Genomic DNA, 113,037 nt, shown 5'->3' with positions numbered 1-113,037 from the left:
CAGGATGGCCTCGGTGTCGGCGCCCAGGGCGCGGGCGGAGGAGGTGAAGTCGCGGGCGAGGGTGGCGAGTTGGACGGCGTACGGGCGGGTCGGGCCGGTGGGGGGCGCCGCCACCCGGGTGCCCGCGCCCCGGCGGGTGCGGATCAGTTCACCGGCTTCCAGTTCGCGGTAGGCGCGGGCGACGGTGCCCGGTGCCAGCCCGAGGTCCGTGGCCAGCTGGCGCACGGTCGGCAGCCGGTCGCCCTCGGCCAGCCGTCCGGTGACGATCAGCGCGGCGAGTTGCGCGCGGATCTGCTCGTACGGCGGTACCTGGCTGGTGGTGTCGACGCGGACGGCGGCCTCACTCATCGTCGGACGACCCCGCTGCCTCGTCGGCGACGGCGCGGGGGGCCACCACGGTGACCAGGGACCAGACGGCGGTGAACAGGTTCAGCAGGGCCAGCGGGTAGAACACCCAGAAGGTGAGCACGCCGAGCGCACCGGCGCAGCCCGTCTCCGTCAGAGCGAGGGAGACCATCAGCACGGCGTACAGCTGCTGGCTCGACACCAGCAGGCCCCAGGCCCCGGTGACCGCCCACGCGCGGTCGCGGCGCTGCTGCTCCTCGCCCGGACCGTGGGCGATGCGGCGCAGGGCCCAGACGCAGGTGGGGGTGGCTATGGCGAGCGCGCCGAACATCGGGAGGGTGTAGTACAGGCCGGGCCAGGGGCCGGTGGTCGCGCGCATCCCGTTGCAGGTGAGGGTGAGGGCCTTCCCCGTACTGAAGATGCGGTCGGGGTCGACGGAGGCTGTGGCGGCCGTGATCACCAGCAGGACTGCGAGGGAGAGCCCCTGGAGGGCGATCAGGGGGCCCATGTGCGGTGGCACATGGTCTCTGACCAGGCGCGGGGCGAGACTTGCGGTGCGGACGGCCTCCTGGGGGCGCAGGGTCAGGGCATCGGCGAGCAGGACGCCGGCCACCGCGCACAGGCCGAAGGCCGTGATGCAGAAGACCACGCGCTGCTCGAACTCGACGTCCCCCAGCGTGGACAGTGCCTGTGCGACCACGAGCCCTATGGCCAGCCCGGACCAGCGGGCGTAGTGGTCGGCGTGGTCGAGGAACCGGTGTTGGAGCGGGGCGGTGTCGAGCATGCGGAGATCCCCCCGGATCATCTTGTATCAAGCAGTAGATACAAGATGCCCCGGCAGGGATCTTGTGTCAAACGCTCGATACAAGGTGATGACGCACGGGGAGACGGCTTCCGGGGCGAGGGGGTTCCCGTGGTGCGACGAAGGAACGGAACGGTCAGTCGACGGTGATCGAGTCCAGTTGCGCCCGCAGGTACACGTGCGAGTCCACCGGTGGGTGCGCCACCCGCCCGACCGGCGCCGGCACGGACTCGACGACCGTGCCCGGGGTGCACTCGCCGAAGTAGACCAGCGACATCAGCTCCTCGGCGGGTTCGTCGGCCGGGGGCGGCAGGACGCGGTGGCGTCCGGAACGCCAGCGGTCGCCGGTCCAACGGGCCATCAGGTCACCGATGTTGATGGTGAAGGCGGCGGGGTCGTACGGGGCGTCCTCCCAGCCGCCCTCGTCCGTGAACACCTGGAGTCCGCCCTTGCCCGCCTGCCGGTCCAGGATCGTGACCGTGCCGAAGTCGGTGTGCGGGCCGATCCGGAACTGGCCCGGCACCGGGTCGCCGATGACCTCCGTGCCCGGATACCAGTTGATGTTGAAACCGTAGGTGGGATGGCTCATGTGCCGGGAGAAGAAGTCCGGTTCCAGACCGAGGGCCTCGCCGAGGAGGGAGAGCAGCAGGTTCTCCAGCTCGCCCATCCGCGCCAGGTACTCCTCGCAGAGCGCCCGCAGCTCCGGCACCTCCGCCGGCCACACGTTCGGCGCGTACCACTCCGCGTTCACGACCGGGTCGTCGAACGGTTCGTGCGTCGCGAACGTCAGCGACTCCTTGAGGTCCGGCGGGGTCTCCGTCCCCTCCGCGTACCCGTTCGCCTCGGCCCCCGGCCCGAGCCAGCCGCGCCCGCCGACCTTCACCTCGTACGCCTGCTTGGCCTCGACGGGCAGTACGAAGAAGGCCCGAGCGGCCTTGCGGATACGCGTCCGGAGGGTCGGATCGACCCCATGGCCGGTGACCAGAAGGAATCCGGCGCTCTGGAGCGCCTCGTCGACGGTACGGGCGATGCCGGCGCGGGCCTCGGGGCCGCCGTCGCGCCAGGGGCGCAGATCGATGGTGGGGATGCGGGGCCTACTCACCGATGTCACCGATGTCCTCGTTCCAGAGAGCCGGGTTGTGCTTGATGAAGTCGCGCATCAGCGACACGCACTCCGGGTCGTCCAGCACCACGATCTCCACGCCGTGTTCGGCGAGCCAGTCGTGCCCGCCGTGGAAGGTGGACGCCTCCCCGATCACGACCCGGGAGATCCCGAACTGCCGTACCAGGCCGGAGCAGTACCAGCACGGCGACAGCGTCGTCACCATCGTCGTACCGCGATACGTCCGCTGCCGCCCCGCCGCGCGGAACGCGGCCGTCTCGGCGTGTGTGGAGGGATCGCCGTCCTGGACGCGGCGGTTGTGGCCGCGCCCCAGGAGGGTGCCGTCCGGGCCGTAGAGGGCGGCGCCGATCGGGATTCCGCCCTCGGCGAGGCCGGCGCGGGCCTCCTCGACGGCGATGGCCAGCCAGGCGCGGGACTGGGCGCCGGTCTGGGGCGGTGACTTCGACTCGTGCATGGGCTCACTCTGCCCCCGAATCGGCGGGCCTACTGACGATGGCCCGAGCGATGGCCCGAGCGATGGCCCGAGTGGTGGCCCGGGCCGGGCCGGTCTGGGACACTCCGGCGCAGAGCCGGGCCAGGGGCGGCAGCCGGCCGGAGGGGCCGTTCGCTCTCGTTCGACCATGGGTCGAACCACGCCTGCGGCCAGGGTGTTCCGCCGACGTATCACCAGGGGTGTGGCTGTGGTCGAGAACCGGGTGGAGCGAGCGCTCCGGACCCAGGCGTCGGCGCTGTTCGCGCCGCGCCCGTGGAACAAAGGGGTTCGCCGGGTCTTCCCGCAGGTGGCGGACACCGTCTACGCGGGGGTGCCGGTCTGGATCTCCAGCACCATGCTGCGCAACTGGCCCGACCCGTACGGCTACTGGCGGCCCGTCGACGCATGGGCCGATGCCCTGATCGCCCTGGTCTACCTCCGGACACCGCAAGCCCGGAAACCGACCATCACACGATCGAGGTAATTCGACCTCGTACGCACTCCTTGGCAAGCAGCTAGCCTCGCCGTTTCGGTTGGGCTGATGAGACGTCGTTGATTGTCAACTGTCAGGTGGGCGAGGCGTTTTCGCTGCTTTGGCATGGTGGAGTCCCGGCGCGGTGGTCGGGTTCTCCAAGGTCTTTCGGGTTGTGGGCGGTCAGGGGTTGCCGGTCAGCCGGCGGGCCGGGGCAGTGCGGCGAGGCGGTGGAAGGCTGTGGCGAGTTCGTTTCTCCAGGGCCAGGTCGCTGATATCCGTAGTCGTGCCCCGGCATGACCGACCACCCCCGAACCATCGGCACTGACATGGATCTTGGGACGTAACCCGATACCCTGCACGTAGAAAGTGCCCTCCGCCTGGACCGACAGAACCCCTCAGCAAGGTTCATCGTCCCAGTTCAGGAAGGCACTTTCGCGTTTCCGCCGCAACAGCCGACGTACCCAAGCGAAACGGCGAGGCTAGCAGCCGCCGCAGTTGTGGAAGGTGACGTCCCAGTGGTTGCTCTCGCGGGCGTAGATGTTGCCGGATCCGGCCTTGTACTGCGCGGCGCCGTCGCCGCGGTCGGCTATCCGGGTGAAGTTGCGGGTGATGTAGTTGGAGACACAGCTTGTCGGGCTGAAGTCCAGCTTGTAGCCGTTCCAGTGACTCTTGGTGCCGCCGGCGGTGCCGCCGGCGTGTCCGATCTCCGTGCCGCCGGTGATGGTCAGCGCGCAGTCGGTGGCGTTCTTCAGTGTGACGGCGCCGAGGGCGCTGTCACGGTTGAGCTGCTCGAATGACGTGCAGTTGGACTGGTTGCGGTTGGAGCAGTTGCCGCTGGACACCCAAGTGATCCCGGCATCGCGGAATCGGGTCGTTGCTTGGGAGTGGCTGATCTTGGTGACTGCGGCGGCGGATACCTGCTGGGTGCCGGTCTCCTGCGCGGTGGCGGTCGCGGGGGTCGTGAGGAGCCCGGCGGCCAGCAGGGCGGTGGTGCCCAGGGCGGCGTAGATCTTACGCTTCATGGCTTTCCTATTCTGTCCGGGGTACGTCGTCAGCAGCTGGGCGATGTCATGATCCGAATCTTGTCCACGGTCCCGATGCTCGCGAGGTTCTCGTTGAGGACGCCCGGGCGGATGCACCGCGTTTGCCCATTGGTGAAGTGCAGCAGCGCGCCGTCGTCGTGGCGGGTGTTCCACACCTTGGTGGCACCCTTGCTGACGCCGAGGGTCTGCCAGGTCGAGGTGAAGTCCTTGTAGGTCCCGGTCGGGAGGAGTCCGTTCTTGAAAAAGCAGACAGCTCGATCGTCGCACTGGTATGCGTCAGCCTGTGCCGCGGGTGCGGAGATCACGGACAACCCGGCGGCCAGCAGTGCGCCGGTGCTGAGCAGGACGGAGATCTTGCGGTTCATGGCATGCCTTTCAGTAAGGGTAATTTCGGGTTTCGCGTGGCGCGGATTCGATTCGATCCCTAACCACTCATCGGGCAACGTCAGCTGTACGAGCACTGGGACGAGTCATGCCGACCCGGTCGATAAGCAAACTTTGCGATCCGGGAAAAGTTCAGAGGCAGTAGCCGACACCGCCGCTGGTCACCCTGATGTATGCACTGCTGACGAAGCCGGTCACGCCGGTCGCTCTGTTTTTGAGGTAATACCACTTCTGCCCGCTGTCGCCGTAGTTGACGTAGTAGTAGCACGTGATGTCGACGCCTTGGCCGCTCTGCCCCTGACCCAAGGAGGTGTATCCGGCGCCGGGGCCGGAGCGGATATTGACACCGTTTCCGGTGAAGTGGCCCAACGCATTCGCGCTGGCCGCCGCTACTGCGGCACTCTTTGCGACGTTGGGCGCGGCCGCTTGGCTCACCGCCGGTGCAGCAATGGTGCAGGCAGCCGCAACGACGGCTATGACTGTGAAACGCCTGATGTTCATCTGACCTGCTTTCGCCCGGGACCGGGCATCGGGGCCTGCCTGAGCCTCTCTGAGAGTTTCTGAGCGAGGCTTGGCTATTCGGGTCATTCATTTCGTCACAGCGAGATCGAAAGCCGAGGTTCTGCCGCGATTCCTGTGCGAACCGGGGTAACTCCTGCGGTACGTGCCGCTGTTCGCCGTGCGGCTGGACGCGTGCCGAGCCGGGCCTCGCAGTTGTGTGTCGCGCCTCGTGAGCCCGTCAGGAGTTGACGTTCCAGTTGAGGGTGCCGCTCCAGTTGACCTTCGTCTCGCTGAGGTCCGCGGCAGCCGCCAGGCAGAAGACCGTGCCGGACCTGAAGTTGGAGCCGATCAGGTGCCGCCGTCCGTCGCCTACCTCCACGTCCGAGCCGTGCACGGAGCGGTTGTCGCACTTGTACCACTTGACCTTCATGGCCACGCCGGGCGTGTTGGTGACCTGGAGGTAGACGTTCGAACCGTTGGCCGTGATCGTCCGCCCGGTCCCGTAGTAGGTGTAGCTCCCGCCGACCTGGCCGGAGACGTTGGTGGAGGAGGCGTAGGCCGGCCCGGCGGCGAGGGCGAGCGCACCGGCCAGGGCGGCTCCGGTGACGAGGACCTTCCGCTTGGTGCCGTGGAGCTTCAGCATGGTCGCGAGACTTCCTGTGGAGGTGGAGTTGGGTCGGCAGACATACGGGTACGAAGCAGCCGGCTGAGAAGGAGCCTGTGGCGGAAGCAGGCGCCATCGGCCCGGCGAGGACCGAGAGGCCCCCGCCGGTACAGGCGGGGTTGGCCGTAAGAGTCCGGCGGCGAGCGGGGCGCCGCTGCCGAGGGTGACCGCGAGGTGGCGTCGGCAGCTGATCAGTAGCCGCCCGTGCACTCAGTGCTGCTTCCCCAGTGAGCGCACGCCTCGGCCGTCACGTCCTTGTCGTTGATCATCACGCTGAAGAAAGTGCCGCCGCCCGAGGGTTCGTTGGTATGTACTTCTTGCCTTCGGGTTGATGTCCGCCTTGAAGCCCTGGTAGTGGCTGTAGTCGCCGTCAGGGTTGGAGTGGCCGACCTTGGTGCCGCCGGTGACGTTGATCGCGCAGCCGCCGGCGCTCTTGAGGGTCTTCAGTCGAGGACGACTGCGGCGGCGATGGACCCGGCGCCGAGGGTGGCGCGGCGCATGTTGATACGCATGATGGTCTCCTTGTCGAGATGAAGCGGGCGGGTGTGGGCCCGCGGGTGTCCACCACGGGGTTGATGACTGGCCGTAGATGAATTTGCGCCAGCTCCGGGAGGCCGATTCGGCCTGCTGCTCCGCCGTTGGTACAGCGGGCTGTCCGGGTTCTGACACCGCGAGGCGGTGCGCTGTCGTGCGTTCACGATTCGGCCTCCTCCCCGTGAGGACGGTGCGGGTGGACCGCGCCGTCTGGTTGCACCACAGAGACTGCTGGTCAGTCCGGATCCGGGCCAGCGAGACCGGCCCCGTTGGGACACCGTGGGACGTCTCACGCGTTGACCTGCTGGGATGTCCGGAGTGATGCGGCATCGCTGGGACGCCAGTCCCTCGCGGGGCCATGGCTGAGGACATCGGTGTGGAGCGTCGGCCTGGCCCTGGAGCCCGCGCGAGGTGTACTAACAGGGCAGGGGGCGGGAGCCCTGGGGGGTCTGATGCGTATTGGGGTGGGGCGTGTCGCGTTGGAAGGAACTGCCGGATTCTCTGGACCAGAGAGTCCGGCAACTCGTGGTGCAGTTGCGGAGATTGAAGGACCGCAGCGGGTTGAGCCTGGACGTGCTCGCGGGCAAGACCGGATACAGCCGCTCGTCGTGGGATCGCTACCTCAACGGGAAGGCGCTGCCGCCGCGGCACGCGGTGGAGGAGCTGGCGCGGGTCGCGGGGGCGGACCCGGTCCGGCTGCTGGTGCTGCATGAGGTGGCCGAGGAAGCGTGGCCGCAGCGGATCGCGTCGTCCTCGTCGGCCGGTGCGGAAGGCGACGGCGGCGAGCAGGGGGCACGGAGCGAGGCGGCTGCCGAGCCTTCCGGTGCGACCGCAGGTTCTACGGCATCGGCGGAGGGGCCCGGCGCCTCGGATGAGGGGCCCGCGGTGTTGGGGGCCGGGCAGCCGCCGGGGGTGCGCCGGCCCGTCGCCCTCGCTGCCGTGGTGGCCGCCGCACTCGTGGGGATGTGCGCCGGAATGCTGATCGCCGCGCCCTGGGGCGATGACGACGGCGGGGGCGACAAGGCGCAGACGGCGCTGGACGGCCCACAGCCGAGCAGCAGTAACACCACCAGTACCGATGCCAATGCCGGTACCAACAGCAACAACACCTCTACCGAGGGGCTGGGCTGGTACGTCTTCAAGCCGGACAAGTCGTACTCCTGCAAGGTCCGCCGGACCGGCGCGGCAGGCGGGAGGCTGGTCGCCGGATACAGCGCCACGCGTACCGCCGTCCTTGCCGGACCGGGCTGGGACGTGGTGGAGGCCCAGTGCCTGCTGGGCTATCGCCAGTTGGAGCCGGGCGTCGTCGACGGGGTCTACGGGCAGCAGACCATCGCGGCCGTGATGCGTCTGCAGAAGAAGGCCGGGCTGCCGGCGGACGGCGTCGTGGGCCCGCACACCTGGCAGGCGCTGCGCGGATGACCGGTTCCGCACCGGAGTGCGTGGCACTGGCCGAGGGGCTCCGCGAAACGAGGGCGCTGACGGGCCTGAGCCTGGCGGCGCTGGCCGAGCGCACGGCGTACAGCAAGTCGTCCTGGGAGCGATATCTCAACGGGAAGAAGCCAGTACCCCGGCAGGCCGTCGAGGCGCTGTGCGCGATGGCGGGGGAGCCCGCCGGGCGGCTGCTCGCGCTGTGGGAACTGGCGGACACCGAGTGGAGCGGGCGTGCCCGGCACACCCGCCCCTCTGCCGAGCCCCCGCCCACGTCCGCGCCTACATCCTTGCCCATGTCCGCCCTGGTGCCCGCAGCTGCTGTGGGCGCGCCGGGCGTCCACCGGAGGGTTCGGCGCCAGGGGCTGTTCATCGCCGGTGTGGGTGTGGTCGCAGTGGCGATGTTGGCGGCGCAGTCTCTGCGGAGCCACAGCGCCGCCGGAAGCCCGGCGTCCCCCGCGCTGGATCCCATCCCCGGATGCCAGGGGAAGGCGTGTGACGGGAAGGATCCCAGCCCGATGGCCTGCGGACTGCCCGGCAGGGTGGACTCGCTCGGTCCGCCGCACCCCACCAGCACCGATGCGAGGGTGGAGATCCGGTACAGCCAGGTGTGCGCTGCCGCGTGGGGCCGGATCTGGCATTCGAAGGTCGGGGACGCGATCGAGGTCTCGGCCCCCGGCGCCCGGTCGCATCGAGTCGTCGTCAGAAACGCCGCGGATACGGGCGTCTACCGTTTCACGCCGATGATCGGCGGCCCGAACCGGACCGACCTACGGCTGTGCTTCATTCCAGCGGGCGGCACGGACCGGGAGTGCTTCGACTCCTGACGGGGTGTTTCTCCCGGCCGAGTGCTGCCCGTGCCGAGCACCGCACCTCCGGCGGCCGACCCCTGCTGATCCCCGCGCAGCCACACCAACTCCGTCGGCCCGTACCCCCGCCTCACCCCGAGGCGGCGGTCCGGGCCGCGGCCGTACTCGCGCTCATCCCGCCCAGACGACCGCCTGCACCTCCCCGTACGCATGCAGCGCGTACGACCCCACATCGCGCCCCACCCCGCTCCGCTTGAACCCCCCCCGAACGGCGCTTCCATATTCCGTCCGACGGTGTTCACGCCCACCCCGCCCGCCCGTAGCCGCCGGGCGACCCGGAACGCGCGGGCCACATCGCCGGACCAGACGTAGTCGATGAGCCCGTACTCGCTGTCGTTGGCCAGCGCGACGCCCTCCTCCTCGTCGTCGAAGGGATGACGGTCACCACCGGACCGAAGATCTCCTCCCGGGCCACCCGCATGTCGTTCGTGCAGTCGGCCAGCAGGGTCGGGGCGACATAGAACCCCCGGTCGTACGGCGGCCGTTCGCCGCCCGCGACGACCACCGCGCCTTCCTTCCGCCCGAGTTCGACGTATCACATCCAAGATCCCTCCAGACAACGCATCGGGCACCGTCTCCCGCAGACCGTCCAACACCGTCACAGGCCATCCCGACGCCCTGGCCGCCGCCGCGACCCGCCCGGCAATCACCGTCTTCCCCGTGCCGGCTCCCCCGCTGATCAGACTCATCGCGCGGTCTGTCCAACCTGGAGATCGCCGACCGGCTCTACATCAGTGAGGCGACCGTGAAGACGCACCTCAACCGCACCATGACCAAGCTGGCGCTGGGCAGCAGGGCGCAGGCGGTCGTGGTCGCGTACGAGACGGGGCTGGTGAAGCCCGGTGGCTGAGGCCGTCCGCGCGGATCAGGGCGGGAGAAGGGTGCCCAGAGGGCCGAGGTCGAGGTTGAGGTCTTCGAGGGTGAGGCCGTAGCGGTCGCAGAGTTCGGTCATGCGGTCGTGGAGGACCATCAGGGTCATGCCGAGGCGTTCTTCCTGGTCCTCGGTGAGGCCGCCCTGGTCGACGCGGTGGAGGGCCTGGCGTTCCATCAGCTGGCGGAGCAGTTCGACGATGGTGAGGACGAGACGGACGAGGTCGCGTTCCACCGTGTCGGGGTCGGTGCGCAGTCGGCGGGCCACGGCTCCGCCCCGACCGGGAGGTGGCGGGGCGACCTCTTCCGGCCGGGCGGGCAGCAGGGAGAACGCGCGGGTCGCGGCTTCGGTGACCTCGCGGAGGCGGTCGGTGTGGGGGCCGCCGTCATACAGGGGGGTCGTCATGGGCGCCGCCTCCTTCCAAGGGCGTCCGCTCGGGTTCCGGGGCCGTGCGCTCCGGCAGGGACAGCGCCCACTGCTCGTCCATCTGTTCGCGGACGGCGACGATCACCGCGCGCAGCGAGACCCGCACCAGGTCGATGTCCGCGACGCTCAGGACGAGGTCCCCGGTGAGGACGACACCGCCGCTCAGCAGTCGGTCGAGCAGGTCGATCAGCGCCACCTGCCGCCCGCTGATCGGGCGGTCGTAGCCGTCGTAGCCGTCGTAGGAGTAGGCGGCGTCGTGGTCGCCGTACGTGCTCATCCTCGGCGAAGCCCTCCTCAGCCCCGGTTCTCGTCAGCCCCGGTTCTCGTCGTCCTCGTCGTTCACCGCCGGTGCCTTGCGCCGCTTGCGCCGCGGTTCCTCCGTACGGCGTTCCTCGCGTGGTGCCGTCTCGCGTGGTGCCGTCTCGCGGGGCCTGCGCTCGGCGGCGCGGGGGCGGTGGCGCTCCGGCGTGTCGGTCGCGGCCGGGGGCAGCTCCGGGGCGGACTCCTCGACGCGTTCGCGCAGCTCCCTCACCTCGGCGCGGAGTCGCTCGTTCTCGTCGGCCAGGGAGCGCCGGCCGTCGTGGCGGGACGCGCGGGAGGAGAGGGCGGGGTCGTGCTCCCACCAGTCGATGCCGATCTCCTTGGCCTTGTCGACCGAGGCCACCAGGAGGCGCAGTTTGATGGTGAGCAGCTCGATGTCGAGCAGGTTGATCTTGATGTCGCCGACGATGACGATGCCCTTGTCGAGGACCCGTTCAAGGATGTCGGCGAGGTTCGCGCTGGAGCCCTGACCGCCGCCGCCGTAGGGGTAGGGGTTGCGCGACGGGGAGGGAACGGGGGAGTCGGACTGGGTCACGGCTCGCTCGACCTCCTCGACCTCGTGCCGGCCCGCTGCCCGTCGTCCTCCAACTCATCCTCATCGCTCTCGGGTTCTTCCTCGTCGTCCTCGTACTCGTCCGCTGCCTCGTCCGCTGCCTCGTCGTCCTCCTCCGGCTCGCCTTCCTCTTCCTCTTCCTCGGGGGCGTAGCCGTCGTCGTCCTCGGCCCGGGGTTCTTCGTCCTCGTCGTACCGGTCCTCCTCGTCGTACCTGTTCTCTTCGTCGTCGTCCGCTTCCTTGCCGACCCGCCCCTCTTCCTCGTCCTCCGCCTCCGGCTCCGGCTCCTGGACCTCTCCGTCGCGGATCTCGCCGCGCCAGCCGCCGGTGGCCTCGCCGCGCATCATGACGAACGTGCGGTAGAGCTTGAGGTCGAGGCGGGCGCGGCGGCCCTGGGCCCGGAACAGGCCGCCCACCTTCTCGAAGAGTCCCTTGGGGAAGTACTCAAGGACGAGCAGCACCTTGGTGAGGTTGTCCCCGAGCGGGTGGAAGGTGACGACGCCCCTGGTGGTGGCCTTGTCGCCCTCGGAGGTCCAGGCGATGCGCTCGTCGGGCACCTGTTCGGTGATGTTGCCGCGCCAGTGACGGTTCGACTTGGCGACCTTGACGTGCCACTGGGTCGTGACCTCGTCCTTCTGATCGACGCCCACCACACCCTTGGCGAACCTTTCGAACTCCTCGAACTGCGTCCACTGGTCGTACGCCTCGCGCACCGGGACACCCACGTCGATGTCCTCGATGATGGTGTGTCCCTTGCCGCTGCCGCCCGAGGGGTCCTTGCCGCCCTTCTTGCCGACGGCGTCCTTCGCCTTCTCGGTGACGTCCTTCGCCTTGCCGGTGACGTCCTTGGCCTTGCCGGTGACGTCCTTGGCCTTGCCGGTCACGTCCTTCGCCCTGTCGGCCAGCGCGTCCTTCGCGTGGGACGCGGTAGCCGTCAGGGTCTCCGCGCTCATGTCGCTCAGCTTGCGCGCCCCCGTGCCCAGCCCGTGGCCCACGTCCTGGAGCATCACCGAGAGGCGGGCCTCGATGTAGTCCTCCAGTTCCTCCTTCAGCCGGCTCGTGCCCGCGTGCCCGTTCCCAGCGGCGTCCGCGTCCGTCCTGCTGAGGGTGCCGGTACCGGCCGAGCCGCCTTTCGCCGTTCTGCCCTCAGCCATCGTCCTGCCTCCTCGACCGTGAGCCACTGCCGCTCTTGGTGCGGCTCGCGGCGGCGCTCTTCTTCGCCGGGCGCGGTGCGCTCTTCCCGGCCGTCGACCTGCCGGGCTGCGTCGACGAGCGTCCGCCGCCGCTCCGGCGCGCCGAGGTTCCCGCCCCGGTCTTCTTGGCCGGCCTCTTCCGGCCCGTCGCGGCCTTCGCGTCCTCGTCGGCGCCTTCTTCCTCGTCTTCCCCGCCCGTCTCCTCGTCCTCCCCGTCCTTCTCCTCGTCTTCTTCGGCCTGGTCGTTCTCCTGGTCCTGGTCCTGGTCCTCGGCATCGGCATCGTCCGGCTCGCCGTTCCCCTCGGCCCGCTCGCGCAGTTCCGCGGTGCGTTCGTGCAGGGTTCCGGCCAGGCTGTCGGCCTTCGATGTCAGTACGGAGGTCGCCGCGGCCTTGCTCGCGTCCGTCAACTCGGTGCGCACCCGCTTGGTGAGGTCGCCGAGGAACGGGGCGTCGAGTGCCTTGCCCAGCTGCCCGGGCCTGACCCGGGATCCGGCCAGGAGGGCGCCGAGGCCAAGGGCGAGCTTGGCCTTCTTCGTCCGCCCCAGCAGATAACCGCCGAGGACGGCCGCGCCGATCGTGGCGTTGTTCATGGCTGTGTCTCCCTCTGCTGGAGCCGGTAGGCGCTGATCTCCTCCAGCCGGTGCAGCAACTCCGCCTCGCGCCGCTCGAACTCCTCCTCGTCGATGTGCCCCTCGCCCCGCGCCTGCTCCAGCTTCACCAGCTCCTCCTGGACGGGACCCGGGTCGTAGTACTCGTCCTCGGCGACCTGCCGCACCTGGTCGATCACCCACCCGACACCCCGCACGGGAGCGAACGGCAAGGTCAGAATGGTCCCCACCAGTCCCACCACGACGCCTCCTCAGGCCGAATCAAGTCGAATCAAGTCGAAGGGAAGGTCCGTACGAACCCGTAGGGCGAACCCGTAGGACGAACCCCGTAGGCGTGGTCACACGAAGCTGTACGGCGGCAGCGGCCCGCGCAGCCGCAGCTCCACCCCCTCCCCCAGGGCCTCGGCCAGCTCCCCGCCGGCCTCGGCGAACTCGTCCGACTTCTCGTCGGCCACCAGGAAGGAGGCGTTCACGAAGTACTGCTGTGATGGGGGAGAGATCTGCTCGGCCAGGGCGTACGGCCGTAGCGCGGCGAGGGCCTCCTCGCCCAGCGCCCCCTGCCTGCCCTGCACCTCCTGGGCCACGAGTTCGCCGAGGGCCAGGCGGTCGTCGTACGTACCGCCGCCGTCGCGGATCGCCTCGTTCAGCTCACGGGCCTGCGGGGATTCCGTCAGGATGGCGCGCAGGAGGGTGTCCTCGTCCGCCACGCCCTTGACGTTGAACTCCGCGCGCCCGGTGAGTTCGTCGAGGCGCCGGGAGAACGCCTCGGCCCGCTCCTGGAGCAGCGCTTCCACGGCGGCCTCGTCCTGGGCGACGAACCCGAAGCTCAACGGCAGAATGGCGCCGTCGGCCCACAGCTGTTCCTGGACCTCATGGTGCGCCTCCACATCCCGGCGGCTGACCGAGAGGTCCTCGGGGGATTCGCTGACGACGGCGCTCAGCTCGCCGCTGCTGACGGCACGCAGTTCGGCGGGGCCCTCACCGACGCCCTTGACGTCGTCCAGGCCCAGCGGATGCTCCGCCTTGGTGATCGCGTAGACGTACACGGACATCGGCTCGCTCACTCCTCACGGTCCCTGGACGAACGGCGGCTCGCGCCCCGTTCGGAACGCACGCGCTGCCTCTCGCGGCCGGACTCACGCTCGTCGTCCCCGCCGCGCCCCTTGAGCGACTCGGAAACGGCCTCGACCGCGCCCGTGAGCGCACCCTTGCTCTTGCCCCGGGCGCCCGACTCGGTGGTGTCCCCGACGATGTCCGTCAGCTGGGAGGGGGCCTTGCGCCCCGATTCCAGGTCCAGCCGGTTGCACGCCTCCGCGAAGCGCAGATACGTGTCTACGCTGGCCACCACGACCCGGGCGTCGATCTTCAGGATCTCGATGCCCACCAGGGAGACCCGTACGAACGCGTCGATGACGAGACCCCGGTCGAGAACCAGCTCCAGCACGTCGTAGAGGTTCCCCGAACCACCCCCACGGGCGGCACCGGCGCCGCCCTCGCTCTGCGGCACCACAGTCACGATCTCTTCCCTTTCATACGGGAAGCCGTAGGTGAGAGGGCTCAGAGCCGTGGTTCCGGCGACCGGCCGCCAGGTTTCTCCGCATTCACTGGCGGCTGCGGCTCGGCGGCTCAGCGGCCCCGGTCGACCTGTGCGCGCGTGTACCGGCGTCCGCGCTCGTACGCCAGCAGCTTGCCCGCGGGATCCAGAGCGACCCGGTAGGCGGCCATCACACTGGTCGTCTGCGGGACGCGCTCCAGCTCCAGGACCTCGACCTGGGCCTCCCAGCCCTCGTCGGTCGGCTTCAGCGCGGAAACGGACTCGGGAGCGCGGCCCAGCAGCTGGGTGAGCTGCTCGATCGCGCTCCGCATGGCCTCGGGCGCGGAAACCCGTTCCTCGGCGGCGTCGTCCCGCCGCGGCGAGGAACGGCGCTTCTCCGACTCGCGGCCGTTCGTCATCATCACCTTCTCGCTCTCATCCCCTTTATCCGTCCATGTCCATCATTGACCCTTTGTGTGGCATGTGCGAATTGCTGCTCAGCAGGGGGTGCGCGACCGTATGCCCGCGTCGGCGCTCGGAACGGGTTGAGCGGGCGGCGTCAGATAGGTGTGCAGGTGGCCCGCCCCCTCCAGCATCGCCGCCGTGCGCGTGGTCAGGGTGGTGTGGCGGGTCGTGACCGCGGTGCGGAGGGCATCGGTGCCGCCTTCGTGGCGGAGGTCGTCGAGGACGGGGCGGATGTGGTCGAGGAGGTAGTGGTTGCGGCGGAGGGCGAGGATGAAGCGGGCGTCGCGTACCTCGTCGGGTGTGTAGTGGCGGTAGCCGGTGGCGCGTTCGCGGCGGGGGGAGAGGAGGCCGGCGGCCTCCCAGACGCGGAGCGTCGACGTGCGTACGCCGAGCAGCGCGGCGACCTCGCCGATCAGCAGGTCGGCGCCGGGCACGTCGTCCTCGGGGGGCTCCCCCGCCAGCGTCCGAAGCGCCTCGCTCGTCACCCGCAACGACACCCGCTCCGTGTGCAGCGCCGCGTGTGCCGCGTCCACCAGCGCCAGCGCCGCCGGCACGTCTCCCTCGTGCACGGTCCGCATGATCCGCGTCGCCGCCACCGCCCCGTACCCCTTCGACAGCGCCCGGTATGTCAGCAGCGCCCGCCGGTGCGCGTCCCCGAAGACCCGGTACCCCGAGTCCGTGCGCGGCACGGGCGGCAGCACCCCGGCCTCCTCGTAGTTGCGGATCTGCTGCGTGGAGACGCCGGAGAGGCGGGCGAGGTCGACGGGGCGCAGGCGGGCGGAGGCTCGTTCAGGCGGGGGCATCGGGTCGAAGGGTAGGGCGGTCCGCTGTGTGGGGGGAGGGAGTTCTCGGTCGAGGGAGGGGCGGTCGGCTGAGGGCGGAGGCCGGCAGGCTCGTCACCGGCGGTGGTGCGGCGGCCCCTGTGCCTCTATGCGTCCTCCTCGCCCCCCACTCGCAGCAACAGCTTCCCCACGCTCTTGCGGGTGCCCATCAGCCGGTGGGCCTCCGCCGCCTCCGCCAGGCCGAACTCCACGGTCACCGGCAGGGACACCGCCCCGTCGACGACCGTGGCGAAGGCCCGCTCGGCGAGGGTGCGCAGCTCGGCGGGGGCGGACTTGGCGAGGGCGAGGACGGAGAACCCGGAGACGGTCAGGCCGAGGGCGTACAGCTCGGGCTGGCCCACGGCCCACGGCGGCTCCCCGCTCGCGTTGCCGAAGGAGACGAGGCGGCCGAACGGGGCGAGGGAGGCGAGCCCGGCGCGGAGCGTGTCGCCGCCGACGGGGTCGAGCACCAGGTCGACGCCACGGCCTCCGGTCGCGGCCCGCACCTCATCCGTGAAGAACCCGGTGCCGGTGCCGGCGAAGACCTCGTCGTAGCCGTGGTCCAGCGCGTGCTTCGCCTTGGCCGCGTCCGACACGACCCCGTACACCGCCCCCGCGCCCGCCGCCTTGGCCAACTGCCCCGCCACGGTGCCGATCCCGCCCGCCGCGCCCTGCACGAGGACGGTCTCACCGGCCCGCAGCCGCCCCACCGCGTGCACCAGCGCGTACGCCGTCGGCAGCACGGTGGGGAGCGTGGCGCCCGTACGGAGGCCGACGCTCTCGGGCAGCGGGAACACGGTCTGCGCGTCGGCCACCGCCACCTCCGCGTACGCGCCCGTGTCCGTCAGCGCGGTCACCCGCTGCCCGACGCTCAGCCCCGTGACGCCCGCACCGAGCGCACGCACCCGTCCGGAGACCTCCAGGCCGGGGTGGTAGGGAAGCGCCGGGACCCGGTAGCCCTCGGCTCGCGCCTTCAGGTCGGCGAAGTTCACCCCCGCGTACGCCACGTCGACGCTCACCTGGCCGGGCCCCGGTTCGGGGGCCTCCGCCTCCACCACCTTCAGGACCTCGGGGTCGCCGTACTCCTGGAACTCGATCGCGCGCATGCCGGACTCCCGCTCGACTGTTCAATGAAAAGCGAACACTCGCGAGTGTATGGTTCTCGTCGAACACTCTGCAAGAAGCGAACGCTCCGCCAGGAGCGCGAGGGAGGGGCGGACATGGTGGAACGTGCCGGTCACCGGGCGGCCCCCGAGCACACCCACCCCGACGGCGTCCCGGTCCTGACCGCCCTCGCAGCCCTCGCCGATCCCGTACGCGTCGCGCTCGTACGGGAGTTGGCGGGCTCCCCGGTCTGGACGCGCAGCTGCGGCAGTTTCGACGTGCCGGTCGGCAAGGCCGCCCTCAGTCACCACTTCTCGGTGCTCCGCGGCGCCGGACTCGTCGAACAGCGCGACGAGGGCGCCAGGCGCGTCAACCGCCTGCGCCGCGAGGAGTTCGACGCCCGCTTCCCGGGACTGCTCACCCTCGTCCTGCGCGGGGACTGAGACAGCGGCGCGAGGACTGCCACTCCTCGCCGCCTGTTACGCCGTCGCCGCGCCCTTTACTCCGTCCGCTACTCCTCGCCGTCCTTCTTGTCCCGCTTCTCGCCCTTCTTCTCCTCCTCCTGCCGCTTCAGTTCCTCCTCGCGGCGGCGGAGGTCGGCCTCCCAGCTCTTGAGGAGGGACTCGTCCTTCTTGTTGTCCTCGGCGAGGGACTTCAGGAACTCGGGGTTGTCGTCGGGGGCGACGTACTCCGTGCGGTGGTCGCGGTGCCACTCGGAGGGCGTGCGTCCGCCCTCGGGGGCGTTGCGCAGCTTGCCGGCGGCGAGCCAGGCGATGGGGCCGACGATCCAGAAGAGCAGGATGATGAAGACCCAGGCGATCTTCGGCAGGTGCTTCGCCTCGTCCTCGGGGGTGTTGAGGCAGTCGATGAACGCGTAGATCGTCAGCGCCAACGGCACGAGATACAGCAACACCCTGAGCATGGAAGAGCCCCCTGAAAGCGGTGGCGGGCCGGACGACCGGCCGCCGGGAACGACGGCGGAGCCGCGCGCGGGGCCCCGTGACGGGGTCAGGGTAGCCCCTCGGGGATACTTGGCCCCATGGCTTACGACGATCTTCGCTCCCTGCTCCGCGCACTGGAGCGCGAGGGCGATCTCAAGCGCATCAAGGCCGAAGTCGACCCCTACCTGGAGGTGGGGGAGATCGTCGACCGGGTCAACAAGACCGGCGGCCCCGCCCTGCTCTTCGAGAACGTGAAGGGCTCCTCGATGCCCCTCGCGATGAACGTCTTCGGCACGGACCGCCGCCTGCTGAAGGCCCTCGGCCTCAAGTCGTACGGCGAGATCAGCGAGAAGATCGGCGGCCTGCTCAAGCCCGAGCTGCCCCACGGCTTCGTGGGCGTGCGCGAGGCGTTCGGGAAGCTCGGCGCGATGGCGCACGTCCCGCCGAAGAAGGTGAAGGCGGACAGTGCCCCCGTCCAGGAGGTGGTCCTCAGGGGTGACGAGGTGGATCTGGAGCAGCTGCCGGCGCTGTTCACCTGGCCGAAGGACGGCGGCTCCTTCTTCAACCTCGGCCTCACCCACACCAAGCACCCCGAGACCGGCATCCGCAATCTCGGCCTCTACCGGCTCCAGCGCCACGACAAGCGCACCATCGGTATGCACTGGCAGATCCACAAGGACAGCCGCAACCACTACCAGGTGGCCGCCAAGCGCGGCGAGCGCCTGCCGGTCGCCATCGCCTTCGGCTGCCCGCCCGCCGTGACGTACGCCTCCACGGCCCCGCTGCCCGGTGACATCGACGAGTACCTGTTCGCCGGGTTCGTCTCGGGGAAGCGGATCGAGATGGTCGACTGCAAGACGGTGCCGCTGCAGGTGCCGGCGCAGGCGGAGGTCGTGATCGAGGGCTGGCTGGAGCCCGGCGAGATGCTGCCCGAGGGCCCGTTCGGCGACCACACCGGCTTCTACACCCCGCAGGAACCGTTCCCCGCCCTGACGATCGACTGCGTGACGATGCGGAAGCGGCCGTTGCTCCAGTCGATCGTCGTCGGCCGCCCGCCGACGGAGGACGGGCCCCTGGGCCGCGCGACGGAACGCTTCTTCCTGCCACTGCTGAAGATCATCGTCCCGGACATCGTGGACTACCACCTCCCCGAGGCCGGCGGCTTCCACAACTGCGCGATCATCTCGATCGACAAGAAGTACCCCAAGCACGCGCAGAAGGTCATGCACGCGATCTGGGGCGCCCACATGATGTCCCTGACCAAGCTGATCGTGGTGGTCGACTCCGACTGCGACGTCCACGACCTCCACGAGGTCGCCTGGCGCGCCCTCGGCAACACGGACTACGCCCGCGACCTCTCGGTGGTCGAGGGCCCGGTGGACCACCTGGACCATGCCTCCTACCAGCAGTTCTGGGGCGGCAAGGCGGGCATCGACGCCACGAAGAAGTGGACCGAGGAGGGCTACACCCGGGACGGGGGCTGGCCCGACATGGTCGAGTCGGACCCGGCCACGGCGGCCCTGGTCGACCGCCGCTGGAAGGAGTACGGCCTGTGAGCAGCGCCTCCGCCGCGATCCCGCAGCCGGGCCGGACGAAGGCCTTCCTGCGGCTGGTGATGATCGAGCACTCGGTCTTCGCGCTCCCCTTCGCGTACATCGCCGCGCTCACCGCCATGTTCCGGCTGGACGGCAACATCCACTGGGCCCGGCTGCTCCTCGTCACCATCTGCATGGTGGGCCTGCGGACGTTCGCGATGGCCGTGAACAGGATCATCGACCGCGAGATCGATGCCCGTAACCCGCGTACGGCCCACCGTGAGCTGGTGACGGGCGCGATGTCGGTGCGCCACGCCTGGGCGGGCGCGCTGATCGCGGTCGTCGTCTTCCTCGGCTCGGCGGCGCTGCTGAACCCGCTCTGCCTGGCGCTCGCCCCCGTCGCCGTGATCCCGATGGTCGTCTACCCCTACGGCAAACGCTTCACGAACTACCCCCAGGCCATCCTGGGCCTCGCGCAGGCCATGGGGCCGGTGGGCGGGTGGCTCGCGATCACGGGTACCTGGTCCTGGGACGCGGTCGTCCTCGGTCTGGCCGTCGGCATCTGGATCGGTGGCTTCGACCTCATCTACGCCTGCCAGGACGTCGACTCCGACCGCGAGTCCGGCGTCCTGTCGGTCCCGGCCCGCTTCGGCATCCCGGCGGCGGTGTGGGCGGCGCGCGTCTGCCACGCCCTGACTACAGCGCTGTTCGTCTGGTACGCCGTCCTCACCGACGCGGGTGCCTTCCTCTGGCTGGGCCTGGCGATCGTCGCGGGCGCGTTCGTGTACGAGCACACGATCGTGCGGCCGCACGACCTGTCCCGCCTGAACCGGGCGTTCTTCAGCGTCAACGGGTTCATCGGCATTGCCCTGTTCGTGTGTGCGCTGCTGGATCTTCTGGTTCGCGGTCTGACCCTCTGATTACCGTCGGCCTACCATCGAGAGCAGGACCCCAGGGAGGCCAGCGTGACCGTCTCGGGCATTGACCGCCTGCACTCGCAGCTCAGCCGGTTCGAGGACATGTTCCCCGGCCATCTGACGGAGATTGTCGAGGGCAGCATCATGATGAGTCCGGTCAAGCCGCACCACGCGGAGACCATCCGACTGGTGTGGAACACCCTGCGGGAGCAGGTGGCCGAGGAATGGGGCTTCACCAGCGATGTCGCCTTCCCCTTCGACGAGGAGAACGAGTTCTGCCCCGACTTGGCGATCATTCCCACGGTGGAGGTGGCGAAGAACGACGGCGCGTACTCACCCGACCTCATCGAGCTTGTCGTCGAGGTCGTGTCCCAGGGCAGCATCCGCCGTGACTATGAACTCAAGCCCCGCTGGTACGCCTCTCGCGGTATCGCCAACTATCTGGTTTTCGACCCGCTCAAAGGCCACTGCGTCACGATGTGGAACCCCGGCCCCGACGGCTACCGGGGCCGCGACACCATCCCTTACGGCATCGACCTCACCGTCGACTCCCCGTTGGGCAAGCTGACGTTCGCCACCGCCCGCCTCCCCGTGGACCCCAAGGCGCGCCCTACGCGCTGAGCGCCCCGCGGGGCTCGCGGCGCCGGAACAGGAACGCCGCCACCACCCCCGTCACCAGCCCGATCAGATGGCCCTGCCAACTGATGCCGGTCTCCGTGGGGGCGATGCCGCCGAGGATCGCGCCGCCCCAGACCGCGGCCACCAGCACCCCCACCGCGACCCCCAGCAGCCGCCGCTCGACGAAGCCGGTGACGACGAGGAAGCCGAAGAGGCCGAAGACGACGCCGGACGCCCCCGCCGTGTTCGTGTTGTCCGGGGACATCAGCCAGACACCCATCCCGTCGGCGACGATGATCAGCGCACAGACGGCGACGAACCGGCGCAGCCCGCCCAGCGCCGCGAGAAACCCCAGCACCAGCAGCGGCACGCTGTTCGCCGCGACATGGCCGAAGCCGAAGTGGATGAACGAGGCCGGCACGACATCGACCAGCTCCGGCACCGAACGCGGCACGATCCCGAACTCGTCCAGCGAGTGCCCCGTCGCCACATCGATCACTTCGAGCAGCCACAGCAACGCCACCCAGCCCACCATGAGCTTGGCAGCGGCCTTCGCGCGGTCCCCGCGCGACCACTTCCGTTCCGGGCTCAGCGCCCCACGTACTCCACCAGCCATGTCGAACCCCCGAGTCAACTCGTCCCTCCGGGAAACGGCCGTGCCCCCTTGACCGGTTCCCGTTCCGCGGCGCCGGATAGGCTCGGTGTCGTGAACCCAGTCAAGCCAGGAGAGACGCCGCGTACGCCTTGGATCGTAGGGGTGTCCGGCGCATCCGGCACCCCATACGCCGCGGCGGTGCTGCGCGCGCTCCTCGCCGCAGGCGAGAGCGTCGACCTCGTGGTGTCCCGGGCCTCGCGGCTGACCCTGCTGGACGAGACGGGAATCTCCTTCCGCGATGCCCACTGGCGCGACGACCTGCGGGAATGGCTGTCCCACGGTGCCGACGGCAAACCCGGCACGTTCACCGTGGACCTCGACGGCGACCGCGTCCGGCACTGGAGCGCCGGCGACCTGGCCGCCGGACCGTCCTCGGGTTCGTACCCCGTCAAGGGGATGCTGATCGTCCCCGCGTCGACGGCGTGCGTCGCGGGCGTGGCCCTGGGGCTCTCCAAGGACCTGCTGCAGCGGGCGGCGAGCGTGACCCTCAAGGAGGGCCGGCGCCTCGTGGTCGCCGTACGCGAGACCCCGCTGAACGGACAGACCCTGCGACATCTGGTGACCCTGGACGAGGCGGGCGCGACCGTACTGCCCGCGTCACCGGCCTTCTACGCGGGAGCCACACACATCCAGGACCTGGTGGACTTCGTCGCCGGACGGGCGCTGGACGCGGCGGGCGTCCCGCACACCCTGTACCGGCGCTGGGAGGGCGACGTGGGCGGGGCGCGCGCTTCCCACACCCCCACCTGAGCGCCGTACACGCTCACCTCTCGCCCCGTACCACTCTCACGCGGCACCCACGACACCACTCTCACGCAGCACCCACAACGCAACTCTTCAGCGGAAGGCAACCGATCGCATGGACGCGGTGGACAGGCAGCTCATCCAGGCCCTGAGGGAGAACGGCCGGGCCTCCTACGCGGAGCTGGGACGCCTCGTCGGTCTGTCGGGACCCAGTGTCACCGACCGCATCAACCGGCTGGAGGCGGCCGGTGTCATCACCGGTTATCGCGCCACCGTCGACGCGGCCTCCCTCGGCCTCGGCGTGACCGCGCTCATCGGCATCTCCCTCTCCGACGCCGCCGACCACGAGGACGTGGCGCACCGGCTGCGGGACCTGGCCGAGATCGAGGACTGCTGGTTCATCGCGGGCGACGACTCGTTCATGCTCAAGGTGCGCGCCCCCGACGTCGACGGCCTGGAGAAGACCATCCGCCGGCTCTCCGGCACGAAGGGTGTCTCCCGGACCCGTACGACGATCGTGCTCTCCACGAAGTGGGAGAACCGGGTGGGTGAGCTGCCCGAGGAGGAGTAGGGGAGTAGACGTAGGGTTGACGAGGTCTTCGAGGTACGCAGGGTACGCAGGCAGGTCGGTCGGTGAAAGGTGTGGGCATGGACGTCGGGCTCAAGCGCGAGCTGGAGGAGAAGGTCCGTTCCGGTGAGCGGCTGACCCGCGAGGACGGCATCGCGCTGTACGAGTCGGACGACCTGGCCTGGCTGGGCGGGCTGGCGCACGAGGTGCGGACGCGGAAGAACGGCGACGTCGTCCACTTCAACGTCAACCGCCACCTCAACATGACCAACGTGTGCACGGCGTCGTGCGCGTACTGCTCCTTCCAGCGCAAGCCGGGGGAGAAGGACGCGTACACGATGCGCATCGAGGAGGCGGTGAAGCTCGCCAAGGCGATGGAGGGCGAGAGCCTCACCGAGCTGCACATCGTCAACGGCCTGCACCCGAACCTCCCGTGGCGCTACTACCCGCGCTCGCTGAAGGAGCTGAAGGCCGCCCTCCCGAACGTGTCGATGAAGGCCTTCACGGCCACGGAGATCCACCACTTCGAGACGATCAGCGGCCTGTCGGCGTCGGAGATCCTGGACGAGCTGATCGACGCCGGTCTCGAATCCCTCACCGGCGGCGGCGCGGAGATCTTCGACTGGGAGGTCCGGCAGCACATCGTCGACCACCGCACCCACTGGGAGGACTGGTCGCGGATCCACCGCCTCGCGCACGAGAAGGGTCTCAAGACCCCCTGCACGATGCTCTACGGCCACATCGAGGAGCCGCGCCACCGGGTGGACCACGTCCTGCGCCTGCGTGAGCTGCAGGACGAGACCGGCGGCTTCCAGGTCTTCATCCCCCTGCGCTACCAGCACGACTTCGTGGACATGCAGGACGGCAAGGTACGCAACCGCCTCCAGGCCCGCACCCAGATGGCCACGGGCGCGGAGGCGCTGAAGACCTTCGCGGTCTCCCGCCTCCTCTTCGACAACGTCCCCCACGTCAAGGTCTTCTGGGTCATGCACGGCGTCCAGACGGCCCAGCTGGCGCTGCAGCACGGCGCCGACGACATGGACGGCTCGGTCGTCGAGTACAAGATCACCCACGACGCGGACAACTACGGCACGCCGAACAAGCTGACCCGCGAGGACCTGTTGGACCTCATCCGCGACGCGGGCTTCCGCCCGGTGGAACGCAACACGAGGTACGAGATCATCCGCGAGTACGACGGCCCGGACCCGGCGCGGAGGGAATCCCCCCAGCCGATGCGGGTCTGATCCGGCCGGTTCTTCGACTGCGGGTGAGTGGGGGCTGGTCGCGCAGTTCCCCGCGCCCCCAAGGGCCTACGGCCCTTTCGGCCCGAAAAAGCACGGGGCGCAGCCCCTGGAGGAAGGGACGGGTAGGGGCGGCGGGGGCGAATCCCTCTTGAGGCGACCCGCACGTAATGGCTACGGTCACTCCATGCCCCTTACGTTCCACCTGGACCCACCCCTCACCCCCACCCTCCACGAAGGCATCCTCACCCTCTGGACAGCCGTCTCCAACGCCGGCGGAGCCGTGGGCTTCGTCCCCCCGGTCACTCCGGAGGTCATACGCCCGGAACTCCTCAAGCACCTGATCGCCATGGCAGAAGGCAGACACCGCCTCCTCCTCGGCCTCGACGACCACGGCACCCCCACCGCCACCGCCTTCTTCAGCTTCAACACCCACCGCCTGATGACCCACTGGGTCTGGCTGTACACGGTGATGGTCCACCCCGCCCACCAGGGCAGGGGCTACGGCCGCGACCTCATGAGGGCGGCCGAATCCGCGGCCCGCGGCTTCGACGGCATAGACGCCATCCGCCTCGGCTGCCGAGGCGGCCTCGGCCTGGAACACTTCTACGCCTCCTGCGGCTACAAGGAGGTCGGCCGCGTCCCCGACGCCATCCGCGTGGCCCCCGACGACCACCGCGACGACATCACGATGCTCCTGCCGCTGACCTGAGGCCGGCCCGGCGGGGCGCCCGCACCCCCCTGCAAGATCGCATGCCGACCGTGCTTCACTGGACGATGCCCTTCGGCAACGTTCGGAACGGAAACGGAAGAGTGGATTGAGATGCTCCGCTACACACTGATGCGCCTCGGTATCTTCGTGGGCTGCTTCGTGGTCGTCTGGGCCCTCGTCTACTCCGGCATCGCCCCGCGCGGCCTCGGCGCCTCCAACGGCATGTGGATCGTCGTCCTCTCCCTCCTGGTCTCCGCGCCGATCAGCTTCGTGGCGCTCCGCAAGGAGCGCGACAGGGCCTCCGCCCGGATCGCCCCCCGCCTCGACCGCTCCATCGACCGCGTCAAGTCCAACCTCGCGGCCAACCGCAGCCAGGAGGACGAGGTCGACGACGAGGCGAGGACGCAGAGCCCGGAGACGGCCGAGACCGCCGGGAACGGCGAGAGCGGCGAGGCCGCCGAGAGTGCCGAGCCGGCCAAGGCCGCCCAGCCGGCATCCGGCAAGGCTTCGTAGCACCGCACGCAGCACCGCACGCAGACCCCGCCCGACGCGTGGGTCCGTCCCCGCCGTCCGAACCGTACGCTTGCCCGTATGGGTGCTGTGAAGAGCAAACGGATGCCCCGCGCGGTGCGGGAACAACAGATGCTGGACGCGGCGGTGCGGACGTTCGGGCAGCGCGGTTACCGGGCCGCGTCGATGGACGAGATCGCCGAACTGGCGGGTGTGTCCAAGCCGTTGGTGTACCTGTACCTGAACTCCAAGGAAGACCTCTTCACGGCCTGCATCCGCCGCGAGACCAAGGCGCTGACCACCGCCGTACGCGCCGGCGTGAACCCCGAACTGCCCGCCGACCGCCAACTCTGGGAAGGGCTGCGGGCGTTCTTCACACACACCGGGCGCAACCCGGACGCCTGGGCCGTGCTGCACCTCCAGGCCCGTACGCACGGCGAGCCGTTCGCCGCCGAAGTGGCGGCGATGCGTGAGGAGATGGTCGCGTTCGTGACCGGGCTGATCCTGGCCGGCGCCCGGGAGGCCCGCCGCGACCCGTCGCTGCCCGAGCGCGAGGTCGCCGGTCTCGCCGAGGGCCTCGTCGGCGCCGCCGAGGCCCTCGCCGCCTGGGCCAACGCCACCCCCGGCATCACCGCCCGCCAGGCCGCCGCGACCCTGATGAACTTCGCGTGGGCGGGGCTGGGAGACCTGATGGAGGGGCGCCCCTGGACACCGCCGCCGCCCGTTGAAGAGCCCGGGGAGTGACGGCTGTGGGGCGGGTGCGGGTGGTGTGTTACGCCGCCCCCCACTTCCGCAACGTGGGCGCCACCCGCTGCCGCCCCACCCGGTACAGCGACTTCGCCCCGCTACGGGCCACACGGCGGACCACGGCCTTGACACGGCCCGCGTCACCCGTGGTGAGCGGTGCAGAGAGGGGCCGGCCCTTCTCGTCGAGGCCGTGGCGCTGGAGGAGGTCACCGAGGTAGAGGCTCGCGCGCTGGGGCGTGTAGTAGGGGCGGAGCGGCGGCAGGGGCCCGGCGACACGGAGCGCGGCGACGCGGGCGCGGGCGGCGGCGTACGGGTCGGACTTGCCGATGCCCTGGGCCGCCGACCAGACCGGGTCGGGCTGCGGCAGCGCCCCCGCGTCGATGTCGTCCCAGGAGGCGAGGCAGCCGGAGTGGAGGAAATAGTGGTTGCCATGGGCCTCGCGGACACCGAAGTCGGTGAGGATCGCGGTGGGGATGCCCCGGTGCATCGACTCCAGCGCGGCCGTGGAGCTGACCGTCACCAGCAGGTCGGTACGGTCGAGAACCTCGCCCATGTTGCCGTAGACGAGCCGGAGGTTGGCCGGCGCGGTCTCGGCCAGCTGCTCGACGAGGAGCTGGTACGGGTCTGCCTCGACGTGGGTGGTCGCCTCGCCGGGCAGGCTGCGCAGCTTGACCAGCACCTCACGGTCGGGGTGCCGGCGGGCGTGTGCGGCGGCCCGTTCGAGCAGCGCCAGCCGGGACGCCTTCCCCTTCGGCACGGAGGGCTGCACGGCGAACGTCAGTGTGAACGGCCGCTCCCCGGAGGCCGACGGCAGATACGGGTCACCCCCGAGGAACGGCAGCGCGCACTCCACGACCGTGTCCGGGTCGACGCCCACGCTCGTGAACGCCTTCCGGAAGCGGCCCGCGTCGTACGCCGAGTTGGCGAGGACGACGTCACTGCCGGCACGGGTCATCAGCCCGTCGACCATCTTCTCGTAGACGACACCGACGTACCCGGTGACGGTGATGGGCCGCCGCTCCCGCCCGTCCCACGCCAGCCCCAGGCTGTGCGTGAGCGTGAGGACCGTACCGCCCAGCAGCGCCATCACCACGATGTCGGCGGCGGCCAGCTCCTGGTCGTCGACCAGCTCTGCGGCGGACACCTCGCGCCGGGTGTCGGGGACGATCCCGATCTCGGCGAGCTGCCGCTCGGTCGGGGTCGACCGACCGCTCAGGAAGTACGCGTCGAGCGCGTGCCCGGGTGCGAGCTGCTGAGCCACGGCCGCGCCCCATTTCCAGCGGGTGTCCGAGTCGGCGAGTACGGCGATGCGTCTGGGAGGCATGGCTCAGGGCCCTTCCTGGCGTGAAGCGTCCGGCGCGCGACCCGGTTCGGCATGTTCGCGCGGTGCGGAGAGATTAAGAAGAATTCCTGAGTGTCGGATGGGCGTTTTGTCGCGAAGTCCGGGCGGAGTCTGTCCGTCCGCTGCGTCGCACGTCTCAACTACCTTGATTTGCAAGCGACTTGACCGAAAGACCCGGTGATCTCCGCCGTCTGCGCGTCGAGAAGAGTTCGAATGATGTTCACGTGTGCTCAGGCAACGAGCGGGTACACGTGGCCCTTCACATGGACCCTCGGGCGGACCCGTTCCCCGCCCGGTCCGGGGGCGTCGCCGCTCCGCAGTTCGAAGCCGCCCCACGCCTCGCCGTCCGCCGCGTACGTCACCGCGCCCGGCAGCGGTACCGGGGCCCGGAACTCCGCGCGGACGAGGGTCGCCGGGGGCGTGCCGTGCTCGGCGAGACAGCGGGCCACGGTCCACATGCCGTGCGCGATCGCCCGGGGGAAACCGAACAGGCGGGCGCCGAACGGATGCAGATGGATCGGATTGCGGTCCCCGGACACCGCCCCGTACCGCCGCCCCACATCCCCGGCCAAGCGCCACTCGGCGACGGCGGGCAACGGCTTCCGCTCCTCCCGCGTCCGCTCACTCCCATCGGCGCGAGGATCCTCACTCCCGCCGGCGCGCGCATCCTCACTCCTGCCGGGGTGCGGGTCCTCACCCCCGCCGGGGTGCGCATCCTCGCCACGCCGTGCGCGAGAGTCCTCGCTCCGCCGGTGCCGGGCGAGATACGTGCTCCGTGACTCCCAGGCGACCCCGCCCGCGTCCTCGGCCCCGTCCCGTACCTCGGTCACCACCGTCGCCTCGGTGCCCCGCCGATGGGGCGCCAGTTGGTCGACGTACACGGTGATCTCGTACTCCCCGGTGGCGGGCAGTCGGCGTCGCCGGGTGATCTCGATCGACGTGTGCACGAGCCCGAGGAGGGGCAGCGGGAAGTCCCGGCCGGCCATGATCCGCATGGCGAGCGGAAAGCCGAGGACGTGCGGGTAGGTCAGCGGAACGGCGTCCTCCCCGGTGGGGAACCCGCAGACGCGCTCGTACGCGGCGAGCCGGGCGAGGTCGATCCGGACGCCGGGGAGGACGAGCCGGGCGAACCGGCCGGGGGACGTGGACCGGGAGGCCGCGCCGGAGTCACGGCCGGTGTCGGCGTCGGCGGCGTACCGGGCGGCCACGCGCGGGAGCTTGAGGCTCTTGCACGGCGAGAGGAGGGCGCCCCGGGCGAGAAGGGGACTGAGGGCGGGCCGGTCGGTGAGGGTGAGGGTGTGCATCGGGCGCATCGGACGGTCTTCCCTTCCTCGCGCCGGGCTCCGCTCCCCGCGCCGGATCCGCATTCTTGGTCAAAAGTCAGGTTACCCAGGGTAAGGGCCGGGCAGTCCTTTCATGAGCCCCAGGAAACGAGCGACCCTCAGGTAACTTGGTAGGCCCTTGACCTGCGCGTGAGCCGTACACGGGCGGTCAGCGACACTGCACAGCCCCGGCCCGGTTCCGTCTCCGGACCATCGCCACACTCACACGTACCTCACACACCAATCCCGTACGATCCGGGCACACCGAACGCCCAGGAGCCGCCCGTGTCCAGCCTCGAACACACCGAACCCGTGCTGGTGGACCCCGAGTTGAAGCGGCTGGACGGCACCGTGCGAGAGGCGTACGTCCCCGCGCTCGCCCCACCCGTGACCTACGGCTCGCTCGCGGACATCCCCTTCGACAACGCGATCCACGCACCCGACTCGGTCGTCCTCAGCCGCAAGCACAGGGGTACGCCCACGGCTGCGGAGAAGAACGCGGGCGACGACGCGCACAGGGACGCGGACAAGGGCGAGGGTGAAGGCGGGTGGCGGGACGTGACCACCACCGAGTTCGCCGCCGAGGTGCTCGCGCTGGCGAAGGGCCTGATCGCCGAGGGCCTGATGCCGGGCGACCGTATCGCGATCATGGCGCGGACGACGTACGAGTGGACGCTCCTGGACTTCGCGGCCTGGGCGGCGGGCCTGGTGACGGTCCCCGTCTACCCGACCTCCTCCGTCTTCCAGACCCGCTGGATCCTCCAGGACTCGGGCGCGGTGGCGCTGGCCGTGGAGACGGCGGGCCAGGCCGCCGCCCTCGGCCCCGAGCTCGACCGCATCCCCGACCTGCGTCACATGTGGGTCTTCGAGAAGGGCCACCTGGACCGGCTGGCTGAGCTGGGCCGGGACGTGTCGGACCAGGAAGTGGCCGTACGGCGTGGGGTGCTCGGCCCCGACACCCTGGCGACCCTCATCTACACCTCGGGCACGACCGGCCGCCCCAAGGGCTGCGCCCTCACCCACGGCAACTTCTGCGCCGAGGTCGACAACGCCATCGACCTCCTCTACCCCATCTTCCGCGCGCAGACGGACGAGGAGGCCTCCACCCTCCTCTTCCTGCCCCTCGCCCATGTGTTCGGCCGCATGGTGGCGATCGGATGTATGCGGGCGAGGGTCCGCCTGGGCCACTCGCCGAGCTTCCGCACGGAGGACCTCCTCGCCGACCTCAAGTCCTTCCGCCCGACGTTCCTCCTGGTCATCCCCTACGTCATGGAGAAGGTCTTCAACACGGCCCGCGCCTCCGCCGAACGCATGGGCCGCGCGTCCTCGTACGACCGAGCCTCCGCCGTGGCCCGCCGCTACGGCGAGGCCCTGGAAGCCGAGCAGCACGGCGCCGGCCCCGGCCCCTCCGCCCTGCTCAAGGCGGCCCGCACGTTCTACGACCCCCTGGTCTACCGCCGCATCCGCAAGGCGCTGGGCGGCCGGGTCCGTTACGTCATCTGCGGCGGCAGTCCCCTCGGCCGCCGCCTGGCCGCCTTCTACGCGGGCGCGGGCATCGACGTCTTCGAGGGCTACGGCATGACGGAGACGACGGCGGCCGTGACCGTCACCCCGCCCAACCGCCCCCGCCTGGGCACCGTCGGCCGGCCCCTGCCCGGCACGCGGGTCCGCATAGCCGCCGACGGCGAGATCCTCCTCCACGGCGGCCAGATCTTCCGCGGCTACTGGGACCCCCAGGCCGGCGGAGTCGTCCCGGCGGGCCCCGACGGCTGGTTCGCCACCGGTGACATCGGACAGCTCGACGACGAGGGCTACCTCACGATCACCGGCCGCAAGAAGGAGATCCTGGTCACGGACAGCGGCAAGAACGTGGCCCCGGCCCCGTTGGAGAACTGGCTCCGCTCCCACCCCCTGATCGCCCACGCCATGGTCATAGGCGATCGCCGCCCCTACGTCACCGCCCTGCTGACCCTGGACCCCGAGGGCATCACCCACTGGGCCCTGATGAACGCCAAGCAGAACACCCCCCTCGAACACCTCGCCACGGACCCGGACCTGCGATCCGTCCTGCAGCGCGCGGTGGACGAGGCCAACCGCCTCGTCTCCCGCCCCGAGTCCATCCGCCGGTTCACGATCGTCCCCGGCGGCTTCACGGAGGAGCAGGGCCACCTCACCCCGTCGATGAAGCTGCGGCGGGAGGTCGTGGAGCGGTCCTTCGCGACGGAGATCGAGGGGCTGTACGAGAAGTAACCCGCGGGGTGGTGAACCGCGGGGTGGTGACGCGGAAGTGGACTACTGCCCGGCGGCCGGATCACCGTCCCCCAGCGCGACCCACCAGAACCCGTCGTCCTTGACCAGCAGCAACTCCTGCCGCTGGTCGGTCCTGTCGTAGGTGAGCCGGACGGGATTGAAGTAGTCCACGACCCCCTCCAGCACGGTGACGTCGACATGCCCGCGGGCGCCCTCGCCGAACTCCCGCACCTGCTCGTAGGCCGCGCCCCGGGTCCCGTCGTACGCCGGCCCCGCCAGCTCCATGAGCCCCTCCACGTCACCTGCCTTGAGCCGCTGCACATACGCCCGCACGACGGTGTCGACGTCCTCGGCGGTCTCCCGGACATCGGGATACTCCGACTTCGCGGCCCGCACGGCCACATCGATCCGGGGCGAGTCGGCGAGCGCGTACGGCGCCCGGAACCAGTTCCACCACACGGCCGCCCCGACCGCGACCCCGAGGACCAACCCGCCACAGCACAGCAGAACGCCCCGCTTCCTCATCAACGTCGACCCGCCCCGTCCCGTTTCGCCGACCCGGCCAACCCGTCCTCCGGCTCCTCCCTCGAAGAGTCATCTCAGCCGGATTCGGTTGTACGGACCGACGAACTCCCCGCTCAACAGCCCGTCGCATGCTCAGACAAGGCCGATACCGTGTCGTCGCATGATCCGAAGACGCGTGACACAACTGCTGTCCTCGAAGTGGGGCAAGCTCTCCATGGCCGGCTCGCTCCTGGCCGCCGCGCTGTGGAGCTGGTCCGCCGCACGGACCCTCACGTCGACCGACCAGGACGACAGCACCGCAGTCCACCTTTTTTCCACCGCACTGGTCGTGTTCGTCGTCGCCTTCCTGTTCCTCGGCCTCCACGAGAGGCACCTGCAAAGGCAGCGGGAAGAGGGAGAAGCCCTGGGCGCACGGCAGGTGCTGGACGACATCCGCTCCCTGTCCACCTCCGCCAACGGCAAGGTCGCCCTGGTGTTCGCCGCCCTCGGGGTGACCGGGTGGGCGTACGCGTGGGTGTTCGTGCGGTTGCTGGGATGGGACATGCCCCTGGTCCCGCCCGGCGACGACGGAGGGCTGTTCGTCGCCGCCGGGACACTCGCTTGCGCCGCCGCGGGAATCTTCGCGGCGACGCACTTCAAGGAACGGCACTGAGCCACCGTCCCCGCCAGTGCTCTCGTGGAGAGCCCGCGACTGATCAAGCGGGCAGGCCACGGCTGTTCCAGCCCGCGAGGAAGGCGGACCCGGGGGACGGGTGACACGTCGTCCTCAGTCCACCAGATCCGCCGCCGTGAGCAACCGCGTCAGGTCCGTCCGCGACCGCACGTGCAACTTCCGGTAGACGCGGGTGAGATGGGCCTCGACCGTCTTGCGGGAGACGAACAGCGATGCCGCCGCCTCCGTGTTGTTGAGGCCGCGGGCGATGGCGCGGGACACCTGGAACTCCTGGGGGGTCAGCTGGTTCAGGGCGCCGCCCATGCCGCCCGCGGTCGACCGGGCGGGGCTCGACACGCCCCCCGCCGCGGCCAGTTCGCTCGCCGCGCGGCGGGCCCAGGGGACCGCGCCGAGCCGTTCGAAGCAGGCCAGGGCGGAGGCCAGCGGTGCGCGCGCGGCCGCCGGGCGGCGGTAGCGTCGCAACACCTCCGCCTCGCACAGTTGCGTCCGCGCCCAGTCGAAGGGGCCCGTCGTGCGTCGGTGGGCCTTCGACGCCTCCCCGAAACACGCCTCCGCCTCCTCCGGCGTCCCCGCCAGCAACCCCCGGACCCGGGCCGCCGCCGCCTCCGCCGACGCGAGGCCCGTCTCCCGCGCCCGTTCCTCCAGCCAGGACACCACCTCGGTGGCCCGCGCGGCGTTCCCCGCCCGTACGTGCGCCTCGGCCAGGTCGGCCGCGAACGGGACCACCTCCGGGTTGCCGATGCCCTGCTCCAAGGCCAGTGACAACGTTTGCTCCAGCTGGTCGGTCGCCGCCTCGTGGTCGCCGTGGGCGAGCGCCGACAGGCCGAGCACCGCCGTCATGTGGAACTCCTGGCAGCCGATCCCGTACGCCCCGCACTCCCGCCGAGCCCGCGCCACATGCTCCTCGCACTCGACGCGGTCGCCGCGCAGGGCTTCGAGGCGGGCCAGGCAGTACAGCGCGTAACTCACGCACGTCAGCTGGCCCAGCTCCTCCGCCCAGCGCAGGGCCTCCGTCAAGTCGCCGCGTGCGGAGGCCCACTGGCCGATCCGGGTCTCCAACTCGCCCCGTACGGCGAGGGTGAAGCCCAGCACGCCCACCGCGCTGTGCCGCCGGGCCGACTCCACGGCCGTGTTGAGCAGCCGGCGCCCACGGGCGAACTCCTCCACGCGACTCCAGGCCTGCCCGGCGATCGCGTACACCTGCTGGTCGCGGACGGGGTCGCCGCCGGTGCCGTGGCGGTCGGCGGCCTCCAGCATCTCGCGGCCCTCGGCCGTACGGCCGGACATGACGAGGGCGCCGCCGAGGAGGGTGAGGCTGTACCAGCGTTCGGGGCCGGACTCGGAGGCGAGGGCGAGGGACTCCTCGGCCACACGTACCGCCGCCGGGACATGGCCGTCGAGACGCGCGGCGGCCGTCGCCTCCGCGAGAAGCAGACAGGCACGGGTGCGGTCGGTGTCGCGTACGGCGTCGGCGGCGTCCACGAGGAGGCCGTACGCCTGCGCCGTCTCGCCCTTCCAGGTGTACATCCGGCCCAACAGGCCCTGGATGGCGGCCCGTACGGCCGGGTCGGGGGTGATGCGCAGGGCCTCCTCGCACCACTGCGGGCCCGCCGGGGAGCCGCTGAGCAGGGCGTCGGAGGCGGCGTGGTGGAGACGGTCGGCGCGGGGCGCGGGGTCGGGGGTGAGTTCGGCGGCGCGGCGCCAGGCGAGGGCCGACTCGCCGAAGGCGCTGCGGCGGCGGGCCTCCCGCGCGGCCTCGGCGAGCGCCGCCGCGGCCTCCTCGTCGGGTCCGGGGGTCGCGGACGCCCGGTACCAGGCGTGCAGCGGGCCCGTCGTCACCTCGGCCAGCGCCTGGAACGCGGCGTACCGGTGTGCGAGGGGAGCGCGGCCCAGCACCAGTGCGCGCAGCACCGGGTGGTGGAAGTCCAGCCCGTCCGCCGTGGCCGTGATCAGGCCGTCCTCCTCGGCGGGGGAGAGCGCGTCGAGGGAGAGACCGGCCGCCTCCAGAGCCTTCCGCAGCGGGCCCGCCGCCGTCGAACGGCCGGCCGCCAGCACGACCAGCGCCCGTCGGGCGGGGTCCGGCAGGCCGTCGATACGGGTCGCCCAGGCGCGCTCCAGATGACTGCCGAGGGACGGCGGGTCCAGCAACGGCCGCTCACCACACGCCTGTTCGTCCGTCAGCCCGCTCGCGATCTCCCGCAGGGCGAGCGGATTGCCGCCGCTGATGCGGACGAGGTCGGCGAGTACGTCGGGTGTCACGCGGCCGTCCAGCAGCGTGGCGCACTCCTCCGGCGCCAACCCGCCCACCTGCACGGCGGGGATGGAGCGGCGCGGCCCCGACTCGCCGTGGTCCTCGCGGGAACCGAGGGCCAGGGCGACCCGCTCGCTCGACAGGCGGCGGGCGACGAAGAGGAGGACACGCTGGGAGGAGGGATCCACCCAGTGCAGGTCGTCGACGAGGACGACGACCGGGTGCTCGTCGCCCAGCGCCGCGAGGACATTGAGGGCGCCCATGCAGGCGGCGTACGGATTGCCCGGCGGGTCCGCCGGGTCGCCACTCAGGGCCAGGCAGGATTCCAGGGCCGAACGCTGGACGCCGGGGAGTTCCCTGAAAAGGGATGAATAGGGCATCAGTAGGTCGCCGAGGGTGGCGAAGGGGAGCACGGTCTCGGTCTCGATGCCCCGGGCACGCAGGACCGTCCCCGCTGCCGCGCCGGGCGTTCCGGCCGTCGCCCGCTCCGCCGCGTAGTCCAGCAGGGCGGTCTTTCCGATGCCGGGTTCGCCCCACAGCAACAGCGCCGCCCCACCCACACCACCTGCCACGAGCAGGTCGTCCATCAGCCGGCGTTCCCGCTCCCGACCGACGAGTCCCCGTAACAATGCGCCACCCCCTGGTGCCCGCCTGCGCCCGGCCCCGCCCGTCCATCATGCCCCCAGGGGAGTCGACAGGGGAGATGTAGGGACTTCCCGGAAGCGAGGGGGGCGGCCCCGGGCCTTCAATGGTCTTGCGACACAGCACAACAGGGGGGTCGCATCACAGAGGGATCGCAACACAAGAGGTACGCACCACAGAGGTTCGCACCACAGAGGTTCGCAACTCAGGGGAATCAGGGGAATGAACCAGGTCGCGGAACTAGGGGGACGGCCCATGCCGGCATCCGTGGGACGCGGGGATCTCACCTCAGGATCCGACCGGCTCGACTCGGTCGAGATCAAGGTGACGTTCTCGGGTGCGGGCGCGGTCGCCGCGACCTGGGCGCTGGCGCCGGACACCGGGGGAGCCCGGCGCCGCGTCTACTTCTGTGAGGCACTCGCCCGCTCCACGGCGCCAGGACAACTGCCGCTTCTGGATGCGGGGTTGATCCTGCGCCTATGGGCGGGGAGCGGGCGAGGCGGGGCCGTGACCGCGGAATTGCGGCCCTGTCGCCGGTCCCGGCTCTCGGAACGTTGGCTGCGCTTCCGTGAGCAGGGACCGGATTCCTTCCACCTGGCGGGAGCCTGGTCGGGTGACCGCCGGGCCCTCTCCGCCACCCTCGTCTCCGACTGCGGGCGTACGGCCGTGGAAGCCGCCGCCACCGGCACCGAGCCGCTGGACCTCGTCTTCTCCGACAGCCAGCGCGCCTTCCTCGCCGACTGTGCCGACATCGACGTCGGCTTCGGCTCACTCGACGTCCTCGGCCCTGTCCACACGGTCCGCCGACGCGGCGTACGCCTCGGCCATCACGAAGTGACCCTGGAGCACTGCACGTTGCCCACCGAGGGCGGTGACGCCGACGGTGCCGGTCTGGAGTGGCTGGAGGTCTCCAAGCGGGTCGCCCCGGAGGGCGCCGAGGTCGTCCAGGCCTCCCTCACCGCCCTCCTCAAGGGCAAGGGACTCGAACCCGACCTCGGCTCCGGCATGCGAGTCCGGCGGGTCCTGGACGAACTGGTCGCGCGGGGCGCCCGGCGGGCACCGTAGAGGCGGTGAGGCAGGAGTGAGTCCTTCCGCCGCTGACTATCTCTGGTATCCCGGCAGCGCGCCGCATGGGTCGTACTGCATGACGCTTCGTACAGAACTCGCCGGAGTGCGCGTCGCCGAGCCAGGGCCTGGGACGACCCATTCGGTACGTTGACACCACGCGTCCGGGACGGCGGTGGAGCAAGCGGCGGCGAAGGCCCGAGTGCGTAGGTCCGGCCGGCCTCTCCCCGTAGCTCCGGCTAACCGACCCCCATCGCCCGCAGCCCCGCCGTGGTCGCCGCCGCCCCCAGCACCACCACCGCGAACGGCGCCCTCCGCCACGCGAGCACCCCGCCCACGAGCACCCCGACGGGTCGAGCCCACCCGGCGAAACCGCCGCCCTCGGTCAGGGCGCCCGTGGCCAGCAACGCCACCAGCAGCACCACGGCCGCCCCTGCCAGCAACTCCCGCACCCGTGCGGGGATCTCGACCCGCCCGTGCAGCGCGGGCCCGGTGAGCCGGAAGGCGTACGTCCCCACGGCGAGCACGACCATCGCGCTGACGACCGGACTCATGACACCTTCCCGTCCGCCGAGTCCGCCGAGTCCGCCGCATAGGAACCATCCGATACATCCGATAGGTCCGACGCGTTCGGCGACGCCCGCCACACCACCAGCCCGGCCAGTGCCAGCAGCACAGGGACCCCCGTGGGTGTCACCGGAGTCGCCGCCAGTGCCGCCACCGCGCCCAGCGACGCGGCCCGCCGCACGGGCGGCTGCTCCCGCAGGGCGGGCAGGACCAGCGCGGCTAGCACGGCGGGGAAGGCGGCGTCGAGGCCGTACGTGGAGGTATCGCCCAGCGCGGTACCGGCGAGGGCCCCGGCCAGGACGCACACGTTCCAGACCGTGAAGAGGCCGATCCCCGAGACCCAGAACGCGACCCGGCGCCGTACGGGATCGCGCTGGGCCAGGGCGAAGGCCACCGTCTCGTCGGTGACGAGGTGCGCGCCCACGAACCGGGCCGGCCTCCCCGGTCCCAGCACATCGGCGACCGCCAGACTGAACGCCGCCGTACGGGTGTTGAGCAGCAGCCCCGTGGCCGCCGCCGCGAACGGTCCGCCTCCGGCCAGCAGGATCCCGACCGCGCTGAACTGCGCCGCCCCCGCGTACACGACGACCGACATCACCACCGGCACCCACACCGGCAGCCCGCCCGCCACCGAGATCGCGCCGAAGGAGACGCCGACCACACCACCGGCGAGGCAGACGAGGGAGATGTCCCGGAGCAGCGCGGGATCATGAGCCTGGAGTGTTCGGAGAAGCGAACGCATGGTTCCTACAATGAACAGCAGGCGGGTCGTTCGTCAAGGCGAACGTTCGTACTTCTGTAGCGAACGGAGTGAGTGGGATGGGCGGAGCGGGCGCGGCGGGTGGGGCGGGTGGAGTGGGCGGGGCTTCGGACGCGGTGTCCGGAGGCGAGGGGCGGGCCCCGTCCCGCCTCCCCCTCGACTGGATCGCCGCCTCGCTCCGGCGGGAGCGCACCCGCGCCGGTCTCTCCCTCTCCGAGCTGGCCAAACGCGCCGGGATCGCCAAGTCGACGCTGTCGCAGCTGGAGTCGGCGAGCGGCAATCCGAGCATGGAGACGCTGTGGGCGCTGGGCGTGGCGCTAGAGGTGCCGTTCAGTGCGCTGATCGAGCCGCCGGTCCCGGCGGTGCAGGTGGTCCGGGCGGGCGAGGGGCCCACCGTCCACTCCGAGCACTCCAGCTACACGGCGGTCCTGCTGTCCGCGAGCCCGCCGGGCGCGCGCCGCGACATCTACCGGACCCACCTCGAACCGGGGTCGGTACGGGAGTCGGAGCCGCACATTCCGGGGACGGTGGAGCACCTCACCGTGAGCACGGGCCGGGTGAAGGCGGGACCGAGGGGCGAGGAGGTCGAACTCGGCCCCGGAGATTACATGGCGTTCCGGGGCGACGTGCCGCACTCGTACGAAGCGCTGGCGTCAGGGACTTCGTTCGTCCTCGTGATGCAGCACATTTAGGGGTCGGCACCTGTGCGGGCAAAAGGCAGGAGCCCCTGCGCCGAAAGGCAAGGGGCTCCTTGGGTACTGCTCTCAGACGTCGTCAGAGGGGCATCCCTCGATCAGACGGGCGTGACGTTCTCCGCCTGCGGGCCCTTCGGGCCCTGCGTCACGTCGAAGGAGACCTGCTGGTTCTCCTCCAGCGAACGGAAACCGTTCGCATTGATGGCGGAGTAGTGGACGAAAACGTCCGGGCCGCCACCTTCCTGGGCGATGAAGCCAAAGCCCTTTTCGGCGTTGAACCACTTCACGGTTCCGGTAGCCATAAGCCCTCCTTGGGCCCAAAGGGTTTGCCCTGCTCCAGAACCCTGCAAGTGTGAAAACAAGATGCCGCACAACTGCATACGTCTGAAAACGTCGAGAGCCTGCGGTTACATTCTCCGCAGGCTCTGTACTGCAAGGGAAACCAAACTGCAACTTGCGGCGAGCCTAGCACGCAGGCACGGGAATGCAATAGAGGCCTAGATCACGTCACCCGGATGTTTGATCGGTCCGATCCGCCGGTTGACGCATCGCCTCTTCTGCACCACCGGCCCCACGAACGACACGCCGTCGAAAGTATTGACACGGGGTGTACATCCGGTTTGGCGAGCCTCTCCCGGCCCCCGGAGCCCGCACTGTATCCAACGAGGGCTAGCCTCGCGATGTGGACAATTCTCGCAACCGGCCGCGCGTCGGCCACATCCAGTTCCTGAACTGCCTGCCCCTGTACTGGGGGCTCGCGAGAACGGGCACGCTCCTCGACTTCGAGCTGACCAAGGACACCCCTGAGAAGCTCAGCGAGCAGCTGGTGCGCGGGGACCTCGACATCGGGCCCATCACGCTCGTCGAGTTCCTCCGCAACGCGGACGACCTGGTCGCCTTCCCCGACATCGCCGTCGGCTGCGACGGGCCGGTGATGTCCTGCGTCATCGTCTCCCAGGTGCCCCTCGACCGCCTCGACGGCGCACGCGTCGCACTGGGCTCCACCTCGCGCACCTCCGTGCGCCTGGCGCAACTGCTGCTGGCCGAGAGCGTCGGCGTGCAGCCGTCCTACTACACCTGCCCGCCCGACCTCCCGCTGATGATGCAGGAGGCGGAGGCCGCGGTGCTCATCGGTGACGCGGCGCTGCGGGCCAACCTGCTCGACGGCCCGAACTACGGGCTGGAGGTGCACGACCTGGGCGCCATGTGGAAGGCGTGGACGGGGCTGCCGTTCGTCTTCGCGGTGTGGGCGGCGCGGCGGGACTACCTGGAGCGGGAGCCGGAGGTCACGCGCAAGGTGCACCAGGCGTTCCTGGCCTCCCGCGACCTGTCCCTGACCGAGGTGGCCAAGGTCGCCGAGCAGGCGGCCCGTTGGGAGGCCTTCGACGAGCGGGTCCTGGAGCGGTACTTCACCACCCTGGACTTCCGCTTCGGCGGCCCCCAGCTGAGCGCGGTCGCCGAGTTCGCGCGGCGGGTCGGCCCGACCACCGGATTTCCGGCGGACGTGAAGGTCGACCTGCTTTCCTGACCATTTCCCCGGGGAGCCCCGGCGAACTTCCCGGAATTTCGGTTGACGAATTCCACGTTCTGTGACATCGACTGCGGATCGACCGCCGCCGTTCGCATTCCCATTCGGGCGTACGGCACTACGCTGCTGGGGAGTCGTGCGTCGTGGAGAGTTCCGAGAGTTCGTACGGGGGAACGTACGGGGTGGCGCGCGGCAGACACACGGGGGAGGTGCCGCCCATGCAACCGCTCGATGCCGGCGAGCCCACGGTCGTGGGGCCCTACCGGCTGCTCGGCCGGCTCGGGTCCGGCGGGATGGGCCGCGTCTATCTGGGGCGCAGTGCGGGCGGCCGTACCGTCGCCGTCAAGATCGTGCACCCGCACTTCGCCCTCGACGAGGAGTTCCGCGCCCGCTTCCGGCGTGAGGTCGACGCGGCCCGCCGCGTGGGCGGTTCCTGGACGGCGCCCGTCCTGGACGCGGACCCCGAGGCGTCGGTCCCGTGGGTGGCGACGGGTTACGCGGCCGGCCCGTCCCTCGCGGCGGCGATCGCGGACAGCGGCCCGCTGCCCCCGCACTCGGTACGGGTCCTGGGCGCGGGCCTGGCGGAAGCTCTCTCGGCGGTGCACGCGCTGGGCCTGGTCCACCGGGACGTGAAGCCGTCGAACGTGCTGCTCACCGTCGACGGCCCCCTCCTCATCGACTTCGGCATCGCCCGCGCCACGGACGGCACGGCGTCGCTCACTTCGACGGGCGTCTCGATCGGCTCCCCCGGCTACATGTCCCCCGAGCAGATCCTCGGCAAGGGCATCACCGGCGCGGCGGACGTCTTCTCCCTCGGCGCGGTCCTCGCGTACGCCGCGACCGGCCGGTCCCCCTTTCCCGGTGACTCCTCCGCCGCGCTCCTCTACAAGGTCGTCCACGAGGCGCCCCGACTGGACGGCCTGGAAGGGGACCTGCGCGATCTGGTCGAGCACTGCCTGTCCAAGGAACCCGCCGCCCGCCCGACCCCCGACGAGGTCGCCCGCACCCTGGCCCCCCAGGGCGCGGCCCGCCTGGTGACGGCGGGCTGGCTGCCGGGCCCGCTGGTGGAACAGGTCGGCCGGAGCGCCGTGCAGCTCCTGAACCTGGACGCCGCGGAGGAAGTCCCCTCCGGGGTGGTGGGGTTCAGCAGTCCCTCGGTGGGGACGGCGGGGGCGGGGGAGTCGGCGGTGGGGACCCCGCCCGGTGGCGCGCGAACGGAAATGCCCGCCGCCAGTGGGGTGTTCGGGCCGCCGCCGGTGATGTCGCCGCAGGCGCCGCCCGTGACGCACGTACCCGGGCAGCGGGCCGACGCCGTGGTGGCGGACACGGTCCCGCCGGCGTCGCCCTCCGCGCCGTCGACACCGGGCAAGCTCTCCCTGAGCGTGGCGGCCGCGTCCACGACCGCCGCGAACGGGCGGGGCCGGAAGGTGAGTTGCTCGGTCGCCCTGGCGATCGCGGGAGCGTTCGCGGTGGCGAGCGTGGGGACGCTGTTCGGGCTCGGGATACTGCGGGGCGAGGACGAGAAGGGTGACGCGGCCGGCAAGGCGCCGACGGCGAGCAGCAGCGCGAGCGACAGGAGCCAGGACTCGGAGCTGCCGGGGGACGGGGCGGGCGAGCTGCCCAAGAAGTACCTGGGCACCTGGGAGGGCGAGGGCTACGCTCTCGACGGCAATCTCCCCGCCGGAACCTTCACCGTCACCCTCGAACAGGCCTCGGTGGGCGACCCGTTGGGCACCTTCCGCTCCGTGGACCTGCTCGGCGGCGCCTGCGACGACAAGCTCGTCCTCAAGAAGGTCACCAAGGACAGCGTCCTCGCCACGAGCATCGCCGACACCAAGAACAACCCCGGCACCTGCACCAAGAACACCCACGAGATCACCCTCACCCCCGTCGGCGCCGAACTCCAGTACACCTCGAACAACGCGGACGCGGGCGACCCGACGGCCCGCCTGGCGAAGGTGAAGTAGGGGGCTGCGCCCCTTGCTTGTCGGCCCGCGAAGGCCGTAGGCCTTCAGGGGCGCGGGGAACTGCGCGACCAGCCCCCACCCACCCGCACCTGGGGGTTGCAGGGGCACCGCCCCTGAGGCTGGGACGGGTAGGGGCGGCGGGGGCGGACACATCCCGCCACACCACAGGCACCCCACCTCATAGGCTGACCACGTGGCTCTCGACCCCTGGCTGATCGCACTCACCATGGCCGCCGCCCTGTGGGGCGGAGCCATGGGCACATTGCTCCCCCGCCCCGCGTACCGCTTCACCGTCGACGAGGAACACCCCTGGCAGCACGAATGCCCCGCCGGCCACCGACTCACCGGCATCGCATCCGGCTGGCTCGGCCCGGCCCGCTGCCCGACACTCCCCACCTGCGCCTACGGCCCCCGCACCACCACCGTCACCACAGCGACCGCCCTGGTCTGCGCCGCCCTCGCCCTGGCCACCGGTTTCCGCCCCGAACTGGCCGTGTGGCTGCTCCTCGCCCCACTGGGCGTACTGCTCACCCTTGTGGACCTCGGAGCACAACGCCTCCCGGACCCCCTGACCCTCCCTTTCGCCGGCCTGGCCCTCGCCCTGCTGGGCGCGGTCGCCCTCGTACCCGAGCACGCGGGCCAGTGGCGCACGGCGCTGTACGGCGCGCTCGCCCTCGGCGGCTTCTACTTCCTCTTCTTCCTCATCAGACCGGTCGCCCTCGGCTTCGGCGACGTGAAGCTGGCTCTGGGCCTCGGCGCCGTCCTCGGCTGGTACGGCTGGGGCGCGCTCTACCTCGGCACGTTCGCCGGCGCGCTCATCGGCAGCGCGTACACCCTGGTCATGGCGGCTCGGGGCCGCGCCGTACGGGGACAACTGGTCGCCCTGGGCCCGTTCATGATCGCCGGTGCGTACGTCGGGCTGCTGCTGGAGGCGTACGCGGCGTGAGGCGGCGTGAGGCGTACGCGGCGTGGCGGATCCGGCGTGAGGCGGGCCCGGCGCGAGGCTTGCCCCGGTCGGCTGTCGCCCTCCGCTGATGCCGCGCCCCCGGAGTTGTCCACAGGCGGGCGGGCTGACGTCGGGTGATCCGGAGCCCTGGCGTAGGCTGGCCCGGTCCGCCCACCCGTCTCCCACCACCACCCTTATGACGAAGGCGCTTCGCGCCGCCCCTCTGGATTCCTTACGAAAGGGACGCTCCCGGTGACCGAGAAGGCCGACCTCCAGTCCGTTCTCGACCGTGCCGCAGAGGGTGGGCGGATCACGCCAGAGGAGGCGCTCGACCTCTACCGCGACGCCCCGCTGCACGCGCTCGGCGCCGCCGCCGACGCCGTCCGCAGGCGGCGGTACGCGGGCACGGAACACATCGCGACGTACATCATCGAGCGGAACATCAACTACACGAACGTGTGCGTCACGGCGTGCAAGTTCTGCGCGTTCTACGCCCCGCCGAAGGACAAGGACAAGGGCTGGACGCGCGACCTCGACGACATCCTGCGCCGCTGCGCGGAGACCGTCGAGCTGGGCGGTACGCAGATCATGTTCCAGGGCGGGCACCACCCGGACTACGGGGTGGAGTACTACGAGACGCACTTCGCCGCCATCAAGAAGGCCTTCCCGCAGCTGGTCGTCCACTCCCTCGGCGCGTCCGAGGTCGAGCACATGGCCCGGATCTCGAAGGTGGGTGTGGAGGAGGCGATCACGCGTATCCACGCGGCCGGTCTCGACTCCTTCGCCGGCGCCGGCGCGGAGCTGCTCCCCGCGCGCCCCCGCAAGGCCATCGCGCCCCTCAAGGAGTCCGGCGAGCGCTGGCTGGAGATCATGGAGATCGCGCACGGGCTGGGCGTCGAATCCACGTCCACGATGCTCATGGGCACCGGCGAGACCAACGCCGAGCGCATCGAGCACCTGCGGATGATCCGGGACGTACAGGACCGGACGGGCGGCTTCCGGGCCTTCATCCCGTACACCTACCAGCCCGAGAACAATCACCTGAAGGGCCGTACGCAGGCCACGCTCTTCGAGTACCTGCGCATGATCGCCATCGCGCGGCTCTTCATGGACAACGTCGCCCACATCCAGGGCTCCTGGCTCACCACCGGCAAGGAGGTCGGCCAGCTCTCCCTGCACTACGGCGCGGACGACCTCGGCTCGATCATGCTGGAGGAGAACGTCGTCTCCTCCGCCGGCGCCAAGCACCGCTCCAACCGCATGGAGATCATCGACCTGATCCGCAAGGCGGGCCGCGTACCCGCCCAGCGGACCACGACCTATGAGCACATCGTCGTCCACGACGACCCGGCGAACGACCCCGTCGACGAGCGCGTCATGTCCCACATCTCGTCCACGGCCATCGAGGGCGGCACGGCCCACCCCGAGCTGAAGCTGCTGAACGCCAACTAGGGCTCCTGTGCTGACCATTCACGCAGCCGACGCGCTGCGCTACGGGTGGGGCGACGACGCGGAGCCGGTGAAGGACGGCGCCGTCGCCGTGGAGGGCGCCCGGATCGTGGGCGTGGGGCCGCTGGCCGAGGTTCAGCAGCGCTTCCCGGACGCCCGGGTGCGCCGCTGGCCCGGCACGCTCGGCCCCGCCCGACTCCACCAGGGCCCGCTCCCGGACGCGCCGACCCCACGCGAACGCATCCACGCGGTGCTGAAGTCGGGTGCGGTCGCGGTGCTGGAGCAGTACGCCGGCACCCCCGAACTCCGCGCCGCCGCCCAGCGCAACGACGTGGTGGTGCTCCCCGGCTCCCGGCCCACGGCGATCAGCGACACCGGCCGGGCGGACCTGGCCGTCTTCGACGACTCCGGCACCTGCATCGCGACGGTGTGCGCGGGGCGTCTGGTGCATCGCCGCCGCTGAGCGGCGACCCCGCCCTCTTCAGGGGCGCGGGGCTCTGAGATGTGTGGATCCGCCGTGGGCGCGACCAGCCGCAGACGACCGGACGACCCGCAGTCCGCGACGGTCAGAACCCTCCACTCTCATCCCGAGAACGCCTCCCCGAACGCCCCGTCCCCCTGATCGACCCCACTGCAGTCGACCAACTCGTCATCCGCTCCGTCCCCACACTCCTGATCCCGGAACGTCGCCCACATGGAGACCCAGGCCACCCCCTTCTCCTCCGCGAACTCCCGCACCTGCGCCGCGTCCTCCAGCGTGAACGTCTCGTTGTCGACGTCGTTGACGCCCAGCATCGAGGTCAGTGCCAACGCCCCCCACGCCGTCGACTCACTCGTGCCGAAGATGTCCATCAACTGCTCGTGCGCGGCCTCGGCCGACTGCTCCGCGTAATCGCCCATGTCACCGCCGTACGAACTGGCGTAGTTCATGGTCATGATGTTGACCGTGCCGACCTGGACGGCGTTGTCGTTGGCCGAGTCGAGAAGGGCCACGCCGTCGTCGTCGAGGCCGGACGGCATGACGGGGAGGGTGAAGGAGACGGAGAGGTCGGGGCGGTCCTTCTGGAGCAGCGCGATCGCCTCGGAGCGCAGGTCGACGGAGTCGGAGTCCTTCAGCGCGTCGCCCTCGACGTCGAAGTCGGCCTCGGTCGAGCCGGCCGCGTCGAGCGCCGCGCCGTACGCCTCGGCGAGCTCCGACGCGCTGTCGCAGACCTCCGCCAGCTCCGGTCCCGAGGCGCCGCCGAAGGAGACCCGCACCGACGCCCCGGAGTCGGTGAGCGCCGCGATCCGGGACTTCACCGCCGAGTCGTCGATCGCCTCCGTCCCGTTCCACGCGGGCGTGCACGCGTCGCCGTCGGCGATCACGAACGCCAGGTTGTACGCGGCGGCCGACCCGGCGTCGTCGAGGTCGGAGGCGTCGGTGGCGCTCACGTACGGCGCGTACGTCGTGGACGCCTCGGTCGCCGAGTCCTCGGTGGCCGAGGGCGAGCCGGCCGAACTCGCCGGGCTGGTGGGCTTGGACGCGGACCCGTCGGTCTTCGTGGTGCAGCCCGCGCAGGCCAGGGCCACCAGACATATCAGTCCGACGGCCGGTTTCAGGGAATTCCTCACGGTACTCACCATGGAAATGAATCACACCCGGCTGTGCCTCATGTGTGCTTCTTGAAGATTGCAGATCCGAAGGGCGATCACGGAACGGTGGCCGACAAAGGGTTCGGGAGTCGGGCAAACATCCCCTTTCCGGTGGGGTGTATCCCCCCAAAGGCAAACCCGGCGGCTTCGCAGTCGTTCACGGATTCTCTAAGGAAGCTGACAGGTTAATGAGTTTCTCATGGGAGTCTCACAAGAGAACCTGGGAATTGGCCAAATAAAGGCCGCCTAATATCCGGGGATATGCAATCCGAGTCCGCCAACGAAAACCTCACCCCCGAGACCGTGTACGAGATCACCTCGGCACCGGCCCGCGGCAGCCGCCGCAAGCAGGGCCTGCAGGGCAAGCAGGGCAAGCGGGGGAATCAGGGCAAGCAGCCAAAGGGGTCGGCAGGAGAGGGCCCCGTGTTCGTCGACAATTCCGGGCGCCGCGCCAGACTGCTGCGCCGCTGCGGCACGCTGCTGGGGGTCGTCTGCCTCGGATACGCCGTCGTACTCGGCATGGCGTTCATGGGCTGGGGCATCTCCGCGTCCCCGACCGAACTGTTCCCCTTCGGCGGAGGCGGAGGCCGAGGCGTCGGCCAGACCGGCACACCGGGAGGCGGCAACGGCCCGCAGCCCCAGGGCGGCATCGCCCCCGAGGGCATCCCTTCCGGCGCGCCCGGCGGCACCCCGCCCGCCGGCGCCCCCACCGCCGTACCTTCCCCGTCCGCGTCCGCCAACTGACGGGAGTACCACCCCATGAGCACGACCACACCCGCGCGCCGTGGCCGCCGACGCGCCCCCTCCAAGCTCCAACGCGCCACCGGCAAGGCCGCCGCCCTGCAGAAACCCCGGGTCATCCTCGCCCTGCTGCTCCTGCTCGGACTGACCAGCGTGATGCTGCTCGACGGCTATCTGCGTGCCGAGGTCGGCGGTGACCAGCGCGTCCGCACGGGGGCAAGCTCCAGCGACGTACCCGAGGACATCCTCGACGGCGGGCCCATCCTGACCTTCCGCGGCGGCGAGGCGCGGACGCAGTCCGTGCCGGACAGGACCATCGCGCTCACCTTCGACGACGGTCCGAACCCGACCTGGACCCCGGAGATCCTCGAAGTCCTCAAGAAGTACGACATCCCCGCGACCTTCTTCGTGGTCGGCTCGATGGTGTCGCGCTACCCGACCATCGTCGAGGACATGGTCGAGAGCGGTCACGAGATCGGCATCCACACCTTCACGCACGTCGACCTGTCGTACCAGAGCGACGCTCGCGTCACCCGCGAGATGACCCAGACGCAGCTCGCCCTCGCGGGCGCGGCTGGCATCACGACGACGCTCTTCCGCGCCCCGTACTCCTCCGAGACGGACGCCATCGACAACTACAGCTGGCCCGTCTACCAGAAGCTCGGTGAGGAGGGCTACACCAGCGTCTTCGTCGACACCGACAGCGACGACTGGAAGCGGCCCGGCGTCAAGAAGATCATCAAGTGGGCCACGCCGGACGACGGCGAGGGCGCCTCGGTCCTCATGCACGACGCGGGCGGCGACCGCTCCCAGACGGTCGAGGCACTCGGCACGTACATCGAGAAGATGAAGGCCAAGGGCTACACCTTCACCACCGTCAGCGGGGCTCTGCAGAAGGACGACGCCGCGAGCGGCCGGACCGACGAGAACAGCCGACAGAACAGCCGGCAGAACGGGCAGCGGGAGGGTGCCCTCGGGAGCGCCCCCGCGGCCAACGGGCCGGCCACCCCGGGCTCCTCGGACGCCCAGGCCGCCCACCGCACCGCCACCGGCGCCACCCTCTACGAGGGCAAGGCGCTCGTCGCGGCCGTGTACGTCGCCGAGTACGCCGTACCGACCCTCTCGGTCGGCCTGATGGTCGTCGGCGTCGCGGTCATGGGCCGCTTCGGGCTGATGCTCGTCCTCGCCCGGCGCCACTTCCGCGAACGGAACAGACGCCGCTTCAGCTGGGGACCACCGATCACCGGCCCGGTGACGGTCGTCGTGCCCGCGTACAACGAGAAGGAGTGCATAGCCAACACGCTGCACTCCCTCGCCCGGAGCACCCACCCCATCGAGATCATCGTCGTCGACGACGGCTCCACGGACGGCACCAAGGAGATCGCCGAGGCGCTCGGGTACCCCAACGTCCGGGTCGTCCGCCAGGAGAACGCGGGCAAACCCGCTGCCCTCAACAACGGTGTGCGGAACGCCAGTTACGACATCGTCGTGATGATGGACGGTGACACGGTCTTCGAACCCGACACCGTCGCCAAGCTCGTGCAGCCGTTCGCGGACCCGAGCGTCGGCGCGGTCGCGGGCAACGCCAAGGTCGGCAACCGCGACACCGTGATCGGTGCCTGGCAGCACATCGAGTACGTGATGGGCTTCAACCTCGACCGCCGCATGTACGACCTGCTGCGCTGCATGCCCACCATCCCGGGCGCGATCGGCGCGTTCCGCCGTGACGCCGTGCTGGAAGTGGGCGGCATGAGCGAGGACACCCTCGCCGAGGACACCGACATCACCATCGCCATGCACCGCGCCGGCCGGCGCGTCGTCTACGAGGAGCACGCCCGCGCCTGGACCGAGGCCCCGGGCTCCCTCAGGCAGCTCTGGTCGCAGCGTTACCGCTGGTCGTACGGCACCATGCAGGCCCTCTGGAAGCACCGCAAGTCCCTGACGGACACGGGCCCGTCGGGCCGCTTCGGCCGCGTCGGCATGCCGCTGGTCGTCATCTTCCAGATCATCACCCCGGTCTTCGCCCCGCTCATCGACGTCTTCACCGTCTACGCGATGATCTTCGTCGACTTCCAGGCGTCCCTGCTGGCGTGGCTGGCGGTCCTGGGCGTCCAACTCGTCTGCGCGGCCTACGCCTTCAAGCTGGACAAGGAGAAGTACCGGTACCTGCTGATGCTGCCGCTCCAGCAGCTCGCCTACCGCCAGATGATGTACCTGGTCCTCATCCACTCCTGCGTCACAGCCCTGACAGGCGGCCGCCTGAGGTGGCAGAAGCTGAAGCGCACGGGCGAGGTCGGCACACCGCAGGGGGCGAACTGATGGGCTCGCACAGGAGAGGGGTGGCTGTCTCCGAACCTGTCACCACCGCGCCGGGCGCCGACGCGACCGAGGTCCAGCCTCAGCAGGGCTCGACGCGCCACCCAAGAGACCGCTACTTCGACACCCTCCGCGCCCTCGCCCTGATCCGGGTCGTCACCTACCACACCTTCGGCTGGCCCTGGGCCGGCATGGCCTTCCCCTCCATGGGCGTCATGTTCGCCCTCGCCGGCACCCTCATGGCGAAGTCCCTGGACCGCCCCGCGCTCACGGTCGTCAGAAGCCGCTTCCGGCGGCTCCTGCCCCCTTTCTGGTTCTGGGGCCTCTTCGTGGTCGCCGCCATGCTGGTCCACGGCTGGATGCCCGGCTGGCAGATCGTCTTCTGGGTCGTCCCCCTGGGCGACCCGCCGGGCAACGCCTGGGGCGAACAGGCCTGGGAGATCCTCTGGTACCTGCGCACCTACCTCTGGTTCGTCCTGCTCTCCCCGCCCCTGCTGAAGCTGTTCCGGCTGGCTCCGCTCCCGGTCCTCCTCCTGTCCCTGTCGCCGATCGTGGTGTTCCACTTCCTCTGGGAACCCCCGGACGGCCGCCTCGGCAGCGCCCTGACCGACCTGGCCACCTTCCTCTTCTGCTGGATGCTGGGCTTCGCCCACCGTGACGGAGTCCTCGCGCGGCTGAAGCCGTTCGCGGTCATGGGCCTGTCCCTCGCGGCCCTCGGTTTCGGCGCCTGGTACGCCTTCACGCACCAGGAGGAGACCGGCTCGTACGACCTCGACGACCTCCCCCTCGCCCAGGCGTTCTTCTCCGCCGGCTTCGTCACGCTCCTGCTGTACGCGAAGGCGCACTTCAAGGTCGACTTCGCCGGACTGGCCCGATTCCCCCGCCTCGACCGGATCGTCACGGTCTTCAACTCCCGCGCGGTGACGATCTACCTGTGGCACGAGATCGCCCTGATCCTCGCCGTCCCGCTGATCGACGAGTTCTGGAACGTCCCCGCGTTCGAGAAGTACCTGCCGCTGGAGAGCCAGTGGTTCATGTTCGGCGTCGGCTGGCTCCTGATCGGCGGGTTCGTCCTGTGCTGCGGTTGGGTGGAGGACGTGGCGGCGAGGAAGAAGCCGAAACTGCTGCCGTGACCCGGCGGGGGCCGGGCGCCGCGTCGGTGTCCGGCCCGTACTGCCACAATGGGTCCGTGACCCGCGCATCCCTGGACAAGCAGCCGCACGAAGTCGCCTCGATGTTCGACCGAGTGGCGAAACGGTACGACCTGACCAACGACGTGCTGTCCCTGGGACAGGACCGGCGCTGGCGCAAGGAGGTCGCGCGGGCGGTGGACGCCCGCCCCGCGCAGAAGATCCTGGACCTCGCGGCCGGCACGGGCACCTCCTCACTGCCCTTCGCACAGACCGGCGCCTACGTCGTCCCGTGCGACTTCTCCCTCGGCATGCTCCGGGTCGGCAAGGAGCGCGACTCCTGGCTGCCGTTCACCGCGGGCGACGCGACGAAGCTGCCGTTCAAGGACGACACCTTCGACGCGGTGACCATCTCCTTCGGCCTCAGGAACGTGCAGGACACGGACACCGCGCTGCGGGAGCTGTACCGGGTGACCAAGCCCGGCGGCAGGGTCGTGATCTGCGAGTTCTCCCACCCGACCTGGACGCCGTTCCGGACCGTCTACACCGAGTACCTGATGCGCGCGCTGCCGCCGGTCGCCCGCGCGGTGTCGTCCAACCCCGACGCGTACGTCTACCTCGCCGAGTCCATCCGCGCCTGGCCCGACCAGGCCGGCCTCGCCGAGCGGCTCTGGAAGGCCGGCTGGGACAAGGTCGCGTGGCGGGACCTCTCGGGCGGGATCGTCGCCCTGCACCGGGGCTTCAAGGCCCACTCATAGGGCTCCGGGTTCACCCGTACGAGGGATGCCCGCAAGGGAATTCAGTTGACGGGAACCGGTCAACAGAAACTACCGTCCGTTGATACGTCGGTACGCGCCGGTGATGTCCCATGACACACCGGCGCGCCTCTGACCGCGTCGCATCACGGCATGAGTTCTCTGAATGACGGAGCGTTCCATGACGTCCTACTGCCCCCACTGCGGAACACCCGGCCCCGACGAGGCGCGCTTCTGCATGAAGTGCGGGCGGGAGCGCCCGCCCGTGCCGGCGGCGGAGACCGGCACGGGAGCCGGGGCGGCACCGGCCCCACCGGCGATCCCGCCGGCGGCGCCGCCCGCCGCGTTTCCGGGAACGCCCGTACCGGCGCAGCCTCCCGGGGCCCCGGGCACGGCCCCACCGGCGGCTCCCCCGTCGGCCCCGCCGGGCGCACCACCCCTCGGCCCACCACCGCCCCCTCCCGAGTACGCCCCCGTCCCCGCCCGTCCCTCACCCGTCGGCGCCTTCTTCGGCCGGGCGTTCCGGGGCGACTGGGGCGGCTCCGCGCTGGCCGCGCTCTGGCCGGTCGGGCTTCTCTTCGTCGCCGGCGTCGCCCTGGCCATTCCGTCGTACGGACAGGGCGGCAGCGGCCAGGACGAGGGCGACTTCGTAGGCATCGGCGACCGTCTGGGCCTCGCCTTCGCCGCCCTCCTCCAGGGCCTCGGCGGCGGCTTCAAGGTCGCCGAGACCAACGGCGGCGACTCCACGGGCGACTTCCAGTCCGCCGAGGGCGCCCTCACCGTGACCCTGGTCCCGCTCGCGGTGACCGCCCTGTTCGTCGGGGCGCTCGTCATCGGCGTACGACTGCTCCGGACGCGACTGGTGATGCGCGGCGCGTACGGAAGTGCGTACGGCAGCGTGCACGGAAGTGCGTACGGCGGTGTGCCGGGCGGCGCGTACGCCGGCGGGTACGGCGGCGCCACGTACGCCGGTGTCGGCGCCGGTGGGCCGGGGGCGGCGCCCGGTGGCGGCCGCACCGCCGGGCTGGAAGCGGCCGTGCGGGTCACGCTGCTGGTGACGGCCGCCGTTCTGCTGCTCGGGCTGTTCGCGCAGCCCGAGATCGTGGTCGCCGAGGTCTCGACGTCGGCCTGGCGCGCGGCACTGGGCGCGCTGCTGCTCACCGCCGCCGTCTCGGCCGGCCTGCTGCAACGCGACGACCTGGCCGCCTGGCTGGCCGTCCGCCCCGGGCCCCAGGCCCTGTTCCGGGCGACCGGGACGGCTGTCCGGGCCATGGCGATCGTCCTCGCCCTCTGCTCGCTCGTCGCGTTCGTCGTCCTCGTGGCGAACGACGAGTGGCAGGCCGAATGGGATGAGGACCTCAGCCCGCTCCTCCTCGTGCTGCTCGTCCTCCCCAACCTCGCCGTCAACCTCCTCGGGCTCTCCTGGGGCGCCTCCATCAAGGGCGAGGCGGGCCGTACGAGCTACGGGGACGACTCGTCGTTCGGCAGCGATTCGTCCGGCGACTACGGGCTCGTCGAGTCCAGCCCGTACGTCGGCGGCTACGAGCGTGAGTCGTTCGGGCTCTCCGAACTGGGCGACGCCGTCAACTCCTGGGCCGTCGTGGGCGCGTTGGCGCTCGGCGCGGTCTGCGCCCTGATTTTCGGGGTCCTCGCGGCCCGCCGCTCCTCGGGCCGCGGCGAGCAACTCCTCGCCGCCGGTGTCTTCTTCGGCCTCTTCCTCCTCCTCGCCGGGATCAGCGGCTTCGGTATGGAGGCATCCGGCTCCGCCACGGCCGAGTTCAGCAGCGAGTTCTCGGCAGCGGGCCAGGTGGACGTCGGCCTCGACATCCCCGAGGTGCTTCTCTTCGGCCTGCTCTGGATCTTCGGCGCGGCCTTCCTCGCGCCCTACCTGGTCCAGATGACAGGAGCACGCACGGGGGTGATCGCACCCCCGATCCCGGCGATGCCGAGCAGCGGCCCGGCGGCCTACGGGGTCCCGCAACAGCCTTCGGTCCAGGCACAGGCACAGGCCCCGGCCCCGTACGAGTCTCCGCTCGTCGAACTCGGCCACCACCACCTGCCACCCGCGGAACCGGCCAAGCCCCGCAACCGAACCCTCATCTGGGCCATCACGATCGCGGCGGCCTTCGTGATCGGCGGGGGAGGGGCGGCGGCGATCCTGCTCTGGCAGAAGTAGAGGGGCGCCTGACGAGACGAGGCAGAGACCCGCGCCGCGAAGGGGCGCGGGAAACCGCGCGATCAACCACGAACGACAACCCGCACCTCGCGACGTAACCGCACGACCACCCCGAACCCGGTCCCGGCCCCACCGCCGGGCTACGAATGAACCGCGAACGGATCCCCCGGCTCGTCCAACGCCCTGCGCAACCCCGGCGGCGGCCCTCCGATCCGTGGCTCCCGCACACCCCCACCGTCGTCCCCCACCTCGAACCACACGGTCACCGCGGCCCCACGCGGCACCTTCACCCCCGGCGGCGGGTACTGCCGTACGACGTAGTCCACGACGGCGAGTTGGAGGTCGGGACGGTCGGGCGCGACGAGGGTCACCCCGTCCGCCTCGGCCGTCTCGCGCGCGTCCACGGCCATCAGGCCGACGAACCGTGGCACACGCACTTCGAATGACTTGGGTGTTATGCGCACAGATGTTCACCCCCAGCGGTACCGGCAGGGTAACCGCCGAGCGGCCCCGGCCGGAAGCTGTGCGTGGCAATCTGCGGCAAATCGCTACCCAGCGTGACGAGTTGCCGATATCGCGAACGCGGGGCCGCCTCGCCGGCCTACGAACGCGCGGCCAACCCCCCGACGGCGACCGCCGTCACAGCGTCAGCCGATAGCAGCGGCCCACCTGCCGCGAGACCGGCGTCGTGTACTCCTCGGCCGGCTCCATTCCCAGCCGCCGGGCGACGGCGATGGACCGCTCGTTGCGGACGTTGACCATGGCGACGACGCTGCCGACGCCGGCCGCCCGCACCCGCTCCAGGGTCTGCGTCGCGGCGGCGGTCACGTACCCCTTGCCCCAGTGGTCGCGGGCGAGCCGCCAGCCGATCTCGATCTCGCCGGTCGGGCCCCATTCCCGGGGCCACGGCTGGGCGCCGGTGAAGCCGATGGCCCGGCCCTCCTCGTCGAGCATGGTCCACAGGCAGAAGCCGTGCTCGGCGTCGTGGCGGCGCTGGCGCGCGGTGAGCTCCTCGTAGACGGACAGCTCGGCGGACCGGCCGCCGTGGAACTCCATGACGTCGGGATCGTCGAAGATCCGGTGCCAGGCGAAGGCGTCCTCGTCGGTGGGGACGCGCAGCCGTACGTCGGGCAGAGCTCTGTTCACAGGGGCAGCCCTTCAGCCGTTGATCGGTACCGCTGAATAGACTGCCCATGTCCGACGCCCGTCGGCACATGTTTTCTGGTCGTCCGGTTCTGGTGTTCCAGTGTCCGGTCCGGCCGGCGAACCGCTTCGATCCTTCTACTTCTTGGGGAGAACCCGTCGTGACCGAGCCCCAGCCCCTTACCGAACACACCGCCGATGTGATCGTCGTCGGGGCCGGACCAGCCGGTTCCACCACCGCGTACTACCTGGCGAAGGCCGGGCTGGACGTGCTGCTCCTGGAGAAGACCAGCTTCCCGAGGGAGAAGGTCTGCGGCGACGGCCTCACACCGCGCGCCACCAAGCAGCTCGTGTCGATGGGCATCGACATCTCCGAGGAGGCCGGCTGGCTCCGCAACAAGGGCCTGCGGATCATCGGCGGCGGCGTCCGCCTCCAGCTCGACTGGCCGGATCTCGCCTCCTACCCGGACTACGGACTCGTCCGCAAGCGCGACGACTTCGACGAGCAGCTCGCCCGTCAGGCCCAGAAGGCCGGCGCCCGGCTGCACGAACGCTGCAACGTGGGCGCGCCGATCATCGACGACCGCACGGGCCGTATCACCGGCGTGCACGCCAAGCTCGGCGACGAGAAGCGGGAAGTCACCTTCCACGCCCCGCTGGTGGTGGCGGCCGACGGCAACTCCACCCGGCTCTCCCTCGCGATGGGCCTGCACCGCCGCGAGGACCGCCCGATGGGCGTCGCGGTCCGTACGTACTTCACCTCCCCGCGCCACGACGACGACTACCTGGAGTCCTGGCTGGAACTCTGGGACAAGCGCGGACCGGGCGAGGACCGTCTCCTCCCCGGCTACGGCTGGATCTTCGGCATGGGCGACGGCACGTCCAACGTGGGCCTGGGTGTCCTCAACACCTCCGCCGCCTTCAAGGAGCTGGACTGGCGCGACGTCCTGAAGGCGTGGTGCGCGTCCATGCCGGAGGAGTGGGGCTACACGCCCGAGAACATGACCGGCCCCATCCGCGGTGCCGCCCTCCCGATGGCCTTCAACCGCCAACCCCACTACACCAAGGGCCTGCTGCTGGTCGGCGACGCCGGCGGCATGGTGAACCCCTTCAACGGCGAGGGCATCGCCTACGCCATGGAGTCCGGACAGATCGCCGCCGACGTCATCGTCCAGGCCCATGCCCGCGCCACCCCCGGGCAGCGCGAACTCGCCCTCCAGCGCTACCCGCAGGTCCTCAAGGACACCTTCGGCGGCTACTACACGATGGGCCGCGCCTTCGTGAAGCTCATCGGCAACCCGAAGATCATGAAGCTCGCCACGCAGCGGGGCCTCACCCACCCGCTGCTGATGAAGTTCACCCTGAAGATGCTGGCCAACCTCACCGACCCCACCGGCGGCGACGCGATGGACCGCATCATCAACGGCCTGAGCAAGGTGGCGCCGAAGGCGTGACCGGGTACGCCGTGGAGTGACCGGGCAGCTCAGGGTCTACGGGCTGCCCGGGGTGTGCGGGGGTGCCGCGCGGGCTCTACCGCGTCTTCCGCGCGGGCGACGTGTCCGCACCGACGGTGCCCGGCGGCGACGGAACCCCTGAAACGCGCCGACGAGGCCTGTCGGCGGCTCGGTCTGCCTACACCTCCGGCCTGGGGCGAGAGCGCCTTGTGGGGCCCTTGTGGCCCTTTCTGAGGGCAGCCCGGAGGGCCGCTGTCCCCACCGGGGAAAGCGGCCCTCTCGAAAAGCGCCTGGGCGACCGCGCGGATGCGGGGTCTCAGAGCACGCGCACCGCACCCGTCGCCGGGTAGCCGGAAAGGTCCTGGATGACGACACCCTTGGAGGGGTTCGCCGCGTCGAGGTACTGGCCGTCTCCGACGTAGACACCGACGTGGTACGCGGAGCCCTTCGCGCCCCAGTACAGGATGTCGCCGACCTGCAGGTTGGACAGCGAGACCTCGGTGCCCTGCATCGACTGGTCCTGCGAGACCCGGGGGAGGTCCACGCCGACCTGCTTGAACGCGGTCTGCACGAGCGAGGAGCAGTCCCACGCGTTGGGGCCGGTGGCGCCCATGACGTAGGCGTCGCCGAGCTGCGCCTTGAGGAAGGCGATGACCGTGCCGACGCTGCCGGTGGCGGGCGCCGTCGTCGTCGTGGTGGTCGACGAGTTGGTCGTGAGGGTGGTCCGCTCGCTGTCGCGTGCGGCACGCTCCGCCTCGGCCTTGCGCTCGGCCTCGGCGGCGGCCTTCTTACGGGCCTCTTCCTTCTTGGCCTTGACCAGGTCCTTCTCGGCCTGCTTGGCAGCCTGTTCGGCGGCCGTGTCACGCTCGGCCTGCAGCTGGTAGTCGGCCGCCATCGCCTGCGTGGCGTCCGCGGACTGCGCGGCCTGCGTGGCCAGGTCGGCCGTGAGGGTGGGCAGTTCGAGCGTCTGCGTCACCGGCTCCGCCGCGAAAGCCGACGTGGACGCGCCGGCCACTGCCACGGTGCTGAGAACGCCACCGGCGACTCCGGCGCGCATCGCGATCGAGGACGCGCTGCGGCGGGGTTTCCGGTGGCTGCGTATGTGAGCGGTGTGGGACATGGGTACAAGCGGTACCAGCGACTCCTCCATACCTTCAAGAAACGTGTGCTGCGCCACAGTTGTTCAACGGAGGCCATAAATTCCCTCCGCGCCACTCTTTATTGACGCCGTAACGGGCATAGCGGACACGGTCGGCCACGCCTGTGATCATGCGCTTTCGTGAATAGGTCCGAATTGCCCTGCGCTTACCATCGATTGCAGCGAGTGGCCAGGACCGGTTGATTTGATCTCGCTCCGATGTGACGCAGGTCACAAAGTGGTCGCCCGTCCACGCGGCGTCCCGCGCGGGGCCGCCCGTCCTCGGCGCTCGTGAACGCGCGCACGCGTCCACATCGGACATCGGACCTCCCTCCCGGGTGTGAACGCCGCGCTCTATCAAGCGTCCCGGTCCAGCACCAATTTGCATGCAGTGGAATTCTCTTGATATGGAGACGACCTGCGTGACCAGCGGCGACGAATGAAAATGTCACTTCTCGTGGTCAGTCTGGCGCTTCGTGTACGAAGATCGACGGTCATCCGACTTCATGATCGTTCGTCAGGTGGTGGAGATCACAAACTCGGTGCCGTACCCCGTGTCGCAGATCACAGACCGGCAGGCATAGGATGCGGGGCAGTTGGGCTTGTGACCTGCTTCACATGTTCGCGATCTTCGTCGGAACGGGCGGAGTTCGTGGAACCGGTGGGGCGGGAGAGCAGAGCCCATGCCATCCGCCAGCAGTCAGTGCCGACTGAGAGGAGCGAGGAGCGGTGAACGCCTATGCGCCCATCCTCGTACTGGGAGCCCTCGGGGCAGGCTTTGCGATCTTCTCCGTGATCATGGCCTCGCTGATCGGCCCGAAGCGCTACAACCGGGCCAAGCTCGAGGCTTACGAGTGCGGGATCGAGCCCACCCCCACGCCGGCCGGCGGCGGGCGTTTCCCCATCAAGTACTACCTGACGGCGATGCTCTTCATCGTCTTCGACATCGAGATCGTCTTCCTCTACCCCTGGGCCGTCACCTTCGACGCCCTGGGTGTTTTCGGGCTCGTGGAGATGCTGCTCTTCGTGCTCACCGTCTTTGTCGCCTACGCGTACGTCTGGCGGCGCGGCGGCCTGGAATGGGACTGAGGGGCCTTTAGACCATGGGACTCGAAGAAAAACTGCCGAGCGGCTTCCTGCTGACCACCGTCGAGCAGGCCGCGGGCTGGGTACGCAAGGCGTCCGTCTTCCCCGCCACCTTCGGCCTCGCCTGTTGCGCCATCGAGATGATGACCACGGGCGCGGGGCGCTACGACCTGGCGCGCTTCGGCATGGAGGTGTTCCGGGGCTCGCCGCGCCAGGCGGACCTGATGATCGTGGCCGGCCGGGTCAGCCAGAAGATGGCGCCGGTGCTGCGGCAGGTCTACGACCAGATGCCCAATCCCAAGTGGGTGATCTCCATGGGGGTCTGCGCGTCGTCCGGCGGCATGTTCAACAACTACGCGATCGTCCAGGGCGTCGACCACATCGTCCCCGTCGACATCTATCTCCCGGGCTGCCCGCCACGGCCCGAGATGCTGATCGACGCGATCCTCAAGCTCCACCAGAAGATCCAGACGTCCAAGCTCGGCGTGAACGCCGAGGAAGCGGCCCGCGAGGCGGAGGAAGCGGCACTCAAGGCGCTCCCCCTCATCGAGATGAAGGGGCTGCTGCGATGAGCGACGCGAACGGCAAGAACGGTCCGGGCGGACCGGGTGCGGGCGGCTCGGACGGGGTGAACCCCGAGAAGGACCTCGCCGCCTCCAACCTCCCCGGCCAGCGCGGCGACGGCGGTGAGGAGATCCGCGTCCAGCGAGGCATGTTCGGCGCCGACAACGGCGGCGACACCTCCGGCTACGGCGGCCTGGTCCGCTCCATCCGGCTCCCCGGCGCTGCCGGCCGCCCCTACGGCGGGTGGTTCGACGAGGTCGCCGACGAGTTGGAAGGCGCCCTGGAGGAACAGGGCCTCGTTCCCGAGAACGTGATCGACAGGACCGTCGTCGACCGGGGCGAGATCACCTTCCACATCGAGCGCGAGTACCTGGCGCGCGTCGCCCGGACCCTCCGCGACGACCCGGCCCTCCGCTTCGAACTGTGCACCGGCGTCTCCGGCGTCCACTACCCCGGTGACAAGGGCCGTGAGCTGCACGCCGTCTACCACCTGCGCTCGATCACCCACAACCGGCTGATCCGCCTGGAGGTCTCCGCCCCTGACGCCGACCCGCACATCCCGTCGCTCGTCCCCGTCTACCCGACCAACGACTGGCACGAGCGCGAGGCGTACGACTTCTTCGGCATCGTCTTCGACGGCCACCCCGCGCTGACGCGGATCATGATGCCGGACGACTGGCAGGGTTTCCCGCAGCGCAAGGACTACCCCCTCGGCGGCATCCCCGTCGAGTACAAGGGCGCCCAGATCCCGGCTCCGGACCAGCGGAGGTCGTACTCATGAGCACGTCGCACGCATCGTCCGCCTCGCCGCGCGAGACCACCGAGGGCACCGTCTACACGGTCACCGGCGGCGACTGGGACGAGGTCGCCGAGACCGCCGCCCGGTCCGACGACGAGCGCATCATCGTCAACATGGGCCCCCAGCACCCGTCCACGCACGGTGTGCTCCGGCTCATCCTGGAGATCGACGGCGAGACCGTCACCGAGGCCCGCTGCGGCATCGGCTACCTCCACACCGGCATCGAGAAGAACCTCGAGTACCGCACGTGGACACAGGGCACCACGTTCGTGACGCGCATGGACTACCTGACGCCGTTCTTCAACGAGACGGCGTACTGCCTCGCTGTGGAGAAGCTCCTCGGCATCGAGGACCAGATCCCGGACCGCGCCACGATCATCCGTGTGCTCCTCATGGAGCTGAACCGGCTCTCCTCCCACCTGGTGTGCATCGCCACCGGCGGCATGGAGCTGGGCGCCACCACGATCATGATCTACGGCTTCCGTGATCGTGAACTCATTCTCGACATCTACGAGCTGATCACCGGCCTGCGCATGAACCACGCGTACATCCGGCCCGGCGGACTCGCCCAGGACCTGCCGCCCGGCGCGGTGGACCAGATCCGCGAGTTCGTGAAGAAGATGGAGAAGAACCTTCCCGAGTACGACAAGCTCGCCACCGGGAACCCCATCTTCAAGGCCCGTATGCAGGACGTCGGCTACCTCGACCTGTCCGGCTGCATGGCCCTCGGCGCCACCGGCCCGATCCTGCGCTCCGCCGGCCTCCCGCACGACCTGCGCAAGGCGCAGCCGTACTGCGGGTACGAGACGTACGACTTCGACGTCCCGACCGCCGACACCTGCGACTCCTACGGACGTTTCCTGATCCGCCTGGAGGAGATGCGCCAGTCCCTGCGGATCGTCGAGCAGTGCCTGGACCGGCTGCAGCCCGGCCCGGTCATGGTCGGCGACAAGAAGATCGCCTGGCCCGCCCAGCTCGCCCTGGGACCGGACGGACTCGGCAACTCCCTGGACCACATCAAGAAGATCATGGGCACCTCCATGGAGGCCCTGATCCACCACTTCAAGCTGGTGACCGAGGGCTTCCGCGTCCCGCCGGGACAGGCGTACACGGCGATCGAGTCGCCCAAGGGCGAACTCGGGGTGCACGTCGTCTCCGACGGAGGCACCCGCCCCTTCCGGGTCCACTACCGAGACCCCTCCTTCACCAACCTGCAGGCCATGGCGGCGATGTGCGAGGGCGGCCAGGTCGCCGACGTCATCGTCGCCGTCGCGTCCATCGACCCCGTGATGGGAGGCGTCGACCGGTGACCACCACCCCCGAGGGCGTCAGCCTGGGCATGCCCCAACTGCCCGCGCCCGACTACCCGGACGACGTTCGAGCCCGGCTGGAGCGGGACGCCGCCGAGGTCGTCGCCCGCTACCCGGACTCCCGGTCCGCCCTCCTGCCGTTGCTGCATCTCGTGCAGTCGGAGGAGGGCCATGTCACCCGCACCGGCATGCGGTTCTGCGCCGAGGTGCTCGGCCTGACCACGGCCGAGGTCACCGCGGTGGCCACCTTCTACACCATGTACCGGCGCAAGCCCTCCGGTGACTACCAGGTGGGCGTCTGCACCAACACCCTGTGCGCGGTGATGGGCGGCGACGCGATCTTCGAGGCGCTGCAGGACCACCTCGGTGTCGGCAACGGCGAGACCACCGGCGACGGCAAGGTCACCCTGGAGCACATCGAGTGCAACGCGGCCTGCGACTTCGCGCCGGTCGTGATGGTCAACTGGGAGTTCTTCGACAACCAGACCGTCGACAGCGCCAAGCGCCTCGTCGACGACCTGCGCGCGGGAACCGAGGTCGAGCCCACGCGCGGGGCACCGCTGTGCACCTTCAAGGACACCGCGCGGATCCTCGCCGGATTCCCCGACGAGCGGCCGGGGGCCGTCGAGGCGAGCGGCGGTGCGGGACCCGCCTCGCTGGTCGGCCTCCGCCTGGCCAGGGGAGAGACCGGACCCGCGCGCGTGGTCCATCCGCGCAACGGCGGCCCCAAGGACGAGCCGCACGACAAGGTGCACGAGCCGTCACCCACCGAGCACCTCAGCTCGCACGACGCGCCGCAGGAAACGTCGGCCTCGGACCCGGCGCACCCGGCGGGGCCTGCCGCCGAGGAGGGGGAGTGATGACGTTGGCACCCGAGATCAAGGGCACCAGCCCGGAGAAACTGCTCGCACCCGTGCTGTCTGCCTTCTGGGACGAGGACAGGGCATGGTCGCTCGACGTCTACCGAAGGCACGAAGGGTACGAGGGGCTGCGCAAGGCGCTGGCCATGTCACCGGACGACGTCATCGCGTACGTCAAGGAGTCCGGGTTGCGCGGCCGCGGCGGCGCGGGATTCCCGACCGGACTGAAATGGCAGTTCATTCCGCAGGGTGATGGAAAACCACATTATCTAGTTGTCAACGCCGACGAGTCGGAGCCCGGAACGTGCAAGGACATTCCGCTCCTCTTCGCGAACCCGCATAGCCTCATCGAGGGCATTGTCATCGCCTGTTATGCCATCAGGTCTTCGCATGCCTTCATCTATCTGCGTGGTGAAGTCGTTCCCGTCCTGCGGCGGTTGCACGAGGCCGTACGCGAGGCCTACGAGGCCGGCTTCCTCGGCGAGAACATCCTGGGCAGCGGACTCGATCTCCAACTCACCGTGCACGCGGGCGCGGGCGCGTACATCTGCGGTGAGGAGACCGCGCTGCTCGACTCGCTCGAAGGCCGCCGTGGTCAACCGCGGCTCCGTCCCCCCTTCCCTGCTGTCGAGGGCCTCTATGCGTGCCCGACTGTCGTGAATAACGTCGAGTCGATCGCGTCAGTTCCCGCGATCATGCAAAAGGGCAAGGAATGGTTCAGGTCGATGGGCAGCGAGAAGTCCCCCGGCTTCACGCTCTACTCGCTCAGCGGCCATGTCACGAGCCCCGGCCAGTACGAGGCGCCGCTCGGTATCACGCTCCGCCAGCTCCTGGACATGAGCGGCGGAATGCGATCCGGGCATCGCCTCAAGTTCTGGACACCGGGCGGCTCCTCGACCCCGATGTTCACCGACGAGCACCTCGACGTCCCTCTTGACTACGAAGGAGTGGGCGCCGCGGGTTCCATGCTCGGCACGAAAGCACTCCAGTGCTTCGACGAGACGACCTGCGTCGTGCGGGCCGTCACCCGCTGGACCGAGTTCTACGCCCACGAGTCCTGCGGCAAGTGCACACCCTGCCGCGAAGGCACCTACTGGCTGGTGCAGTTGCTGCGCGACATCGAGGCCGGCAAGGGCGTCATGAGCGACCTCGACAAGCTGAACGACATCGCCGACAACATCAACGGCAAGTCCTTCTGCGCCCTCGGTGACGGCGCCGCCTCGCCGATCTTCTCCTCCCTCAAGTACTTCCGCGCGGAGTACGAGGACCACATCACGGGCCGGGGCTGCCCCTTCGACCCGGCCAGATCGACCGTCTGGGCCGACAAGGACAAGCACGCGGAGGTGAACGCATGACCGTGACCACCGGCGCTCCCTCCGGGGGCGGGGAGGCGGCGGTCCCGCCGGAAGATCTCGTCTCGCTGACCATCGACGGCATCGACATCAGCGTGCCCAAGGGCACCCTGGTGATCCGGGCCGCCGAACAACTCGGCGTCGAGATCCCCCGCTTCTGCGACCACCCCCTCCTCGACCCGGTCGGCGCCTGCCGTCAGTGCATCGTCGAGGTCGAGGGCCAGCGCAAGCCCATGGCGTCCTGCACCATCACCTGCACGGACGGGATGGTCGTCAAGACCCACCTCACCTCGCCGGTCGCGGAGAAGGCCCAGAAGGGTGTGATGGAGCTTCTGCTCATCAACCACCCGCTGGACTGCCCCGTCTGCGACAAGGGCGGCGAGTGCCCCCTGCAGAACCAGGCCATGTCGCACGGCCACTCCGAGTCCCGCTTCGAGGGCCGCAAGCGGACCTACGAGAAGCCCGTGCCGATCTCCACGCAGGTGCTGCTCGACCGTGAGCGGTGCGTGCTGTGCGCCCGCTGCACCCGGTTCTCCGACCAGGTCGCAGGCGACCCGATGATCGAACTGCTCGAGCGCGGCGCGCTCCAGCAGGTCGGCACCGGCGAGGGCGACCCCTTCGAGTCGTACTTCTCCGGCAACACCATCCAGATCTGCCCGGTGGGCGCGCTGACCTCGGCGGCGTACCGATTCCGCTCCCGCCCGTTCGACCTCGTCTCCTCGCCGTCCGTCTGCGAGCACTGTTCCGGCGGCTGCGCGACCCGCACCGACCACCGGCGCGGCAAGGTCATGCGGCGGCTCGCGGCAAACGACCCCGAGGTCAACGAGGAGTGGATCTGCGACAAGGGGCGGTTCGGGTTCCGGTACGCGCAGCGTCCGGACCGGCTGACCACCCCCCTCGTCCGCAACGCGGAGGGTGTCCTGGAGCCCGCGTCCTGGCCGGAGGCCCTTGAGGCCGCCGCCCGGGGGCTTCTCGCCGCGCGCGGCCGGACCGGTGTGCTGACCGGCGGCCGGCTCACCGTCGAGGACGCCTACGCGTACAGCAAGTTCGCGCGCGTGGCCCTCGACACGAACGACATCGACTTCCGCGCGCGCGTGCACAGCGGCGAGGAGGCCGACTTCCTGGCGGCCCGGGTCGCCGGACGCGGCCGCGACCTCGACGGTACGGGCGTCACGTACGCCTTCCTGGAGAAGGCGCCCGCGGTCCTGCTGGTCGGGTTCGAGGCGGAGGAGGAGGCGCCCGGCGTCTTCCTCCGGCTGCGCAAGGCCTGGCGCAAGCACAAGCAACAGGTCTTCTCACTGGCCACGCACGCCACGCGCGGCCTGGAGAAGGCCGGCGGCACGCTGCTGCCCGCCGCGCCCGGCACCGAGACCGAGTGGCTGGACGCCCTCGCGAGCGGCTTCGGGCTGGACGACAACGGCGCCAAGGCCGCCGAGGCGCTGCGTACCGAGGGCGCGGTGATCGTCGTCGGGGAGCGGTTCGCGGCCGTGGCGGGCGGGCTCACCGCCGCCGTGCGGGCCGCTTCGCTGACCGGCGCGAAGATGGTGTGGATCCCGCGCCGGGCCGGGGAGCGTGCCGCTGTCGAAGCGGGCGCGCTGCCCTCGGTGTTGCCGGGCGGGCGTCCGGCAACCGACCCGCGCGCACGCGCGGAGGTCGCCGCCGCCTGGGGTGTCGCCGAACTCCCGACGCGGTACGGCCGGGACACCGGGCAGATCGTCGAGGCCGCCGCCACCGGAGAGCTCGGGGCCCTGGTGGTGGCGGGCGTCGAGGTCGCCGATCTGCCTGATCCGCCGCGCGCGCGTGAGGCACTCTCCGCAGTGGGCTTCCTGGTGTCGCTGGAGCTGCGGCCCAGCGAGGTCACCGACCGGGCGGACGTCGTTCTCCCGGTCGCCGCCGTCGCCGAGAAGGCGGGCACCTTCGTCAACTGGGAGGGCCGCGTGCGGATGTTCGAGGCCGCGCTGAAGCCCGACCAGATGACCCGCCGGGTGGCACCCACCGACGGGCGGGTGCTCCAGATGCTGGCCGACGCCATGGACGTCCACCTGGGGCTGCCCGATCTGCGCACCACGCGCGCGGAGCTGGACCGCCTCGGGGCGTGGGACGGCGCGAGGGCCCACGAGCCGGTGGAGGTCGCTGCCGGACTGCCGCGCCCGGCCGCCGGGGAGGCCGTACTGGCCGGCCACCGGCTGCTGCTCGACCAGGGTCGCCTCCAGGACGGCGACGAGGCGCTCGCCGGGACGCGGCACGCCGCACGCGCGCGCGTGTCCGCCGCCACGGCCGCCGAGTCGGGCGTCAAGAACGGCGACGTCCTCGCGGTCAGCGGCCCCGCCGGGGTCGTGGAACTGCCGCTGCTGATCACCGAGATGCCCGACCGTGTCGTCTGGCTGCCGCTGAACTCCACCGGCTCGGGCGTCGCCTCCGACACGGGGGCGCTGCCCGGCGCACTCGTCCGTATCGGCCCCGCGACGCTCGCCGCCGAGGCCCCCGAGGAGGTGGAGGCATGAGCTTGTACCTCGCCGCTGAAGACCTCTCGATGTTCGGCCGCGACCCCTGGTGGCTGGTCGTCGTCAAGGCGGTGTTCTGCTTCGCCTTCCTGATGATCACCGTGCTGTTCTCCATCGTGTGGGAACGCAAGGTCGTCGCCTGGATGCAGCTGCGCATCGGCCCCAACCGGCACGGCCCCTGGGGCATGCTCCAGTCGCTCGCCGACGGCGTCAAACTGATGCTCAAGGAAGACCTCATCGTCAAACGCGCGGACACGGTCGTCTACGTCCTCGCGCCGATCGTGGCGGCCATCCCGGCCTTCATGGCGATCGCGGTGATCCCCTTCGGCCCGGCCGGCAACGAGATCTCGATCTTCGGCCAGCGCACCACGATGCAGCTCACCGACCTGCCGATCGCGATGCTCTACATCCTCGCGGTCGCCTCGGTCGGCATCTACGGCATCGTGCTCGCGGGCTGGAGCTCCGGCTCCACCTACCCGCTGCTCGGCGGCCTGCGCTCCGCAGCGCAGATGATCTCCTACGAGATCGCCATGGGCGCCGCGTTCGCCTCGGTCTTCCTCTACTCGGGGTCGATGTCGACGTCGGCGATCGTGGAGGCGCAACAGGACCGCTGGTACATCGTCCTGCTGCCGGTCTCCTTCGTCATCTACATCATCACGATGGTCGGCGAGACCAACCGCGCCCCGTTCGACATGCCGGAGTCCGAGGGCGACCTGGTCGGCGGCTTCAACACCGAGTACTCGTCGATCAAGTTCGCGCTGTTCATGCTCGCCGAGTACGTCAACATGGTGACCGTCTCGGCCGTGTCGGTGACGCTCTTCCTCGGCGGCTGGCGGGCCCCCTGGCCCATCAGCACCTTCTGGGAGGGCGCCAACCACGGCTGGTGGCCGATGCTCTGGTTCGTGGTGAAGGTGCAGCTGCTGCTGTTCTTCTTCATCTGGCTGCGCGGCACCCTCCCGCGCGTCCGCTACGACCAGCTGATGAAGCTCGGCTGGAAGATCCTCCTCCCGGTCTCCGTGGTCTGGCTGATGCTCGTCGCGACCGTACGGACCCTCAGGAACGAGAACTACGACTTCGCCGAGATCGCCCTGTACGTCGCCGGCGCCGTCATCGTGCTGTTCCTGCTCTCCGTCGTCGCCGATATTTTCCGCGACCGGCGCGAGGCACAGGACCAGCCCGCCGAACCGGCCGGCTTCGACCCGATGGCCGGCGGATTCCCCGTACCGCCCCTGCCCGGACAGACCCTCCCGCCGGTGCCGCGCAGGCGTCCGCGCCGGGAGCGGGAGCTGGTTGTCAGTGGTGGGTCCGATACTGACAGTGACGGATCTTCGAATGGGAAGGAGGCGTCCGATGGCTGAGGAGCCGAAGGAGACCAAGCCCGGTTTCCAGAACCCCGTCGCCGGCTTCGGCGTGACCTTCAAGGCCATGTTCAAGAAGCGGCTGACCGAGCAGTACCCCGAGCAGCCCAAGACCACGGCCCCACGGTTCCACGGCCGGCACCAGCTCAACCGCCATCCGGACGGCCTGGAGAAGTGCATCGGCTGCGAGCTGTGCGCCTGGGCGTGTCCCGCCGACGCCATCTACGTGGAGGGCGCCGACAACACGGACGAGGAGCGCTACTCGCCGGGCGAGCGGTACGGCCGCGTCTACCAGATCAACTACGCCCGCTGCATCCTGTGCGGCCTGTGCATCGAGGCGTGCCCCACGCGGGCGCTCACGATGACCAACGAGTTCGAACTGGCGGACAGCAGCCGCGCCAACCTCATCTACACCAAGGAGCAGCTGCTCGCCGGTCTTGAGGAGGGCATGGTCGACTCGCCCCACTCGATCTTCCCGGGCACCGACGAGCAGGACTACTACCGGGGGCTGGTCACCGAGGCCGCGCCCGGCACGGTGCGCCAGGTCGCCGCCTCCAAGGGCGAGAAGCCCGAAGAGGAGGGGGTCCAGGCATGAGCTCGCAACTCGCCGCCTACACCACCTCCACCGGTGAGGCCTTCCAGTTCTGGGTGCTCGGCACGGTCGCCGTGATCGGCGCCCTGTGCACCGTCTTCATGAAGAGGGCCGTGCACAGCGCGCTCTGCCTCGCCGCCACCATGATCATCCTGGCGGTGTTCTACCTCGCCAACGGCGCCTACTTCCTGGGCATCGTGCAGATCGTCGTCTACACCGGCGCGATCATGATGCTGTTCCTGTTCGTGGTGATGCTCGTCGGCGTCACCGCGGCGGACTCCCTGAAGGAGACCATCAAGGGCCAGCGCTGGCTGGCCCTCCTCTGCGGCCTCGGGTTCGGCATCCTGCTGATCGCGGGCATCGGCAACGCCTCGCTGACGGAGTTCACCGGCCTCGGCACGGCGAACGCGGGCGGGAACGTGGAGGGCCTCGCGGCCCTGATCTTCACCGACTACGTGTTCGCCTTCGAACTCACCGGCGCCCTGCTCATCACGGCCGCCGTCGGTGCCATGGTCCTCACCCACCGCGAGCGCACCGAGCGCCCCAAGACCCAGCGGGAGCTGGCCGAAGAGCGCGTACGCGAGGGCAAGCACCTCCCGCCGCTGCCGGCCCCCGGCGTCTACGCCCGGCACAACGCGGTCGACATCCCGGGCCTGCTGCCCGACGGCACGCCGTCCGAGCTGACCGTCAGCAAGACGCTGCGGGACCGGGGTCAGGTCCGCGACGTGTCGACGGAGGCGCTCAACGACCTCAAGGCCCTGGAGCAGCGCGCCGAGGACCGCCTGGAGCGCACCAACAGCGGGAACGGCGGCAAGCGCGGGGAGGCGTCGAAGTGAATCCCGTCAACTACCTGTATCTCGCCGCCCTGCTGTTCACGATCGGCGCCACCGGTGTCCTGATCAGGCGGAACGCGATCGTGGTGTTCATGTGCATCGAGCTGATGCTCAACGCCTGCAATCTCACGCTGGTCGCCTTCTCCCGGATGCACGGCAATCTCGACGGCCAGATCATCGCCTTCTTCACGATGGTCGTCGCCGCCGCGGAGGTCGTGGTCGGACTCGCGATCATCGTGTCGCTGTTCCGGTCCCGCCACTCGGCCTCGGTCGACGACGCCAGCCTGATGAAGCTGTAAGGGGTCGGAAGAATCGTGGAGAACCTGATTGCGCTGCTGGTCGCGGCGCCCCTGCTCGGAGCGGCCGTCCTGTTGTGCGGTGGCCGGCGGCTCGACGCCGTCGGCCACTGGATCGGCACTGCCCTCGCCGCCGCCTCCTTCGTCATCGGCGTCGTCCTCTTCGCCGACATGCTCGGCAAGGACGCCGAACACCGCGAGATGGGCCAGTACCTGTTCAGCTGGATCCCCGTCGAGGGCTTCCAGGCGGACGTCGCCTTCCAGCTCGACCAGCTGTCGATGACGTTCGTCCTGCTGATCACCGGAGTCGGCTCGCTCATCCATGTGTACTCCATCGGGTACATGGAGCACGACGAGCGCCGACGCCGCTTCTTCGGCTATCTGAACCTGTTCCTCGCGGCGATGCTGCTGCTCGTCCTCGCCGACAACTACCTGCTGCTGTACGTCGGCTGGGAGGGCGTGGGCCTCGCCTCGTACCTGCTGATCGGCTTCTGGCAGCACAAGCCCAGCGCCGCCACCGCCGCGAAGAAGGCCTTCCTGGTCAACCGCGTCGGCGACGTGGGCCTGTCCATCGCCATCATGCTGATGTTCACCACCTTCGGGACGTTCGCCTTCGGGCCGGTCCTGGAGGCCACCGGTGAGACCAGCGAGGGCAAGCTGACCGCCATCGCCCTGATGCTGCTGCTCGCCGCCTGCGGCAAGTCCGCCCAGGTGCCGCTGCAGTCCTGGCTCGGGGACGCCATGGAGGGCCCGACCCCCGTCTCGGCCCTCATCCACGCCGCGACCATGGTCACCGCGGGCGTCTACCTGATCGTCCGCTCCGCCAACATCTTCAACGGCGCCCCGGACGCGCAGCTCGTCACCACCGTCGTCGGCGCGGTCACGCTCCTCTTCGGTGCGATCGTCGGTTGCGCGAAGGACGACATCAAGAAGGCCCTCGCAGGCTCGACGATGTCGCAGATCGGCTACATGGTGCTCGCCGCGGGCCTCGGCCCCATCGGCTACGTCTTCGCGATCATGCACCTGGTGACGCACGGCTTCTTCAAGGCCGGGCTCTTCCTCGGCGCAGGCTCGGTCATGCACGGCATGAACGACGAGGTCGACATGCGCAAGTACGGCGGCCTGCGGAAGTACATGCCGGTCACCTTCGTCACCTTCGGCCTCGGCTACCTCGCCATCATCGGCTTCCCCGGTCTGTCCGGCTTCTTCTCCAAGGACAAGATCATCGAGGCGGCCTTCGCCAAGGGCGGCACCGAGGGCTGGATCCTCGGCGGCGTGGCCCTGCTGGGCGCGGCCATCACCGCGTTCTACATGACGCGCGTGATGCTGATGACGTTCTTCGGCGAGAAGCGCTGGCAGCCCGACGAGCACGGCCACGATCCGCACCCGCACGAGTCGCCCAGGGTCATGACGATCCCCATGATCGTGCTGGCCGTCGGATCGGTCTTCGGCGGCGCGTACTTCAGCATCGGTGACCGGTTCCTCCACTGGCTGGAGCCCGTCACCGGCCACAAGCACGGCAACCCGCCGATCAGCGCCCTGACGGTGACGATCTCCACGGTCGCCGTGATGGTCATCGGCGTCGGCCTCGCCTGGCTCCAGTACGGGCGCAAGCCCGTCCCCGTCGTCGCCCCGCGCGGGTCGCTGCTCACCCGGGCCGCCCGGCGCGACCTCCTTCAGGACGACTTCAACCACGTAGTCCTCGTACGCGGCGGAGAGCACCTCACACGCTCCCTCGTCTACGTCGACCACACCCTGGTCGACGGCGTCGTCAACGGCACGGCGGCCTCGATGGGCGGCCTCTCCGGGCGGCTGCGCCGGATCCAGAACGGCTATGCCCGGTCGTACGCGGTCTCGATGTTCGGCGGTGCTGCGATCCTCATCGCCGCGACCCTGCTGATGAGGGCGGTCTGATACCGATGTCCTTTCCTCTGCTGACAGCGGCGGCGGCGCTCCCGGCCCTCGGGGCGATCGCCACGGCCGCCGTACCGGCCGCGCGGCGCACCGCCGCGAAATGGCTGGCGCTGATCGTCTCGCTGGCCACGCTCGTACTCGCCGTGATCGTCCTGGTCCGCTTCGACCCGGGCGGCGACCGCTACCAACTCACCGAGTCCCACGCCTGGATCGCGGACTTCGGGGTGCGGTACGACCTGGGCGTGGACGGCATCGCGGTGGCGCTCATCGCGCTCACCGCCCTGCTGATCCCGTTCATCATCCTCGCGGGCTGGCACGACGCCGACCCGCTGGAGACGGGTAACACCCGGTGGCGGCCCACGCAGGGCTTCTTCGCCCTGATCCTGGCCGTCGAGGCGATGGTGATCATCTCCTTCGAGGCCACCGACGTCTTCCTCTTCTACATCTTCTTCGAAGCCATGCTCATCCCGATGTACTTCCTCATCGGCGGCTTCGGGGACCGGGCCCACGAGCACGGCGAGGAGACGGCGGCCACGCAACGGTCGTACGCCGCCGTGAAGTTCCTCCTCTACAACCTGGTCGGCGGCCTGATCATGCTGGCCGCGGTGATCGGCCTGTACGTGGTCGCCGGGAACTTCTCGCTCCCGGAGATCGCCGAGGCCCGCGCCAACGGCACGCTGGAGATGGCGACCAGCACCGAGCGGTGGCTGTTCCTGGGCTTCTTCTTCGCCTTCGCGGTGAAGGCCCCGCTGTGGCCGCTGCACACCTGGCTGCCCAACGCCATGCAGGAGGCCACCACGCCGGTCGCCGTCCTCATCACGGCGGTCGTCGACAAGGTCGGCACCTTCGCGATGCTCCGCTTCTGCCTCGGGCTGTTCCCGGAGGCCAGCGAGTGGGCGACGCCCGCGATCCTCGTCCTGGCGCTGATCAGCATCATCTACGGGGCGCTGCTCGCGGTCGGCCAGCGGGACATCAAGCGGCTGGTGGCGTACGCGTCGATCTCGCACTTCGGGTTCATCATCCTGGGAATCTTCGCGATGACCAGCCAGGGCCAGTCGGGCGCGACGCTCTACATGGTCAACCACGGGATCTCGACCGCCGCCCTCATGCTGGTGGCGGGCTTCCTGATCTCCCGGCGGGGATCCCGACTCATCGCCGACTACGGCGGCGTGCAGAAGGTCGCGCCGGTGCTCGCCGGCACCTTCCTGATCGGCGGCCTCGCGACGCTGTCGCTGCCCGGACTCGCCCCGTTCGTCAGCGAGTTCCTGGTCCTGGTCGGCACGTTCGCGCGCTACCCGGTGATCGGGATCATCGCCACCGTCGGCATCGTCCTCGCCGCGCTCTACGTCCTCGTCCTCTATCAGCGGACGATGACCGGCCCGGTGAAGGCCGAGGTCGAGGGGATGCCCGATCTGAGGGTGCGGGAGCTCGTGGTGGTCACCCCGCTGATCGTCCTGTTGCTCTTCCTGGGCGTCTACCCGAAGCCGCTCACCGACATCGTCAACCCGGCGGTCGAGCACACCATGTCCGACGTCCAGAAGAAGGACCCCCAGCCCGAGGTGGAGGCCGCCAAGTGAGCGCAACCGCCGTCCACAGCCTGTGGACAACCGCGGCCGACCCGATCACGAAGATCGACGCGCCGAAGATCGAATACGGGCAATTGTCGCCCACCCTGATCGTCCTCGGGGCGGCGATCATCGGGGTCCTGATCGAGGCCTTCGTGCCACGCAAGGCCCGTTACCACACCCAGGTGTTCGTCTCCGTCGTCGCCCTCGCGGCATCCTTCGCCGCGGTCGTCGCGCTCGCGGCGGGCGGATACGGCACCACGAAGGCCGGCATCGCCGCCATGGGCGCCATCGCCGTGGACGGACCGGCCCTGTTCCTGCAGGGCACGATCCTCCTGGCCGGCATCCTCGGCGTCTTCACCTTCGCCGAGCGGCGCCTCGACCCCGAGACGCACGGCAACAAGGTCGACTCTTTCGCCGCGCAGGCCGCGTCCGTGCCCGGCAGCGACAGCGAGAAGGCGGCCGTGAAGGCCGGGTTCACCACCACCGAGGTGTTCCCGCTGCTGCTCTTCGCGATCAGCGGCATGCTGATCTTCCCGGCGGCCAACGACCTGCTGACCCTGTTCATCGCCCTGGAGGTCTTCTCCCTCCCGCTCTACCTGCTGTGCGCCGTGGCCCGCCGCAAGCGGCTCATGTCGCAGGAGGCCGCGGTCAAGTACTTCCTGCTCGGCGCCTTCGCCTCCGCCTTCACCCTCTTCGGTATCGCACTCCTGTACGGCTATGCGGGCTCGGTGAAGTACGCCACGATCGCCCAGGTCGTCGACGGCACCATCGGAGAGATCAACCCCGCGCTCGCCGACACCATGGGCAACGACGCGCTGCTGCTCATCGGCGTCGCCATGATCGTCATGGGCCTGCTGTTCAAGGTCGGCGCGGTGCCGTTCCACATGTGGACGCCCGACGTGTACCAGGGCGCGCCCACGCCGGTCACGGGCTTCATGGCGGCGGCGACCAAGGTGGCCGCCTTCGGCGCGCTGCTCAGGCTCCTGTACGTCGTCCTGCCCGGCCTGCGCTGGGACTGGCGGCCGGTCATGTGGGCCGTCGCCATCGTCACCATGCTGGGCGGCGCGATCGTCGCCATCACCCAGACCGACATCAAGCGACTGCTCGCCTACTCGTCGATCGCCCACGCCGGGTTCATCCTCGCCGGTGTCATCGCGGCCTCGCCCGACGGCGTCTCCTCCGTGCTGTTCTACCTGGGCGCCTACTCGTTCGTGACGATCGGCGCGTTCGCCGTGGTGACGTTGGTGCGGGACGCGGGCGGGGAGGCCACACATCTGTCCAAGTGGGCCGGCCTCGGACGGAGATCGCCCCTGGTGGCGGCCGTGTTCGCGGTCTTCCTGCTGGCCTTCGCGGGCATTCCGCTGACCTCCGGGTTCGCCGGGAAGTTCGCCGTGTTCAAGGCGGCGGCGGAGGGCGGCGCGGGCGCGATCGTCGTGGTCGGTGTGATCTCCTCGGCCATCGCCGCGTTCTTCTACATCCGCGTCATCGTGCTCATGTTCTTCAGTGAGCCGCGCCCCGAGGGGCCGACCGTCGCGGTGCCGTCGCCGCTGACCATGACCGCGATCGCGGTCGGTGTCGCCGTCACGCTGGTGCTCGGCATCGCGCCGCAGTACTTCCTGGACCTGGCGGGGCAGGCGGGGGTGTTCGTGCGCTGACACTCCGCTCGGGAGCGGAGCGCTCGCTGGTGATGCGGTGACGGGATCCGGCCTCCTCCTTGGGGGGCCGGGTCCCGTCGTATGTACGGGTTGTCGTCCATGGGAGTGGCGCTTCATACGGGTGGAGCCTGTGGATAACTCTGAGGCTGTCGGTGCGGGCGCCTATGGTGGCAGGGGCTGGAGGAACCACGGTGCGCAAGACGTACGACGCGGGGGACGGGCGATGATCGGGACGGGCGGGACGAGTGTGATGGCGGACGAGGACGGGACAATCGGGGCGGACAGCGAGGCGCTGGCCGTGCTCCACCGGGTCTTCGGGTACGACGCCTTCCGGGGCGAGCAGGCAGCGGTCATCGAGCATGTGGTCACGGGCGGTGACGCCGTCGTGCTCATGCCGACCGGCGGCGGCAAGTCCCTCTGCTACCAGATTCCGTCCCTGGTCAGACCCGGTACGGGCATTGTGGTCTCACCGCTGATCGCGCTGATGCAGGACCAGGTGGACGCGCTGCGGGCGCTGGGCGTGCGCGCCGGGTTCATCAACTCCACGCAGGACTTCGGCGAGCGGCGCGTGGTCGAGGCGGAGTTCCTCGCGGGCGAGCTCGACCTGCTGTATCTCGCGCCGGAGCGGCTCCGGCTGGACGCCACGCTGGATCTGCTCGGACGCGGCAAGATCGCGGTGTTCGCGATCGACGAGGCGCACTGCGTCTCCCAGTGGGGACACGACTTCCGGCCCGACTACCTGTCCCTCTCCCTGCTGGGCGAGCGCTGGCCGGACGTGCCGCGCATCGCGCTCACCGCCACGGCCACCCACGCGACGCACCGGGAGATCACCGAGCGGCTGGCCATGCCCCGGGCCCGCCACTTCGAGGCCAGCTTCGACCGGCCCAACATCCAGTACCGGATCGTGCCCAAGGCCGACCCGAAGAAGCAGCTGCTGTCCTTCCTGCGCCAGGAACACGCGGGCGACGCGGGCATCGTCTACTGCCTCTCCAGGAACTCCGTCGAGCGGACGGCGGAGTTCCTGAGCAAGAACGGCGTCGAGGCGGTGCCGTACCACGCCGGACTCGACGCCGGCACCCGCGCGGCACACCAGTCACGGTTCCTGCGCGAGGAAGGGCTCGTGGTCGTCGCCACGATCGCCTTCGGCATGGGCATCGACAAGCCCGACGTACGGTTCGTCGCCCACCTGGACCTGCCGAAGTCGGTGGAGGGCTACTACCAGGAGACCGGCCGCGCCGGCCGCGACGGGCTGCCCTCCACGGCGTGGATGGCGTACGGCCTGAACGACGTCATACAGCAGCGGAAGATGATCCAGAGCAGCGAGGGCGACGAGGCGTTCCGCCGCCGGGCCGCCGGTCATCTGGACGCGATGCTGGGGCTCTGCGAGACCGCCAGGTGCCGCCGGGGCCAGCTGCTCCAGTACTTCGGCCAGGAACCGCAGGCCGACGGCTGCGGCAACTGCGACACCTGCCTCGTAACGCCGGAAACCTGGGACGGCACGGTCGCCGCGCAGAAGGTGCTCTCCACGGTGGTGCGGCTGCAGCGGGAGCGGGGCCAGAAGTTCGGCGCCGTGCAGATCGTCGACATCCTGATGGGGCGACGGACCGCGAAGGTCATCCAGTTCGACCACGACCAGCTCTCCGTCTTCGGCATCGGCGAGGAAATGTCCGAGGGCGAATGGCGGGGCGTCGTGCGGCAGTTGCTCGCGCAGGGCATCCTCGCGGTCGAGGGCGAGTACGGCACACTCGTGCTCACCGAGGAGAGCGGGGCGGTATTGCGGCGGGAGCGGGACGTGCCGCTGCGCAAGGAACCGAAGAAGCCGGTGACCACGCGGTCGGCGTCGTCCGGGTCGGGTTCCTCCGGCTCCGGCCGGGGCGACCGCAAGCCCAAGGCGGCGGTCGAGCTGTCCGACGACCTGCTCCCCGTCTTCGAGGCGCTGCGCGCCTGGCGCGGCGAACAGGCCCGCGAACAGGGCGTCCCCGCCTACGTCATCTTCCACGACGCCACCCTCCGCGAGATCGTGGCCGCGGCCCCCGCGTCCGTCGCCGAACTCGGCACGATCAGCGGAATCGGCGAGAAGAAGCTGGCGACATACGGGGAGGGGGTGCTGGGGGTGCTGGGATCACTGGGTGGGGCGCCTGCGGCGCCTCCTACTTCCGAAGGGGCGACGGGCCCGGCGCACGAGACGTACGCCGGAGACGCGGGCGCGGACGGCGGCTTGGACTGGCCGGACGACGAGCCCGAGCCCGAGCCGGAAGACTGGGCGTAAAAGCTCCGAGACCGTTGTCCGCCGAGCCGCCGAGCCGCCGAGCCGCCGAGCCGCCGAGCCGCCGAGCCGCCGAACTCGGCGGACAGCCGGAGCCGCTGCGTCGCCGCGTCTTCTGTCAGGTACGTCGCAGTGACCGGATTCGTTGCTGCGCTCTGTTCACGGCACGTTCGAGTTCGATGCGAGCGTGCTCCTGCCGCATCGCGTGTTCCAACTGGGTGAGGTGTTGCGAGTACGGCACCCTCGCCGTGACGGTCGGTTCGGGGAGAGCGGTGGCGAGGTAGACGTCGATGTGCTCGACGACGGCGTGGAGTTCGGTGTGGAGGACCTCCAGTTGGTCGGCTGAGGCCTTGAGGAGGTGCCGAAGTCGTTTCAGTGGCGCGAGTTCGGCGGCTGTGCAGGGCTTCTGGGCGAGTTCGCACAGCGCCTCGAAGGCCTCCTTGACGTAACTGTGGGCGTCCTCCAGGTCCTTGGCGTTCTCTTCGTTGTCGTGGGTCTGCTTCATCCACGCGAAAACCCGTGCGTGGTGGCGGACCCCGAGGTAGCCGATGGTGAGCGTGAGCGCCCCGGCCAGGGCTGCCACCAGGAGGGAGCCCGCACTGGTGCCGATCGCCAAGGCGGTCGAGCTGAGGGTCATCGTGGTCCGATCCGTTCGGGCGCGAGCGTGCGTGACCCTCATGGGTCCCTGCGACGCCGCAGGAAGCTGTCGTGGGTGGGGGCGGAGCCGACGGATGTGCGGCGGGGAGGGTGGGTGTGCCTACGCGGACGCGACGAGGTCGCGTAGCGCGGGGAGGTCGGTCACCACGAACTGCCGGTACTTGCTGGTGATCACGCGGTGGGTGTCGCGGAGGAGGCGGAGGGCGTTCTCCACGGTGGACATCCCCATCAGCAGGGCGTCGGCGATGTCCCGTTGGGTCGGTCCGAGAATGGTGTGGTGGCCGGGTTCGACGGTGCTCCTGGTGCCGGCGACCGCGGCGAGGTGCAGCAGAAGGCCACCGACGCGCTGCAGCGGCGAACGGGTGGCGGTGCCGTAGATCATCTCGTCGCTGCGGTTACGGTGCTCCAGGCTGCGCAGCAGGGCCAGTTGAGCGTCGGGTTGTTGGTGCAGCAGGACGTTCATGCGTTGTGCGGGGCAGGGCATGACCCAGGTCGTGGTGAGGCAGACGGTCCCGACCGAGGCCTCGGGTTCGATGAGCTTGGCCTCGCCCAGGAATTGGCCCACCCCACGGAATCTCGCGATCCTGGTGCCGAGGGGAAGACGTTCCTGGAGGACGCAGCCGCCCAGGACGATGTACACATGCCGGTCGTCCGGTCCGAGTGCCAGCTCCTCGCCACGTTCATGGACACGGGCGTCCAGGCCCCAGGCCCGCACGAACAGCTGCCAGATGTCGCCGGGGAGGTGGCGCAGAAAGCTGCCGTCGGGCATTTTCTGGCGGCCGTTGAGGACGTCCACTGTGCGGAATGAGTCGACCTTGGGAGGCACGGTCAACCACCCGTCCTGGGCGCGGCGTCGGACGATGCGGAGGCGTACGAAGGCAACAGCGCGTGACGGTGACGGTCTGTCGGTCGACGGATGTCGACGCCCGTGGACACGGGCCCGCGCGGCGTGCCGACGCCATCGGAGACGGCGGTCTGCATCAGGGTCTGAATCCTTCCCGAGAGGAGACGGAGGAGGTCCCGGGTGCGTCTGCCGACCACAGACGCACCCGGGTTGGTGGGTCCAGCGCCCTCTCCATCACATGATCACCGGCTGGTTTAGGTCCGGTTGCGACACGAAGACGTCAGGTCGACAACGTACCTCTCTGTGAGAGGAAATCGCCAGTCGCACATGCACGGGAGTGCGGAATTCGGCGTGGGTCGTGGTATCCGTCGGAGGGGGAAAGCGAAACCCTCGCGGTAGGGGTTTGCTCTGGGTTCGCGCAACCGACTGTTGTCACGGTCAGTATTCTTCGCTTTACGCCAAGTTGACCGTGCGGCATTGGAAAGTCCGGCGTGAGGGCAGGGGTAATTGTGTTGTGCACGGGTGCGGTGTGGTGCGCGGAGAAGTGCGGCAAAAGCACGGAGGCCCCGGGGAACCACCCCCGGGGCCTCCAATGAAAGGGCCTGGACCCACCAAGGCTCAGACCTGCTGCCAGTAAACACCATGAGCTGCGAAAAGGTAACTGTGGCAAGGAAGGTCCCGTCGGCTACTCCCTCCAGCGAGGGGTTCGAGGGCTTGATTTGAAGCGCCCGATCACGGAGACGAGACGTGCCGTGTCGACGGTTGGTTCATGTGGATTTCCGCGTTGAGTCCCTTTTGTGGGAGCACTCGATGACGTTCACCTTTCGGACTGGCGCGAGAAAAGTGAGCAGTGGGCGCCCCTGAGTCGCCGTTTGACCGGACAATGCCTGGCGTTCTTGCGCGTCCGGACGGGAGATCAAGTTTTCAACCAAAGGGAAAGCCTGCGATAAAGTGCGCAAAACTGCGCCGCTTAATCATTCTTGTCGAGTCCGGTGGTGTGGCGATGCGGGGCGTTCCCGGTGGCTCTCGGGTGAATTTTGGGCATGCGGGTTGTGGTGTGTGTGGGTATTGGCCGTGTGGATTTCCGAAGTCCGGCTCCCGGACGTCGCTCCGGGAATTGATTATCGACTAATCAATAAGGGGAGATCTTGCGGGTCCCCTGGTCGCCGGGGCACTGTCCGCGCCTTACGCCCCGTCAACAATGTTGACGGGGCGCGTAGTTGATCTGTGTCCCGGGAACGCACGATGCGTAGCGCTGAAGAAACTCTGCGTGAAGTCACAGGGCGCGGGACGCGTATGCCCTTACGTCGGCGTCGGTGTCCTTGGTGGCTGTGGTGAGGGCCGCGCGGGCCTGCTCGGTGGAGGAGTGCCGGGTCAGGGAGAGGACGGTGGCTTTGCGGACGTCGGCGTTGGGGTCGTTGAGGGCGGAGGTCAGGGCCGGGACGGCCACGGGCGAGGGCGCGGTGGAGAGGGCGGTGGCGGCGCCGGCCCGGACCTGCCAGGCGGGGTCGGAGAGGGCGGTCACGGCCTGGGCGGCGAGCGGAGGGGGGCAGCCGACGGTGCCCAACGCGGCGTAGGCGGCGGCCCGTACCAGGGCGTCGGGGTCACCGGTGAGGGAGGCCAGCGCGGTACGGACGGGGGTGGGGGCGACCTGCTGGGATTCCGACGTGTTCGCCGAGATCGTCGCCAAGGCCTTGGCGATCGTGACGCGCACCTCGCGGGACGGGTCGGTGGTCGCGGCTCGGGCCAGTTCGGCGGCGGCGTCGACCGAGACGAGGGCGCGGACGGCCTCGATGCGGACGGTGATGTCGGAGTCCGTCAGCAGGGCCGCGAACAGGGCGGTGTCACCGAGGCTCAGGGCGCGGAGCACGTCCAGGGCGGCGGCGCGGACGACCGGGTCGGGTTCGGCCAGGGCCGCGGCGAGGCCGTCGCGGAGGGCGGGCTCGGGCGGGAGGGTCTCGACGAGTTCGCGCAGTGAGGCCGCGGCGGCGGCGCGTACCTCGGCGGCGCTGTCGCGGAGCGCCTCGGCGAGGGCGGAGCCGGTGCCTGGCGGGAGGGTCTCCGTGAGGACGGCGACCGCCTCGCGCCGGACGGCGGGCGCGGCATCGGCCAAGTAGGGCCGCAGGGCGTCGAGTTCGGGCTGCTCCTCGGCGAGGGCGACCAGTTCGAGGAGGCGGGCGGAGGAGATCTGGGGAGTGGGGTGGGAGGGGAGGGACCCCCTCCCCGAGTCCAAGCCCGAGTCCAAGCCGGAGTCCAAGTCCGAGTCCGAGCCGGACCCCGTCCCGGTCTCCGCGCCCGTCCCCCCATCCGCAGCCGCTCCCGTTACGCCCGTCACCCCCGCCGCCACCGGTGCCACATCCCGGGACCCGGCCGTCGCCACGTTCTCCGCGTGGACCTCGCCCAGGTGTCGGGAAGGGCCGCCGACCGGCGTGAACTCCTCGATGGGGACCAGGTAGGGGGCGACGGGGCGGGCCGTGAACTCCATGGTGCCGGCGGGGGACTTGTACAGGTCGAGGTGGTGGAACCAGGAGGCGTCGTCGCGCTGGGGGTGGTCGAGGCGGTCGTGGTAGAGGCCCCAGCGGGACTCGGTGCGGGCCAGGGAGGCGCGGGCGGCCATCTCGGCGCAGTCGCGGATGAAGGAGACCTCGGCGCAGCGCATGAGTTCGTGGGGGGTGCGGGCGCCCATCTCGGCGATGTCGTCGCGCATGCGCTCGAACGCGTTGAGGGCGAGGGAGAGACGGGAGCCTGACTTCGGGGGAGCCACGTAGTCGTTGACGAAGCGGCGGAGCTTGTACTCGACCTGGGGCTGCGGAGGGCCGTCCGGGTTGCGGAGGGGGCGGTAGACCAGGTCGTGCGCCTCGTGGAGCTGGGCGAGCGGCAACTCGCCCTCGTACGGGGTGTACCGGGAGGCGTCCGCGCCCGCGAGGTCACCGAAGACGAAGGCGCCGATCATGTAGTTGTGCGGGACGCACGCGAGGTCACCGGCGGCGTACAGGCGGGGGACGGTCGTACGGGCCTGGTCGTCCACCCGTACGCCCGAGGCCGAGTGGCCCCCGCACAGGCCGATCTCCGAGATGTGCATCTCGATGTCGTGGGTGCGGTAGTCGTGGCCGCGGCCGGCGTGGAACGTCCCGCGGGTCGGGCGTTCCGTCGTGTGCAGGATCGACTCCAGGGCGGAGACGGACTCCTCGGGGAGGTGGCTCAGCTTCAGATAGACCGGGGCGCGGTCGGAGGCGATCTCGGCGGCGAACTCGGCCATCATCTGGCCGGACCAGTAGTCGGAGTCGACGAAGCGTTCGCCGTGCCGGTTGACCTGGTAGCCGCCGAAGGGGTTGGCGACGTAGGCGCAGGCCGGGCCGTTGTAGTCCTTGATGAGCGGGTTGATCTGGAAGCACTCGATGCCGGTGAGTTCGGCGCCCGCGTGGTAGGCCATGGCGTAGCCGTCGCCTGCGTTCGTGGGGTTCTCGTAGGTGCCGTAGAGGTAACCGGAGGCGGGCAGGCCGAGGCGGCCGCAGGCGCCCGTGGCGAGGATGACCGCACCCGCGCGGACCGTCACGAACTGTCCGGTGCGGGTGTTGAAGCCCGCCGCGCCGACGGCCCGCCGGTCCGCGCCCTCGCCCGCCGTCAGCACACGCACCGGCATCACCCGGTTCTCGATGCGGATCCTCTCCCGCATCTCCCGCCGCCGCAGCTGCCGGTACAGGACCTTCTTGACGTCCTTGCCCTCCGGCATGGGAAGCACGTACGAGCCGGAGCGGTGGACCTGGCGGACCGCGTACTCGTTGTGCTCGTCCTTCTCGAACTTCACCCCGTACGACTCCAGCCGCCGCACCATGTCGAAGCCGCGGGTCGCGGTCTGACGGACCGTGGACTGGTCGACGATGCCGTCGTTGGCGCGGGTGATCTCGGCGACGTAGTCGTCGGGTTCGGCGCGGCCCGGGATGACGGCGTTGTTGACGCCGTCCATGCCCATGGCGAGGGCGCCCGAGTGGCGGACGTGCGCCTTCTCCAGGAGCAGGACGTTCGCGCCGTGCTCGGCGGCGGTCAGGGCCGCCATGGTGCCTGCGGTGCCGCCGCCGATGACGAGGACGTCACAGGTCAGCTCCTCGGCGTCGGCGAGCGCCGGGATCGTGAGGGGGGTCTCCACTGTGTCCACCGTGTCCACCGGGATGCCTTTCAAGTGCTCGGTCGCTCAGATGTCGAGTGGCGCGGACGCGCGGGTGCTCAGTCGCTGAGGGAGGTCAGGACGTCGCGGCGCAGGGCCACGCGTGCCGGGTCGTCGTGGGCGGCGCGGTCGCGGGGGCGGGGAATGTCGCGTACGGCGGTCAGCCGGCCGGCGCCGAGGAGGGCCACGCGGTCGCCGAGGAACAGGGCCTCGTCCACGTCGTGGGTGACGAAGACGACCGTGGCGCCCGTGCCCCGCAACACCTCCACCAGCAGGTCCTGCATACCGGCCCGGGTCTGCGCGTCGAGCGCGCCGAACGGCTCGTCCATCAGGACGGCGCGGGGGCGCCCGGCGAGGGCGCGGGCCAGCTGTGCGCGCTGGCGTTGTCCGCCGGAGACGCGGTGCGGCAGCTGCCGGGCGTACTCGGCGAGCCCGACCCGGGACAGCCACGCCTCGGCCTGCGTTCGGCGTTCGGCGCGCGGCAGGCCGCGGATGGCGAGCGGGAGTTCGACGTTGGCGCGCAGGGTGCGCCAGGGCAGCAGGGCGTCCTCCTGGAAGACGAGGGCGCGTTCGGCGGACGGGCCGGTCAGGGGGCTCTCGTCCTGGGTGATCTCTCCGGCGAGCGGGGGCAGCAGGCCCGCCAGGGTGCGCAGGAGGGTCGATTTGCCGCAGCCGGACGGGCCGACCACGGTGAGGATCCCGCCGGGGGCGACGTCCAGGTCGACGTCCGTCAGAGTGACGGCGCCGGGTCGGCCCAGGTCGGCACCGTGGAGGACGAGGCGGGTGCCGCGCGCGGAGGCGGGCGCCTGTTTCTCCTCGGCGGCCCGCGCCGGTGCCTCTTCAGGCGCGTGGGCCCGGGTCTCAGACGAGGTGCTCATCACGTGCCTCCTCGGCCTCGGCGGTGGCGGTGGCGGCGGTCGCGGGGACGGCCTGTGCGGCGGCGGTTCGCGGAACCCGGGGACGGCCGGCGGGGGCGTACGACGTACGCGGCAGCCAGTGGGTCAGCCGGCGGCCGACCAGCTCCACGGCGGTCGACGTCAGCCACCCGAGCACCCCGATCGTGGCCATGCCGACGAAGACCCCGGGGTAGTTGACGACCGTGTAGTCCTGCCAGGTGCGGTAGCCGACGCCGTACTGACCGGAGATCATCTCGGCGGAGATCACACAGATCCAGGACACCCCGATGCCGACCGACAGGCCGCCGAAGATGCCCGGCAGCGCGCCCGGCACGACGACCGAGGCGAGGACCCGCCAGCGGCCACCGCCCATCGTGCGGACCGCCTCCTCCCACACCGGGGTCAGCGCCCGCACCGCGTGCCGGGTGGAGACCAGGACCGGGAAGAACGCGGCGGTGAAGGTGATGAAGACGATGCCCTGCTCGTTGGAGGGGAACAGCAGGATCGCCACCGGGACCAGGGCGATCGCCGGGATCGGGCGGATCACCTCCAGGACCGGCCCGAGCAGGTCCTCGGCGAGGCGGGAGCGGGCGACGAGGATGCCCACCGCCACACCCAGCACCGCCGCCAGCAGGAAGCCGGTCAGGATGCGGGTGAGGCTGTCGGTCAGGTCCGTCCAGTAGTCCGGCCCGGTCACCCGGTCCGCGAAGGCGTGCGCCACGTCCGTCACCGTGGGGAACTGCGAGAAACGCAGCCATACGTCGACGTCCAGGCTGGTCAGCAGCTGCCAGAGAGCGAGGGCCGCGACCAGGGACACCACCCGCAGGGCGTAGCGGGTCGTGGGCCGTGAGCCGAGACTCCGCGCGCGTCGGCCGGCTTCGGCGGGGCGGCTCACGACGCCCGCTCCAGGGCGGCGGCGTACGTGATGACCTCGGCGCCGTCGTGGCCGGCGACGTACGCCTTCGCCGTGGCCGGGGCGACGAAGGGCAGGAGCTGGTCGCCGTCGGCCACCCACACCGCCTTGTCGGCGAACCACTGGGTACCGGTCGTGGCGTCCGGGACGTACGCGGCGCGGATCCCGTTCTTGTGCCCGGCGACGTGGGCGAGGAGCTCGGCGGGCGTCCTGAAGGACTGGGTCTCGGTGGCGTTCTTGGGCCAGACCTCGCTCCCGGCCGGGGCGGGGGCCGCCGCGAGCTGCTTCTCGTACGACGTACCGAGCGCCTTGCGGACGTACTGGTCGTCGACGAACGCGTCCACGTCCACGTCGCCCGTCAGTTTCGCCGCCTTGAGGATCGGCACGTCCTTCTTCAGGGCGGCGATCAGCGCGGGCTTCAGCGCGGGGTCGAAGGTCGCGATGCCGTGCGCCCCGTTGTAGAGGTAGACGACCTCGGCGGGCAGCCCCGTGGCGTCGGCGACCTTCTCCGCGGCCTCCACGGGATGCTCGTTGAGGTAGTCCGTGGCCTTGGCCTGCGCCTTGAGGAAGGCCACCAGGACAGCCGGCCGCTGCTCGGCGAAGTCCTCGCGGGCCGTCACGCCGTGGAAGGTCGGCAGGTCCAGCTGCGCACCGTCGTACAGGGCCTTCGCCTTGCCCTGGTAGGTGAGCAGCCCCGGCCATGCCACGAACTGCGACAACGCGTCCGTGCTGCCCCCGGAGAGGGCGGACGCGCCGACCGCCGGCTGCTGGTTGAGCTTCTCGATGTCCTTGTCGGCGTCGAGGCCGGCGTTCCGCAGCGCTCGTACGAGGGTGCCGTCCGCCGCCGATCCGATGCTCGTCGAGACCTTCCTGCCCTTCAGGTCCTTGAGCGTGCTCAGCTTCGAGTCCGGGGCGGTGACGATGGTGTTGAGCCCGCCCCGGAGGTTGTAACCGGTGGCCGCGACGAGCCGGGTGGGCTTGCCGAGCTGCTTGCCGCGGGCCGCGTTGAGGAGCAGGGGGAAGTCGCCCATCGAGCCGATGTCCATCTTCCCGGCGGTCATCTGGGCGGTGATGGGGGCGCCGGTCGCGTAGTCCTGCCAGTCGACCTTGTACGTCGTCTTCCCGCCCAGCGCGTTCAGCTCGTCCTCGAAGTAGCCGAGGGAGCGCAGAAGGGTGCCGGCGGTGACGGTGTTGATGGTCTTGGACTGGTAGCCGACGGTGACGGTGACCGTCCCGCCGTCCGCCGTGGTGTCACCGCCGTTGCCGCACGCGGTCAGGGACAGCGGCAGCAGGAGGGCGGCGGTCGCGGCAACTGCTTTGTGTTTCATGGGAGTTGGCCTCTCACCGGAGCGTTCAGCGGAGCAGGTAGGGCATGTTGACCGTGACGGCGCCGGTGGGGCAGCGGGCCGCGCACGGGCCGCAGTACCAGCACTCGTCGACGTGCATGTAGGCCTTGCCGTTGCTCTCGTCGATGGCCAGGGAGTCCAGCGGGCACATGTCCACGCAGAGGGTGCAGCCGTCGATGCACTTCGACTCGTCGATGGTCACGGGCACGTCGGCCCGCTGGGGCACCAAAGGCATGGCTGTCTCCAGGGAGGGGCGAATCAGGGGATTTGTTACAGGGAGCGGTGCAGCAGACCGCTCATCGTGATGCGGTCGCCCCGGAAGCGGATGAACTCCAGGTCGACCGGTTGGCCGTCGGCGAGGTGGGTGAGGCGTTCCAGCATCAGGACGGCCGAGCCGCGTGGGGCTTCGAGTACGGCGGCGGAGTGGGTGTCCGCGTTCACCGCCTCCAGGGTGATCTCGGCGTGGCCGAGGCGTCGGCCGGTGATCGTCTCCAGGAGGCGGAAGACGTCGGTGTTCTCCACATCGGCGCCGAGGAGCGCGGTGCCGATGTCGAGGGAGCCGAGGGTGAGGGGGATGTAGGTGAGGTCGAGGGAGAGGGGAAGGCCGTTCAGGCGGCGCAGGCGTTCGATGTAGAGGACGTCGGTGCCGGGCTGGAGATGGAGGCGGTCGGCCACGGGGGTGGGGGCCGGCGCGGGGCCCATGGTGCGGACCTCGTTGGTGACCGTGCCGTGCTCACGGAGGGTCTCCGCGAGGCCCATCAGGTGGTCGAGGCCGTGGGGGTACTTCTGGGCGACGACGACGGTGCCCACGCCGGGGAACCGTTCCACGAGGCCTTCGGCGCGGAGGAGGTCCAGGGCCTCGCGGACCGTGTTGCGGGTCGCGCGGTAGTCGAGGGCGAGGGAGGACTCGTGGGGAAGGGTGCCGTTCTCGAAGCCGCCGGTGAGGAGTTGGCGGCGGAGAAGGTCGGCGAGCTGCCGCGCCTGGTCCGCACGCAGCCGACGACGCGTCCGGTGGGCGGCGACGGTGGTCGCGCCCAGGCCGGCGTGGTCTCGGATGCGGTCGGTGGGTGGCATGTTTTGAACCATACCGAAATGGTGGGGAAGGGAATGTTGCCGGAGTGTTGCGCCATGTGGCCGACCGCGGTCGAGTGCTCTGAGCTGGGGTTTTGCGGGGGCGTGACGAAGATCTGCCACCGGGTTGTCCGAGGGGTGGGAACGGAGGGCCGGTGGCTGGGATGTGCCGTTGCGCTGGGGTGGACTGGGTGAGGTGAGGTGAGGTGAGGTGAGGTGGGCTGGGCTGGCGGGGCGAGGCGGGTTCCACGGCTCGGCGGTCACGAGGCGCCGCGGCCACCCTTCCCATCGGCCCGGCGGCACGATTGCCCGCGGTTGTGCGTGGCGGTGGGGTGGGCAGCCGCTCCAGCGCCATGCACATCCGCGGGCGCAGCCGGGTAGCGCGGCAGGGCGGTCGGCAGGGTGGGCGGCACATGCGCCACGGCCGTGCCCCGAAGAGGCCCGGGGAACTGCGCGAGCAACCACAGCGGACGGAACCCCGCCCCCGGCGCAGCACCCCCACGGCGAGCACGCGCCCACCACCGAAGCCCCCGAGCACGCAACGATCAGGCCGGCCGCCGGAGGCGTACCGCCCTGACCCGTCAGTCCCGAGCCCTGACCCGGCCCCTGACCTCGCCCAGCCCCACCTTCGTCCCACCCGGCCCCGGCGCCCAAGCCGTGAGGGTCACCTCGTCGCCGTCCTCCAGGAACGTGCGCTTGCCGGTGGGGAGATCGAGGACGTCCCGTCCGTTCCAGGTGAGCTCCAACAGCGAGCCCCGCTGTCCGGCGTCCGCCCCGCTGACCGTCCCGGAGCCGTAGAGGTCGCCCGTACGGAGGGACGCGCCGTTGACGGTCATGTGGGCCAGCTGCTGAGCGGCGGTCCAGTACATCGTGGTGAAGGGCGGCTCCGAGACGACATGCCCGTTGACGGCGACACTGATACGGAGGTCGTACCCCCCGGGGTCGAAGTCCGGCGCGGAGTCGTCCAGGTAGGGAAGGAGCGGGTACGTGCGCTCCGGCGGTGACACCCGCGCCTCGTCCAGGGCGTCCAGCGGAGTGATCCACGCCGAGACCGACGTCGCGAAGGACTTCCCGAGGAACGGCCCGAGCGGAACGTACTCCCAGGCCTGCAGATCACGCGCCGACCAGTCGTTGAGGAGACAGAGCCCGAAGACGTGGTCGCGGAAGTCCCCCAACCCCACCGGCCGCCCCATCTCCGAGGGCACCCCCACCACGAAACCGACCTCCGCCTCGATGTCCAGCCGGACGGACGGACCGAACACGGGCGCCGGATCGGCGGGCGCCTTGCGCTGGCCGGACGGCCGTACCACCTCCGTCCCGGACACCACGACCGTGCCGGACCGGCCGTGGTAACCGATCGGCAGGTGCTTCCAGTTGGGGGTCAGCGGGTCCGGAGCGTCGGGACGGAAGATCTGGCCCACGTTTCGCGCGTGGTTCTCGGAGGCGTAGAAGTCGACGTAGTCGGCCACCTCGAACGGCAGATGCAGGGTCACGTCGGACAGCGCGTGGAAGTGCGGCGCGATCGTCTCCCGGTGCGAGGGCACCGTGAGCCACGCCGTCAGCGCCCGGCGGACGTCCGACCAGGCCGTGCGCCCCGCCGCCAGCAGGGCGTTGAGCGTGGGGTGGGCCAGCAGCGCGGCGTACGGGGAACCGAGGGCGCGGGCCGCCGCGGCGGCGTCGAGGACGTGGTCGCCGAGGCGGACACCGACCGTACGGGCGTCGGAACCGGTGGGGGAGAAGACACCGTAGGGCAGGTTGTGCGGCCCGAAGGGATGGCCCTCCGGGATGCCGAAGGGGTGGCCCTCGGGGACGTCGAAGGGATCGCCTTCGGGGACATCGAAGGGGGGCATCGGGGGCTGCCTCGCTCTCGTGCGTTCCGTCGTACGTCTGGTCGCGGCACACGTTACGGGGCGGTGTGAAGATCGGGGAGTGTCTGAAGAGTTCGCGATGTCCTGGTAGGGGAGGGTTGGAAGGGAGGGTTCCGGATCGGCGTCCTCTGGGGGCGCGGACGGGGTGGGTAGGTCCGGGCCGGTGATGCGGTTCGTGTGCGGGACGGAGTTCGCTTCGCCCCGGCTCGGCATGTGGCTTCGGCGCGTAGGTTTGGTGAGCGGAATCCGGGATGGGCTCGGTCGGTTCGGTGGGCTGCGGGGTGCGGGTGCGTGGGGGTTGTTCGCGCAGTTCCCCGCGCCCCTTTCAAGGCCTGCGGCCATTTCAAGGCCTGTGGTCGTCTCAGGGCCGCAGTCGTCTCAAGGTCCGCGGCCGTCTCAGGGCCTGCGGTCGTCTCAGGCCTGCGGCCTGTTCAAGGCCTGCGGCCATTTCGAGCGACGCGACCCCCGGCTGGCTCCGTGAACTCGCGTTCGGGCAACGGGGGTTGACGTAGGGGCGTCGTGGGGCGGTCGGGATGCCGGACGTCGTCCGGTTCGCGTCGAACCGATGGGGCGCCGCATCCGTATTCTCTGATCATGGCCGCACCCACCGCATATTCACTCATCGCCACTGACCTGGACGGAACGCTCCTGCGCAGTGACGACACGCTCTCCGACCGGTCCCTCGCCGCGCTGGCGCGGGCCACGAGGGCCGGTGCTCAGCACCTCGTGGTGACGGGACGGCCGGCACCGAGAGTGCGACCACTGCTGGAGGACCTCGGCAGCAGGGGGCTCGCGGTGTGCGGACAGGGCGCGCAGTTGTACGACACCGGCGCGGACCGGCTGCTCTGGTCCGTCACCCTGGACCGGGAACTCGCCGAGACCGCGCTCGGCAAGATCGAGGCGGAGGTCGGACAGGTGTACGCCGCCGTCGACCAGGACGGGGTCGACGGCCTCACCCTGATCGAGCCGGGCTACCTCATGCCGCACCCCACGCTGCCCGCCGTACGGGTGCCGCGCCGGGACGACCTGTGGTGCGAGCCGATCAGCAAGGTGCTGCTGCGCCATCCCTATCTGTCCGACGACGAGTTGGCCTCGGCGGCGCGGATGGCGGTCGGGTCGCTGGCGACGGTCACCATGTCGGGTCCCGGCACCGTCGAACTCCAGCCATGCGGCATCACCAAGGCGACGGGCCTCGCCCTGGCCGCCGACCATCTCGGACTGACCCCGGACCGGACCATCGCCTTCGGTGACATGCCCAACGACATCCCGATGTTCGACTGGGCCGCGCACGGGGTCGCCATGGCCAACGCCCACCCCGAACTCAAGGCCGTCGCCGACGAGGTGACCCTCTCCAACGAGGACGACGGCATCGCGGTGGTGCTGGAGAGGCTCTTCCCGTGAAGGCTCTGCCGTGCACCGCCCTTCCGTGAACGGCTCTTCCCGCACATGCCTGTTCCCCTGGGCCCGCCGGCCCAGGGGAACAGAGTGAAGAAGGTGGAGCAGGTGGAGAAGGTGGAGCTGGAGGGCTTAGTACGCGCCGAAGACGTTGTCGATCGAGCCGTACCTCGCGGCGGCGTAGTTGCACGCCGCCGTGATGTTCGCGACCGGGTCGTAGGGGTCGTACACGGTGCCGGAGACGTGGTACGCGGCGAAGGTCGGGTCGATGACCTGGAGGAGGCCCTTCGACGGGATGCCCGCGGCGGCGTTGGAGTCCCAGTTGTTGATGGCCTGCGGGTTGCCCGACGACTCACGGATGATGTTGCGGTAGATCCCGTCGTACGTCCCGGGAATTCCCTTTTGCGCCATGATGTCCAGCGACTCGCGGATCCAGCCGTCGAGGTTGTTCGCGTACGTCTTGACCGACGCCTGTGTGGCCGTGGAGGCCGTCGACGCCTTCTGCGCCGTGGAGGGCTTCGTCGCGTTCAGCTTCAGCTTCAGGCCCGGCCGGATCAGTGCCGGGTTGTCGCCGATGGCCGCGCGGTTGTTCTTGTAGAGCCGCTGCCAGCCGCCCTTGGTGTGGTGCTTGCGCGAGATGGAGGAGAGCGTGTCACCGGAGGCCACGGTGTACGTCGTGGGCTTGGGCAGGGCCACGGCCGGCGCGGACTGTGGAACCGACTGTACGGAGGTGGCGGCCTGGGTCGGGGCGGCGGCGTTCGCGGTCGTGGCGGCCGTGAGCGGGAGGGCCAGTGCGGCCCCGCCCGTTCCGGCGGCGACGAGGCCGCGGGTCAGCGCGTTGCTTTTGGGGCGGCGGTGTTTGCCTCGTGCGAGCATGGCGGATTCCTCTCCGTCGCCTACGGGGTGAGCTGTCGGGTTCGGGCTGGAGATGCCCGGCCGTGCGTGTCGTCCCGGCGGTCGCTGTGCGTGCGGCGTCCGCCGGGCGTACTGCGCGTGGCTTTACCCCAAGCCGGTCCGAATGGGGAAAATCGGACCGACGGCTTACCTGGGTCCCCCGCTCCTGCCGTGCGTGGATGAGTGGTGATGGGTGGGGGGTCCGGGGCGGCGGCAGGATTCGGCGGTCCGTCCGGACGAGGTGTGAACGTATGCGAGAGCACACGAAGGGAACAAGTCCCGGTTTGGCGCTTTGATCCAGTTGACCTTGAGTTTGCCGCGTTTCGCCCTTGCTGTCGGGGTGCTGTTCATGGCTCAACTTGCCTACCGCAAAGGGAAAGTCGGCGGCATGGAGTGAGGGCGCCGCGCGGGATGCCCGTGACCCAACTCACGGGAGAAGTCGGGTGAAGTGTCGAGTAAGCGGCAAATAGGTCAACTCGGGCTGGAGTGAAGTGGTGCATATGGGTGGAAAGCGGTGGGCCTGCGAGCACGGATTCGCCCGGCCGGGCAGCACGTGGGCGTCTCCGGGGGAGCGGCGGGTACCCGGGGCGGGTCGTCGAGGCCGGGGCGGCACGCGCGTCGGTGAATATCGGCGCGGACCAGTTGATCAAGAATATGGGGAGTGCGGTCCATACCACCCGGGGCGAAGCCGTGGGCGCTCGTGGTGATCGAAAGGTGACCGGATACGCTGACTCGGGTGATGACAGCGACAGATCGACAGACTTTGTCATCGACTGTGAGAGCGACCTAGACCGACCGTGTGACCGTCATCAGACGTCAGCAGACAGGAGAACCCTCGTGACCGTCGTCGAGCCGTTTGGGCTGAGCGCGCGGGACCAGGCTCTCGAAGCCGATGTCCAGGCCGGAATGGCGGCCGTCGAGGAGGGTCTGCTGGAGGCGACCAAGAGCGGGGTCCCGTTCATCCAGGAGGCCGCCCAGCACCTGCTGCGCGCGGGCGGCAAGCGATTCCGGCCGCTGCTGGTGATGCTCGCGGCGCAGTTCGGCGACCCGTACGCGCCGGGTGTCGTGCCCTCGGCGGTGGTGGTCGAGCTGACGCATCTCGCCACGCTGTACCACGACGACGTGATGGACGAGGCCGAGGTGCGCCGGGGCGTGCCGAGCGCCAACGCCCGCTGGGACAACTCCCTGGCCGTGCTGACCGGTGACTTCCTCTTCGCCCGCGCCTCGCACGTCCTCGCCGACCTCGGTCCCGACGCCGTCCGCATCCAGGCCGAGGCCTTCGAGCGGCTGGTCACCGGGCAGATCCTGGAGACCGCCGGGCCGCGCGACGGACGCGACCCGATCGACCACTACCTCGACGTGCTGGGCGGCAAGACCGGGTCGCTGGTCGCGGTCGCCGGGCGGCTCGGCGCGCTGATGGCGGGCGCCGACGAGACCGTGGTCGACGTGCTGACCCAGTACGGGGAGCGGCTCGGTGTCGCCTTCCAGCTCGCGGACGACGTCCTCGACATCGCCTCCGACACGCACGAGTCCGGCAAGACGCCCGGCACGGATCTCCGTGAGGGTGTGCCGACCATGCCGGTGCTGCGGCTGCGTGAGCGCGCGGGGCGGCTGGGGCTGCCGGACGACATCGCCCTGTGCGAACTGCTCGACTCCGACCTCACCGACGACGCCCGCCACGCCGAGGCGCTGGCCCGGCTGCGCGTCCACCCCGCCCTTGAGCAGGCCCGCCGTGACACGGTCCGCTACGCGGAGGAGGCGCGGGCCGTCCTGGCACCGCTCCCGGAGTGCGACGCGAAGGCGGCACTGGTGGAGCTGTGCGACGCGGTGGTGCACCGCGCCGGTTAGCCACCGCCGGCCCCGGACTGCCACCCCCGGCCCCGGACTGCCCACGTCCCGTACGAGGCGGACCACGTCCCGTACGGGATGACGAGGCCGGACCACACCCATCCACCGCTAGCGCGTGCGTTCGACCGGCGGCGCCATCCCTGACGACCCCTACGGGGTGCGGGGATGCGCCGCCTCGCCATGTCATCCCGTGCGGGTCGCCATGTCATCCCGTAGCAGTACACGGAGTTGAGTCCCGAGTCTGACGATTCCCGTCCGCCGATTTGGTCAGATGGGTATCACCACTCCTCACCGATTCGGGTGAGAATGGCGGCTCCGAGTAGACGCCGCCGCCGACGACGGAGGTAAGGCACACATGGCACCGTACGAAACCGACGACAGCACCCGGTCCGGCGACGCCGCCGCGCTCGCGGCCGAGGCCGAGGAGATGCGCTCGGCACGGCGACGCAAGGCCGCGCGGTACGTCGTCCCGGTCACCGTGCTGGGCGTGGCCGCCGCGACCATCGGGCTCGTCCCGGCCTTCGCCGGCTCCGGCGACCCCGATCTGCCGAAGATCAGCGCGCAGGAACTCATCGAGAAGATCGCCGCGTCGGACGTACAGCAGGTGTCCGGCACGGTGAAGATCACCACGGATCTGGGCCTGCCCGACCTGGGCGGTCTCGTGGGTGGCCTCGCCTCGCAGGCGCCCTCCGGGGGCGACGGCGGATCGGCCGCCGACCCCTCCACCAAGCTCCTCGAACTCGCCACCGGCACCCACACGTTGAGGGTCGCCACCGACGGCCCCGACAAGCAGAGGCTGTCGCTGCTGGACGACGCCGCCGAGTACAGCGTCATCCACAACGGCGACGACCTGTGGGCGTACGACAGCGCCTCGAACGAGGTCTACCACGCGACCGGCGCCGACGAGGGCAAGGACCAGCGGGCGCCCAAGGGCAAGGACCGGAAGGCCCCGAAGGGCGCTCCCGACACCGCCGAGGACGTGCCCGCCACGCCTCAGAAGCTCGCCGAGGAGGCCCTGAAGGCCGTCGACGACACCACGTCCGTGACCGTCGACGGGACCGCACAGGTCGCCGGACGGGACGCGTACAAGCTGGTGATCAAGCCGAAGCAGTCCGGTTCGACGGTCGGGGCGATATCGATCGCCGTCGACGCGAAGACGGGACTGCCGCTGAAGTTCACGCTCACCCCGACGAGCGGCGGCGCCGCCGTCGTGGACGCGGGCTTCACGAAGGTCGACTTCGGCAAGCCGAGCGCCTCGACGTTCGACTTCACCCCGCCGAAGGGCGCGAAGGTCACCGAGGCCGACGAGGCCGGCGAGGCCGCGAAGTCGGGCGACCACAAGTTCGGCAAGAACGGCCCGTCCAAGGACGGCAAGGGACTCAAGGAGCACAAGGGCTCCAAGGGCCCCAAGGGTTCCGAGGTTTCCGAGGAGGAGTTCGCGAGCGGGCTCGACGGGCTGAAGACCATCGGCAAGGGCTGGAGCACCATCGCCGAGTTCGACAGCGGTGCCGAGGGCGGCATGCCCACCGGCGGCGGCGACTCCTCCGGCGACGCCCGGGTCGACGGGTTCCTGAACTCCCTCGGCGACCAGGTCAAGGGCGAGTTCGGCTCGGGCACGGTCTTCAAGACCCGGCTGATCAACGTCCTCTTCACCGACGACGGCAAGGTGTACGCGGGTGCCGTGACCAAGGACGCGCTCGTGAAGGCGGCCAACGCGGCGAAGTAGCCACGTCTGGCCGGTGGGCCGGGACGGCGACACCGCCGTCCCGGCCCACCGGCCGTACCCGAGGGGAGCCATGACCGACGCAGCCATTCACACCCAGGGGCTGACCAAGATCTTCCGTGGCGGCCAGGTGGCCGTTGACCACCTGGAACTGACGGTTCCCGGCGGCAGCGTCTTCGGCTTCCTCGGCCCGAACGGCTCGGGCAAGACCACCACCATCCGCATGCTGATGGGCCTGATCGAGCCGACCTCGGGCACGGCCCGGGTCCTCGGCCTGCCCATGCCGCGCTCCACCCGGACCGTCCTCCCGCACGTGGGCGCGCTCATCGAGGGGCCCGCCCTTTACGGGTTCCTCTCCGGCCGCGACAACCTGCTGCGCTACGACTCCGCCGACCCGACCGCCGACCCGCGCACCCGGCGTACGCGGGTCGCGGCCGCCCTCGACCGGGTGGGGCTCGCGGCCGCCGCCGGAAAGAAGGCGAAGGCGTACTCGCTGGGCATGAAACAGCGGCTGGGCCTCGCCGCGGCGCTGCTCCAGCCGCGTCGGCTCCTCGTCCTCGACGAGCCGACCAACGGGCTCGACCCGCAGGGAATGCGTGAAATCCGTTCCCTGATACGGGAGTTGGCGTCCGACGGCACCACCGTCTTCCTCTCCTCGCACCTGCTCGACGAGATCGAGCAGGTGTGCACCCATGCCGCCGTCATGGCTCACGGCCGGCTCCTCGTCCAGGGCGCGGTGACCGAACTCGCCGCCGGTGCGCGTGGCCGCCTCGTCGTCACCACCCCCGACACGGCGGACGCGGCCAGGGTGCTCAAGGAGCAGGGCATCGGGGATGTGGTCGTGACGGAGGAGGACGGGACCGCTGGGCCCGGGATCGGGACTCGGGCTGGGACTCGGTTCGGGGTCGACGGGGTCGGGGCCGGCGAGGGGGGCCGGGTGACGGCGGAACCGCCACCACCCGACCGCGACCTCGCCGAACTGAACGCCGCACTGGTCACCGCGGGCGTCCGCGTCCGCGGCTTCGTCCTCGAACGCGCCTCACTGGAGGACGCGTTCGTGGCGCTCACGGGGGAGGGCTTCGATGTCGCGGGTTGATTCGTCGGGGGAGCGGGGGCCGGGGGTCGGCATGTCCGGTGGCGGAGCCACGCCGGAGGAAGCGGCGGCCGAAGCCGCTTCGCCGACGGTCGCCACTCGTACGCCCAGCCTCTTGTGGACCTTCGGGCTGTTCCGCAGCGAGTTGGTGACGACCTTCCGGCGGTGGCGGACGATCGCGCTGCTGGGTGTGCTCGCGGCGGTGCCGGTCCTCGTCGGGATCGCGGTGCGCATCGAGACGGGTGGTGGGTCGGGGGGCGGACCTGGCGGTGGGGGCGGCGGTGGCGGCGGGCCCGCGTTCATCGCACAGATCACCAACAACGGGTTGTTCCTGGTGTTCACGGCGCTGGCCGCGACGCTCCCCTTCTTCCTGCCGATGGCGGTCGGTGTGATCGCCGGCGACGCGATCGCGGGCGAGGCGAACGCGGGCACCCTCCGCTATCTGCTGGTCTCGCCTGCGGGCCGGACCCGGCTGCTGCTCACCAAGTACGCGACGACCATGACGTTCTGCCTGGTCGCGACCCTCGTTGTAGCGGCCTCCGCACTGGCGGTCGGAGCATTGCTGTTCCCTCTCGGCGACCTGACGACGATCTCCGGCACGCGGATCAGTTTCGCCGAGGGCCTGCTGCGGGCGCTGCTGATAGCGCTCGCGGTGGCCGCGTCACTGATCGGGGTCGCGGCCCTCGGCCTGTTCGTCTCCACCCTCACCAACAGCGGCATCGCCGCGATGGCCACCACGGTCGGGCTCCTCATCACCGTGCAGATCCTCGACCAGATCCCCCAGCTCGACGCCCTCCACCCGTACTTCTTCTCCCACTACTGGCTCTCCTTCGCCGACCTCATGCGCGAGCCGGTCTACTGGGACGACCTCCAACGCAACCTCGGCCTCCAGGCCCTGTACGCGGCGGTGTTCGGAACGGCGGCGTGGGCGAGGTTCACGGCGAAGGACATCACGGCCTGACGTCACTCAGGCGGCAGCCGCGTCGGCGTCCGTGGCGGTGTCCGCGTCGGCGTCCGTGGCGGTGTCCGTGTCGTACGGGAAGCGCGCGAACGGCGGTTCCTCGGTGAGGAACGTCTTCGCGCGGGTCAGTGCCGCCGTGTCGCGGAGTACATCACCGGGCTTGCTGCCGTTGCCCAGCAGGACTCCGCCGAACCGCATGCCCAGGTACGCGGCGGAGTTGTTGAGCGTCCCGATGAGCGGCTCGGCGACCTCTTCCTCGTAGTGGGCGAGCGCGGTGACACCCCAGAGGGTGCGGCCCGCCATCGTCTCCTTGAAGTCGAGACCCGGGGTGCGCAGCCACCCGGACCAGTGGTCGAGGTACCGCTTGACGTGGGCCGACACGGAATACCAGTACAGCGGCGACACGATCACGATGTCCGTGGCCGCGAGCGTGGCGTCCAGCAGCAGCGCCCGGTTGTCCCCCTCCGGCCGCACATGGTCACTGTCATGACGCAGATCCTCGAAGTCCGGCAGCGGGTGCTCGGCGAGGTCCAGCCAGCGCTGTTCGACGTCATCCGGCAACTGCTCGGCGGCCGCGCGGGCCAGCATCTCGGTGTTGCCGTCCGGCCGGCTGCTGCCGAGGACGAACAGGAATCGGCGGGTCATGGGGTCCCCCTGGGTACGTGGCGTCTGTTTACGCGGCGCCCAGCGATTACATGTGTAGACAATATATGCATGCGCATGTGAATGCCAGGCGGCCCGGGGCGGTCATATATGTGCGGCCGAGGCGGTCGGCGGCAGTTCACATCACGGTGTGGTGGCGGGTTCGCCCTGTTCGGCCTGGCTCAGAAAGACGGCCCAGTCACCGGTCGGGTCCTCGACGCGGTCGAGGTACCAGGTGTCTTCGCCCACGGGGAAGGTGTCGCCGAGGTGCAGGTTGTATCGGTTCTCCTCGGCTCCGGAAACGACGAGGCGCACGGTGAGGGGCGTCTCGGCGCGTGCGTCGACGTAGATCACGCCGAAGCTTCCGATGTCCGTGTTCCGTTGGATTCCGGCGGTGAGACAGATCTGACTGACGGTCATGACGGCTCCAATGTGGTGTAGGACTTACGCATCGTGGCCCGGAATTCCTTGGCGTTCAGGGGCATGGGATCGCCGTTGTTGTGTGGGTCGCGGAGATGGAACAGGCCCTCCTCGTCCACGGCTTTCACTTCGTACGCGTGTGAGGCGCGCAGATCCTTGATGAGCGCGTGCTCGCCCTTCTTGAGTCTGCGCGAGCCGACCAGAACAGGCAGTCCGGCGTCGAGGGACTCCCGTATCTCGTCCCGGAGCTGGCGGTCCTCGCTGCGCCCGGTGTGGTCATAGCCCTGAGGCAGCTCCCACGTCTTGGCAGGAAGACCGGTGAGCTGAGTGAGAAGTTCCGCACGGTCGCTGGGGAGGGATCCGCGGTTCAGCCTTACGTAGCCCTCCGGGGCATCGTGTATCCGTCTCAGCGCGCAGGTGTCGGTGTACTCCTTCTTGCGCTCGTCGCTCCACGTCTGGTCCAGACCGGCGATCGCCTTCTCCAGAACAGGTGCCCAAGCCACCCCCGTGCTTACCGAATCGGCGAAGGCGGGGAACTGCGGGAGTTCGTCGAAGACCGGCAGGTCGGGGGTCACCGTCAGGTCGATGGTCTTTCCGGTCGGCTCGTAGCGCGTGTACCTCTTGTCGAACACCGCCTCATGAAGACGTACCGAATACGTGCCGTCGTCGTTCTCGTTCACACAGTTCCGGATCGCCTCGGGGTGGTGCTGGGCGACGGCGCCCAGCGTGGCGATGATGCCGCAGTCTCCCAGACCGCCCTGCTTCGTCTGCTCCCGTCTGGGTTCGCCGTCGAAGAGAGGCGTGCGGGTGCCGTCAGGCCGGTCGAGGGGGGTGCCATAGCGGTCGGGAATGCTTTCCGGCTTTTTCGACGTGGGGTCCTGGAAGTCAGGTCGATCGATGACGCCGTTCAGCCGCTCGGCGTGGTCGTTGCCGTCCGTCCGGCCGAACGCCTTCCTCATGTGGTCTAGGAAACCCTGTTGTGCCTCGCTGTCGTGACCGATGATTGCCCGATCGCCCCGGGGATCGGCGAAGGGCGGACCGGGGGCCTCGTCGGGATCGCGGGCCTCCACAGAGGTGGGCGCCTCGTCTGCCGAACCGGATTCCAGAGGGCTGCGTACCTCATCCGGAGTGGCGGCGGACTCGGCGGGAGACAGTGGGGCCGGGGCCTCGGTGGGCATCCGGGGTTCCTCGGCGTCGAAGGATGCGGGCTCCGGGGCCGTGAAGGATTCCGGGAGTTCCGAGGACTCGAAGGGGGCCGGCGCTGCGTCCGTGTCGCTGGAGTCCTCCGGCTCCGGCGCGTCCACGGGCTCGGTGACTTCCAGAACGTTCCGAGCCTCCACGGGAACGGTTTCACCGGCGATTTCCGGGGGCTCCGACGGACCGAGAACGTCCTGGGGCTCGAAAGGATCCGGCGCGTTGTCCGTGTCCTCGGAATCCTCCGGTACCCGTGCGTCTTCGAGGCTGGGCGTCTCCAGCGTGTCCTGTGCCTCCGGGACGGCGGGTGCGTCGGACTCTTCCGTGGCCTCGATCGGTGGGCGCGCGTCGGTGGGGTCCGTCGAGGCAGGCGCGTCCACAGGCTCCATCGCCGCGGCGGTCTCTGCCGGCTCTACGGGTTCGGCAGGCTCTGCCGGTTCCATGGGTTCGGCAGGCTCAGTGGGTTCGGCTTCCGTCGGCTCGATCGGCTCCGCAGACTCGATCGGCTCTGCGAACTCCGTCGGCGGGGCGGTGTCACCGGTATGCGCGGGGGCCGGGGCCTCTGTCGGTTCCGGGGTGGCCTCTGCCGGTTCTGGTGCGGCTTCCGTCGGGTCTGGGGTCTCGGCCGGGGGCGGTGCGTCGGCCGGGTCCGGGGCGTCCGTCGGGTCCGGCGCTGTCTCCGGGCGCGGTGGCTGTTCTGTTGGGCGGTCGCTCATGTGGAGGGCCCGGGGGCTGTGTGGGTGCGGTAGAGGCGGACCCAGGGGAGGGTCTTGCGTTGCCAGGCGGCGCGGGCCAGGTGGATGAAGACGCAGGCTCGGTAGTCGCGCAGGGCGTCCGGGGCGGGGTCCCGGAGGGGGACCGTGTCCGCCAGTTCGGCGACCCACTCCGCCGTGCCGCTCCACCAGGCCGACTGCTCCGGCTTGGACTTGGGGTACCGGGCGACCCGTTCCTTGAGTTCCTTCGCGTGCTCGGGCCAGACCGCAGTACTCGCGCGGGAGCGGAACGCGCAGCGGTGGGCGCAGCCGTCGCAGTCAGGGAAGGGGGACAGAGCGTCGGACACCGGCGTCACCTCGGCCGCGAAATCGCGGAAGCGGGCGGCCAGTTGAGGGGAGGTGGCCAAGGGGGCCCGGGCCACGCCCGCCTCCCGGGCCGCCGCCGCGCGGACATCGGGCACCGTGATCAGAGCCGGGCGGTCGAGGCGGTCGTGGTGGGCGAAGGCATGGAAGGGTTCCAGGGTGGCCGCGTAGCGCTCCTGGTCGGGGGAGAAGCGCATGGTGCCGCCGATCAGCTCACGATCGGCGGCGGCGGGCAGCCGGTGCATGACCTTGAGGTTGGTGTTCTTGTACGCATCCTCGACGAGCTTGCCGGGAACCTGCTCGACGATGACCACGCCTTCGCCGTACTTGCGGTTTTCGGCGAGAACGTTGGCGAAGGCCTGGGCCGCCCGCGCCTGGGCGTTGCCCTCCTTCGCGTCACCGGACCGGGCGACGGGCTGCCCGAGCAGGCGGTGCGCCTCCTCGATCACGGTGACGTGGGAGAGCGAGCCACCGAGGCGGTTCGCCTTGTAGTGCTCGGTCATCGTCTGGAGGATCAGGGCGGTCACGAGTGACTGTTCCTTCTCGTTGTCGCCGATCGCCGCGAGCTCCACGACCACCGGGCGCCGCAGCAACTCCTCCACCGGGTACGAACGTGTCACGTCCAGCGTGCTGCCGCAGGCGCCCTCGGCCAGCGACTCGGCCCGCAGCCTGGACGCGGCGACGATGTTGTCCCGTACCTCGCCGGAGTAGTCCAGCAGCTCGCACTCCCGGCGCATCTCGGTGATGAAGTCGCGCAACGTGGGCCACTCGTGGTCGGGGCCGGCGACGTCCGTCGGTACGACGCCCTTGCGCGCGTACGTGGCCCGCAGCGCCCGGTTGTAGATGTTCGGCAGCGGGTCCCACAGACCGAACGCCGCGTCGAAGCAGGCCAGCAGCCCGGCCACATGTGTGCTGATCCGCGCTCCGGCCGGAACCTCGAAGGGGTTCAGACGCAGGGGAGCCGTCGTCTCGTCGCCCACGGTGAGCACCACGAGGTCCTCGAACCCGGGCCGTGTGGCCAGCCAGCGGTAGTCGTCCAGCTCGGAGTTGACCGGCTCGATGACCAGGAACGGTACCCGGTGGTCGCGCCACAGCTGCTCGCAGAACGCCAGCGTCGTGTTCGTCTTCCCCGAACCGGTGGTCCCGACGAACAGGGCGTGCCGGGTGAGGTCGTCCAGGCCGATGCCCAGGGGGCCGGCCGGGCTGTCGTGGACGAGCTGGCGGCCCAGGGTGACCGAGGGGCCCTCCGCGCGGTACGCCGTCTCGCCCGCCAGGCCGGGCCGGCGTACCGGGAAACCGGTCATGTGGCCGTTCACCGCCAGCGGCAGCCGGAACGCCGCCCCCGCCTCGCGCGCGTCCACCAGCTCCGCGATCAGCCGCAGCTGCGGCGAGAGCGGCTCGGGCAGCCGCCAGCAGTGGTCGCCGCCCCAGCGTCCGTGTTCCAACGTGGTCAACCCCTGCCAGGCGGCCGGGAGTTCACCCGGTCCGGGCCACGCCACGCTGTGTGCCGGTCCGCTGAACGTCTCCGTGAGCACCCCCTCCTCGCGCGCCCGTTCCTGCGGAGACACGGTCGCGCCGGCCAGCTCGGCCAACGACTCGGGCAGCGGCGCGGGCGAGGCCAGGGCGATCCGCATACGGAAGGCTCGCCCGGTGTAACGGCGGGCGGCGTCGGCGTACACCCGGGAGGCGTCCACCGCGAAGGCGTCCGGGGCGAGCTGTGTGCCCGGCGACCAGAGGCCGTCCGGCAGCTGACCCTGGGTCCCGAGCCGGCCGTACTGCGTGGCGACGCGGTGCAGCAGCGGGCCGAGGTCGTCCGGTACGACGTACGGCTCCAGGCCGATCGTCAGCAGCACCGGGTACGGGTGCTCCGCCAGCGCCCTCCACAACGCGTCCCACGGCGGCGCCGACGCGGTGAACGGCTGCGGAGACAGGTAGTAGCGCACTCCCGCGTCGGGACGGTTGGGCAGCCCGGTGCGGTACCGCTTGCGGATCTCGGCCACACCCGCGTCGGGATCGGGCGTGAACGGGGTCAGCAGCCGCGCCACCTCGGCCGGGTCGTCGACCGGCGTCGCGTGCACATGGCGGGGGAGCGCGGCCAGCCGGGCGCGCAGCGCGAGCGCGGCAGCCTCCGCCCGGCCGTGTGTGGCCGCCGAGACCCGGCCGAGCAGGGCGCAGGTGAGGCCGCGCTCCGCCGGATCGCTGAGGTAGCGCAGCTCGACACGCTCACCGTGTGCCGTGCCCCACTGGCCGGTCAGCCAGGCCGTCTCGGCGGCGACCGCCTTGATCCGGCGGTCGTCCTCCGCGAGATCCGCGTACTCCTGGGTCTCGGTGAGATCGGCGGCGGCATCGACGCGTACCGCCGTCCATGCCCAGACCGCCGTGCCGTCGGACACGGTCAGCACACCGGTGGCCTTCCGGTCGGTGGTGCTCAACTGCCGTTCCAGCGCGGTCCGTTCGGCTCCGATGGGGCGTGCGGGACCATGGGCGGTGCCGGCGGTGCCGTGGGTATGTGACCCGTCGGGCCCGCTGGCGGATACCCGGGCGCAGGCTGGGCCCGCACCGGGTACGCCGGTGGGGCGGGCGGACCGGGCGGACCGGCCGGTGCGGCCGGAACCGGGAGCGACTGGACCGGGGGCTCCTGCCCGAAGGTCGAGGCGAGGGGCACCTCGATGCCCTGGACCGCTATCTCCACGCCTTCACGTGCCGCCGAGTGCACGGCCTCCCGCATCGCGCGCGGGCGGTCCGTGCGCAGCATCTGGTTGAGGCTGCCCGTGCGGTTCAGTATCGAGCCGACGACATCCTTCACGAAGTGCCCGATCACCACGGCGCCGGAGCGGCTGCGCCACATCGTCCAGCCGACGTAGAGGCTGGTGCCGTAGGCGAAGACGGTCACGTAGGCCACGTAGCGGCCGCTGGTGACGACCAGTCGGTTGTGCACGACCTCCGGCGTGATGTCGCTGCGGATCCGGGCCGGAACGGCTGTGACCGGGATCCGGCGGCTGGTCAGCGCGCCGTAGATCGTCGCGTACGCGGAGGAGGAGGCCGCGGCCTTGTCCTCCAGGAGCGTCTTCCACTCCGAGATCGGCTCGTTCTGCCGGACCAGCAGGAAGACCACCCAGAAGGCGATGATCGACAAAATCAGGCCGGGGCCGATGGCGTCGACATCGCCGGCCAGGAGGGCCGGCACCAGACCGAGGACGAAGAAGATCAGGAAGGACGCCACGGCCGCCTGGAACCACAGCTGTCTGACGGTCTTGAACTCCACGGACTCGTCGAAGCTCAGCTCGACGTCCCGGTACTGCAGTGTCTGATTGCGGTACGCCACGTTCGGGCCCACCGCGCCGGAGGCCGCCCAGTCGACGGGGCCTCCCCTCGCTGTCGTGTCCATCATCCCCGTTCCCCGTGCCCCACGTCCTCCGTGCGCACGTTCCCCGTACACAAGTCGCCCGTAACCTCTGGCGATTGATCACCCTAGACCAGAGGTCTGACAGTCGGTCACCGACCCGATACGGATGCGCCGTTCGCGCTCTCCAGCAACAGGGCCATGACGCCGACGAGGGTGGCGCTGCTGACGATCTCCCGGCGGGTGATCAGACCGGGCACGTCGGCCAGGGGGATCCACTCCAGGCGGTCCGACTCGTTCTGCTCCGTGGGCTCGCCGACGCGTCGGGCGTCGTCCGTGCGGAACACGAAGTGCTGGGTGTCGGTGATGCCGGCCGCCGGCTGCGCGTAGAGCAGTTCCCGCAGCGAACCCGGCCGCCACCCCGTCTCCTCCTCCAGCTCCCGCGCCGCCGCCTCCTCCGGCCGTTCCCCGTCCTCGACCAGGCCCATGGGCAGCTCCCACGCCCAGGTGTCCGTGACGAAGCGGTGGCGCCACATCATCAGGACCCGCTGCCGGTCGTCGACGGCCGCGGTGACGGCGAGGTCCCGCAGCCGGACCACGTGGTAGTCGCCACGGGTGCCATCGGGCCGCTCGACGTCCAGCGAGCGCAGCCTGACCCATGGGGTGTCGTGGAGGGTGTGTTCGCCGTGGACGGTCCATCTCATGTCGGGCTCTCCGTTTCTGGGGCGGGGTACTTCCGGACGGCTTCGACTGCTTCCGCCACACACAGCAACAGTGCCTCCTCGCCGTGCCGCGCCACCAACTGCAGGCCGACCGGGCAGCCGTCGGAGTCGAAGCCGGCCGGGATACTCATGGCGGGATGCCCGCTGAGGTTGAACGCCCAGGTCAGAGCCGTGGAGTAGCGGTCACCCGGGCCGTCGTGACCGTGGGGCGCGTTGGGTGTGGTGGGGGTGAGGATCAGGTCGACCTCGGCGAAGAGGGCGGCGAGCCGCCGGTCGTTCTCGGCGCGGAGTTCCTGGGCGGCCGAGAGAGGAGCCGGGTGGGTGCCGGGTGACGGGCGGGCGTCGTGGGCCGGGCGGCTTTCGGGGGGCCGTGCGGCGCGGAGGGCGAGCCAGGCCGGTCCGGGGTTTTCCAGTCGAAGCGGCTGCGGCGCGGGCGGGTTCGCCGCCTGTGAGAGAGGGGTGCCCTGGTGGACGAGCGGGCGCGCCTGGCGTACTGGCGGCCGTACGAGCCCCGTGAGACCCGTAAGACCCGTAAGCCCCGTGAGCCGTACGAGACCGGCGTCCGCGAGGCGGAGCGCGGCGCCGTGGGCGATCGCGGCGGGCTCGGGATCGGTGTCGGCGAAGCCGAGGTCGGCCGACCAGACGGCGACGGGGGGAGACCCGCCGCCGGTCGCCCGTGTTGCTCCAGCCGCCCTGACGGCTCGCGTCGCCGCTGCCGTCCCCACCGCGTACGGCCGCTCCTGCCCGTCGTGCTCCGTCGCGCACCCTCCCCTGTCGCCTGGGTCCCGCGCGTCCCCCACTCCTGACACGCAGCGCCAGTACGCCGCCGCGTCCGACGCGTAGCGGGTGAGGACACCGGCCGCCGCGAGGCCGGTGCGGTCGGGGGAGGGCAGGCGTCCGTTCGTGGTCTTCAGGCCGACGACGCCGCACCAGGCGGCCGGGATACGTACCGACCCGGCGCCGTCCGTGCCGGTCGCCATCGGCACCAGGCCCGCGGCGACCGCCGCCGCGGACCCGGCGGAGGAGCCGCCAGGTGTCCGGTCGGCCCGCCAGGGGTTGACGGTCCGGCCGCCGGCCCCGAGGCCCCAGGTCTGCCAGGGGGTACCGGGGCCGGGCACGGACGTCGCCCCCACGGGGACACACCCGGCCGCGACCAGCGCCCGGGCCACAGCCGTACGCAGCCCGTTCCGCCCCTTCACCCCGATCGGCACCCCGGCCAACGGCAGCCACACGCCCGCGGCCACCCGCGCGTCCACCTCCGCCGCCCGCCGCAACGCTTCCTCGGCCCACACCTCGACGAAGGCACACAGGACGGGCTCAGTCCGTTCTATGCGTTCCAACGCGGCCGCCACCTCGTCGACGGCTGTCGTCTCGCGAGCTCGGACGGCTGCGGCGGTTTCTGTGGTGGTGCGTGCTGCCTCACCGGACATCGCCGGATTCCTCAGCGCCCGGGCGCGCCCGGGCTGTTTCCCGGCTGCGGAGGGCGCGGGCTGTGCGGAGGCTGGTTGGCGGCGCCGGTTCCCGGCGTGGGCCTTGAGGGTGAATTCGGAGTGGACGACTTACGGCCGGACTGGAGACGGGCCGTGGCGGCAATGGGATTGACGGAACGAGCACCGACGGACGGACCCTGGGAAGTCTGCTCCGCCCGATGCTTGGCCAGATTGTTTCCCTGGATAGCGGTGGCCATGAACCCGGCGGCCACGTTTCCGCTTTCCGCCGGCGCCGTCTTGCGGTCGATCACGGCCAGTCTGGCCATGTCGTCCCGGCTGAAAACGTTTCCGGGCAGCATACGGGACGCCGCGCCGGTCACATCGACGGTGTGCTGACGGTCGGCGACCTGAAAACGGAGCCGGTAGCCGAGATACTGCTCATTCTTGTCGAAGAGCAACTCGCCCCTGACCTGCCCGCCCTGCTGCCGTGCCCACTGGTCGAGGGTGTCTGCGGCCTGCGGCAGTCGAGCCACCCGACCGAGGCAGGCCACGTACGCGTCACCCTCGACGTGCTGAGCCTTGAGTCGCACCTCGCCCTCAGGGGTGCGGACCGTCTCGATGGCGCCCAGTCGCTGGTTGGCCACGGTGACCAGGCGTCCGTTGCCGCCGAGTTCGGCGTCGTACTGTCGGCGCATCGCCAGGTACTGGGAGTCGTTGTGGAGGACCCATGGCGCGGCGGTTCCCACCATGGTCACCCGGGCATTGGGGTTGCCCTCCAGGATGATCTCCGTGTTGGCGATGGCGCCGCCGCCGATACCCGCGATCACCCAGTTGTCGGCGACCGTCGGGTCGTATTCCCCGTCGCCCACCTCGTCGCCCAGCAGGACCCGGCCCGGCGCGGCGGCACTGGCCTGCTCCCACTTGGCGGTCGCCTCCAGTGTGGTCCGGGCACCGGCGACCATGGGGTCCGTGGAGGTGTCCAGAGCGTCCGCCACCCGCGGGTCGGCCAGCACCTCCAGAGACGCGGCCGCGCGGCCTTCTCCGGCCGGCAGGGCGGCAAGCCGGTCACGAGCCTCCAGCGCCTCCGGAGTGCCTGACGTAGTGAGACGGCTGCTCAACACCTCGGTGGCCTCCGCCACGGTCGGTACCTGCCGGTCGACTCCCGGAACAACTTCGGGCGGGACACCGGTCGCCACGAGTGGCGTGCCCACCACCTCGACCCGTACGGGTGGTGACCCGTCCATCGGGGTGATCTCGGCGAGCAGACGGCCCTCCTCGCTGAGGGACAGAGTCGCCCGCCCGTCGACGAGTGGGCCACTCGCGGCGGCGGTGTCCTCCCAGAGTTGCAGGGTGGACAGTGAGACACGGTCTTTCGGGTCGCCGAACTGGTAAGGATTCCAGCCAACTTCCCTGAGGTGGCGTACCTGGTCCGCGGACTGGACGATGCCCTTGATGGGGTCAACGTGCCATCGGCCGCGCGCGTCTACGAGCAGCACGTCGGGATCGCGGCCGGCGAGCGAGCCTCCGCCGCCGATCATGATCTGGCGCTGTGGATACCGTCCGTCGGACAGTGAGGCTGCTTCCGCGCGGAGCTGATCGAGTGTCTCCTGTCCGACAGTGGTGCGCTGCCGGGCGGCTTCGTTCGATGCGGCACTGAGTTCCTCACGGGTGTGGGGTGTGCCGTCGGGACGCATGCCTGGGAGAGGGAGGGAAGGGGATGTGCCCAGCGGGGACTGCGCCGCGCGGACTTCGGCGGCCCGAGCCCGGTGGTCCAGGACGACCTGGGCGTCGGCCGCGCTCAGTCGTTCCACGGGGTGTGCGAGTTCACGAACGGTTCGGGCTGCTTCCGTCGTCAGATGGGGACGGATGGTGTCGGCTCGGATGTTGGCGGCGTACTGCTCGACCGCGCGGGACGCTGTGTCCTCAGCGGGCGAGACGGGGCGCAGACCCGTGTGGTCGATCAGCTGGGACAGCTCCGCGCCGGCCTCCGCACGCCGGTCGGGGGGCAGAGTGTTGTCGTTCACGCGTGCGGCCAGGTAGTTGAGCTCACCGATCCGGCCCAGGTCCTCGTCGGAGAGTTCATGTCGCTCGGGCAGCGTCGCGCCACGGGCAAGCAGATCCTGGGCAGCGGGTGCCTCGGCACGGGCGGCACGCTCTCGGACGGAGAGGAGTTCGTTGACCTCGTGGCTCAGAGCCCGGCCGATCTGGTCGGGTGCGAGACGGTCCGAGACCTGGACGACATGGTTGTCGGACGCCGTGTTGACGAAGGTCCGGGCCACAGTCCGCTCGGGCAGGGAGGCGGCCTCCAGCCGGATGGTCAGGGTCCTGCCGCCCTCGTCACTCAGGGCGAAGAAGCGACGGCCGTCCTCCTCGGCGAGCCCGTGCATGCGCAGTCGGTCGGGGTACAGGCCCTGGACCACCACGGGCAGCGTGGCCTCGGCGTCGGTCAGGACGCGTTCCGCGGCACGCGTGCCGCTGTCGGCCCGAAAGCTGGTGCCCAGAACATCCGTGGCTGTGATGACGATCTCTTCAGGACGCTTCGCATCATTGTCCTGGTCCACCGACGTCTCCCCCTCCGGCGATGTGAATCCGTAGGATCATGTCATGTTGATCGCTCGCTCGATGCAGGAAGCTCACCTCTACATGGACCTCCATGCCTGTGACTGCGGCGCGGAGGAGTTCGAGAGGGAACACCGACTCGAGGACCGCGACGGAGCGATGGTGGCGGTGTACGAGGGCATGTGTCCCCAGTGCGGTCGTACACGTTCGTTCGAGTTCCGCATGTCCGAGGAACTGCCGCCCGCGCCCCCGGCGTTCGGTGGCTTCGAGCCGTCGAGAATCATCGACCCCGGCGAGTTCATGTGGGTCGGCGACCGGGCGTCGACCGATTCCGGGCTCCGTCTCCTGAACACGCCGACCGCCGAACACCGGGAGATCCGGCCACGGACCGAGTACGCGATTGCCGCGTTCGAGGAGGTCGCCAAGTTCCTCCCGGAGCGCGGGGACCGCATCCCTGAGGCCCTGTTCACATCGCGGCGCGGCCGGGAGCTGTACACCAAGGACCCGGAGCGGTTCACGCGCGAGGAGATCGCTGCCGCGCTGGAGCTGAAGCGGTCCATTCTCGCCGACATCGACCGCTTCAGCCCGCCGCGGAGCTGACGTCCAGCGGCAGTGCCAGGACGCCGGCCGACGTGGCGTCGTCGCCTCACTCCGGACGGTCCGACTCGTCGCGTTCGCTCGGCGCCCAGATCAGCCGGGAGCCGTCCGGGCGGAACACGAAGCCGCGTGCGACGGTGATGCTGGCCGCGTGCTTCGCGTGCACCGGTTCCTGCAGCGACTCCGGACACCGTCTCTCCCCCTTCAATCCGGGTTCCCGTGCGCCGTACGCGAGGGCCGCCGGCCTCGCAGGAGGCTCCTCGGGCTGTCGCTCCAACGACGTCGGCCTTCGCTTCGGCTTCGGTCGGCGTCAGGCATTCCGCCGTACCGAGATCAGCAGGCCGGCGCCGTTCTCCCGAAGGGTGAACAGTGCCGCCTCCTTCAAGATCGCGGCCGGGAGCTGTGTTCCCTCGGGCAGGACCTTCGGCTCGCCGTCGCTCACCTTCAGTTCGACCATGGGCGTCGCACCGCTCTCGGCGTCCGTCTCGCCGTAAGCCGTGCCGTCGTCCCCGAGCGCACGGATGTTGATGGGCCGCCGGGTGTCGTCTCCCTCAAGGCAGAGCCCGGTGCCCGACTTGACGTCGAAGACGACGGAATTGAGGCCGAGATAGCGGCCGTTCAGGGAGGCGACGGCGTCGGTCACGTTCTCCGTGCCCCCGGCGGCGCAGGCCGTACTGGCCAGCAATCGGCCGCTGTTCAGGTCGTGCGCGGACCAGAACCGGGTGTCCGTGCCGTCGGCCGCCTTCCACGTGGCGAGGAACTTGCCGCTGTCGACACCGACGAAGGATCCGCTCACGTACCCGCCGTTGGAGATCCTTCCCGGGTCGGCGCCCTTCGGTGCGATGTCCTGGGAGGCCCACCCGCCCTTGACGCCGAAGCCGCCCACATTGTTGGCCCCCGCTGCTCCCTTGGAAGTGACCGCCACTACGTCGCCGTATACGCACGCCGAGGGGCACTCTGGGACCAGGCTGCCCGGGTTGTCGTACTTCGTGAGCCTGCCTGTCGTGGCATCGACGGTGGCGCCGAGGTTCCTGGATGGCTCCTCCCACGACACCACCAGACCGGCACCGCCTCCACTGTCGTAGACCTTGATCGTGAATGCCCGGACATCGTCGACTGGCACGGAGACACGGCGCAGCGGAGCAACGGATGAACCGGAACTGTCCATCTCGTAGAGGTTGATCTGCACCACTTCCCGACTTTCGTTCAGGGCATCCCCTTCCTGGGTACCGTGTGCCCAGGAAGCGAGATAGGTGCGGCCCCCCTGCCGCACGACGGTCACCTGCGGGAGTTCGGGGTTGTCCTCGGAGTATCCCAGGTTCGGTTCGTCGGTGATCTCTGCCGGTACTTGAAACCGGGCACTTGTCCACCGCACCTTGCCCGTGGTGCTGTCGCGTGCCTGGACCGTGTAGCCGTCACCGGACCGGAGGACGTACGCGACCGTCTCCCCGTCCGTCGTCACCGGCATCTGCGACTCCGTGTTCTCCGGAACCCAGTCGATCTCCTGATCCCAGCCCTTGGCACCGTCGTACGCGGACGGCACGGTGAGCTCGGCCAAGGAGGGGGCCGTCGTACCGGACCCCTTGTCGCCCTTGCCGGTGTCGGAACCGCCGTCGCCGTCCGCGCTGCATCCGGCGAGCAGCACCCCTGCCAGGGTGACGGCCACGGCTGCCTTCGTCCTGTACATCTTCTGTTCCTTCTCGTCACGTGGGGGGCCTCGTCGGCACCGCTGCTGGGCTTCGGCGGCGGTCTCACATCGAGCGTGCTGGAACGTCAGCCGTCGTACGCCTCGACCGTCGGCGCCGCCTTCGCCCGATGGCTGCCCTGTTTGCAGCCCGCGAACGGTCCGGCGGGGGAGCGGAGTTCGGCGAGTACGGGGCCGAGGTGGTCGCGATGCCAGACGGCGGGGCCGGAGGCACCGGCCGCCGGGTCGGTGCACTCCTGCCAGGCCAGCCAGAGGGCGTGCAGCCGGGCGATCGCCTCCAGGTGCTCCCACCAGCGGGGGCACCAGGGCTGCTGCGAGGTGACCTCGCGGCCGTAGACGGGCAGGAGGAGATCCGAGACCCACAGGGCCAGGTTGCGCATCTCCTCGGCGTAGTCCTCGCCGTCCAGGTAGAGGATGAAGGGTGGCGCTCCGGCCTGATCCTGAGCAGTGGTCATCGGACGGCCTTCTCCACGGCGCGGGCGGTGATGGCCTTCACCTCGGCCTGGGCGGCGGCCTGGATGCGGTCGGCGCCCGGTTCGGCGTACCAGGGGCGGAGCCGGATCATGGCGGGTCTGATGCCGGTGGCCAGGAGCAGCGCGGTGCCCTTGGGGAGGGCGCGGATGCGGTCGGCGGGCAGGATGCGTTCCAGGCGGTAGGAGGTGGAACGGGAACGGCCGTCCCTGCTCCTGGAGTAACTGACCGTCGACACGTCGTGCTCACCGACCAGCCGGGACACCTTCTCCACGAAGTCCGCGTCGTCGAGACCGGCACCCAGCAGCTTGATGGTCGCCGCGCCCCACAGGGCGTCCATCCCGGCCTCGCCCCAGACACGTACGCCCTGGCGGTAACTCTGCAGCAGGGTCACGATGTTGATGCCGCGGGAGCCGAGGTGGGAGTAGAGGTCGGGCAGGTCGGAGATACGGCATACGTTGGCGGCCTCGTCCAGCACCGCCGTCATGGGCGGGTCGAGGCGGCCACCCATGCGCTCGGCGGCCACCACACCGGCGCGCAGCACCGAGTCGGCGGCCGCCGCGATGACACCCGCGGCCGAGCCGCCGCCGTCCTTCGACAGCAGGTACAGGGTGTCGGGGGAGAGCACGTGCTGTTCCGGCTGGAACTGCGGCAGCTGCGGGTCCGGCGTCACCCAGGCGGCGATCGCCGGGTCGAGGAGACAGGCCGCGCACTGACGGGCCGTCTCGTAGATGCCGTCCCGGGTCTCGACGGCACCCTGGATGGTGCCCTGCAACTGGTCGGCGAGGGCCGGCATGGCCGCGTCGCGCAGCAGGTCGATGGGGGTGCGGTCGGCCGGGTCGGCGAGCCATGCCAGCACTTCGTCGATGCCGCGCCCGCCGCGGTTGGCGGCGTGGAAGAGCGCCGTGAGCGTGTTCTGCGCCGCGGAGATCCAGAAGTCGCGCTTCGACGCGTCGTCGTTGACCGCGCCGACGAAATGGCCCGCGAGCCGCCTGGCGCCCTCGATGGTGGCGGCGTCGGCGAGCATGTCCCACCACATGCCGCGCGAGGTGTGTGCGATGCCCTGGGGGTCGAACACCCAGACCTGGCCGACGCGTTCGCGTTCCGCACGGGTGACGCTGTAGACGTCCGCCTTGTTGGAGGTCAGCAGGACGCTGCCCCGGGCACGCAGCACCCGGGGCACGGCGATACCCGTGGACTTGCCCGCTCGCGGCGCCATCAGGTCCAGCTCCACGTCCTCGTAGCTGGAGCGCAGTTCGGGCCCGTTGGGTTCCAGGTTGCCCAGGAGGTTTCCGGTCTCGTCCGGCTCCAGCTTGGCGGTCTTGCCCAGGGACGGGCGCAGGGAACGCGCGCGCTCGGCCGCGCCCTTGGGAAGCATGCCGGCCAGTTCCTTGCGGCCGGCGAGGCCGTCGGGGCGTTTCCCGCGGCCGCGCACGAGGATGATCAGAGTGACCATCAGGGCGACGAACACCCCGAAGACGGTGGCGATTCCGGCAGTCACCGCGCCGCTCGACGCGTCCGGCCACAGTGTCCGCGGACCGTCCTTGACCAGGGTCGCCAGAGTGTCCAGCGAGAAGGGCGGCGGGTCCCAGCCGCCGGTGGACAGCGCCGCGCCGAGCGTGCCGCCCAGCCAGGCGCCGGTGAAGAGACCACCGACGAGGAGGGCCACGCCCGGGATGATCCAGGGCAGCAGGTCGTCACCGGCGGACTGGCCCTTGCGCGTGGGGCGCGTGCTCATCTCGATGCCTCCGGCGGCTTCGCGAGGTTCAGTTTGTTCCCGGCCCACCGGGTGTTGGTGTTGTGCAGGTTGCGCTCCGTCTCCGTGATGGACACCTTGATCGGGATGCCGGGACGGCCACCGACCTTGATGAGGAAGCGACCTCGGCCCGGAGGCTCCTCGTTGCCACCGATGCTGGCCCAGCCGGGCGGCGACGACCAGGACGAGACCAGCTCGATCTCCCGCTCCGACATGCCGACGATCTCGCCCAGTTCGCGCATCTCGGTGCGCGGCAGCCCCGCGCAGACGACCATGCCGGCCCGCTCGACGAAGCCGCGCGCCTTGGCCCGGTCGGCCTCGCTGCCGAGGGCCTCCGCGTCCTTCAGCGTGTGCGTGATCTTCGCGTCACCCAGGCCGAGGGAGCGGTTGAGGCGGGTGAGGGCGTCGATGCGTTCGACGATGCCGGAGGCGGCGCGGAGCGGGCGCCACAGTTCGTCGAGGACGGTGAAGAACCAGCGCTGGGGGGCGAGCCCGGCATCCGCGAGGGCGTGGGCCGCCGCCACCGTGCCGAGGCCGTCCGACCACGCCGCGAGCATCGCCGCGGCCGTGAGCTGTGTGTCCGCCTCGCCGATACGGGAGATGTCGACGCAGACGGCCGGCGACGCGGGGTCGATACGGGTCGAGGTCTCGGTGGCGAACGTGTCGCCCAGCGGGCCGTCCAGAACGCCGAGGAGCGAGCGGTGCAGCGGGTCGACGGCCTCCTGGTAGCGGGCCTCGTTGCCGCGGTCCAGGGTCACCGCGCGGACCCGGTCGGGACCCTCGTCCAGCACGCGCAACAGGTCGGGCAGGAGCGGGGGCCGTCCTGGCTGGGTCCGCTCCGTCAGGTGGTGCAGACAGGCCGACAGCACCGACTGCTCGTGGTCGTCCATCGGCCGGCCGCGCACGATCGTGATGAGCGCGGCGACCATGTTGAGGACACGGCCGTGCGCCTCGGCGGCGAGCACCCGCCCCCGCTCGCCGCCGATCCGAGCCGCCGCCTGGCCCATGGCACCGGGGTCGAGGACGTTGATGCCGCCGACACCACGGCCGATGGAGATCACCTGGCCGCCGAGCGCCCGGACGGTGTCCGCGTAGTCCGGCTTCAGGTCGCCCAGCACCAGCGGAGTGATACCGGTCGCGCACATGCCGATCAGCATCCGGTTCACCAGCGTGGACTTGCCGAGGCCCGGCATGCCGAGCATGAAGAGGGAGGGGTTGGAGATGTAACGGGCGCGGGTGAACCAGGAGATGGGGTCGCCGCACACGGTCGCTCCGGTGTGCAGGTGCTGCCCGAGCGGTACGCCCGTCATCGGCGCGCCCGATCCGGCCGCGAACGGCCACAGCCCGCATGCCTGCACGGTGGTGGACCGCCACATCGACGGCGGGTCGACGTGGCCGACCTGGCCGCCGCCCGGCCCGAACCAGCCGCGCGATGGGGCTGTGGCGGGGCGGGGCGGCCGCTGCGGACTGCTCTTGCTCACAGTGCCTCCCTGATCTGGTACGGAACGAGGGTGTGCTCCCACGGGAGCAGACCGACGGGAAGCGTGCAGGTGAACGCCGACGCCTGCATGCGGTCGGCCGGGCGCATCAGGATGCGCGAGGACGCCTGGAGATTGCGGACGGTGATCGACGCGTCGGGCAGCTCCTGCTCGCTGTCGACGGTGACCGTCACCATCATGGAGAACTCCACGAGACCCGCACCGGAGGCCTCCTCGGCCGCCGTCTGCTCCGCCGCCCGTACCTCGGACGTGGCGCGTGCCTCCACCAGCCCGCCCCGTGAGCTCGCCATGAAGTGGGCGGAGCGACGGTCGGACTCCACGATCCGGGCGGAGGTCGCCGGGTCGATCGGCCGGTAGATCAGCGAGACCCGCTTGCGGCGGGTGCCGGGGGCAGGTTCCAACAGGCCCCGCAGCACGCCGGAACGGACGGTACCGCGCGGAGCCAGCGTCAGCATCCAGGTGCGCGAGACACCCGAGTCGTGCCGGTAGGCGTTGACGCTCTCGACCGCTGCCGCGGGGCCGGCGTCGGCCCACTCGATACCGGTCGTCGCGTTCTCGGCGCGGGCGCTGAGCACGTCCGGGGCGATGGCCGGGTCGAAGGCCACGCGCACGATCTCGGCGAGCCGTTCGGCCGACAGCGGGTACGCGGACCCGCCGCCCGCGGCGATCAGCCCGGACAGCAGACCGGGAAGCCGCATGGACAGGTCGGTGACCACGTCGTCGACGTCCCGCTTGGGGCCACCGGTAGGACCGTAGGTCAGCGCGATGTACGTGTGCATCTCGGAGGAGGCGGACG

104 protein-coding genes, 2 pseudogenes and 1 riboswitch (2 of these 107 only partly in view) are annotated in these 113,037 nt (G+C 70.3%); of the genes and pseudogenes, 50 read left to right on the top strand and 56 right to left on the bottom strand.

The genetic code is table 11. The features are described from left to right. From OG622_RS20690 to OG622_RS20675, 4 genes are all read right to left on the bottom strand, one after another. On the bottom strand, positions 1-348 hold the 5' portion of the coding sequence (locus OG622_RS20690; RefSeq protein WP_371577976.1) for a GntR family transcriptional regulator. The gene continues 39 nt to the left of window position 1, outside the view; 348 of the gene's 387 nt are visible here — the first part of the coding sequence; it begins with the start codon at positions 346-348; the stop codon falls past the left edge of the window. After that, complete coding sequence (locus OG622_RS20685; RefSeq protein ID WP_371577975.1) at positions 341-1,129, bottom strand: hypothetical protein; 789 nt, start codon at positions 1,127-1,129, stop codon at positions 341-343. The genes OG622_RS20690 and OG622_RS20685 overlap by 8 nt, the downstream gene beginning before the upstream one ends. A 154-nt stretch (positions 1,130-1,283) precedes the next feature. Beyond that, complete coding sequence (locus tag OG622_RS20680) at positions 1,284-2,258, bottom strand: isopenicillin N synthase family dioxygenase (protein ID WP_371577974.1); 975 nt, start codon at positions 2,256-2,258, stop codon at positions 1,284-1,286. Then, a complete protein-coding gene (locus OG622_RS20675; protein WP_371577972.1) occupies positions 2,242-2,724 on the bottom strand; it encodes a nucleoside deaminase in 483 nt (160 codons plus the stop codon). The genes OG622_RS20680 and OG622_RS20675 overlap by 17 nt, the downstream gene beginning before the upstream one ends. A gap of 220 nt (positions 2,725-2,944) precedes the next feature. On the opposite strand from OG622_RS20675, the gene OG622_RS20670 reads away from it, so the two are divergent. After that, positions 2,945-3,226 carry a hypothetical protein gene (locus tag OG622_RS20670; protein ID WP_371577970.1) on the top strand — a complete coding sequence of 94 codons (282 nt, stop codon included), beginning with the start codon at positions 2,945-2,947 and terminating at the stop codon, positions 3,224-3,226. A gap of 470 nt (positions 3,227-3,696) precedes the next feature. Here OG622_RS20670 and OG622_RS20665 read toward each other — a convergent pair whose 3' ends face one another. The 4 genes from OG622_RS20665 to OG622_RS20650 all read right to left on the bottom strand — a co-directional run bounded on the left by OG622_RS20665 (position 3,697) and on the right by OG622_RS20650 (position 5,788). Then, the gene (locus OG622_RS20665) at positions 3,697-4,239 is read right to left on the bottom strand and encodes a hypothetical protein (RefSeq protein ID WP_371577969.1); all 543 of its coding nucleotides are present in this window, start codon (positions 4,237-4,239) and stop codon (positions 3,697-3,699) included. Between the two features lie 29 nt (positions 4,240-4,268). Continuing rightward, on the bottom strand, positions 4,269-4,625 hold the full coding sequence (locus OG622_RS20660) for a hypothetical protein (protein WP_371577967.1): 357 nt from the start codon (positions 4,623-4,625) through the stop codon (positions 4,269-4,271). A gap of 151 nt (positions 4,626-4,776) precedes the next feature. After that, a complete protein-coding gene (locus tag OG622_RS20655; RefSeq protein WP_371577966.1) occupies positions 4,777-5,145 on the bottom strand; it encodes an SH3 domain-containing protein in 369 nt (122 codons plus the stop codon). A 238-nt stretch (positions 5,146-5,383) separates the two neighbouring features. Further along, entirely contained in the window at positions 5,384-5,788 is a 405-nt protein-coding gene (locus OG622_RS20650) for a hypothetical protein (protein ID WP_371577964.1), read from the bottom strand. Between the two features lie 1,116 nt (positions 5,789-6,904). Between OG622_RS20650 and OG622_RS20645 the strand changes: the two genes are divergently transcribed. Continuing rightward, a complete protein-coding gene (locus tag OG622_RS20645; RefSeq protein ID WP_371577962.1) occupies positions 6,905-7,765 on the top strand; it encodes a peptidoglycan-binding protein in 861 nt (286 codons plus the stop codon). After that, positions 7,762-8,601, top strand: coding sequence for a helix-turn-helix domain-containing protein (locus tag OG622_RS20640; RefSeq protein ID WP_371577960.1), 840 nt, complete (start codon positions 7,762-7,764; stop codon positions 8,599-8,601). Before OG622_RS20645 ends, OG622_RS20640 begins: the two co-directional genes overlap by 4 nt. A gap of 153 nt (positions 8,602-8,754) precedes the next feature. Here the strand turns inward: OG622_RS20640 and OG622_RS20635 are convergent. Then, positions 8,755-9,178 (bottom strand): annotated as a pseudogene (locus tag OG622_RS20635) (aldehyde dehydrogenase family protein); the annotation flags it as partial. A 153-nt stretch (positions 9,179-9,331) separates the two neighbouring features. Between OG622_RS20635 and OG622_RS20630 the strand changes: the two are divergent. Continuing rightward, positions 9,332-9,493 (top strand): annotated as a pseudogene (locus tag OG622_RS20630) (response regulator transcription factor); the annotation flags it as partial. 15 nt (positions 9,494-9,508) lie between these two features. Here the strand turns inward: OG622_RS20630 and OG622_RS20625 are convergent. From OG622_RS20625 to OG622_RS20575, 11 genes are all read right to left on the bottom strand, one after another. Beyond that, a complete protein-coding gene (locus tag OG622_RS20625; RefSeq protein WP_371577959.1) occupies positions 9,509-9,919 on the bottom strand; it encodes a gas vesicle protein K in 411 nt (136 codons plus the stop codon). Continuing rightward, positions 9,900-10,217: a gas vesicle protein gene (locus OG622_RS20620; protein ID WP_371577957.1), complete on the bottom strand. Its 318-nt coding sequence runs from the start codon at positions 10,215-10,217 to the stop codon at positions 9,900-9,902. The genes OG622_RS20625 and OG622_RS20620 overlap by 20 nt, the downstream gene beginning before the upstream one ends. A 33-nt stretch (positions 10,218-10,250) precedes the next feature. Continuing rightward, positions 10,251-10,796: a gas vesicle protein GvpJ gene (gvpJ, locus tag OG622_RS20615; RefSeq protein ID WP_371577955.1), complete on the bottom strand. Its 546-nt coding sequence runs from the start codon at positions 10,794-10,796 to the stop codon at positions 10,251-10,253. Then, positions 10,793-11,968 carry an SRPBCC family protein gene (locus OG622_RS20610; protein ID WP_371577954.1) on the bottom strand — a complete coding sequence of 392 codons (1,176 nt, stop codon included), beginning with the start codon at positions 11,966-11,968 and terminating at the stop codon, positions 10,793-10,795. The genes gvpJ and OG622_RS20610 overlap by 4 nt, the downstream gene beginning before the upstream one ends. Next, entirely contained in the window at positions 11,961-12,599 is a 639-nt protein-coding gene (locus tag OG622_RS20605; protein WP_371577952.1) for an ABC transporter substrate-binding protein, read from the bottom strand. Before OG622_RS20605 ends, OG622_RS20610 begins: the two co-directional genes overlap by 8 nt. Next, the gene (locus OG622_RS20600) at positions 12,596-12,859 is read right to left on the bottom strand and encodes a gas vesicle protein GvpG (RefSeq protein ID WP_371577950.1); all 264 of its coding nucleotides are present in this window, start codon (positions 12,857-12,859) and stop codon (positions 12,596-12,598) included. Before OG622_RS20600 ends, OG622_RS20605 begins: the two co-directional genes overlap by 4 nt. A 96-nt stretch (positions 12,860-12,955) precedes the next feature. After that, positions 12,956-13,669: a GvpL/GvpF family gas vesicle protein gene (locus tag OG622_RS20595; RefSeq protein ID WP_371577948.1), complete on the bottom strand. Its 714-nt coding sequence runs from the start codon at positions 13,667-13,669 to the stop codon at positions 12,956-12,958. A gap of 8 nt (positions 13,670-13,677) precedes the next feature. Next, the gene (locus tag OG622_RS20590; protein WP_371577947.1) at positions 13,678-14,133 is read right to left on the bottom strand and encodes a gas vesicle structural protein GvpA; all 456 of its coding nucleotides are present in this window, start codon (positions 14,131-14,133) and stop codon (positions 13,678-13,680) included. A gap of 110 nt (positions 14,134-14,243) precedes the next feature. After that, positions 14,244-14,570, bottom strand: a complete 327-nt coding sequence (locus OG622_RS20585) for a gas vesicle protein (RefSeq protein WP_371577946.1) — start codon at positions 14,568-14,570, stop codon at positions 14,244-14,246. Positions 14,571-14,648: 78 nt separating this feature from the next. After that, positions 14,649-15,419 carry a MerR family transcriptional regulator gene (locus tag OG622_RS20580; RefSeq protein WP_371577944.1) on the bottom strand — a complete coding sequence of 257 codons (771 nt, stop codon included), beginning with the start codon at positions 15,417-15,419 and terminating at the stop codon, positions 14,649-14,651. A gap of 125 nt (positions 15,420-15,544) precedes the next feature. Then, positions 15,545-16,543, bottom strand: coding sequence for a zinc-binding alcohol dehydrogenase family protein (locus OG622_RS20575; RefSeq protein WP_371577942.1), 999 nt, complete (start codon positions 16,541-16,543; stop codon positions 15,545-15,547). A gap of 114 nt (positions 16,544-16,657) precedes the next feature. Here OG622_RS20575 and OG622_RS20570 point away from each other — a divergent pair, with 114 nt between their 5' ends. After that, positions 16,658-16,984, top strand: coding sequence for an ArsR/SmtB family transcription factor (locus OG622_RS20570; protein WP_371577941.1), 327 nt, complete (start codon positions 16,658-16,660; stop codon positions 16,982-16,984). A gap of 68 nt (positions 16,985-17,052) precedes the next feature. Here the strand turns inward: OG622_RS20570 and OG622_RS20565 are convergent, their stop codons facing one another. After that, entirely contained in the window at positions 17,053-17,463 is a 411-nt protein-coding gene (locus OG622_RS20565; RefSeq protein WP_371577939.1) for a PLD nuclease N-terminal domain-containing protein, read from the bottom strand. A 117-nt stretch (positions 17,464-17,580) separates the two neighbouring features. Here OG622_RS20565 and OG622_RS20560 point away from each other — a divergent pair, with 117 nt between their 5' ends. Genes OG622_RS20560 through OG622_RS20550 form a run of 3 tightly spaced genes read left to right on the top strand, consistent with a single transcriptional unit; the run spans position 17,581 to position 20,555 of the window. Continuing rightward, on the top strand, positions 17,581-19,038 hold the full coding sequence (locus tag OG622_RS20560) for a menaquinone biosynthesis decarboxylase (RefSeq protein ID WP_371577937.1): 1,458 nt from the start codon (positions 17,581-17,583) through the stop codon (positions 19,036-19,038). After that, a complete protein-coding gene (gene mqnP, locus OG622_RS20555; RefSeq protein ID WP_371577934.1) occupies positions 19,035-19,937 on the top strand; it encodes a menaquinone biosynthesis prenyltransferase MqnP in 903 nt (300 codons plus the stop codon). Before OG622_RS20560 ends, mqnP begins: the two co-directional genes overlap by 4 nt. A gap of 45 nt (positions 19,938-19,982) precedes the next feature. Then, positions 19,983-20,555 carry a Uma2 family endonuclease gene (locus OG622_RS20550; RefSeq protein ID WP_371577932.1) on the top strand — a complete coding sequence of 191 codons (573 nt, stop codon included), beginning with the start codon at positions 19,983-19,985 and terminating at the stop codon, positions 20,553-20,555. On the opposite strand, the gene OG622_RS20545 is transcribed toward OG622_RS20550, so the two are convergent. Further along, positions 20,545-21,168 (bottom strand): rhomboid family intramembrane serine protease, encoded by a 624-nt coding sequence (locus OG622_RS20545; protein ID WP_371577931.1) that lies wholly within the window; start codon positions 21,166-21,168, stop codon positions 20,545-20,547. The genes OG622_RS20550 and OG622_RS20545 overlap by 11 nt on opposite strands. A 90-nt stretch (positions 21,169-21,258) precedes the next feature. Here OG622_RS20545 and OG622_RS20540 point away from each other — a divergent pair, with 90 nt between their 5' ends. The 6 genes from OG622_RS20540 (at position 21,259) to OG622_RS20515 (ending at position 25,726) form a co-directional block, all read left to right on the top strand. Beyond that, positions 21,259-21,957, top strand: coding sequence for a UbiX family flavin prenyltransferase (locus OG622_RS20540; RefSeq protein ID WP_371577929.1), 699 nt, complete (start codon positions 21,259-21,261; stop codon positions 21,955-21,957). Positions 21,958-22,066: 109 nt separating this feature from the next. Continuing rightward, complete coding sequence (locus OG622_RS20535) at positions 22,067-22,522, top strand: Lrp/AsnC family transcriptional regulator (RefSeq protein WP_371577927.1); 456 nt, start codon at positions 22,067-22,069, stop codon at positions 22,520-22,522. A gap of 77 nt (positions 22,523-22,599) precedes the next feature. Further along, the gene (gene mqnE / locus OG622_RS20530) at positions 22,600-23,763 is read left to right on the top strand and encodes an aminofutalosine synthase MqnE (protein ID WP_371577926.1); all 1,164 of its coding nucleotides are present in this window, start codon (positions 22,600-22,602) and stop codon (positions 23,761-23,763) included. A 184-nt stretch (positions 23,764-23,947) separates the two neighbouring features. Next, the gene (locus OG622_RS20525; protein WP_371577925.1) at positions 23,948-24,472 is read left to right on the top strand and encodes an N-acetyltransferase family protein; all 525 of its coding nucleotides are present in this window, start codon (positions 23,948-23,950) and stop codon (positions 24,470-24,472) included. A gap of 111 nt (positions 24,473-24,583) precedes the next feature. Then, the gene (locus OG622_RS20520) at positions 24,584-24,985 is read left to right on the top strand and encodes a DUF4229 domain-containing protein (protein ID WP_371577923.1); all 402 of its coding nucleotides are present in this window, start codon (positions 24,584-24,586) and stop codon (positions 24,983-24,985) included. Positions 24,986-25,063: 78 nt separating this feature from the next. Then, a complete protein-coding gene (locus tag OG622_RS20515; RefSeq protein WP_371577921.1) occupies positions 25,064-25,726 on the top strand; it encodes a TetR/AcrR family transcriptional regulator in 663 nt (220 codons plus the stop codon). 28 nt (positions 25,727-25,754) lie between these two features. On the opposite strand, the gene OG622_RS20510 is transcribed toward OG622_RS20515, so the two are convergent. After that, positions 25,755-27,053 (bottom strand): DUF6716 putative glycosyltransferase, encoded by a 1,299-nt coding sequence (locus OG622_RS20510; RefSeq protein WP_371577919.1) that lies wholly within the window; start codon positions 27,051-27,053, stop codon positions 25,755-25,757. Between the two features lie 248 nt (positions 27,054-27,301). Further along, a complete protein-coding gene (locus OG622_RS20505; protein ID WP_371577917.1) occupies positions 27,302-28,384 on the bottom strand; it encodes a MaoC/PaaZ C-terminal domain-containing protein in 1,083 nt (360 codons plus the stop codon). A gap of 294 nt (positions 28,385-28,678) precedes the next feature. Here OG622_RS20505 and OG622_RS20500 point away from each other — a divergent pair, with 294 nt between their 5' ends. Then, on the top strand, positions 28,679-30,643 hold the full coding sequence (locus OG622_RS20500) for a long-chain fatty acid--CoA ligase (RefSeq protein ID WP_371577916.1): 1,965 nt from the start codon (positions 28,679-28,681) through the stop codon (positions 30,641-30,643). Between the two features lie 42 nt (positions 30,644-30,685). On the opposite strand, the gene OG622_RS20495 is transcribed toward OG622_RS20500, so the two are convergent. Continuing rightward, positions 30,686-31,168, bottom strand: coding sequence for a hypothetical protein (locus tag OG622_RS20495; protein ID WP_371577914.1), 483 nt, complete (start codon positions 31,166-31,168; stop codon positions 30,686-30,688). 160 nt (positions 31,169-31,328) lie between these two features. Here OG622_RS20495 and OG622_RS20490 point away from each other — a divergent pair, with 160 nt between their 5' ends. Beyond that, complete coding sequence (locus OG622_RS20490; RefSeq protein WP_371577912.1) at positions 31,329-31,820, top strand: hypothetical protein; 492 nt, start codon at positions 31,329-31,331, stop codon at positions 31,818-31,820. Positions 31,821-31,934: 114 nt separating this feature from the next. On the opposite strand, the gene OG622_RS20485 is transcribed toward OG622_RS20490, so the two are convergent. Then, complete coding sequence (locus tag OG622_RS20485; protein ID WP_371577910.1) at positions 31,935-34,679, bottom strand: LuxR C-terminal-related transcriptional regulator; 2,745 nt, start codon at positions 34,677-34,679, stop codon at positions 31,935-31,937. Positions 34,680-34,989: 310 nt separating this feature from the next. Between OG622_RS20485 and OG622_RS20480 the strand changes: the two genes are divergently transcribed. Beyond that, positions 34,990-35,799 carry a hypothetical protein gene (locus OG622_RS20480; protein ID WP_371577909.1) on the top strand — a complete coding sequence of 270 codons (810 nt, stop codon included), beginning with the start codon at positions 34,990-34,992 and terminating at the stop codon, positions 35,797-35,799. A 239-nt stretch (positions 35,800-36,038) separates the two neighbouring features. Here OG622_RS20480 and OG622_RS20475 read toward each other — a convergent pair whose 3' ends face one another. Together OG622_RS20475 and OG622_RS20470 are read right to left on the bottom strand one after the other, a co-directional pair. Further along, entirely contained in the window at positions 36,039-36,353 is a 315-nt protein-coding gene (locus tag OG622_RS20475) for an AzlD domain-containing protein (RefSeq protein ID WP_371577908.1), read from the bottom strand. Next, on the bottom strand, positions 36,350-37,108 hold the full coding sequence (locus OG622_RS20470; RefSeq protein WP_371577906.1) for an AzlC family ABC transporter permease: 759 nt from the start codon (positions 37,106-37,108) through the stop codon (positions 36,350-36,352). The genes OG622_RS20475 and OG622_RS20470 overlap by 4 nt, the downstream gene beginning before the upstream one ends. 77 nt (positions 37,109-37,185) lie before the next feature. Here OG622_RS20470 and OG622_RS20465 point away from each other — a divergent pair, with 77 nt between their 5' ends. Continuing rightward, complete coding sequence (locus OG622_RS20465; protein WP_371577904.1) at positions 37,186-37,818, top strand: helix-turn-helix domain-containing protein; 633 nt, start codon at positions 37,186-37,188, stop codon at positions 37,816-37,818. A gap of 101 nt (positions 37,819-37,919) precedes the next feature. Here OG622_RS20465 and OG622_RS20460 read toward each other — a convergent pair whose 3' ends face one another. Further along, positions 37,920-38,123: a cold-shock protein gene (locus OG622_RS20460; RefSeq protein ID WP_007490911.1), complete on the bottom strand. Its 204-nt coding sequence runs from the start codon at positions 38,121-38,123 to the stop codon at positions 37,920-37,922. 380 nt (positions 38,124-38,503) lie between these two features. On the opposite strand from OG622_RS20460, the gene OG622_RS20455 reads away from it, so the two are divergent. The 5 genes from OG622_RS20455 to OG622_RS20435 all read left to right on the top strand — a co-directional run bounded on the left by OG622_RS20455 (position 38,504) and on the right by OG622_RS20435 (position 44,174). Beyond that, the gene (locus OG622_RS20455) at positions 38,504-39,349 is read left to right on the top strand and encodes a menaquinone biosynthetic enzyme MqnA/MqnD family protein (RefSeq protein ID WP_371577902.1); all 846 of its coding nucleotides are present in this window, start codon (positions 38,504-38,506) and stop codon (positions 39,347-39,349) included. Positions 39,350-39,567: 218 nt separating this feature from the next. Further along, positions 39,568-41,316: a protein kinase gene (locus OG622_RS20450; RefSeq protein WP_371577900.1), complete on the top strand. Its 1,749-nt coding sequence runs from the start codon at positions 39,568-39,570 to the stop codon at positions 41,314-41,316. Between the two features lie 226 nt (positions 41,317-41,542). Further along, positions 41,543-42,262, top strand: a complete 720-nt coding sequence (locus OG622_RS20445) for a prepilin peptidase (protein ID WP_371584158.1) — start codon at positions 41,543-41,545, stop codon at positions 42,260-42,262. A gap of 252 nt (positions 42,263-42,514) precedes the next feature. Further along, complete coding sequence (gene mqnC / locus OG622_RS20440; protein ID WP_371577898.1) at positions 42,515-43,714, top strand: cyclic dehypoxanthinyl futalosine synthase; 1,200 nt, start codon at positions 42,515-42,517, stop codon at positions 43,712-43,714. 7 nt (positions 43,715-43,721) lie between these two features. Beyond that, a complete protein-coding gene (locus tag OG622_RS20435; RefSeq protein WP_371577895.1) occupies positions 43,722-44,174 on the top strand; it encodes a hypothetical protein in 453 nt (150 codons plus the stop codon). Between the two features lie 119 nt (positions 44,175-44,293). Here OG622_RS20435 and OG622_RS20430 read toward each other — a convergent pair whose 3' ends face one another. Further along, positions 44,294-45,322: a chitinase gene (locus OG622_RS20430; protein WP_371577894.1), complete on the bottom strand. Its 1,029-nt coding sequence runs from the start codon at positions 45,320-45,322 to the stop codon at positions 44,294-44,296. 282 nt (positions 45,323-45,604) lie between these two features. On the opposite strand from OG622_RS20430, the gene OG622_RS20425 reads away from it, so the two are divergent. From OG622_RS20425 to OG622_RS20405, 5 genes are all read left to right on the top strand, one after another. Beyond that, positions 45,605-46,087, top strand: a complete 483-nt coding sequence (locus OG622_RS20425; protein ID WP_371577892.1) for a hypothetical protein — start codon at positions 45,605-45,607, stop codon at positions 46,085-46,087. Between the two features lie 15 nt (positions 46,088-46,102). Continuing rightward, entirely contained in the window at positions 46,103-48,403 is a 2,301-nt protein-coding gene (locus OG622_RS20420; RefSeq protein WP_371577890.1) for a bifunctional polysaccharide deacetylase/glycosyltransferase family 2 protein, read from the top strand. Next, a complete protein-coding gene (locus OG622_RS20415; RefSeq protein WP_371577888.1) occupies positions 48,403-49,533 on the top strand; it encodes an acyltransferase in 1,131 nt (376 codons plus the stop codon). The genes OG622_RS20420 and OG622_RS20415 overlap by 1 nt, the downstream gene beginning before the upstream one ends. A 56-nt stretch (positions 49,534-49,589) precedes the next feature. Next, on the top strand, positions 49,590-50,288 hold the full coding sequence (locus OG622_RS20410; protein WP_371577887.1) for a demethylmenaquinone methyltransferase: 699 nt from the start codon (positions 49,590-49,592) through the stop codon (positions 50,286-50,288). 178 nt (positions 50,289-50,466) lie between these two features. Next, a complete protein-coding gene (locus tag OG622_RS20405) occupies positions 50,467-52,461 on the top strand; it encodes a zinc-ribbon domain-containing protein (RefSeq protein WP_371577885.1) in 1,995 nt (664 codons plus the stop codon). Positions 52,462-52,601: 140 nt separating this feature from the next. On the opposite strand, the gene OG622_RS20400 is transcribed toward OG622_RS20405, so the two are convergent. Beyond that, positions 52,602-52,925: a PASTA domain-containing protein gene (locus OG622_RS20400; RefSeq protein WP_371577884.1), complete on the bottom strand. Its 324-nt coding sequence runs from the start codon at positions 52,923-52,925 to the stop codon at positions 52,602-52,604. 175 nt (positions 52,926-53,100) lie between these two features. Next, the gene (locus tag OG622_RS20395; protein ID WP_371577883.1) at positions 53,101-53,607 is read right to left on the bottom strand and encodes a GNAT family N-acetyltransferase; all 507 of its coding nucleotides are present in this window, start codon (positions 53,605-53,607) and stop codon (positions 53,101-53,103) included. A 158-nt stretch (positions 53,608-53,765) separates the two neighbouring features. On the opposite strand from OG622_RS20395, the gene OG622_RS20390 reads away from it, so the two are divergent. After that, the gene (locus tag OG622_RS20390) at positions 53,766-55,058 is read left to right on the top strand and encodes a geranylgeranyl reductase family protein (RefSeq protein WP_037693716.1); all 1,293 of its coding nucleotides are present in this window, start codon (positions 53,766-53,768) and stop codon (positions 55,056-55,058) included. A gap of 316 nt (positions 55,059-55,374) precedes the next feature. Here OG622_RS20390 and OG622_RS20385 read toward each other — a convergent pair whose 3' ends face one another. Further along, a complete protein-coding gene (locus OG622_RS20385) occupies positions 55,375-56,208 on the bottom strand; it encodes a C40 family peptidase (RefSeq protein WP_371577882.1) in 834 nt (277 codons plus the stop codon). A 717-nt stretch (positions 56,209-56,925) separates the two neighbouring features. On the opposite strand from OG622_RS20385, the gene OG622_RS20380 reads away from it, so the two are divergent. The 15 genes from OG622_RS20380 (at position 56,926) to recQ (ending at position 75,156) form a co-directional block, all read left to right on the top strand. Then, on the top strand, positions 56,926-57,285 hold the full coding sequence (locus OG622_RS20380; RefSeq protein WP_005476348.1) for an NADH-quinone oxidoreductase subunit A: 360 nt from the start codon (positions 56,926-56,928) through the stop codon (positions 57,283-57,285). A 14-nt stretch (positions 57,286-57,299) separates the two neighbouring features. Continuing rightward, positions 57,300-57,854: an NADH-quinone oxidoreductase subunit B family protein gene (locus tag OG622_RS20375; RefSeq protein ID WP_371577880.1), complete on the top strand. Its 555-nt coding sequence runs from the start codon at positions 57,300-57,302 to the stop codon at positions 57,852-57,854. Further along, complete coding sequence (locus tag OG622_RS20370; RefSeq protein WP_371577878.1) at positions 57,851-58,627, top strand: NADH-quinone oxidoreductase subunit C; 777 nt, start codon at positions 57,851-57,853, stop codon at positions 58,625-58,627. Before OG622_RS20375 ends, OG622_RS20370 begins: the two co-directional genes overlap by 4 nt. Then, entirely contained in the window at positions 58,624-59,955 is a 1,332-nt protein-coding gene (locus OG622_RS20365; protein WP_371577877.1) for an NADH-quinone oxidoreductase subunit D, read from the top strand. Before OG622_RS20370 ends, OG622_RS20365 begins: the two co-directional genes overlap by 4 nt. A 29-nt stretch (positions 59,956-59,984) precedes the next feature. Beyond that, complete coding sequence (gene nuoE, locus OG622_RS20360; protein ID WP_371584157.1) at positions 59,985-60,815, top strand: NADH-quinone oxidoreductase subunit NuoE; 831 nt, start codon at positions 59,985-59,987, stop codon at positions 60,813-60,815. Continuing rightward, positions 60,815-62,170, top strand: a complete 1,356-nt coding sequence (nuoF, locus tag OG622_RS20355; protein WP_371577876.1) for an NADH-quinone oxidoreductase subunit NuoF — start codon at positions 60,815-60,817, stop codon at positions 62,168-62,170. The genes nuoE and nuoF overlap by 1 nt, the downstream gene beginning before the upstream one ends. After that, positions 62,167-64,671, top strand: coding sequence for an NADH-quinone oxidoreductase subunit G (locus OG622_RS20350; protein WP_371577874.1), 2,505 nt, complete (start codon positions 62,167-62,169; stop codon positions 64,669-64,671). Before nuoF ends, OG622_RS20350 begins: the two co-directional genes overlap by 4 nt. Continuing rightward, positions 64,668-66,029, top strand: a complete 1,362-nt coding sequence (gene nuoH, locus OG622_RS20345) for an NADH-quinone oxidoreductase subunit NuoH (protein WP_371577872.1) — start codon at positions 64,668-64,670, stop codon at positions 66,027-66,029. The genes OG622_RS20350 and nuoH overlap by 4 nt, the downstream gene beginning before the upstream one ends. Continuing rightward, on the top strand, positions 66,022-66,624 hold the full coding sequence (nuoI, locus tag OG622_RS20340) for an NADH-quinone oxidoreductase subunit NuoI (protein ID WP_371577870.1): 603 nt from the start codon (positions 66,022-66,024) through the stop codon (positions 66,622-66,624). The genes nuoH and nuoI overlap by 8 nt, the downstream gene beginning before the upstream one ends. Beyond that, a complete protein-coding gene (locus OG622_RS20335) occupies positions 66,621-67,457 on the top strand; it encodes an NADH-quinone oxidoreductase subunit J (protein ID WP_371577868.1) in 837 nt (278 codons plus the stop codon). The genes nuoI and OG622_RS20335 overlap by 4 nt, the downstream gene beginning before the upstream one ends. Next, positions 67,454-67,753: an NADH-quinone oxidoreductase subunit NuoK gene (gene nuoK, locus OG622_RS20330; RefSeq protein WP_003998919.1), complete on the top strand. Its 300-nt coding sequence runs from the start codon at positions 67,454-67,456 to the stop codon at positions 67,751-67,753. Before OG622_RS20335 ends, nuoK begins: the two co-directional genes overlap by 4 nt. Before the next feature lie 15 nt (positions 67,754-67,768). Continuing rightward, positions 67,769-69,664, top strand: a complete 1,896-nt coding sequence (nuoL, locus tag OG622_RS20325; protein ID WP_371577866.1) for an NADH-quinone oxidoreductase subunit L — start codon at positions 67,769-67,771, stop codon at positions 69,662-69,664. A 5-nt stretch (positions 69,665-69,669) separates the two neighbouring features. After that, positions 69,670-71,241 (top strand): NADH-quinone oxidoreductase subunit M, encoded by a 1,572-nt coding sequence (locus OG622_RS20320; protein ID WP_371577864.1) that lies wholly within the window; start codon positions 69,670-69,672, stop codon positions 71,239-71,241. Beyond that, positions 71,238-72,887 carry an NADH-quinone oxidoreductase subunit NuoN gene (gene nuoN / locus OG622_RS20315; protein ID WP_371577862.1) on the top strand — a complete coding sequence of 550 codons (1,650 nt, stop codon included), beginning with the start codon at positions 71,238-71,240 and terminating at the stop codon, positions 72,885-72,887. The genes OG622_RS20320 and nuoN overlap by 4 nt, the downstream gene beginning before the upstream one ends. A 223-nt stretch (positions 72,888-73,110) precedes the next feature. Beyond that, positions 73,111-75,156 carry a DNA helicase RecQ gene (gene recQ, locus OG622_RS20310; RefSeq protein ID WP_371577860.1) on the top strand — a complete coding sequence of 682 codons (2,046 nt, stop codon included), beginning with the start codon at positions 73,111-73,113 and terminating at the stop codon, positions 75,154-75,156. A 115-nt stretch (positions 75,157-75,271) separates the two neighbouring features. Here recQ and OG622_RS20305 read toward each other — a convergent pair whose 3' ends face one another. The 9 genes from OG622_RS20305 to fahA all read right to left on the bottom strand — a co-directional run bounded on the left by OG622_RS20305 (position 75,272) and on the right by fahA (position 86,895). After that, complete coding sequence (locus OG622_RS20305) at positions 75,272-75,790, bottom strand: hypothetical protein (RefSeq protein ID WP_371577858.1); 519 nt, start codon at positions 75,788-75,790, stop codon at positions 75,272-75,274. Positions 75,791-75,910: 120 nt separating this feature from the next. Continuing rightward, positions 75,911-76,636, bottom strand: coding sequence for a Crp/Fnr family transcriptional regulator (locus OG622_RS20300; protein ID WP_371584156.1), 726 nt, complete (start codon positions 76,634-76,636; stop codon positions 75,911-75,913). Positions 76,637-77,930: 1,294 nt separating this feature from the next. Continuing rightward, on the bottom strand, positions 77,931-80,810 hold the full coding sequence (locus tag OG622_RS20295) for a fumarate reductase/succinate dehydrogenase flavoprotein subunit (protein WP_371584155.1): 2,880 nt from the start codon (positions 80,808-80,810) through the stop codon (positions 77,931-77,933). A 68-nt stretch (positions 80,811-80,878) separates the two neighbouring features. After that, positions 80,879-81,697, bottom strand: coding sequence for an ABC transporter ATP-binding protein (locus tag OG622_RS20290; RefSeq protein WP_371577856.1), 819 nt, complete (start codon positions 81,695-81,697; stop codon positions 80,879-80,881). Continuing rightward, complete coding sequence (locus OG622_RS20285) at positions 81,681-82,610, bottom strand: ABC transporter permease (RefSeq protein WP_371577855.1); 930 nt, start codon at positions 82,608-82,610, stop codon at positions 81,681-81,683. The genes OG622_RS20290 and OG622_RS20285 overlap by 17 nt, the downstream gene beginning before the upstream one ends. Continuing rightward, the gene (locus OG622_RS20280) at positions 82,607-83,956 is read right to left on the bottom strand and encodes an ABC transporter substrate-binding protein (RefSeq protein ID WP_371577853.1); all 1,350 of its coding nucleotides are present in this window, start codon (positions 83,954-83,956) and stop codon (positions 82,607-82,609) included. The genes OG622_RS20285 and OG622_RS20280 overlap by 4 nt, the downstream gene beginning before the upstream one ends. A gap of 25 nt (positions 83,957-83,981) precedes the next feature. Next, complete coding sequence (locus tag OG622_RS20275) at positions 83,982-84,209, bottom strand: ferredoxin family protein (RefSeq protein ID WP_030790138.1); 228 nt, start codon at positions 84,207-84,209, stop codon at positions 83,982-83,984. 35 nt (positions 84,210-84,244) lie between these two features. Then, a complete protein-coding gene (locus OG622_RS20270) occupies positions 84,245-85,048 on the bottom strand; it encodes a GntR family transcriptional regulator (RefSeq protein ID WP_371577852.1) in 804 nt (267 codons plus the stop codon). Between the two features lie 578 nt (positions 85,049-85,626). Further along, positions 85,627-86,895 carry a fumarylacetoacetase gene (fahA, locus tag OG622_RS20265; protein ID WP_371577850.1) on the bottom strand — a complete coding sequence of 423 codons (1,269 nt, stop codon included), beginning with the start codon at positions 86,893-86,895 and terminating at the stop codon, positions 85,627-85,629. Between the two features lie 612 nt (positions 86,896-87,507). On the opposite strand from fahA, the gene OG622_RS20260 reads away from it, so the two are divergent. Beyond that, on the top strand, positions 87,508-88,314 hold the full coding sequence (locus OG622_RS20260) for an HAD family hydrolase (protein WP_371577848.1): 807 nt from the start codon (positions 87,508-87,510) through the stop codon (positions 88,312-88,314). 126 nt (positions 88,315-88,440) lie between these two features. Here OG622_RS20260 and OG622_RS20255 read toward each other — a convergent pair whose 3' ends face one another. Next, complete coding sequence (locus tag OG622_RS20255; RefSeq protein WP_371577847.1) at positions 88,441-89,184, bottom strand: transglycosylase SLT domain-containing protein; 744 nt, start codon at positions 89,182-89,184, stop codon at positions 88,441-88,443. A gap of 4 nt (positions 89,185-89,188) precedes the next feature. Continuing rightward, positions 89,189-89,394, bottom strand: a riboswitch (cyclic di-AMP (ydaO/yuaA leader). 645 nt (positions 89,395-90,039) lie between these two features. On the opposite strand from OG622_RS20255, the gene OG622_RS20250 reads away from it, so the two are divergent. From OG622_RS20250 to OG622_RS20235, 4 genes are all read left to right on the top strand, one after another. Then, the gene (locus OG622_RS20250; RefSeq protein ID WP_371577846.1) at positions 90,040-91,050 is read left to right on the top strand and encodes a polyprenyl synthetase family protein; all 1,011 of its coding nucleotides are present in this window, start codon (positions 90,040-90,042) and stop codon (positions 91,048-91,050) included. Positions 91,051-91,405: 355 nt separating this feature from the next. Beyond that, on the top strand, positions 91,406-92,776 hold the full coding sequence (locus OG622_RS20245) for an outer membrane lipoprotein carrier protein LolA (protein ID WP_371577844.1): 1,371 nt from the start codon (positions 91,406-91,408) through the stop codon (positions 92,774-92,776). Positions 92,777-92,846: 70 nt separating this feature from the next. After that, entirely contained in the window at positions 92,847-93,869 is a 1,023-nt protein-coding gene (locus OG622_RS20240) for an ABC transporter ATP-binding protein (protein ID WP_371577842.1), read from the top strand. Continuing rightward, positions 93,856-94,827 carry an ABC transporter permease gene (locus tag OG622_RS20235; RefSeq protein WP_371577841.1) on the top strand — a complete coding sequence of 324 codons (972 nt, stop codon included), beginning with the start codon at positions 93,856-93,858 and terminating at the stop codon, positions 94,825-94,827. The genes OG622_RS20240 and OG622_RS20235 overlap by 14 nt, the downstream gene beginning before the upstream one ends. A gap of 6 nt (positions 94,828-94,833) precedes the next feature. Here the strand turns inward: OG622_RS20235 and OG622_RS20230 are convergent, their stop codons facing one another. The 8 genes from OG622_RS20230 to OG622_RS20195 all read right to left on the bottom strand — a co-directional run bounded on the left by OG622_RS20230 (position 94,834) and on the right by OG622_RS20195 (position 106,215). Continuing rightward, positions 94,834-95,472, bottom strand: a complete 639-nt coding sequence (locus OG622_RS20230; protein WP_371577839.1) for a flavodoxin family protein — start codon at positions 95,470-95,472, stop codon at positions 94,834-94,836. Between the two features lie 141 nt (positions 95,473-95,613). Then, complete coding sequence (locus OG622_RS20225; RefSeq protein WP_371577838.1) at positions 95,614-95,889, bottom strand: DUF6406 domain-containing protein; 276 nt, start codon at positions 95,887-95,889, stop codon at positions 95,614-95,616. Then, positions 95,886-97,463: a C2 family cysteine protease gene (locus tag OG622_RS20220; RefSeq protein WP_371577836.1), complete on the bottom strand. Its 1,578-nt coding sequence runs from the start codon at positions 97,461-97,463 to the stop codon at positions 95,886-95,888. The genes OG622_RS20225 and OG622_RS20220 overlap by 4 nt, the downstream gene beginning before the upstream one ends. Before the next feature lie 332 nt (positions 97,464-97,795). Continuing rightward, a complete protein-coding gene (locus OG622_RS20215) occupies positions 97,796-100,591 on the bottom strand; it encodes an ATP-binding protein (RefSeq protein ID WP_371577834.1) in 2,796 nt (931 codons plus the stop codon). After that, positions 100,588-101,550, bottom strand: coding sequence for a hypothetical protein (locus tag OG622_RS20210; protein WP_371577832.1), 963 nt, complete (start codon positions 101,548-101,550; stop codon positions 100,588-100,590). Before OG622_RS20210 ends, OG622_RS20215 begins: the two co-directional genes overlap by 4 nt. Before the next feature lie 104 nt (positions 101,551-101,654). Beyond that, positions 101,655-102,206, bottom strand: a complete 552-nt coding sequence (locus OG622_RS20205; protein ID WP_371577830.1) for an NUDIX domain-containing protein — start codon at positions 102,204-102,206, stop codon at positions 101,655-101,657. Then, on the bottom strand, positions 102,203-103,654 hold the full coding sequence (locus tag OG622_RS20200; protein ID WP_371577828.1) for an amidase: 1,452 nt from the start codon (positions 103,652-103,654) through the stop codon (positions 102,203-102,205). The genes OG622_RS20205 and OG622_RS20200 overlap by 4 nt, the downstream gene beginning before the upstream one ends. Positions 103,655-103,665: 11 nt before the next feature. Beyond that, positions 103,666-106,215, bottom strand: coding sequence for a hypothetical protein (locus OG622_RS20195; protein WP_371577827.1), 2,550 nt, complete (start codon positions 106,213-106,215; stop codon positions 103,666-103,668). A 43-nt stretch (positions 106,216-106,258) separates the two neighbouring features. Here OG622_RS20195 and OG622_RS20190 point away from each other — a divergent pair, with 43 nt between their 5' ends. Further along, positions 106,259-106,813, top strand: coding sequence for a hypothetical protein (locus OG622_RS20190; RefSeq protein ID WP_371577825.1), 555 nt, complete (start codon positions 106,259-106,261; stop codon positions 106,811-106,813). 307 nt (positions 106,814-107,120) lie between these two features. On the opposite strand, the gene OG622_RS20185 is transcribed toward OG622_RS20190, so the two are convergent. The 5 genes from OG622_RS20185 to OG622_RS20165 all read right to left on the bottom strand — a co-directional run. Continuing rightward, a complete protein-coding gene (locus OG622_RS20185) occupies positions 107,121-108,497 on the bottom strand; it encodes a hypothetical protein (protein ID WP_371577823.1) in 1,377 nt (458 codons plus the stop codon). Positions 108,498-108,583: 86 nt separating this feature from the next. Continuing rightward, positions 108,584-108,970 (bottom strand): DUF4913 domain-containing protein, encoded by a 387-nt coding sequence (locus OG622_RS20180; RefSeq protein WP_371577821.1) that lies wholly within the window; start codon positions 108,968-108,970, stop codon positions 108,584-108,586. Beyond that, complete coding sequence (locus OG622_RS20175; protein ID WP_371577819.1) at positions 108,967-110,724, bottom strand: type IV secretory system conjugative DNA transfer family protein; 1,758 nt, start codon at positions 110,722-110,724, stop codon at positions 108,967-108,969. The genes OG622_RS20180 and OG622_RS20175 overlap by 4 nt, the downstream gene beginning before the upstream one ends. Beyond that, positions 110,721-112,223, bottom strand: a complete 1,503-nt coding sequence (locus tag OG622_RS20170; protein ID WP_371577818.1) for an ATP/GTP-binding protein — start codon at positions 112,221-112,223, stop codon at positions 110,721-110,723. Before OG622_RS20170 ends, OG622_RS20175 begins: the two co-directional genes overlap by 4 nt. Continuing rightward, on the bottom strand, positions 112,220-113,037 hold the 3' portion of the coding sequence (locus OG622_RS20165) for an SCO6880 family protein (protein WP_371577817.1). The gene runs 676 nt beyond the window's last position; the window shows 818 of its 1,494 coding nt (coding positions 677-1,494); the start codon falls outside the window, past its right edge — the gene reads right to left on this strand; it ends in the stop codon at positions 112,220-112,222. Before OG622_RS20165 ends, OG622_RS20170 begins: the two co-directional genes overlap by 4 nt.

Origin of the sequence: Streptomyces sp. NBC_01314, from assembly GCF_041435215.1 — a bacterium.
Classification (GTDB): domain Bacteria; phylum Actinomycetota; class Actinomycetes; order Streptomycetales; family Streptomycetaceae; genus Streptomyces.
The sequence above is the reverse complement of the archived record's forward strand: the minus strand, read 5'-3'. Positions and strand labels throughout refer to the sequence as shown.

Coding starts and splice junctions, on each gene's coding strand:
- OG622_RS20425 (WP_371577892.1), top strand. CDS start 45,605: ATGCAATCCGAGTCCGCCAACGAAAACCTCACCCCCGAGACCGTGTAC.
- OG622_RS20525 (WP_371577925.1), top strand. CDS start 23,948: ATGCCCCTTACGTTCCACCTGGACCCACCCCTCACCCCCACCCTCCAC.
- nuoE (WP_371584157.1), top strand. CDS start 59,985: ATGCCCCAACTGCCCGCGCCCGACTACCCGGACGACGTTCGAGCCCGG.
- OG622_RS20245 (WP_371577844.1), top strand. CDS start 91,406: ATGGCACCGTACGAAACCGACGACAGCACCCGGTCCGGCGACGCCGCC.
- OG622_RS20275 (WP_030790138.1), bottom strand. CDS start 84,209: ATGCCTTTGGTGCCCCAGCGGGCCGACGTGCCCGTGACCATCGACGAG.
- OG622_RS20190 (WP_371577825.1), top strand. CDS start 106,259: ATGTTGATCGCTCGCTCGATGCAGGAAGCTCACCTCTACATGGACCTC.
- OG622_RS20560 (WP_371577937.1), top strand. CDS start 17,581: ATGGCTTACGACGATCTTCGCTCCCTGCTCCGCGCACTGGAGCGCGAG.
- OG622_RS20685 (WP_371577975.1), bottom strand. CDS start 1,129: ATGCTCGACACCGCCCCGCTCCAACACCGGTTCCTCGACCACGCCGAC.
- OG622_RS20510 (WP_371577919.1), bottom strand. CDS start 27,053: ATGCCTCCCAGACGCATCGCCGTACTCGCCGACTCGGACACCCGCTGG.
- OG622_RS20445 (WP_371584158.1), top strand. CDS start 41,543: ATGGCCGCCGCCCTGTGGGGCGGAGCCATGGGCACATTGCTCCCCCGC.
- OG622_RS20475 (WP_371577908.1), bottom strand. CDS start 36,353: ATGAGTCCGGTCGTCAGCGCGATGGTCGTGCTCGCCGTGGGGACGTAC.
- OG622_RS20270 (WP_371577852.1), bottom strand. CDS start 85,048: ATGCCACCCACCGACCGCATCCGAGACCACGCCGGCCTGGGCGCGACC.
- OG622_RS20595 (WP_371577948.1), bottom strand. CDS start 13,669: ATGTCCGTGTACGTCTACGCGATCACCAAGGCGGAGCATCCGCTGGGC.
- OG622_RS20290 (WP_371577856.1), bottom strand. CDS start 81,697: ATGAGCACCTCGTCTGAGACCCGGGCCCACGCGCCTGAAGAGGCACCG.
- OG622_RS20535 (WP_371577927.1), top strand. CDS start 22,067: ATGGACGCGGTGGACAGGCAGCTCATCCAGGCCCTGAGGGAGAACGGC.
- nuoF (WP_371577876.1), top strand. CDS start 60,815: ATGACGTTGGCACCCGAGATCAAGGGCACCAGCCCGGAGAAACTGCTC.
- OG622_RS20480 (WP_371577909.1), top strand. CDS start 34,990: ATGCCGGCATCCGTGGGACGCGGGGATCTCACCTCAGGATCCGACCGG.
- OG622_RS20465 (WP_371577904.1), top strand. CDS start 37,186: ATGGGCGGAGCGGGCGCGGCGGGTGGGGCGGGTGGAGTGGGCGGGGCT.
- OG622_RS20255 (WP_371577847.1), bottom strand. CDS start 89,184: ATGCTCGCACGAGGCAAACACCGCCGCCCCAAAAGCAACGCGCTGACC.
- mqnE (WP_371577926.1), top strand. CDS start 22,600: ATGGACGTCGGGCTCAAGCGCGAGCTGGAGGAGAAGGTCCGTTCCGGT.
- OG622_RS20495 (WP_371577914.1), bottom strand. CDS start 31,168: ATGAGGAAGCGGGGCGTTCTGCTGTGCTGTGGCGGGTTGGTCCTCGGG.
- OG622_RS20235 (WP_371577841.1), top strand. CDS start 93,856: ATGTCGCGGGTTGATTCGTCGGGGGAGCGGGGGCCGGGGGTCGGCATG.
- OG622_RS20650 (WP_371577964.1), bottom strand. CDS start 5,788: ATGCTGAAGCTCCACGGCACCAAGCGGAAGGTCCTCGTCACCGGAGCC.
- OG622_RS20175 (WP_371577819.1), bottom strand. CDS start 110,724: ATGAGCACGCGCCCCACGCGCAAGGGCCAGTCCGCCGGTGACGACCTG.
- OG622_RS20565 (WP_371577939.1), bottom strand. CDS start 17,463: ATGCTCAGGGTGTTGCTGTATCTCGTGCCGTTGGCGCTGACGATCTAC.
- OG622_RS20210 (WP_371577832.1), bottom strand. CDS start 101,550: ATGATGGACACGACAGCGAGGGGAGGCCCCGTCGACTGGGCGGCCTCC.
- OG622_RS20375 (WP_371577880.1), top strand. CDS start 57,300: ATGGGACTCGAAGAAAAACTGCCGAGCGGCTTCCTGCTGACCACCGTC.
- OG622_RS20185 (WP_371577823.1), bottom strand. CDS start 108,497: ATGTACAGGACGAAGGCAGCCGTGGCCGTCACCCTGGCAGGGGTGCTG.
- OG622_RS20470 (WP_371577906.1), bottom strand. CDS start 37,108: ATGCGTTCGCTTCTCCGAACACTCCAGGCTCATGATCCCGCGCTGCTC.
- OG622_RS20505 (WP_371577917.1), bottom strand. CDS start 28,384: ATGCGCCCGATGCACACCCTCACCCTCACCGACCGGCCCGCCCTCAGT.
- OG622_RS20605 (WP_371577952.1), bottom strand. CDS start 12,599: ATGAACAACGCCACGATCGGCGCGGCCGTCCTCGGCGGTTATCTGCTG.
- recQ (WP_371577860.1), top strand. CDS start 73,111: ATGATCGGGACGGGCGGGACGAGTGTGATGGCGGACGAGGACGGGACA.
- OG622_RS20675 (WP_371577972.1), bottom strand. CDS start 2,724: ATGCACGAGTCGAAGTCACCGCCCCAGACCGGCGCCCAGTCCCGCGCC.
- OG622_RS20640 (WP_371577960.1), top strand. CDS start 7,762: ATGACCGGTTCCGCACCGGAGTGCGTGGCACTGGCCGAGGGGCTCCGC.
- OG622_RS20575 (WP_371577942.1), bottom strand. CDS start 16,543: ATGCGCGCGATCGAGTTCCAGGAGTACGGCGACCCCGAGGTCCTGAAG.
- OG622_RS20610 (WP_371577954.1), bottom strand. CDS start 11,968: ATGGCTGAGGGCAGAACGGCGAAAGGCGGCTCGGCCGGTACCGGCACC.
- OG622_RS20280 (WP_371577853.1), bottom strand. CDS start 83,956: ATGAAACACAAAGCAGTTGCCGCGACCGCCGCCCTCCTGCTGCCGCTG.
- OG622_RS20520 (WP_371577923.1), top strand. CDS start 24,584: ATGCTCCGCTACACACTGATGCGCCTCGGTATCTTCGTGGGCTGCTTC.
- OG622_RS20545 (WP_371577931.1), bottom strand. CDS start 21,168: ATGGCTGGTGGAGTACGTGGGGCGCTGAGCCCGGAACGGAAGTGGTCG.
- OG622_RS20665 (WP_371577969.1), bottom strand. CDS start 4,239: ATGAAGCGTAAGATCTACGCCGCCCTGGGCACCACCGCCCTGCTGGCC.
- OG622_RS20490 (WP_371577912.1), top strand. CDS start 31,329: ATGATCCGAAGACGCGTGACACAACTGCTGTCCTCGAAGTGGGGCAAG.
- OG622_RS20320 (WP_371577864.1), top strand. CDS start 69,670: ATGTCCTTTCCTCTGCTGACAGCGGCGGCGGCGCTCCCGGCCCTCGGG.
- nuoH (WP_371577872.1), top strand. CDS start 64,668: ATGAGCTTGTACCTCGCCGCTGAAGACCTCTCGATGTTCGGCCGCGAC.
- OG622_RS20415 (WP_371577888.1), top strand. CDS start 48,403: ATGGGCTCGCACAGGAGAGGGGTGGCTGTCTCCGAACCTGTCACCACC.
- OG622_RS20350 (WP_371577874.1), top strand. CDS start 62,167: ATGACCGTGACCACCGGCGCTCCCTCCGGGGGCGGGGAGGCGGCGGTC.
- OG622_RS20420 (WP_371577890.1), top strand. CDS start 46,103: ATGAGCACGACCACACCCGCGCGCCGTGGCCGCCGACGCGCCCCCTCC.
- OG622_RS20260 (WP_371577848.1), top strand. CDS start 87,508: ATGGCCGCACCCACCGCATATTCACTCATCGCCACTGACCTGGACGGA.
- OG622_RS20625 (WP_371577959.1), bottom strand. CDS start 9,919: ATGACGACCCCCCTGTATGACGGCGGCCCCCACACCGACCGCCTCCGC.
- OG622_RS20335 (WP_371577868.1), top strand. CDS start 66,621: ATGAGCTCGCAACTCGCCGCCTACACCACCTCCACCGGTGAGGCCTTC.
- OG622_RS20205 (WP_371577830.1), bottom strand. CDS start 102,206: ATGAGATGGACCGTCCACGGCGAACACACCCTCCACGACACCCCATGG.
- OG622_RS20180 (WP_371577821.1), bottom strand. CDS start 108,970: ATGACCACTGCTCAGGATCAGGCCGGAGCGCCACCCTTCATCCTCTAC.
- OG622_RS20660 (WP_371577967.1), bottom strand. CDS start 4,625: ATGAACCGCAAGATCTCCGTCCTGCTCAGCACCGGCGCACTGCTGGCC.
- OG622_RS20620 (WP_371577957.1), bottom strand. CDS start 10,217: ATGAGCACGTACGGCGACCACGACGCCGCCTACTCCTACGACGGCTAC.
- OG622_RS20225 (WP_371577838.1), bottom strand. CDS start 95,889: ATGACCGTCAGTCAGATCTGTCTCACCGCCGGAATCCAACGGAACACG.
- OG622_RS20515 (WP_371577921.1), top strand. CDS start 25,064: ATGGGTGCTGTGAAGAGCAAACGGATGCCCCGCGCGGTGCGGGAACAA.
- OG622_RS20460 (WP_007490911.1), bottom strand. CDS start 38,123: ATGGCTACCGGAACCGTGAAGTGGTTCAACGCCGAAAAGGGCTTTGGC.
- nuoI (WP_371577870.1), top strand. CDS start 66,022: ATGGCTGAGGAGCCGAAGGAGACCAAGCCCGGTTTCCAGAACCCCGTC.
- OG622_RS20370 (WP_371577878.1), top strand. CDS start 57,851: ATGAGCGACGCGAACGGCAAGAACGGTCCGGGCGGACCGGGTGCGGGC.
- OG622_RS20365 (WP_371577877.1), top strand. CDS start 58,624: ATGAGCACGTCGCACGCATCGTCCGCCTCGCCGCGCGAGACCACCGAG.
- OG622_RS20385 (WP_371577882.1), bottom strand. CDS start 56,208: ATGGAGGAGTCGCTGGTACCGCTTGTACCCATGTCCCACACCGCTCAC.
- OG622_RS20450 (WP_371577900.1), top strand. CDS start 39,568: ATGCAACCGCTCGATGCCGGCGAGCCCACGGTCGTGGGGCCCTACCGG.
- OG622_RS20570 (WP_371577941.1), top strand. CDS start 16,658: ATGGTGGAACGTGCCGGTCACCGGGCGGCCCCCGAGCACACCCACCCC.
- OG622_RS20230 (WP_371577839.1), bottom strand. CDS start 95,472: ATGACCCGCCGATTCCTGTTCGTCCTCGGCAGCAGCCGGCCGGACGGC.
- OG622_RS20305 (WP_371577858.1), bottom strand. CDS start 75,790: ATGACCCTCAGCTCGACCGCCTTGGCGATCGGCACCAGTGCGGGCTCC.
- fahA (WP_371577850.1), bottom strand. CDS start 86,895: ATGCCCCCCTTCGATGTCCCCGAAGGCGATCCCTTCGACGTCCCCGAG.
- OG622_RS20240 (WP_371577842.1), top strand. CDS start 92,847: ATGACCGACGCAGCCATTCACACCCAGGGGCTGACCAAGATCTTCCGT.
- OG622_RS20585 (WP_371577946.1), bottom strand. CDS start 14,570: ATGACGAACGGCCGCGAGTCGGAGAAGCGCCGTTCCTCGCCGCGGCGG.
- OG622_RS20405 (WP_371577885.1), top strand. CDS start 50,467: ATGACGTCCTACTGCCCCCACTGCGGAACACCCGGCCCCGACGAGGCG.
- OG622_RS20485 (WP_371577910.1), bottom strand. CDS start 34,679: ATGGACGACCTGCTCGTGGCAGGTGGTGTGGGTGGGGCGGCGCTGTTG.
- OG622_RS20655 (WP_371577966.1), bottom strand. CDS start 5,145: ATGAACATCAGGCGTTTCACAGTCATAGCCGTCGTTGCGGCTGCCTGC.
- OG622_RS20200 (WP_371577828.1), bottom strand. CDS start 103,654: ATGTCCGGTGAGGCAGCACGCACCACCACAGAAACCGCCGCAGCCGTC.
- OG622_RS20580 (WP_371577944.1), bottom strand. CDS start 15,419: ATGCCCCCGCCTGAACGAGCCTCCGCCCGCCTGCGCCCCGTCGACCTC.